Annotated in this window: 119 protein-coding genes, 1 tRNA gene and 1 pseudogene (1 of these 121 running past the window's edge); 48 read left to right on the top strand and 73 right to left on the bottom strand. The window is 62.8% G+C overall.

The genetic code is table 11. From position 1 onward, the window contains the following. Positions 1-956: 956 nt before the first annotated feature. Positions 957-1,736: a HEPN domain-containing protein gene (locus GJ698_RS02915; RefSeq protein ID WP_154356064.1), complete on the bottom strand. Its 780-nt coding sequence runs from the start codon at positions 1,734-1,736 to the stop codon at positions 957-959. Beyond that, positions 1,736-2,962: a GmrSD restriction endonuclease domain-containing protein gene (locus GJ698_RS02910; RefSeq protein ID WP_154356063.1), complete on the bottom strand. Its 1,227-nt coding sequence runs from the start codon at positions 2,960-2,962 to the stop codon at positions 1,736-1,738. Before GJ698_RS02910 ends, GJ698_RS02915 begins: the two co-directional genes overlap by 1 nt. An 835-nt stretch (positions 2,963-3,797) precedes the next feature. Between GJ698_RS02910 and GJ698_RS02905 the strand changes: the two genes are divergently transcribed. From GJ698_RS02905 to GJ698_RS02885, 5 genes are read left to right on the top strand one after another with little or no spacing between them, the layout of a single operon-like run. Then, positions 3,798-4,184, top strand: a complete 387-nt coding sequence (locus tag GJ698_RS02905) for a hypothetical protein (RefSeq protein WP_154356062.1) — start codon at positions 3,798-3,800, stop codon at positions 4,182-4,184. Continuing rightward, the gene (locus GJ698_RS02900; RefSeq protein ID WP_154356061.1) at positions 4,181-4,585 is read left to right on the top strand and encodes a hypothetical protein; all 405 of its coding nucleotides are present in this window, start codon (positions 4,181-4,183) and stop codon (positions 4,583-4,585) included. The genes GJ698_RS02905 and GJ698_RS02900 overlap by 4 nt, the downstream gene beginning before the upstream one ends. Continuing rightward, positions 4,582-5,076, top strand: a complete 495-nt coding sequence (locus GJ698_RS02895; protein ID WP_154356060.1) for a hypothetical protein — start codon at positions 4,582-4,584, stop codon at positions 5,074-5,076. Before GJ698_RS02900 ends, GJ698_RS02895 begins: the two co-directional genes overlap by 4 nt. A 41-nt stretch (positions 5,077-5,117) precedes the next feature. Continuing rightward, entirely contained in the window at positions 5,118-5,330 is a 213-nt protein-coding gene (locus GJ698_RS02890; protein WP_154356059.1) for a hypothetical protein, read from the top strand. Beyond that, on the top strand, positions 5,327-5,704 hold the full coding sequence (locus GJ698_RS02885; protein ID WP_154356058.1) for a hypothetical protein: 378 nt from the start codon (positions 5,327-5,329) through the stop codon (positions 5,702-5,704). The genes GJ698_RS02890 and GJ698_RS02885 overlap by 4 nt, the downstream gene beginning before the upstream one ends. Before the next feature lie 515 nt (positions 5,705-6,219). On the opposite strand, the gene GJ698_RS02880 is transcribed toward GJ698_RS02885, so the two are convergent. After that, positions 6,220-6,777, bottom strand: a complete 558-nt coding sequence (locus tag GJ698_RS02880; protein ID WP_154356383.1) for a Panacea domain-containing protein — start codon at positions 6,775-6,777, stop codon at positions 6,220-6,222. A 559-nt stretch (positions 6,778-7,336) separates the two neighbouring features. On the opposite strand from GJ698_RS02880, the gene GJ698_RS02875 reads away from it, so the two are divergent. Further along, on the top strand, positions 7,337-8,038 hold the full coding sequence (locus tag GJ698_RS02875; protein WP_154356057.1) for a hypothetical protein: 702 nt from the start codon (positions 7,337-7,339) through the stop codon (positions 8,036-8,038). A gap of 767 nt (positions 8,039-8,805) precedes the next feature. Next, on the top strand, positions 8,806-9,120 hold the full coding sequence (locus GJ698_RS02870) for a hypothetical protein (RefSeq protein ID WP_154356056.1): 315 nt from the start codon (positions 8,806-8,808) through the stop codon (positions 9,118-9,120). 377 nt (positions 9,121-9,497) lie between these two features. Here the strand turns inward: GJ698_RS02870 and GJ698_RS31130 are convergent, their stop codons facing one another. The 12 genes from GJ698_RS31130 to pepN form a co-directional block, all read right to left on the bottom strand. Beyond that, complete coding sequence (locus GJ698_RS31130; RefSeq protein WP_166454793.1) at positions 9,498-12,197, bottom strand: plasmid recombination protein; 2,700 nt, start codon at positions 12,195-12,197, stop codon at positions 9,498-9,500. Between the two features lie 312 nt (positions 12,198-12,509). After that, positions 12,510-12,905 carry a hypothetical protein gene (locus GJ698_RS02860; protein ID WP_154356054.1) on the bottom strand — a complete coding sequence of 132 codons (396 nt, stop codon included), beginning with the start codon at positions 12,903-12,905 and terminating at the stop codon, positions 12,510-12,512. A 16-nt stretch (positions 12,906-12,921) separates the two neighbouring features. After that, positions 12,922-13,902 (bottom strand): PriCT-2 domain-containing protein, encoded by a 981-nt coding sequence (locus tag GJ698_RS02855; RefSeq protein ID WP_154356053.1) that lies wholly within the window; start codon positions 13,900-13,902, stop codon positions 12,922-12,924. Next, a complete protein-coding gene (locus tag GJ698_RS02850) occupies positions 13,899-15,434 on the bottom strand; it encodes a DEAD/DEAH box helicase (RefSeq protein WP_154356052.1) in 1,536 nt (511 codons plus the stop codon). Before GJ698_RS02850 ends, GJ698_RS02855 begins: the two co-directional genes overlap by 4 nt. After that, a complete protein-coding gene (locus GJ698_RS02845) occupies positions 15,431-16,357 on the bottom strand; it encodes a hypothetical protein (RefSeq protein ID WP_154356051.1) in 927 nt (308 codons plus the stop codon). Before GJ698_RS02845 ends, GJ698_RS02850 begins: the two co-directional genes overlap by 4 nt. Then, on the bottom strand, positions 16,354-16,746 hold the full coding sequence (locus GJ698_RS02840) for a hypothetical protein (RefSeq protein WP_154356050.1): 393 nt from the start codon (positions 16,744-16,746) through the stop codon (positions 16,354-16,356). The genes GJ698_RS02845 and GJ698_RS02840 overlap by 4 nt, the downstream gene beginning before the upstream one ends. Then, positions 16,746-16,955 (bottom strand): helix-turn-helix transcriptional regulator, encoded by a 210-nt coding sequence (locus GJ698_RS02835; RefSeq protein WP_154356049.1) that lies wholly within the window; start codon positions 16,953-16,955, stop codon positions 16,746-16,748. The genes GJ698_RS02840 and GJ698_RS02835 overlap by 1 nt, the downstream gene beginning before the upstream one ends. A 157-nt stretch (positions 16,956-17,112) precedes the next feature. After that, complete coding sequence (locus GJ698_RS02830) at positions 17,113-17,844, bottom strand: hypothetical protein (RefSeq protein WP_154356048.1); 732 nt, start codon at positions 17,842-17,844, stop codon at positions 17,113-17,115. A gap of 2 nt (positions 17,845-17,846) precedes the next feature. Further along, positions 17,847-19,073: a tyrosine-type recombinase/integrase gene (locus GJ698_RS02825; RefSeq protein ID WP_154356047.1), complete on the bottom strand. Its 1,227-nt coding sequence runs from the start codon at positions 19,071-19,073 to the stop codon at positions 17,847-17,849. Between the two features lie 174 nt (positions 19,074-19,247). Further along, positions 19,248-19,323 (bottom strand) — tRNA-Thr (locus tag GJ698_RS02820). Positions 19,324-19,428: 105 nt separating this feature from the next. Beyond that, entirely contained in the window at positions 19,429-20,433 is a 1,005-nt protein-coding gene (locus tag GJ698_RS02815; protein ID WP_154356046.1) for a class 1 fructose-bisphosphatase, read from the bottom strand. 21 nt (positions 20,434-20,454) lie between these two features. Beyond that, positions 20,455-23,097, bottom strand: coding sequence for an aminopeptidase N (gene pepN, locus GJ698_RS02810; RefSeq protein ID WP_154356045.1), 2,643 nt, complete (start codon positions 23,095-23,097; stop codon positions 20,455-20,457). Positions 23,098-23,293: 196 nt separating this feature from the next. Between pepN and GJ698_RS02805 the strand changes: the two genes are divergently transcribed. Then, complete coding sequence (locus tag GJ698_RS02805; protein WP_166454792.1) at positions 23,294-23,968, top strand: DUF4136 domain-containing protein; 675 nt, start codon at positions 23,294-23,296, stop codon at positions 23,966-23,968. 96 nt (positions 23,969-24,064) lie between these two features. Here the strand turns inward: GJ698_RS02805 and GJ698_RS02800 are convergent, their stop codons facing one another. Beyond that, positions 24,065-29,107, bottom strand: coding sequence for a hybrid sensor histidine kinase/response regulator (locus tag GJ698_RS02800; RefSeq protein ID WP_229259799.1), 5,043 nt, complete (start codon positions 29,105-29,107; stop codon positions 24,065-24,067). Between the two features lie 126 nt (positions 29,108-29,233). Here GJ698_RS02800 and GJ698_RS02795 point away from each other — a divergent pair, with 126 nt between their 5' ends. After that, positions 29,234-30,184 (top strand): 2-hydroxyacid dehydrogenase, encoded by a 951-nt coding sequence (locus tag GJ698_RS02795; protein WP_154356044.1) that lies wholly within the window; start codon positions 29,234-29,236, stop codon positions 30,182-30,184. A gap of 86 nt (positions 30,185-30,270) precedes the next feature. Beyond that, positions 30,271-31,644: a type II toxin-antitoxin system HipA family toxin YjjJ gene (gene yjjJ, locus GJ698_RS02790; protein WP_154356043.1), complete on the top strand. Its 1,374-nt coding sequence runs from the start codon at positions 30,271-30,273 to the stop codon at positions 31,642-31,644. Here the strand turns inward: yjjJ and GJ698_RS02785 are convergent. Genes GJ698_RS02785 through GJ698_RS02770 form a run of 4 tightly spaced genes read right to left on the bottom strand, consistent with a single transcriptional unit; the run spans position 31,601 to position 34,532 of the window. Further along, positions 31,601-32,380 (bottom strand): GGDEF domain-containing protein, encoded by a 780-nt coding sequence (locus GJ698_RS02785; protein ID WP_154356042.1) that lies wholly within the window; start codon positions 32,378-32,380, stop codon positions 31,601-31,603. The genes yjjJ and GJ698_RS02785 overlap by 44 nt on opposite strands. Beyond that, positions 32,380-32,766 (bottom strand): DUF1987 domain-containing protein, encoded by a 387-nt coding sequence (locus GJ698_RS02780; protein ID WP_154356041.1) that lies wholly within the window; start codon positions 32,764-32,766, stop codon positions 32,380-32,382. The genes GJ698_RS02785 and GJ698_RS02780 overlap by 1 nt, the downstream gene beginning before the upstream one ends. Before the next feature lie 19 nt (positions 32,767-32,785). Further along, positions 32,786-33,343, bottom strand: a complete 558-nt coding sequence (locus tag GJ698_RS02775; protein ID WP_154356040.1) for a SiaB family protein kinase — start codon at positions 33,341-33,343, stop codon at positions 32,786-32,788. 25 nt (positions 33,344-33,368) lie between these two features. Next, positions 33,369-34,532 (bottom strand): SpoIIE family protein phosphatase, encoded by a 1,164-nt coding sequence (locus GJ698_RS02770; protein ID WP_229259830.1) that lies wholly within the window; start codon positions 34,530-34,532, stop codon positions 33,369-33,371. A gap of 243 nt (positions 34,533-34,775) precedes the next feature. Here GJ698_RS02770 and GJ698_RS02765 point away from each other — a divergent pair, with 243 nt between their 5' ends. The 5 genes from GJ698_RS02765 to GJ698_RS02745 are packed head-to-tail and all read left to right on the top strand — an operon-like array spanning position 34,776 to position 39,229. After that, positions 34,776-36,401: a methyl-accepting chemotaxis protein gene (locus GJ698_RS02765; protein WP_154356038.1), complete on the top strand. Its 1,626-nt coding sequence runs from the start codon at positions 34,776-34,778 to the stop codon at positions 36,399-36,401. 54 nt (positions 36,402-36,455) lie between these two features. Further along, positions 36,456-37,034 (top strand): lipopolysaccharide transport periplasmic protein LptA, encoded by a 579-nt coding sequence (gene lptA, locus GJ698_RS02760; RefSeq protein ID WP_154356037.1) that lies wholly within the window; start codon positions 36,456-36,458, stop codon positions 37,032-37,034. 19 nt (positions 37,035-37,053) lie between these two features. Continuing rightward, positions 37,054-38,220: a hypothetical protein gene (locus GJ698_RS02755; RefSeq protein ID WP_154356036.1), complete on the top strand. Its 1,167-nt coding sequence runs from the start codon at positions 37,054-37,056 to the stop codon at positions 38,218-38,220. Between the two features lie 2 nt (positions 38,221-38,222). After that, positions 38,223-38,768: a GNAT family N-acetyltransferase gene (locus tag GJ698_RS02750; protein ID WP_154356035.1), complete on the top strand. Its 546-nt coding sequence runs from the start codon at positions 38,223-38,225 to the stop codon at positions 38,766-38,768. Between the two features lie 26 nt (positions 38,769-38,794). Beyond that, positions 38,795-39,229: a GNAT family N-acetyltransferase gene (locus GJ698_RS02745; protein WP_166454791.1), complete on the top strand. Its 435-nt coding sequence runs from the start codon at positions 38,795-38,797 to the stop codon at positions 39,227-39,229. On the opposite strand, the gene GJ698_RS02740 is transcribed toward GJ698_RS02745, so the two are convergent. Next, positions 39,131-39,646, bottom strand: a complete 516-nt coding sequence (locus GJ698_RS02740; RefSeq protein WP_154356033.1) for a hypothetical protein — start codon at positions 39,644-39,646, stop codon at positions 39,131-39,133. The two genes, GJ698_RS02745 and GJ698_RS02740, sit on opposite strands and share 99 nt — an antisense overlap. A 483-nt stretch (positions 39,647-40,129) precedes the next feature. On the opposite strand from GJ698_RS02740, the gene GJ698_RS02735 reads away from it, so the two are divergent. The 3 genes from GJ698_RS02735 to GJ698_RS02730 all read left to right on the top strand — a co-directional run bounded on the left by GJ698_RS02735 (position 40,130) and on the right by GJ698_RS02730 (position 42,119). Further along, positions 40,130-40,426: an aldo-keto reductase family protein gene (locus tag GJ698_RS02735; protein WP_154356032.1), complete on the top strand. Its 297-nt coding sequence runs from the start codon at positions 40,130-40,132 to the stop codon at positions 40,424-40,426. Between the two features lie 85 nt (positions 40,427-40,511). Further along, positions 40,512-40,664 (top strand): hypothetical protein, encoded by a 153-nt coding sequence (locus tag GJ698_RS30435; protein ID WP_166454790.1) that lies wholly within the window; start codon positions 40,512-40,514, stop codon positions 40,662-40,664. 72 nt (positions 40,665-40,736) lie between these two features. Next, entirely contained in the window at positions 40,737-42,119 is a 1,383-nt protein-coding gene (locus tag GJ698_RS02730) for an MATE family efflux transporter (protein WP_154356031.1), read from the top strand. 21 nt (positions 42,120-42,140) lie between these two features. Here the strand turns inward: GJ698_RS02730 and GJ698_RS02725 are convergent, their stop codons facing one another. The 3 genes from GJ698_RS02725 to GJ698_RS02715 all read right to left on the bottom strand — a co-directional run bounded on the left by GJ698_RS02725 (position 42,141) and on the right by GJ698_RS02715 (position 46,405). Beyond that, positions 42,141-42,422 carry a TehB family protein gene (locus tag GJ698_RS02725; protein ID WP_154356030.1) on the bottom strand — a complete coding sequence of 94 codons (282 nt, stop codon included), beginning with the start codon at positions 42,420-42,422 and terminating at the stop codon, positions 42,141-42,143. Then, positions 42,419-42,790, bottom strand: coding sequence for a group III truncated hemoglobin (locus GJ698_RS02720; protein WP_154356029.1), 372 nt, complete (start codon positions 42,788-42,790; stop codon positions 42,419-42,421). Before GJ698_RS02720 ends, GJ698_RS02725 begins: the two co-directional genes overlap by 4 nt. 87 nt (positions 42,791-42,877) lie before the next feature. Then, on the bottom strand, positions 42,878-46,405 hold the full coding sequence (locus GJ698_RS02715; RefSeq protein WP_154356028.1) for a CHASE domain-containing protein: 3,528 nt from the start codon (positions 46,403-46,405) through the stop codon (positions 42,878-42,880). A 117-nt stretch (positions 46,406-46,522) separates the two neighbouring features. Here GJ698_RS02715 and GJ698_RS02710 point away from each other — a divergent pair, with 117 nt between their 5' ends. The 5 genes from GJ698_RS02710 to GJ698_RS02690 are packed head-to-tail and all read left to right on the top strand — an operon-like array spanning position 46,523 to position 52,064. Then, entirely contained in the window at positions 46,523-48,211 is a 1,689-nt protein-coding gene (locus tag GJ698_RS02710; RefSeq protein WP_154356027.1) for a PAS domain-containing hybrid sensor histidine kinase/response regulator, read from the top strand. Between the two features lie 30 nt (positions 48,212-48,241). Next, positions 48,242-48,649 carry a DUF2141 domain-containing protein gene (locus tag GJ698_RS02705; protein ID WP_154356026.1) on the top strand — a complete coding sequence of 136 codons (408 nt, stop codon included), beginning with the start codon at positions 48,242-48,244 and terminating at the stop codon, positions 48,647-48,649. A gap of 12 nt (positions 48,650-48,661) precedes the next feature. After that, on the top strand, positions 48,662-50,128 hold the full coding sequence (locus tag GJ698_RS02700) for a carotenoid oxygenase family protein (protein ID WP_154356025.1): 1,467 nt from the start codon (positions 48,662-48,664) through the stop codon (positions 50,126-50,128). Next, the gene (locus GJ698_RS02695; RefSeq protein WP_154356024.1) at positions 50,125-51,291 is read left to right on the top strand and encodes a sensor histidine kinase; all 1,167 of its coding nucleotides are present in this window, start codon (positions 50,125-50,127) and stop codon (positions 51,289-51,291) included. The genes GJ698_RS02700 and GJ698_RS02695 overlap by 4 nt, the downstream gene beginning before the upstream one ends. A gap of 44 nt (positions 51,292-51,335) precedes the next feature. Next, entirely contained in the window at positions 51,336-52,064 is a 729-nt protein-coding gene (locus GJ698_RS02690; protein WP_229259829.1) for a LytR/AlgR family response regulator transcription factor, read from the top strand. Here GJ698_RS02690 and purT read toward each other — a convergent pair whose 3' ends face one another. Together purT and GJ698_RS02680 are read right to left on the bottom strand one after the other, a co-directional pair. After that, complete coding sequence (purT, locus tag GJ698_RS02685) at positions 52,065-53,273, bottom strand: formate-dependent phosphoribosylglycinamide formyltransferase (RefSeq protein ID WP_154356023.1); 1,209 nt, start codon at positions 53,271-53,273, stop codon at positions 52,065-52,067. Positions 53,274-53,287: 14 nt separating this feature from the next. Then, on the bottom strand, positions 53,288-54,040 hold the full coding sequence (locus GJ698_RS02680; protein WP_154356022.1) for a DUF481 domain-containing protein: 753 nt from the start codon (positions 54,038-54,040) through the stop codon (positions 53,288-53,290). A gap of 174 nt (positions 54,041-54,214) precedes the next feature. Between GJ698_RS02680 and GJ698_RS02675 the strand changes: the two genes are divergently transcribed. After that, positions 54,215-54,547 (top strand): DUF4124 domain-containing protein, encoded by a 333-nt coding sequence (locus GJ698_RS02675; protein WP_229259798.1) that lies wholly within the window; start codon positions 54,215-54,217, stop codon positions 54,545-54,547. Here the strand turns inward: GJ698_RS02675 and GJ698_RS02670 are convergent. Further along, a complete protein-coding gene (locus tag GJ698_RS02670; RefSeq protein WP_154356021.1) occupies positions 54,534-55,442 on the bottom strand; it encodes a LysR family transcriptional regulator in 909 nt (302 codons plus the stop codon). The genes GJ698_RS02675 and GJ698_RS02670 overlap by 14 nt on opposite strands. A gap of 92 nt (positions 55,443-55,534) precedes the next feature. On the opposite strand from GJ698_RS02670, the gene GJ698_RS02665 reads away from it, so the two are divergent. Then, positions 55,535-56,512 (top strand): NAD(P)H-binding protein, encoded by a 978-nt coding sequence (locus GJ698_RS02665; protein WP_154356020.1) that lies wholly within the window; start codon positions 55,535-55,537, stop codon positions 56,510-56,512. On the opposite strand, the gene GJ698_RS02660 is transcribed toward GJ698_RS02665, so the two are convergent. The 8 genes from GJ698_RS02660 to GJ698_RS02625 form a co-directional block, all read right to left on the bottom strand. Further along, positions 56,509-56,859 carry a DUF3325 domain-containing protein gene (locus tag GJ698_RS02660; RefSeq protein WP_154356019.1) on the bottom strand — a complete coding sequence of 117 codons (351 nt, stop codon included), beginning with the start codon at positions 56,857-56,859 and terminating at the stop codon, positions 56,509-56,511. The genes GJ698_RS02665 and GJ698_RS02660 overlap by 4 nt on opposite strands. Beyond that, positions 56,856-58,448 carry a PepSY-associated TM helix domain-containing protein gene (locus GJ698_RS02655; RefSeq protein ID WP_154356018.1) on the bottom strand — a complete coding sequence of 531 codons (1,593 nt, stop codon included), beginning with the start codon at positions 58,446-58,448 and terminating at the stop codon, positions 56,856-56,858. The genes GJ698_RS02660 and GJ698_RS02655 overlap by 4 nt, the downstream gene beginning before the upstream one ends. Further along, the gene (locus GJ698_RS02650; protein ID WP_154356017.1) at positions 58,445-58,693 is read right to left on the bottom strand and encodes a DUF3649 domain-containing protein; all 249 of its coding nucleotides are present in this window, start codon (positions 58,691-58,693) and stop codon (positions 58,445-58,447) included. The genes GJ698_RS02655 and GJ698_RS02650 overlap by 4 nt, the downstream gene beginning before the upstream one ends. Positions 58,694-58,706: 13 nt before the next feature. After that, complete coding sequence (locus GJ698_RS02645; protein WP_154356016.1) at positions 58,707-61,160, bottom strand: TonB-dependent siderophore receptor; 2,454 nt, start codon at positions 61,158-61,160, stop codon at positions 58,707-58,709. Positions 61,161-61,250: 90 nt separating this feature from the next. Beyond that, positions 61,251-62,204, bottom strand: coding sequence for a FecR domain-containing protein (locus GJ698_RS02640; protein WP_229259797.1), 954 nt, complete (start codon positions 62,202-62,204; stop codon positions 61,251-61,253). After that, complete coding sequence (locus GJ698_RS02635; RefSeq protein ID WP_154356014.1) at positions 62,201-62,710, bottom strand: sigma-70 family RNA polymerase sigma factor; 510 nt, start codon at positions 62,708-62,710, stop codon at positions 62,201-62,203. The genes GJ698_RS02640 and GJ698_RS02635 overlap by 4 nt, the downstream gene beginning before the upstream one ends. A 78-nt stretch (positions 62,711-62,788) precedes the next feature. Next, positions 62,789-63,589, bottom strand: coding sequence for a beta/gamma crystallin-related protein (locus tag GJ698_RS02630; RefSeq protein WP_154356013.1), 801 nt, complete (start codon positions 63,587-63,589; stop codon positions 62,789-62,791). Between the two features lie 73 nt (positions 63,590-63,662). Further along, complete coding sequence (locus tag GJ698_RS02625) at positions 63,663-64,121, bottom strand: Lrp/AsnC family transcriptional regulator (RefSeq protein ID WP_154356012.1); 459 nt, start codon at positions 64,119-64,121, stop codon at positions 63,663-63,665. A 126-nt stretch (positions 64,122-64,247) separates the two neighbouring features. Here GJ698_RS02625 and GJ698_RS02620 point away from each other — a divergent pair, with 126 nt between their 5' ends. Next, positions 64,248-64,568: a hypothetical protein gene (locus GJ698_RS02620; RefSeq protein ID WP_154356011.1), complete on the top strand. Its 321-nt coding sequence runs from the start codon at positions 64,248-64,250 to the stop codon at positions 64,566-64,568. Here GJ698_RS02620 and GJ698_RS02615 read toward each other — a convergent pair. Continuing rightward, positions 64,522-66,795: a DUF4062 domain-containing protein gene (locus GJ698_RS02615; RefSeq protein ID WP_166454789.1), complete on the bottom strand. Its 2,274-nt coding sequence runs from the start codon at positions 66,793-66,795 to the stop codon at positions 64,522-64,524. The two genes, GJ698_RS02620 and GJ698_RS02615, sit on opposite strands and share 47 nt — an antisense overlap. A gap of 144 nt (positions 66,796-66,939) precedes the next feature. Here GJ698_RS02615 and GJ698_RS02610 point away from each other — a divergent pair, with 144 nt between their 5' ends. Beyond that, positions 66,940-68,307, top strand: a complete 1,368-nt coding sequence (locus GJ698_RS02610) for a TRAFs-binding domain-containing protein (RefSeq protein ID WP_154356009.1) — start codon at positions 66,940-66,942, stop codon at positions 68,305-68,307. Here the strand turns inward: GJ698_RS02610 and GJ698_RS02605 are convergent. After that, complete coding sequence (locus GJ698_RS02605) at positions 68,292-69,590, bottom strand: NCS2 family permease (protein WP_154356008.1); 1,299 nt, start codon at positions 69,588-69,590, stop codon at positions 68,292-68,294. The genes GJ698_RS02610 and GJ698_RS02605 overlap by 16 nt on opposite strands. Positions 69,591-69,721: 131 nt before the next feature. Between GJ698_RS02605 and GJ698_RS02600 the strand changes: the two genes are divergently transcribed. Then, complete coding sequence (locus GJ698_RS02600; protein ID WP_154356007.1) at positions 69,722-70,687, top strand: MBL fold metallo-hydrolase; 966 nt, start codon at positions 69,722-69,724, stop codon at positions 70,685-70,687. Positions 70,688-70,744: 57 nt separating this feature from the next. Then, positions 70,745-71,383 carry an FABP family protein gene (locus tag GJ698_RS02595; RefSeq protein ID WP_154356006.1) on the top strand — a complete coding sequence of 213 codons (639 nt, stop codon included), beginning with the start codon at positions 70,745-70,747 and terminating at the stop codon, positions 71,381-71,383. Here GJ698_RS02595 and GJ698_RS02590 read toward each other — a convergent pair. Then, positions 71,380-73,728: a sensor domain-containing diguanylate cyclase gene (locus tag GJ698_RS02590; protein ID WP_229259796.1), complete on the bottom strand. Its 2,349-nt coding sequence runs from the start codon at positions 73,726-73,728 to the stop codon at positions 71,380-71,382. The two genes, GJ698_RS02595 and GJ698_RS02590, sit on opposite strands and share 4 nt — an antisense overlap. A gap of 123 nt (positions 73,729-73,851) precedes the next feature. Between GJ698_RS02590 and GJ698_RS02585 the strand changes: the two genes are divergently transcribed. After that, the gene (locus GJ698_RS02585; RefSeq protein ID WP_154356005.1) at positions 73,852-74,505 is read left to right on the top strand and encodes an HAD family hydrolase; all 654 of its coding nucleotides are present in this window, start codon (positions 73,852-73,854) and stop codon (positions 74,503-74,505) included. Position 74,506: 1 nt separating this feature from the next. After that, positions 74,507-75,691, top strand: coding sequence for a glycosyltransferase (locus GJ698_RS02580; RefSeq protein WP_154356004.1), 1,185 nt, complete (start codon positions 74,507-74,509; stop codon positions 75,689-75,691). Here GJ698_RS02580 and GJ698_RS31235 read toward each other — a convergent pair. Then, positions 75,660-77,270: a methyl-accepting chemotaxis protein gene (locus GJ698_RS31235; protein ID WP_154356003.1), complete on the bottom strand. Its 1,611-nt coding sequence runs from the start codon at positions 77,268-77,270 to the stop codon at positions 75,660-75,662. The genes GJ698_RS02580 and GJ698_RS31235 overlap by 32 nt on opposite strands. 290 nt (positions 77,271-77,560) lie before the next feature. Here GJ698_RS31235 and GJ698_RS02570 point away from each other — a divergent pair, with 290 nt between their 5' ends. The 3 genes from GJ698_RS02570 (at position 77,561) to GJ698_RS02560 (ending at position 80,405) form a co-directional block, all read left to right on the top strand. Next, on the top strand, positions 77,561-78,346 hold the full coding sequence (locus GJ698_RS02570; RefSeq protein ID WP_154356002.1) for a DNA/RNA non-specific endonuclease: 786 nt from the start codon (positions 77,561-77,563) through the stop codon (positions 78,344-78,346). Next, the gene (locus GJ698_RS02565) at positions 78,346-78,594 is read left to right on the top strand and encodes a hypothetical protein (RefSeq protein WP_154356001.1); all 249 of its coding nucleotides are present in this window, start codon (positions 78,346-78,348) and stop codon (positions 78,592-78,594) included. Before GJ698_RS02570 ends, GJ698_RS02565 begins: the two co-directional genes overlap by 1 nt. A 98-nt stretch (positions 78,595-78,692) precedes the next feature. Next, positions 78,693-80,405, top strand: a complete 1,713-nt coding sequence (locus GJ698_RS02560; RefSeq protein ID WP_154356000.1) for a DUF4214 domain-containing protein — start codon at positions 78,693-78,695, stop codon at positions 80,403-80,405. Here GJ698_RS02560 and GJ698_RS02555 read toward each other — a convergent pair. After that, positions 80,402-81,391, bottom strand: coding sequence for a GGDEF domain-containing protein (locus GJ698_RS02555; RefSeq protein ID WP_229259795.1), 990 nt, complete (start codon positions 81,389-81,391; stop codon positions 80,402-80,404). The genes GJ698_RS02560 and GJ698_RS02555 overlap by 4 nt on opposite strands. Positions 81,392-81,406: 15 nt before the next feature. Next, positions 81,407-82,180, bottom strand: coding sequence for a sensor histidine kinase (locus tag GJ698_RS02550; RefSeq protein ID WP_154355999.1), 774 nt, complete (start codon positions 82,178-82,180; stop codon positions 81,407-81,409). Between the two features lie 142 nt (positions 82,181-82,322). Here GJ698_RS02550 and queE point away from each other — a divergent pair, with 142 nt between their 5' ends. Genes queE through ldcA form a run of 5 tightly spaced genes read left to right on the top strand, consistent with a single transcriptional unit; the run spans position 82,323 to position 85,800 of the window. Continuing rightward, on the top strand, positions 82,323-82,958 hold the full coding sequence (gene queE / locus GJ698_RS02545; RefSeq protein ID WP_371865106.1) for a 7-carboxy-7-deazaguanine synthase: 636 nt from the start codon (positions 82,323-82,325) through the stop codon (positions 82,956-82,958). A gap of 3 nt (positions 82,959-82,961) precedes the next feature. Further along, on the top strand, positions 82,962-83,411 hold the full coding sequence (gene queD, locus GJ698_RS02540) for a 6-carboxytetrahydropterin synthase QueD (RefSeq protein WP_154355998.1): 450 nt from the start codon (positions 82,962-82,964) through the stop codon (positions 83,409-83,411). Further along, a complete protein-coding gene (gene tadA, locus GJ698_RS02535; RefSeq protein ID WP_229259794.1) occupies positions 83,401-83,883 on the top strand; it encodes a tRNA adenosine(34) deaminase TadA in 483 nt (160 codons plus the stop codon). The genes queD and tadA overlap by 11 nt, the downstream gene beginning before the upstream one ends. A 41-nt stretch (positions 83,884-83,924) precedes the next feature. Continuing rightward, positions 83,925-84,866, top strand: coding sequence for an alpha/beta fold hydrolase (locus GJ698_RS02530; RefSeq protein WP_154355997.1), 942 nt, complete (start codon positions 83,925-83,927; stop codon positions 84,864-84,866). 10 nt (positions 84,867-84,876) lie between these two features. Then, positions 84,877-85,800 carry a muramoyltetrapeptide carboxypeptidase gene (gene ldcA / locus GJ698_RS02525; protein ID WP_154355996.1) on the top strand — a complete coding sequence of 308 codons (924 nt, stop codon included), beginning with the start codon at positions 84,877-84,879 and terminating at the stop codon, positions 85,798-85,800. Here ldcA and GJ698_RS02520 read toward each other — a convergent pair. Next, positions 85,775-86,134, bottom strand: coding sequence for a hypothetical protein (locus GJ698_RS02520; RefSeq protein WP_154355995.1), 360 nt, complete (start codon positions 86,132-86,134; stop codon positions 85,775-85,777). The genes ldcA and GJ698_RS02520 overlap by 26 nt on opposite strands. Before the next feature lie 169 nt (positions 86,135-86,303). On the opposite strand from GJ698_RS02520, the gene GJ698_RS02515 reads away from it, so the two are divergent. The 4 genes from GJ698_RS02515 (at position 86,304) to GJ698_RS02500 (ending at position 90,765) form a co-directional block, all read left to right on the top strand. Next, on the top strand, positions 86,304-87,905 hold the full coding sequence (locus tag GJ698_RS02515; RefSeq protein ID WP_154355994.1) for an ABC-F family ATPase: 1,602 nt from the start codon (positions 86,304-86,306) through the stop codon (positions 87,903-87,905). A gap of 5 nt (positions 87,906-87,910) precedes the next feature. After that, the gene (nadA, locus tag GJ698_RS02510) at positions 87,911-89,065 is read left to right on the top strand and encodes a quinolinate synthase NadA (protein WP_154355993.1); all 1,155 of its coding nucleotides are present in this window, start codon (positions 87,911-87,913) and stop codon (positions 89,063-89,065) included. Continuing rightward, positions 89,065-89,931: a carboxylating nicotinate-nucleotide diphosphorylase gene (gene nadC, locus GJ698_RS02505; protein WP_154356374.1), complete on the top strand. Its 867-nt coding sequence runs from the start codon at positions 89,065-89,067 to the stop codon at positions 89,929-89,931. Before nadA ends, nadC begins: the two co-directional genes overlap by 1 nt. Before the next feature lie 78 nt (positions 89,932-90,009). After that, the gene (locus GJ698_RS02500) at positions 90,010-90,765 is read left to right on the top strand and encodes a substrate-binding periplasmic protein (protein ID WP_154355992.1); all 756 of its coding nucleotides are present in this window, start codon (positions 90,010-90,012) and stop codon (positions 90,763-90,765) included. On the opposite strand, the gene GJ698_RS02495 is transcribed toward GJ698_RS02500, so the two are convergent. The 23 genes and pseudogenes from GJ698_RS02495 to GJ698_RS02405 form a co-directional block, all read right to left on the bottom strand. Then, complete coding sequence (locus GJ698_RS02495) at positions 90,752-91,291, bottom strand: GNAT family N-acetyltransferase (RefSeq protein ID WP_154355991.1); 540 nt, start codon at positions 91,289-91,291, stop codon at positions 90,752-90,754. The genes GJ698_RS02500 and GJ698_RS02495 overlap by 14 nt on opposite strands. After that, positions 91,288-92,904, bottom strand: coding sequence for an L-aspartate oxidase (gene nadB / locus GJ698_RS02490; RefSeq protein ID WP_154355990.1), 1,617 nt, complete (start codon positions 92,902-92,904; stop codon positions 91,288-91,290). Before nadB ends, GJ698_RS02495 begins: the two co-directional genes overlap by 4 nt. A 149-nt stretch (positions 92,905-93,053) precedes the next feature. Next, positions 93,054-94,241 (bottom strand): Arm DNA-binding domain-containing protein, encoded by a 1,188-nt coding sequence (locus GJ698_RS02485; RefSeq protein ID WP_166454788.1) that lies wholly within the window; start codon positions 94,239-94,241, stop codon positions 93,054-93,056. After that, positions 94,169-94,504, bottom strand: coding sequence for an excisionase family protein (gene xisR / locus GJ698_RS30600; RefSeq protein ID WP_208023760.1), 336 nt, complete (start codon positions 94,502-94,504; stop codon positions 94,169-94,171). The genes GJ698_RS02485 and xisR overlap by 73 nt, the downstream gene beginning before the upstream one ends. Continuing rightward, positions 94,501-94,737: a hypothetical protein gene (locus GJ698_RS02475; protein WP_154355988.1), complete on the bottom strand. Its 237-nt coding sequence runs from the start codon at positions 94,735-94,737 to the stop codon at positions 94,501-94,503. The genes xisR and GJ698_RS02475 overlap by 4 nt, the downstream gene beginning before the upstream one ends. After that, positions 94,734-94,967 carry a hypothetical protein gene (locus GJ698_RS02470; protein ID WP_154355987.1) on the bottom strand — a complete coding sequence of 78 codons (234 nt, stop codon included), beginning with the start codon at positions 94,965-94,967 and terminating at the stop codon, positions 94,734-94,736. Before GJ698_RS02470 ends, GJ698_RS02475 begins: the two co-directional genes overlap by 4 nt. Next, positions 94,964-95,092, bottom strand: a complete 129-nt coding sequence (locus GJ698_RS31125; RefSeq protein WP_267874769.1) for a hypothetical protein — start codon at positions 95,090-95,092, stop codon at positions 94,964-94,966. The genes GJ698_RS02470 and GJ698_RS31125 overlap by 4 nt, the downstream gene beginning before the upstream one ends. Before the next feature lie 311 nt (positions 95,093-95,403). Next, positions 95,404-95,931, bottom strand: coding sequence for a Mu-Gp12 family protein (locus tag GJ698_RS02465; RefSeq protein ID WP_154355986.1), 528 nt, complete (start codon positions 95,929-95,931; stop codon positions 95,404-95,406). Further along, entirely contained in the window at positions 95,928-96,329 is a 402-nt protein-coding gene (locus GJ698_RS02460; RefSeq protein ID WP_154355985.1) for a hypothetical protein, read from the bottom strand. The genes GJ698_RS02465 and GJ698_RS02460 overlap by 4 nt, the downstream gene beginning before the upstream one ends. Continuing rightward, positions 96,326-96,775 (bottom strand): hypothetical protein, encoded by a 450-nt coding sequence (locus GJ698_RS02455; protein WP_154355984.1) that lies wholly within the window; start codon positions 96,773-96,775, stop codon positions 96,326-96,328. Before GJ698_RS02455 ends, GJ698_RS02460 begins: the two co-directional genes overlap by 4 nt. A 289-nt stretch (positions 96,776-97,064) precedes the next feature. Further along, entirely contained in the window at positions 97,065-97,379 is a 315-nt protein-coding gene (locus GJ698_RS30745; protein ID WP_229259827.1) for a DNA translocase FtsK, read from the bottom strand. Between the two features lie 48 nt (positions 97,380-97,427). After that, a pseudogene (locus GJ698_RS02450) lies at positions 97,428-98,321 on the bottom strand (recombination-associated protein RdgC); the annotation flags it as partial. 11 nt (positions 98,322-98,332) lie between these two features. Beyond that, a complete protein-coding gene (locus GJ698_RS02445; protein WP_154355983.1) occupies positions 98,333-99,043 on the bottom strand; it encodes a hypothetical protein in 711 nt (236 codons plus the stop codon). A gap of 25 nt (positions 99,044-99,068) precedes the next feature. Continuing rightward, positions 99,069-99,530 (bottom strand): DUF1367 family protein, encoded by a 462-nt coding sequence (locus GJ698_RS02440; RefSeq protein ID WP_229259793.1) that lies wholly within the window; start codon positions 99,528-99,530, stop codon positions 99,069-99,071. 28 nt (positions 99,531-99,558) lie between these two features. After that, the gene (locus GJ698_RS02435) at positions 99,559-99,804 is read right to left on the bottom strand and encodes a hypothetical protein (RefSeq protein WP_154355982.1); all 246 of its coding nucleotides are present in this window, start codon (positions 99,802-99,804) and stop codon (positions 99,559-99,561) included. After that, positions 99,801-100,115: a KTSC domain-containing protein gene (locus GJ698_RS02430; protein ID WP_154355981.1), complete on the bottom strand. Its 315-nt coding sequence runs from the start codon at positions 100,113-100,115 to the stop codon at positions 99,801-99,803. The genes GJ698_RS02435 and GJ698_RS02430 overlap by 4 nt, the downstream gene beginning before the upstream one ends. A 23-nt stretch (positions 100,116-100,138) precedes the next feature. Then, positions 100,139-102,019: a YqaJ viral recombinase family protein gene (locus GJ698_RS02425; protein WP_154355980.1), complete on the bottom strand. Its 1,881-nt coding sequence runs from the start codon at positions 102,017-102,019 to the stop codon at positions 100,139-100,141. Positions 102,020-102,021: 2 nt separating this feature from the next. Then, the gene (locus GJ698_RS02420; RefSeq protein WP_166454786.1) at positions 102,022-102,894 is read right to left on the bottom strand and encodes an ERF family protein; all 873 of its coding nucleotides are present in this window, start codon (positions 102,892-102,894) and stop codon (positions 102,022-102,024) included. Next, complete coding sequence (locus GJ698_RS30430) at positions 102,891-103,028, bottom strand: hypothetical protein (protein ID WP_166454785.1); 138 nt, start codon at positions 103,026-103,028, stop codon at positions 102,891-102,893. Before GJ698_RS30430 ends, GJ698_RS02420 begins: the two co-directional genes overlap by 4 nt. Further along, on the bottom strand, positions 103,025-103,162 hold the full coding sequence (locus tag GJ698_RS30425) for a hypothetical protein (protein WP_166454784.1): 138 nt from the start codon (positions 103,160-103,162) through the stop codon (positions 103,025-103,027). The genes GJ698_RS30430 and GJ698_RS30425 overlap by 4 nt, the downstream gene beginning before the upstream one ends. Beyond that, a complete protein-coding gene (locus tag GJ698_RS02415; RefSeq protein WP_154355978.1) occupies positions 103,159-103,296 on the bottom strand; it encodes a hypothetical protein in 138 nt (45 codons plus the stop codon). Before GJ698_RS02415 ends, GJ698_RS30425 begins: the two co-directional genes overlap by 4 nt. A 426-nt stretch (positions 103,297-103,722) precedes the next feature. Next, positions 103,723-103,896, bottom strand: coding sequence for a hypothetical protein (locus GJ698_RS02410; RefSeq protein ID WP_154355977.1), 174 nt, complete (start codon positions 103,894-103,896; stop codon positions 103,723-103,725). Positions 103,897-104,038: 142 nt separating this feature from the next. Then, complete coding sequence (locus GJ698_RS02405) at positions 104,039-104,392, bottom strand: hypothetical protein (RefSeq protein WP_154355976.1); 354 nt, start codon at positions 104,390-104,392, stop codon at positions 104,039-104,041. A gap of 512 nt (positions 104,393-104,904) precedes the next feature. Here GJ698_RS02405 and GJ698_RS30740 point away from each other — a divergent pair. Both GJ698_RS30740 and GJ698_RS02395 read left to right on the top strand, forming a co-directional pair. Next, positions 104,905-105,618 carry an FxDxF family PEP-CTERM protein gene (locus tag GJ698_RS30740; protein WP_154355975.1) on the top strand — a complete coding sequence of 238 codons (714 nt, stop codon included), beginning with the start codon at positions 104,905-104,907 and terminating at the stop codon, positions 105,616-105,618. Between the two features lie 215 nt (positions 105,619-105,833). Next, positions 105,834-106,427, top strand: coding sequence for a Rha family transcriptional regulator (locus GJ698_RS02395; protein WP_154355974.1), 594 nt, complete (start codon positions 105,834-105,836; stop codon positions 106,425-106,427). Between the two features lie 76 nt (positions 106,428-106,503). Here GJ698_RS02395 and GJ698_RS02390 read toward each other — a convergent pair whose 3' ends face one another. From GJ698_RS02390 to GJ698_RS02360, 7 genes are all read right to left on the bottom strand, one after another. Beyond that, positions 106,504-106,932 (bottom strand): hypothetical protein, encoded by a 429-nt coding sequence (locus tag GJ698_RS02390; protein ID WP_154355973.1) that lies wholly within the window; start codon positions 106,930-106,932, stop codon positions 106,504-106,506. Next, positions 106,925-107,143, bottom strand: a complete 219-nt coding sequence (locus tag GJ698_RS02385; RefSeq protein WP_154355972.1) for a hypothetical protein — start codon at positions 107,141-107,143, stop codon at positions 106,925-106,927. Before GJ698_RS02385 ends, GJ698_RS02390 begins: the two co-directional genes overlap by 8 nt. A 102-nt stretch (positions 107,144-107,245) precedes the next feature. Further along, positions 107,246-107,566 carry a DUF4236 domain-containing protein gene (locus tag GJ698_RS02380; RefSeq protein WP_371865105.1) on the bottom strand — a complete coding sequence of 107 codons (321 nt, stop codon included), beginning with the start codon at positions 107,564-107,566 and terminating at the stop codon, positions 107,246-107,248. 131 nt (positions 107,567-107,697) lie between these two features. After that, positions 107,698-108,009, bottom strand: a complete 312-nt coding sequence (locus tag GJ698_RS02375) for a DUF3761 domain-containing protein (RefSeq protein WP_154355971.1) — start codon at positions 108,007-108,009, stop codon at positions 107,698-107,700. A gap of 58 nt (positions 108,010-108,067) precedes the next feature. After that, on the bottom strand, positions 108,068-108,229 hold the full coding sequence (locus GJ698_RS02370) for a DUF3761 domain-containing protein (protein WP_154355970.1): 162 nt from the start codon (positions 108,227-108,229) through the stop codon (positions 108,068-108,070). 83 nt (positions 108,230-108,312) lie between these two features. Further along, complete coding sequence (locus GJ698_RS02365) at positions 108,313-108,804, bottom strand: hypothetical protein (RefSeq protein WP_154355969.1); 492 nt, start codon at positions 108,802-108,804, stop codon at positions 108,313-108,315. A 14-nt stretch (positions 108,805-108,818) separates the two neighbouring features. Beyond that, the gene (locus tag GJ698_RS02360) at positions 108,819-109,556 is read right to left on the bottom strand and encodes a LexA family transcriptional regulator (protein WP_154355968.1); all 738 of its coding nucleotides are present in this window, start codon (positions 109,554-109,556) and stop codon (positions 108,819-108,821) included. 83 nt (positions 109,557-109,639) lie between these two features. On the opposite strand from GJ698_RS02360, the gene GJ698_RS02355 reads away from it, so the two are divergent. Beyond that, on the top strand, positions 109,640-109,867 hold the full coding sequence (locus GJ698_RS02355; protein ID WP_154355967.1) for a helix-turn-helix domain-containing protein: 228 nt from the start codon (positions 109,640-109,642) through the stop codon (positions 109,865-109,867). Then, positions 109,854-110,150, top strand: coding sequence for a hypothetical protein (locus GJ698_RS02350; RefSeq protein WP_154355966.1), 297 nt, complete (start codon positions 109,854-109,856; stop codon positions 110,148-110,150). The genes GJ698_RS02355 and GJ698_RS02350 overlap by 14 nt, the downstream gene beginning before the upstream one ends. Here the strand turns inward: GJ698_RS02350 and GJ698_RS02345 are convergent. Next, positions 110,147-110,416: a hypothetical protein gene (locus GJ698_RS02345; protein ID WP_154355965.1), complete on the bottom strand. Its 270-nt coding sequence runs from the start codon at positions 110,414-110,416 to the stop codon at positions 110,147-110,149. The genes GJ698_RS02350 and GJ698_RS02345 overlap by 4 nt on opposite strands. Positions 110,417-110,499: 83 nt before the next feature. On the opposite strand from GJ698_RS02345, the gene GJ698_RS02340 reads away from it, so the two are divergent. Beyond that, a protein-coding gene (locus GJ698_RS02340) for a hypothetical protein (RefSeq protein WP_154355964.1) crosses the window boundary here: on the top strand, positions 110,500-110,753 show its 5' portion. The gene runs 61 nt beyond the window's last position; 254 of the gene's 315 nt are visible here — the first part of the coding sequence; it begins with the start codon at positions 110,500-110,502; the stop codon falls past the right edge of the window.

Below are 110,753 nucleotides of genomic sequence, written 5' to 3'. Positions count from 1 at the left end.
CCCGCTGGTGCCACCACCCAAATTATCGGGCCGTCGGTGACTGTCGACGAAATTCGTCGGCAGTGCTGGTGCTGGCCACAGGCCGGCAACGTGGCGTGCTGGGCACCAGCGCATCGGCGCAATTCTGTGCCCATGCAGCGCCAGAGTAAGACAGCCGCCACGAAGGGCATAACGATTCGTTACTCCCTTGGGGGTCCGGCTTACTTTGGGTATAGCGCAGATTTGCGCGTGACTTCAAGTTACTCGCAAACCTATCCTCGCTTACTCCGATCTGAAATCGGGCCAAGGCACCAGCCGCCAGCGCTGCAGCACGTCGACGGAAAGCAAAACCGGCACATCGCCGGCATTGGCTGGCCACCTGGTCAAACCCTACGTTCTGTCGGTTTTGAGGTGTCAACTGCTGGCGCTGATGCGCACTGGTGCGCGCTGGCGCCGGTCCCCGAAACGGGGGAGCGAGAAAGGAGATGCAGGAATAGCCCCCCCCGCTTGCGATGACGGCTTGGTGGCATTTCAAACGCGGCAAGTCGCGAGCCAGGCGCTGCGCCTGGCACCAGTTGTTTGCGCTCCCCATTCAGGGGAGCTCAAACCGGATGTGGGAGGGGTGTCGGATTTTTTTGGATACCCCCTGCGCTGATGTCCGCAGCAGCCAGGCCGACGCGGTGACGCGCAAGGGGGTAGCGAAACGCGATGCCCTTTGCGACCTTCTTTGAGAGGGTCGCAAATTCGACGCCGACGTCAGTGTACATGCGGGATTTTCCCGTATGTAGATCCGGCGCGGACAGCGAGGTCAGATTCCAAATCCGACTTGTTACCGCAGTTCTAATTGTGAGCCAGAATCACAATTAGACGTTAGCCGCGTGCGCGCACCAAATGCCGTTTTGCCCAGCATTTGGCTGGCCTACTTTGACGCCGCCTACCCGGTTGCCTACTTTTCCTGTGCTTGCGGCACCCTACAATTACCATGTCTCCAAGGTCTTCGCTAAAACGCCCTTCAACGCCTCCGCTGTCAACTCGAAAAACTCGATGTACCCGATAATTAGCTCGATAGCATAGCCTGAGCTTCCACCGAGAGAGTGGACGGTATCGTTGCGCCGGTCATAAAACTCATTCCATTTCGCCAAAAGCTTTATTTCGCAGTCGGTTTTCTTCGTGACGCCAAAATGCCCCTTCAGCTTGGCGCTATCGCTGAGTTGTGCTCCAAGTTGTTTTATTTCGAGTCTTCCGAAGATTTCAGCCACAACATTCGGCCGGAAATTATTAGTATGGAAACCAAACACATTAGTCGACATTTTTGTAGAGTCGTCTTTAACTACGAAGCCATCCAACGCATCCAGCACCGTTTTAACCTGTGCAATAAGCGCTGCATCTGGCAGTTTCTTAACCAAAACAGACTTCATGAATTTCAAACGTTCTCGCGAAACTATCCAGTAGGTATCCCGGATTGAATGCTTGCTCGCCTCCGGCATGCCTGAATACTTGTCCATAAGGTAGTTGGCGCACTGCACAGCCTCCTCCCGAATAAAATCTTCGAACCCTGATGCTAAAAAAATCAAGGCCATCGAATTGGCAGTATTTGCTGTCCGAATATTGATTGCACTAAGATCGATGCCGGCGCGGGAAGTCGTTAAAATACCAGGACTTCGACTTGCGGCTTCGACGACCGCCATAATTTCGCGAACTTGCTTAGTGCGTTCGTTGAAATCGACCAAAGGGCCATCAAGGTCAGCATTTGGCATTAGACAAACTCACCGAAAAATTTACGAAATATTCCAATCCGATTCCTAATATCGGCAGCGGTATTAGCTGAGCCGGTCAATAGCCCAGTTGAACTGTTAGAACGAATCAACTCACCGTAGGCAGCCTTAATTTCCCCTTTTTGAGCAACAAAGAGATCTCGGCTATGCCAGAACTCGTCGAGTGCTGCCATAACGCCATCATAGACCCCAGCGACGGGGCGATAAACCGTGCCCCTTTTTGCGGGGGCAAGGGAAAATGGGCGTCCGTCGAAAAGTTCGTCGGCTAGATAGAGGCGAGAGAGGTAGCGCTCCATCATCTCATCCGCCTCCTCTCTTGTACATTCAACGTTGCGCTCCATGCACCTGTCCAGCATGGCTTTCATGGAGCCCTGGATATGACTTTCGTCGTCGAGCGCGAAAAATCGTAAGACAAGCTGGCAATCCCCCATTGTGCGATAGAGGGTGTTTTTTTGGCGGATTTCTTCCTCGTAATATTCGCTCGGGTCAGCGCTAGTGTACGGAGGTATGCCCCAGATTCGAGTAAAGACCGGATCGCGGGATAGCCTCACGATGAGCTCATTAAAATGCCCAGCGTAGATTGCGTTCCTTATCTCTTGCGCGCTAAGTCTTTTCCCGCCGGTATTAAGCCTTTCGAAGACAAAGCGGCGCAACTCATAGTATTTTGATGAGCCAGATTTTTTGATTCTGCTTTTAGATTCCTGCAGTAAAACTATGGCTGATATGGATGCCCGATCGAGACCGCGTTTGACTTTTGCTGGAAGTTGCGTGTATGTACGGCCATTGAGGGTTGGGATAATCTGCAAACCGCGCAGCTTAAACGAGTTATTTAGAAATTCCTTAATCGCGTTGAGTCGCTGCTGACCATCCATAACCTCATATCGAGCAAGATCGTTCTCATAGAAGAAAACTGGCGGCACTGGCACATTTAACAGGAGCGATTCAATTAAAAGCGATTTTTGGATATTCGTCCATCGCAACCGACGTTGATATTCTGGCCGAAGGTTTACGTCATCACCGTCTACGATGAGATCACGTATTTGTGGAAGAAGGAAATTGTTAGTCTGGTAAACTACACGAAAAGGCTGGCCGCCTATCTGTGACTCTACTTCTTCGTCAGACGCTTGCTCCAGGTCTAATTCCTCATCCCTGGAAAACTCCTCTGACTCATCAATTTCTTCCGCTGTATCTCGAGGATCGTTTTTCATTAATTTATTTCCATATTTGTTTGGATGCGCATGCTTACTGTTAGTGTTCCGCTCAAACAGTCGCGGACAGCCAAGCCCCACTCCGGATCTAAATCAAGAGCCGTTCCGCATCTTATCGCACTTGCAACCTACAGCAAACTGGCTTTGGATTTCGACTACGTATGCGACGCTACAGTCGTTTTGCATCAGAACCCATGATTGTCCCGCGGATTGCCTATCCGCTGTAGCAGCTAAGCAGGCGGTGAAGCAAATGCTACTCAAAAATTAACAGATTCAAGGAGGGGTGCAGACGTCGAACACCAGCCTATTTCAACAGCAAATAACGCTCAATTTCTGATCGAATCCATCCAACTTGGTTCGGGATGAGAGCCGGATCCACATGAGATTGCGACCAGAAGCTGAATACTAAACTGTCTCGCACACCACAATCGAGTATCGTCCAGCCTTGCGACACATTCGCGCGAGAGCGGTCAGAGCCACCACGGATAGCCTTAAAGCTGAAACGATCCGTAAAAATGAAGGGACAGTTTTTTTCTTCGTGCGGTAAAATCCGTCGGCGAAAACGCCTTGACGGTTTACCAGAGGTGGCCTATCCTAAAAAAGCACCGGATAAAGACGGTGTCAGGCTTGGTCGCCTGAATGCGAAGGCGGATGAAACCGCCTACTGGCGGTATTTTTTCGTCCATACCCTGTCGTGCCTTCAATGAGCGGCGGTGGTAGGGAGGCTAACGCCTGCCGGTTACCTTTGCGCCGGTCGACCAACCTTACCATTCGCTGCTCCCCTCTCGTTTGGTCGCGAGCTGGGGGCGGTCCATAAACCGCAAAGGAGGCAATCATGCCAGGCACCACCACATCCAGCGCAATCGCGCACATCGAATCCACTCCAGTAGCACACCCGCACCACCTGCGCGCCGTAGCACCGCGCACCGCCGCGCCGGCCGACGACGCGCCTATGACTGACGCTGAACTCATGCGCCACAACGTCGAGGCGCTGTGCTCGCACATGCTTTGGCTCCGCGCCTGGTGGGAGGGCCACGAGCAGGCCATCCGGGCCGCCGACCGTCGCGCTGCCGCCTGCATCCATGACCACTTCATCGACGGCGCCGGCTTTGCGCGCAGCATCGTCCGCCAGGAGGGTTTTGAAACGGACGAGCAGCGCATGCGCAATTACAGCTGGGGACGCAGCATGCAGACCGTCCGCATGATTGAGGGTGCACAATGAGCGCCCCCACCGCCAGCGCACTGGACGAACTGCGCCGCGCCGATCGCATCATCAAGGTGATGCTCAACGTGCTGACGATAGACCAGAAGGCCCAGGTCGGCCGCAAGCTAGAAGCCGCCGGCTTGGTCAGCGACGGCATGACGCGCCACCACGAACGCCGCGCAGCGATCGAGGCGGCAAGTGCCGTTTCGACCAGCACCGCCACCGGCGGCCACCTGGACCTGATCGCGCAGCAAGCTGCGTCCATCATCAGCGAAGGCAGCGCAGCTGAGGATCTGCTGCAGGGCATGACGAAGAGCGGCAGCAGCAATACCTCGACCGCGGTATGGCGCCGGGTAGCGCTGATGCGTGGCGTTGCGCAAACCATTGCTGCGCTGGCAGCGCAAGGAGGTGCAGCATGAAGCCCATCACCATTCGCCCCAAACAGATGTTCGCCAAGGGTAAGGCGGCAGCGAGCGACTGGCTTGCCGACGTCGGCAAGAGCCGAGAACGCCCATATCCCCTGAACGTGTGCCGCGCGGTCCGCCAGTTCGACATGGTGGCGCAGCACGAGATGATGCCGAACTTTCGCGAGCTGCTGACGGCATGGGAGGAAGGCTTCGATTCGACGGTGGCGGCAGGCTTGCGCACGAGCGGCCACGCTCACCAGGTTGGTGCCGTAACTGCCCACCATCAGCTGCTCGCCATCGAGGCGCACGCGGCCGAGGTACGCGCCGAGAGTCTGCACGTCGACATCCTGATGCAGGCGGTACTCGACAAGCTGGATGGGCTGGACGATGCGGACACGGCGGTGATCGAGTGCTTCGCAACCTGCGCGGCACGCAGCGTGGCGCTGATGCGCGCGGCGTCCGACAGCATCACCGCCCTGGTGGTAGAGGGAGGTGCCGCATGAGCGCGCGCATCGATACCATGCCCGCTGGCCAGCGCCCGCCAGTGAGCGTACTTCCGGCGGCAACGATCATGTGCACCGGCGGCGCCGAGTTGTCGGCGGCAGAGCGGCAGCTGCTTCAGGACTTCCGCGAAATGAACGCCGGCAGCCGCGCCACCATGGCGCACTTCGTCCACCGGCAGGCCTGCCGCGACCGCCACCACCGCGCGGCACACAACGTGGCCGGCCTGCGCCTGGTCGTGCGAGGTGATGCATGAACGCGCGCACGCAACCGGGAGATCTGGCGCCGCCGGCAGCACAGGACTGGCCGGCGCTGGAAGGAACGCACCGCCCGTTCTCCAACTTGGGCGGCGAGCTGCACGGCAACGAGGATGCCGCCTTCTTGGATCTGGTGATCGACATCGGCCACGGCATAGAAACCTGCCTTGAGCTGGTCCACTCCAGCGACGCTGAGCGCGCCTACAACATGCAGGCCGACGCCGATCCGGAAATGAAGGTAATGCCCATGCTGGGCTGGGACGACACCGAGCGGCTGCTGCGCTTGGCGGTAGTGTCGGCGCGCACGCTAGCGCGAGAGGCGGAGCGTCGGCGCGATCGCATGAGCCGCCGCGTGCTGGCGCTGCCGGACTAATCTTGACGGCGGGCGGCGCCTATACGGCGATATGTGCGCCCAAGCGAACCGCTGCAGGGGGGAGGGCATAACACTGGGCGGACTCCGAGCGGTCAAGGCAGGGTCAAGGTGCTACGTGTTTGCACCCCGGATCAGCCGCTCTTGGTGTTCGGTAATGTCGTCGCTCTCCAAAGCGCAAGCGATTAAAAGAGGCACTATCTCAACCGGCAAGTTACCCATGATGTTGCATTCGCCCGCAGCACGCTTTGCTTCAAACTGATCCGCCCTGAATTCGTAAAACTCATTTAAACAAATCCACGTGGGCTTCGACAATATGCAGCAATTTTGAACTAGGTGAAAACTTGGGTATCGGTCTTTGCATTGACAGCCAAACGTCGCGTTGTAGCGATACCCCCGAGATGTAGTCTTAGCAAACACTACCGTCCCAGCAAAGGCTCCGAGCGAGATTAAGATCTTGTCCCGTACACCGCCATCATGGAAAACGAAGTTTGGGTGCGAAATAATTGTGCCTGGCGTCATACGTTAGCGAAGTTATTTTTGATCTCGCTACGTTCGGCGCTAATTTTCCGAATTTCATCTACCTCTTGGGCTCGTGCCGCCAATTCGTAGGGTATTTGCTGCTGCCTCCGCCCTTGGACGTTGAACACCTTATCCCACGGCTCATTCTCTAGGTGAGTACGTTCAATCATATCTTTCGACAGCGTCGTGCGGAACTCTGACGCAAGGCGATCAAGTAGACGTAGCTCACGCTTTGAAAAAAACGACGAGTCAAACTCAGCCTTCGGGGTAATGGTTAGCCCATTCCCTCCGGCCCATGCATAGGACTCCATGGCCACTTTATCCGCTAAGTCACCTTTTGGAGCGTCGACCTCATTGTGAAGTTCCACGGGTACCGGCCCCTTCGGCCATGCAAAGTATTGGAGCCCGGTCACTGACCGACCAGTATCACGGAAATGCTCGAAATCAAGCAGATACAGCAACTTGTATAGCTTAATTTTTCCAAGCTGGTGAGTATTTTTGGCGAAGAAAATGATCGCATTGATCAACTTCTCGCGTTCATGGTCAATTAGCATGGTGGTCACGCGAATTGGCGCGCTATAGAGGGATAAGTAAATATAATACAAACAACAAAATTTGTATGTGACACACGTCACTTATTCAAAGACTGTTGCTTTGTAGCAGTATAGCATTGTAGGCGCGTAGACTTTGCATGCGGCGGCTATCCGTCGATGCTGGCTTCGGCTTGAACTTTGTTCAAGCGTTGCTGGGTATTTGTGCACCCGCCGCTCCAATTGCTGAATTCCCCACCCGTCATTTGCTGATTTCCCCGAATTCAAATCCCGCAGATAGCCTGTAACGGCGGGTACCGTTGCCCGGCCGGCCACTTGCTGATTTGAAAAAGGGGGATTTTTTCGCGTGAGGAACCATGCGCATTGTTTGCTGCGTGCCTCCATTAAGTGCCACCGCTCGCGGAACGCGGTCCAACTTGGGGGTCACAGATGCTACCTTCGTTGGGCTTAGGTGGCTATCGGGAAGTCGGAGCAATCCAAAGATCTCGGCGACGTTCAGTGTATCATTAATTTTATTGCATTCAATTGTTTCCATATACACAAATTAGCCGAACATTTAATTATGCTTGCCACGCTCGGATATATCTTCCTTGACGCAACAATTTTTGTTTTTTTGGTGAATTTTTCTTTTCCGCTAGCGCGATTCGCTGCTATTGATTCCGACACTCCACTCACTCCCCCTCCGCAGCGCTATGTCATCACATCCAATCTTATGCTGGCGTTTCTTGGACTCGCCGGCCTTGTCGCTTGGCAGAGTAAGAGTATCTACGCGCCAACATTTTTGATGATGCATTTAGGTGCAGTACTTTGTGCCGCGTATTCCGATCCGAAGCATGTCGAGCGGAGGCCGGGCGAGACTTTCAGTAAATTTTCGGTTCGCTACTTAGTGGAGCAAGGTCAACGGGCCCTTCTTGGAAAGGTTGTGCTTCTTATGGCGGCGGTGGTGACGCCATACGTTGCGCCGGAAACCTGGCACTTACCGGCCTTGTGTGCGGCGCTCGGTTTCGCGAACGGCAAGGTCGCACGTTGCGCCGCAAAAAGCCGGATACTAGTAGGTGCATCCGAACGAGGTCAGCTGTACTCGATTTGGCAGGATATCGGAATGACCGCACAGGCGCGAGCATGGTTTTTGTCAATTCCGTCTGCAATCGCAATATACACGCTAGGAGCCCGACCAGAGGCTTGGTCCGCCCTCGCAGGATATTCGTTGTTGAGTGGCGTTATTGCCGGAATAAAGCTGATATTGGGGAGTGAGCAGGAATAATCTCCTCACCAATCCCCTTGGGAAAATTCCTTACTCGCGACATCGCCTACTGCCAGCCAAAAAATCCCCCCCCCAAAAAGGCGGCAAGCTGTGGCTTATTCGATAAGTGAGATTTCTCTACTTCGAGATTGAACCGAACTCAAGTGCCCGCCGCCCGGCGGCGCGTAAACTTAGCGCATCTTTTCGACAGGGAGCGCCGCCGACCTTCGTGCGAAATCGTATGTAGTCACGCCAAGCGCGCCGGTGGGCGGCACAACGGTACCATTCGATCGCGGTTCGCCACCAGCATTTGCTGATTTACATTTGCTGATTTCACCCGGTCATTTGCTGATTTCGCCGTGCCTTCTTTGGGCTTACCAGCTCAAGGGCGAGCCCCGCCAAAATTGGAGCGGGCGCCACCGCTCTTACCTTTGACGCATGCCATTTGCTGAATTCCTATGTCAAAAAGGGGGGTATTTTCTGCGCGTGGGAGAGGACGCGGTCTAGAGTCCCGCCCTCTCCAGACTTTTGACCGCCCCCCCCTCCCCATTGTCTCCCCGACCACCGCCGGCGATGCCCCTGCGGCTCGACCACAGCACGCTGGCGAGGCGTTCTCGCCTCAACCCTCATCACCCACTTCCACACTGCTGCGCGCGCCGCAGGCCAGCGCCATTGCAGCGGCGACCGGGCGACACCAGAGCAGCTAGATACCGCTGGCACTCCTGGCCAGACCGTTGTAGCCTGATGCCATCCCAACAACGCGTATCAACACACCTGAGAGGCGAGCGATGGAAGTGAGTGCATGGAAGAACGGACGGGCGTCGAACCCCAGGGTGGTCTACGGCATTCGGGTGGGCGTGGAAAATCGAGCCGCATACTTTCCGGTGGAGCGAGATGTCATCGTGGTTGAGATGGATAACGAGGAGCATACGTTCCACCTCACGGACGGCTTCCGGAGAAAGTGCCCGGAGTTTCGAGACTCCAAGGGTACGGCTATCCGCGACTGGCTGGCGCGCCACCGCACTACCGACTGGCCGCGCGGTCGACCTCCGCGTTTTGAACTGCATGTCCTGGGCGACGGCCGCTTTAGGCTGGTCGCTTAGCATCGACTATTTCCTAAGTTTTCCTGCAATTGGCCATAAGGTTCGAGTCGGCAGCGTTCCGCTGTCTCAACTCGAGAGGAAACTATGACCTTCAAAACCAAACGGGCCGCCGCACACGACAGCAACATACACGGCTGGCGAGACGCCTTGGAAAGGGTACTTCAAACGGACCACGAAACCCATCGATTCTTCCTATCCTGCCATGCCAGCATAGTCGTTACCCACCTTAACTTCACCGGAGATTTTCCCCGCTCGGCCGAAGGTCAGGTGTGTTGTTCGTGCGGGAAATATTTAGGCAGCTTCGCGAGCGATACAGACGGCGCCGACATTAAATGCACGCGACTCCTTTCGTGAAGTTAGTCGCGTGCCGCGCGTTGTCATCCAGCACCGCGCAGCGCCAGGATGGACGACAGCGCCGCATCGATGGTGCCGGATCTGGCTTCACGCCTTCCGCGCGCCAGTTCCTCGTCGGGCGGCCACCTGGAGCACCTGGTCTTGGTCGGCACCGACGGCGCGCTAGCGAACTCCCCGCGCTGCTCGTCCCGCAGCTCGGCCGGGTGGTCGTCATCCAGGTGACGCTGGTAGCGGTCAGCGTCTAGATGCTCAAGGTCGCCCTCAGAAGCGAGCATGCTGATGGCCTGGTGCTGGTCCCCCAGCAGGGTAAGCAGGTGGCACGGCGGCAAGGTATGGCCGGGCTCGCGGGGCATCGCTGACCGAGTTCCCCCTGATGGGGGAGCTTGCCGGGCGGCGGGAGGCTGGTCAGGCGTACGAATTTCGTCCGGTTGGCTCACGCCAGCAGCGCCAGCGCCCACCGGCTCGCATGACATCGCGGGCACCGTTCCAGTAAAACCGGGAATCTCCCGAATTTCGGAACTCCTCGAAAAGCTGCTGGCTGGCGCGGCGCGGCCGGGCGCATTCGGTTCAGCTACCACACCCACACCAAGGCGACGAATATCGTCGGGCTGGTCGGTACGGATGTCGATACGGGATTTTCCCGCTTCGACACTATCGGCAGCGGCCGCGCGCTGGCCGGGCGTGCTGGTGCTGGCGCGCCTGATGCTGGTGGTGCTGGCGGCGAGGATGGCGTCCAGCTGCTGGACGTCATCGGTGTGACTTCGCGTTCCCAAATCCTCGGGGGCGTAGCGCTGGCTGGTCGCGTGATTGGTTGGCTGCTGACCGTCTCGGATATTTTGCCGAGACGGTGCACCAAGGGGCTGTGCAGTATGCGGCCCCTTTGCGCCCACGGCGGTGGTGCCGACCTGTTGTTGGGCGTTCGCCTTCCCGCTGGCGGTCGCCGTGCTGGTCTTGCGATTTGCCGCGGTGAGTTTGGATTTCGACCGGCTGGCCGGATTCGCCTTGCCACCGGCGGCCGCCTTGCTGCGCGTGCTCGGCGCGGTGGTGGCGCTGGCGGTCGACCTGACGGCGCGCGTGCGGGTGGTCGCTACCTGAACGAGGGGAGTGCCGGGCGCGGCCGGCACCGGCCTGCTGGTGCTCGGTGCGGAAGCGGTCCTGCTGATCGTCGCTTTGCACGGGCGCTTCGGCGTGGCGCTGACCGGCGCGGCCAAGCTGGTGGTGGCGGACTTGGCCGGGCGTTCGGCGGCGGCGGGATTCGTCGGCGCGGGCACGGTGGCCGGGCCTGCATCAAGGTTCGGTTGCTCCGCGGCCTGGTCGTCGGCGGCCGGCGCGCGGTCGTCAGCTGGCCCATGCTCGCGGTCGACCTGCTCTAGCGCTAGGACGGCGGCCAGCTCGGCAGCGGCTGCAACCGGCTGTTTCACCCTGGCGCGTCGGTGTGGTGATGGGCTGGTGCTGGCGGCCTGGTCGGCGCCGAGCTTCGCGCTAAGCACGAGCGGAGTATGCAAAATTTTTTGCACCGTGCTTGCCGCCTGGTGCTGGCCGGCGGCAGATGACATCACACCGACCTCGCACGGGGCGTTGGCTGCCGAGATGTCCTCAAAAGTGAGGGGATGGTCCATGGTGGCGCGCGCGGTCGTGACGCACAGGGTGTCCTTGAAGTTCAGGAGACGTCTTGCGGTGGGGTGCTGGTTCTGCACCTCATCGGCGGGCTGGTCGGCGGTACTGCGCGCCAGCTGATGGGTGGTGGCCGGCGCCGGGCTGGCGGTATCGGTGGCGGGCGTGCTGCTGATCGGCGGGTGCTGGGCTTGGGCCGGCGCAGCGCTGGCGGTCGGCATGCCGGCTGGATGGCTGAGGATTTGATCGTTGGCTGAGGCAATCCCGACACAAGAATAGGGTTGCGATCGCTCCGGCACCTGGTCGGCGTCCGCTGCAGCCGGGCCGCGATTCGCATTCCCTATAGGGTTTCGAGATTCCAGCGCCACCGGCTTGGTCATGATGTCGGCGAACGAACCTCGCCCGCTGGCCGGTGGCGTCGGCATGGTGATGCCCAGCGCCAGCAGCAGCGGCGCTGGGTCTTTTGCGTGCGGCACCAGCAGCGCCTCGATGACGGAATCGGTGAGCGCGCTGTTGGCCATCAAGGTGGCGCGGGCAAGATCCATCCCAGCGCCACGCACAGGCGCGCTGAGGCGCTTCTGCGGCGCTTGGCGGGCCAGACCATGGCGACCCCCTACCGCTTCGTGGAAATCCTTCTGCATGGCCCACAGTTGCGCGCGGCCGCCGTGCAGATCCGAACCGACCATGCGGCCGTTGAGCAGCGGCAGCAACAGAACATGCGCGTGTGGTGCGCCCTCGTCGCGATGGATCACGGAGCTAAGCACCGGCACGGCGAAATAGTGCGCCGCCCAGGCGGTGGCCTCTTCGAAGTATTGCACCAGGTCGACGGCGGTGCCGGCGGGAAGCGTGAATAGCAGCTCCAGCGCTTGGACACAGTTCTTACGCAGCTTGCTGATGCCGGCCGCCTGCAGCAGCACCCCGGCCAGCTCGGCCACTTCGTCGCCGGTAGCCGGGCCGCGCAAAATCACGTTGTCAGCGATGCGCTTGGTGTCGATGTGGCTGTCGGCGCCAAGTTCGGCGGCGATCTCGCGCAAATTGTGCCGCGCAGCTGCGCGAACAATTCCACCGCCGTGCAAGCGCTTGATGGCCAGGGCAAAGCTGGTACTCATGATCGACCCCATCGGAATGCGGCGGCGCGCTCCGAACGCCACCTGGCTAAATTACCGCATGCCGACATTTCCAGCGCTGGCAACACGGCGGGCTGGTCAGTGACGGCTATCGCGGTCGGGTCGTTCGACTCGTTGATCGGAGTTTTCGGCTGCACGGTAGATGGCTTCTCTAGATGGTGCCCGTGAGACGGGCTAAGGAAAGTGGTAAAAAGGGTGCTGATTGGCCCGTCTGGCGGGCGTATAGCTCATCCTATGTGCCCGTGAGACGGGCCAATAGCACCCCCTATACGCCCGCGAGACGGGCTAAGGACTTCAATTTTTTGAGCTCCATTTTTTGTAGGCTCCACGTTCAAATGCAGCTTCGACTCCGGGGTCATAGCCAGCGATCTTGTCCAGCGCGCGCCAGGTGACGGCATACCATGCCGCGCGATTCGGGCGCCGCCCTTTGACGGTCTCGAAGATGAATCCGACATCGATCAGCTCACGTTTTGCGCGCGTGATGACATCCTTGCTATTCCAGCCACGTTCCCTGAGATAGGCTGACGATCCGAGCAGCCGGCCGTTGTTGTCGCCCATGACCTGGCGCGCGAACTCCATCAGCAAGCTCTTGCCGGGGTGCGAAAGCTCCGCATAGGCCAAACTATCCAGCACCGACCAGGGCACGGCTGCAAACCCTCCGGCATCACGGCCAGTGTCGCGCTTCCTCATACCTTGGCTGCGACCATTACCCACCCGCCACACCTCCAAATGCCTGCTGGCCAGCTGGACAAGCACGAACCTTCAGCACGAGTTCGCACAGCGCCAACAGGCCGGCGCGCACATGCAGATCATTCGCATCCTCGCCCAACACCGGTGACGTGCAGTAGGCCAAGCCCGTCGACTTTGCTGCCGCCTGGCCGGTACCGCTCGCGTCATGGTCAGCGAAAACAAACTTGCGGCCCCCGATCAACGGCGCTACGTGAGTCAGGTTGTGAGCACTGAAGCACACCACCACGCAGGCGCTGAGACGCAGTCTGCGCAGCGCGAGATCGAGGGAGAGGCCAGTGGCATACCCCTCACACAAAAACGCCTCCTTGACCTGTTTGCTGCCCAGCCTGAGCACAGCACCTTTGGCGCGCATGCCCGGCGCCATCTTCTTTTCCCACTGGCGCGTGTCCGGCAGCCAGGTGATGGTCTGGATGCCCTGTAGTTGGTTCGTTTCGACGTTCCGCATCGGAACCACCAGCACACCGGCGTCATCCAGCCCCAGCACTTCCGGCAGTCCCTTGCCGCTCAAGTAGTTGCTGACCTTCGGCGTACAACGTGCGATCACGACCTCAGCGCGCGCTGCCGCGGCGGCATACCCGCGCTGCTTGCGCGCATCTTCGGCGGCGGTGGCAGCCGCGCGCGTGGCACGGGTCTCACGCTGCGCCCTGAGCTCCGCTAGCGTCAGCGGTCCGCGCGGCGCCGTATCGTCGCGCCAGCCATGCGCCTTTGCCTCGTGATACAGCGTGCCGATGCCGACCCTGCCGGCGGCGCCGATGCTGCGCCAGACCGCCTTTGCGGCGCGCTCGTCGTATGAGTCGGCACCCTGGCTCCAGGTGTCCCAAAGGTCGAAACCATCTTCCGAAAACTCGGCCTTGACCGCCATGGCCATACGTACCCATGTATCGCGATCGTGCGAAGGGATGAAGGACAGGGCCGCTGCAGCTTTATCTCTGCTCATGCTGATGCCCTCCGCTTCGAAAATGCGATGTTCTTCGAACGAATCTTGCCCATCACGTTAGGCGTCACCGGCGTGTTGGCATCGGCATCAAACTTGAAGTCGTTCGGCGGCCAGGCGCCGGTCATGTCCCTGTAGAGGCTGGCGGCGCGGCCGCGCTGCTTGTCCGGAGCGCTGTGCGCGGCGGCGTATGTGCAAAGCTGCGCCCACAGGTGCCGCGTGTCGTCGGCCAGCTTCTTCTTGCCGAGCATGACCTCGCGCATCTCGCCGGCTTCCACCGGCACCATGGCCGGCGGCTGGTGCTCGTGCCCACATGCGATGCAGCGCTTGGCGAACGGTTTAAATCCGCACGCTGGGCAGCCGCGTTGTTCGTATTCAGGTGCTTCCGCCCTGGTCGATTTATCCAGCTTGGCGCCGGCGTCGAGCGTATCCAGGCCGGCGTAATAGATCCGCGTGTAGTCCTCAAGGAAACGCAGAATATTGCCGCTATGATCCAGCAGAATGCAGTCGACCTTCCCAGTCTCGCGGGACGATCGAAGGCCACGCCCCACCATTTGCATGAAGGTCGACAGCGACCGGCGCAGCGGCCGACAGTCGACCACGCAACCAACCGTCGGGACGTCGAAACCTTTCGCGAGCGCCTCAACGCTGACCAGCACCTTGAGGGGCGATTCGGGCATACGGTACTCGGCCAGAAGCTGCTCCCGCTCTGCGGTCTCGGTTTTGGAGGTGAATACAGCGGCCATGACGCCCGCCTCATTGAACTGTCGGCACAACTCCTCGCAGTGAAGGATGGTGGATGCGAAAACGATGGTCTTGCGATTCTCTGCATACTTCGTCCACTCGGTAACGACATCGCCCACAACCTCCATGCCGCGCTGTTCTGCCGCCTTATCCGTCCACTCGCCGTTACTGTTGGTGGCAGCGCCGGCCATGTCGGGCTTGGTGCAGCTGTAGACACGCAGCGGCACCAGCACGCCGGCCCGCGTGAGCTCGTCCATCGTGGTGGCGCAAATAAGATTCGAGAACAGGCTGCCCAGGCCAGACGAAAACGGCGTGGCGGATAGACCAACCACCGAGGCGCCGCACTTCATGATGTGTTCAGTCCACACGGCCAGCTGCGTGTGCGCCTCATCGATGACGATGACGTCCGCGCGCGGCCAACCACGATTCTGTAAAGTCTGCGCGCTGGCGATCTGGAACGGCAATTCTGGCCGGTAGCGCCAGTGCTGGGCCTGAATGATGCCGTGAGCCATGAGCCCGTATTGGTCGGCGGCGGCGCTGGTCTGGTCAATCAGCGTGGTGCGATCACAGACAAAGATGACGCGCCGGCCTCGGATAAGCGCTTCGTGCGCGATCCGCAAGCCGAGATACGATTTGCCGGCACCGGTGGGCGCCATGATGAGCTGATTCTTGTGGCCTGCTTTGCGCCCCTCGCGTAGCCGCTCGTGCGCGGTCGCCTGGAATTCACGCGGCGGCGGAAAGGACGTCCCGGCGTAGCTCGGCGCCTCTGTTTCGAATAATGGCCCGATCATGCGCCGGCCTCCAGCTTGGCCAGCTTTTTGCGCAACGACTTGATGATTCCGATCTGCTGATTGATTGTGGCCTGGTGGCCGGCGTTCTGCGATTCCAGCACCGCAGTCAGGCGGCGCGCCTGCGCCAAGTCGCCCAGCGCGATGGTCAACGGGTCGCCCTCGCGCACCAGCAGATCCCTGATGTATTGCAGCTGGTCGGCCTCCGCCTTCAGCGCGGCGGCGACCTCCTCGTCAGACGGGCCAACATGCTCGGATTCTTCAGCGGGCGATACTGAAGCGCCAGCTGGCGCTGCGGCCTTCTGCTCAGCACATGTTGCCGGCAGCGCGCCGTCAGATTTGGCTTTTCCGATGTTGGCTGTGTTTTGCTGGTAGGTGACACCCTTTCGCTCAACAAGGCGCGCGCAAGGCATCTCTGCATTTGCAGAGATAGCACCTCGAACCGACGCCACAGTATGCGGAGAGACGCGGCAAGCCCGAGCCACAGCCTCATTGCTCCAAGCTGACCACTCGGCATCCTCCAGTAGGGTCTTCACCGCGCGGCGCTTGTCGTCATTGGTCCGGCGCAGGCCATGCGCCGCGTTCGCTCCCGCCGAGTACAAAATAGCATCGCGCCGCGTGCCGAAATGAATCTCGCAGCCGATATCAGCCACGCCGGCGGCATTGTGGCCGTGGTACCGGTGAAAGCCATCGGCCAACCAGATCTCGGCGCCGTCATCGAACACAACCACCGGCGGCAGTTCGCCGCCACTGCGCACCACGTCGGCATAGTCGGCAACGGTGGGTTCATGCAGCGCCACGCGCGACTGGGTGCCGCCATCAATGCGAATGCTGGAGACTGGGAGCCGCGACAAAACCATGGTGATGGCGCCATCGGTGGTGGTGATGGCCTGGGGCGCTGGCGCGGACGTTTGCAGGGTCGTCATGCGCGCACCTCCGGCATGGTGGCTGGCGACGGCATCGATGCGCGGTCGTTCAGCAGTGCGATGCGCGTCTCGGCGGCGATGGCCAGCATGCGGGCGGAGGTCGTTGCGAATCGCAGCAGCCTCTCGGTGTCGCACTCGCCAAGGATCGGGCGGACCGTGTGCTGTGGACCGGTGTCCGCGCTCAGGGTGCGATCCAGCGTGCTGGAATTGACCAGCTCCAAGCACAAGCCAATGCCCTGGGCGATGTCCATCACATCAGCGGCAAAGTGCGCGCCTTGGTCGTGTTTCAGACCGGGAACGAGAAACGAGAACGGCTCGTGGATGGCGTCGGATCGGGCTGGATGAAGCGGTGCCTCAGCCGCCACCGTTTTGTGGGCGGCGGCCGACATTACGCATTGCTCCCGGCTTGGCGAGCAATGAAGGCGTCAATCTCGTCTGCATCCCAGACGGTGACGCGTTCAGCCAATTTGAAGGGCGCTGGGAACCCAACCTTCCCCTCTCGAACCCAACGCCAGACGGTTGCCGGGCTGACCGGCAGCTTGCCTTTTTTTGCCGGAGTGCTTGCAAGATCCCCGATACGAATAAAACGCTGTGACATGATTCACCCCTGTGAGATGCGCGGTAGCGCGATAGGGTGAATCGTGACTTCTCTAAGGCTTGGCGAATAGGTGTAAAGGGTGCGGGTGAAAGGGTGTCACCCTTTGCTAAAACGGCTTGAAACCCGCACCAATCCTCACTTAAAAGGGTGCAGGGAATTATTTTCGACGACCACTCCTCAAGCCATCGGCGCGGAGGATAGTCGCCATGGCATCGGCGATTCTCTCAGTGACTCCTCTCTCTACAAGCCACATTCTGACCTGATCATTGGTCGGAGCGGTGCTCGGCTCGTCCGGGTCATAGAGACTCCAAAATTGCATCGCCGCTTCCGCCAATCTGCTCAGTAGCACAGTGTTGTGTTGCCCCCAAGGGAAGGTCTCACCAACAACTGAAGCGGGGTGCGTCTTGCCAAATAAATAGCTACTGGCAAGTCCATTTGCAGTTATCCAGCGCTGCAGTTCGCTGCGGCTAAAATATTGATCATCAAACTCGTGGGCGTCAGAACCATTCCAGGCAATTAGAGGGTCAAATGCCAACGAGAACGCGGCCTCATATTTGGCTGAGAGGTCCTTGGCCAAAAATATATCTTTCTTGGCAAATTCTGAGTTCTCAAAATCCCGTACTAGAGTAGCGATCTCTATGCTAAGCAAGTTGCCTTCGGCTTTTGTATTGCGCGAAAACATTAAACCGTCACTCTCGGCCGCACCGTCGACGTCAAAGCGAAAGTCGGAGCACGCCGAATAATAGGCTTCTTTCATTCGCCTGATGATTGGTTGTACTCGGTAACTGTCCTCGAGTAAGTTGCTGGAGGGGTCAAAACCCGCGATCAAAAACGCCGCCTCTCGACCAGTGAACCGTTCTGCATAGTCCCAATGGTTTACGTGTTGCATGATTACTGATTTCCTCCGTTGGCCGCGCGAAGCGTTATGACGTCGGCGCCAGCCCGTAACTTGTCCAAGTAATCCGCCCAACGCTGCATCATGGCTCGACGCGCCGGAAGATGGCTGGTGCGGTTATAGGCCCGCCCCAGCGCGTCGCGGACCGTGTGCGCCAGCTGGTGCTCGATTAGGTCGACGCGCTCGCCCAGCACCTCGTCCAAGATCGTACGCGCCATGGCGCGGAAGCCGTGCCCGGTCATCACCTCTTTGCTGTAGCCCATATAGCGCAAAGCGGCGTTGACCGTGTTTTCGCTCATACAGGCTTTACTGCGAAGGCTGGGAAATACATACTGGCCGTGCCCGGTGATGGGGTGCAGCTCACGGAGAATGGCAACAGCCTGAGTTGACAGCGGCACCAGATGATCTACCCCCATTTTCATCTTGGCGCCGGGGATGCGCCATTCGGCCGCGTCCAAGTCGATTTCCACCCACTCGGCGGCGCGCAGTTCGCCCGGGCGGACAAACAGCATCGGCGACAATTTAAGCGCCGCCACAGCTGCAGGATGGCCGTTGTAATCGTAAATAGCCCGGAGCAGCGGACCGACTTCCTTCGGCTCGGTGATCGCGGCAAAGTTGCCTTTCACCGCTGATGTCAGGGCGCCACGCAGGTCGGCGGTGATGTCGCGCTCCACCAGGTCAAGCGCGACCGCAAACCGGAAGATCTGGCCACATACTTGCTTTACGCGGTGGGCGGACTCCACGGCGCCGCGCGCCTCCATCTTCTGGACGGCCATCAGCACATCGCGCGGCTTTATGTCGGTGATGGGCATCTTTCCGATGTAGGGGAACACGTTGTTGTCGAGCCAGCCCTTCACTTTGTCTTGAGTGCTGGCTGAGCGGCTGGGGCCGATCTTGACGAGCCACTGGTTCGCCACCGCTTCGAAGGTCTGGTCGGCGGCGGCGGTCTTGGCATGCCTATCGACGCGCTTTGCTTGACTCGGGTCGATCCCTTGGGCCAGCTGCTCGCGCGCATCGTCGCGGCGCCGGCGCGCGGCGGCCAGAGATACCGCCGGATACACGCCCAGCGCCAGAGTTTTGCGCTTCCCAAGGAAGCGGTAGTCCATGCGCCAGTATTTGCCAGCCTCTTTGACCAGCAGGTACATACCGCCACCGTCCGAATGCTTGTCACCGGCCGGCTTACTCGGTTTTGCCTGTTTGATAAAAGTGTCTGTGAGAGCCATGATTTTCCCTTGACGGTACTTTTTTTGACGGTATCAGGACGTACCGTCAGAAGTACCGTCAAATCGTTACGCTGTCATGCTACGACGTAATACGACTCAAGACAACAAAAAACCCGCTCTCCCTATGAAGGAGGCGGGTTTTGATACTACCTAATACGTTGTGATACTTGTTCTTGGTGCCGCTTGCCGGAATCGAACTGGCGACCTTTTCATTACGAATGAACTGCTCTACCAACTGAGCTAAAGCGGCGACGACCCGCATTCTAACAAAGAACCTTCAGGACAACCAGTCCCAAAACGAGAAATTTTGGCTTGGTTGCAAATATTTCATTGCCTTATGCGGGTTTCAGGCTTTTCAGCCTTCCGTATGGTAGCTGGTGACCACCGCCACTTCGTCGCGCGAGCCCAGGAACACCGGCACGCGCTGGTGCAGCTTGTGCGGCTGGATGTCCATGATGCGCTGTTTGCCGTCGGTGGCCGCGCCGCCCGCCTGTTCGACGATGAAGGCCATCGGGTTCGCTTCGTACATCAGGCGCAGCTTGCCTGGCATCGACGTGTCGCGGGTGTCGGCAGGGTACATGAAGATGCCGCCGCGGTTCAGGATGCGGTGCACGTCAGCCACCATCGAGGCGATCCAGCGCATGTTGAAGTTGGTGCCGCGCGGGCCGGTGTCGCCGGCCAGCAGTTCGCTGATGTAGCGCTGCACCGGCGGATGCCAGTGGCGCTGGTTCGACATGTTGATGGCGAATTCCTTGGTCTTGGCCGGGATCTGGATGTCGCGCTGGGTCAGCACCCACGAGCCCATCTCACGGTCCAGCGTGAAGCAGTTGACGCCGTTGCCGGTGGTGAGCACCAGCATGGTCTGCGGGCCGTACACGGCGTAGCCGGCGGCGACCTGCCTGGTGCCGGCCTGCATGAAGTCGGCTTCGGTCGGTTGCGCCATGCCTTCCGGCGCTTTCAGCACGGAGAAGATGGTGCCGATCGAGACGTTGACGTCGATGTTCGAGGAGCCGTCCAGCGGGTCGAACAGCAGCATGTATTCACCCTTCGGATAGCGGTTTGGAATCGGGTGGATGGATTCCATTTCTTCCGATGCCATCGCCGCCAGGTGGCCGCCCCATTCGTTCGCTTCGAGCAGGATTTCGTTGGAGATGATGTCCAGCTTTTTCTGCACTTCGCCCTGGATGTTTTCGGTGTCGGCGGTGCCCAGCACTTCGCCCAGCGCACCTTTGCCGACCGAGTGGCTGATGGTTTTGCAGGCGCGCGCGACGACTTCGATCAGCAGGCGCAGTTCGGCCGGGATCGTGTTGTGCTGGCGTTGTTCTTCCACCAGATATTGTGTGAGGCTGACTCGTTTCATGGATTCCCTTGAGGTGGTAAATTAATTGGCTAACGCTTTGCTCACAACTTCCGCGACGTCGTTGGACAGTTTGCGGGCGGCGACTTTTTCCAGCGCTTTTTTCATCTTGGCCTGCAGTGCCGGCGCGTAACGGCGCCAGCGGTCCATGGCGCGCGCCAGACGCGCCGCCACTTGCGGGTTGATGGCGTCGAGCTTGATCACGTATTCGGCCCAGAATTCATAAGCGCTGCCGTCGGCGGCGTGGAACTGCGACGGGTTGGCGCTGGTGAAGTTGAAGATCAGGCTGCGCGCGCGGTTCGGCGTTTTCAGCGTGAAGGCTGGATGCTGCATCAGCTTGCGCACGGCGGCCACGTTGGTGGTCGGTGCGGCGGCCTGCATGGCAAACCATTTGTCGATGACCAGCGCTTCGCTTTCGAAGTCCTGGTAGAAGGCCTTCAGGTACGGGCCGGTTTCGGCGCCGCTGTGGATCATCGCCACCAGCGCGGCCGAGCGGTCGGTCATGTTGGTGGCGGCTTCGAACTGCTGCTGGGCGAGTTTCAGCTCGGCCCAGTCCGGCGCCACCGTCAGGTAGGACAGGCACAGGTTTTTCAGCGCGCGCTTGCCGGCCGACAGCGCGTCCGGGCTGTACTCGCCCGGCGTCTGGTTGGCGTGGTATTGCGCCAGCAGTTCGCTCTTCAGCGCGGCGCCGATGGTGCGGCGCATGAACTGGCGCGCGGTGTGGATGGCTTGCGGATCGACCACGTCCATCTGCTCGGCGATGATGGTTTCCGACGGCAGGATCAGCGCCAGTTCGCGGTAGGCCGCGTCCAGCGTGTCGTCGGTCAGCACCGCGCGCATGGCGTTGATGAAGGTGTTGTCCAGCTTGAGGTTGGCTTCGCCGTGGGCCGCCACTTGCGCTGTCAGCTTCAGCAGGCGTTCCATCGCCAGGCGCTGGCCGGCTTCCCAGCGGTTGACCGGGTCGCTGTCGTGGCTGAACAGGTGCAGCAGTTCGTCGTCGGTGTAGTCGTATTCGAGGATCACCGGCGCCGAGAAGTCGCGCAGGATCGATGGCGTCGGCCGTTCGTCCACCTGGCGGAAGCGGAAGATCTGTTCCTGTTCGGTCAGTTCCAGCACCACGGTGGTGGCGCCCTTTTCGTGCTTGCCGTGTTCCAGGTGCAGCGGCAAGTCCTTGCCGTTGGCGTCCAGCAGGCCGACCGCCACCGGAATGTGGAACGGCAACTGGTCCGCCTGGCCGCGCTGGCTCAGGACGATGTCGAAGTTGCGCTTGACGGCGTCGTAACGGGTTCGCGCGGTGACCACCGGCGTGCCGGCCTGCGAGTACCAGCGTTCGAACTGCTTGAGGTCGCGACCATTGGCGTCGGCCATGGCGGCGCGGAAGTCGTCGCAGGTCACAGCCTGGCCGTCGTGGCGGTCGAAGTACAGGTCCATGCCTTTGCGGAAGCCGTCGCGGCCCAGCAGGGTCTGGTACATGCGCACCACTTCGGCGCCTTTTTCGTAGACGGTGACGGTGTAGAAGTTGTTGATCTCGACAAACGAGTCGGGACGCACCGGGTGCGACATCGGGCCGGCGTCTTCCGGGAACTGCGCCTGGCGCAGCGTGCGCACCTGGTCGATGCGGGTGACGGCGCGGCCGGAATCGGTGCCGATCATGTCGGCGCTGAACTCCTGGTCGCGGAACACGGTCAGGCCTTCCTTCAGCGATAGCTGGAACCAGTCGCGGCAGGTCACGCGGTTGCCGGTCCAGTTGTGGAAGTATTCGTGGCCGACCACGGCTTCAATGCCGGCGTAGTCGATGTCGGTGGCGGTGCGCGGGTTGGCCAGCACGAACTTGGTGTTGAAGATGTTCAGGCCCTTGTTTTCCATCGCGCCCATGTTGAAGTCGCCCACGGCGACGATCATGAAGCGGTCCAGGTCCAGTTCCAGGTTGAAGCGTTGCTCGTCCCAGCGGATCGAGTTTTTCAGCGACTGCATGGCGTAGTCGGTCTTGTCGAGGTTGCCCTCTTCCACCCACACTTGCAGCAGCACTTCGCGGCCGTCGGCCAGCTTGAATTTTTCTTCTTGGCAGACCAGCTTGGCCGCCACCAGGGCGAACAGGTAGGACGGCTTCTTGAACGGGTCTTCCCACTTGGCGTAGTGGCGGCCGTCGCCGAGGTCGCCCTCCTCGACCAGGTTGCCGTTGGACAGCAGCACCGGATAGGCGGCCTTGTCGGCGCGCAGCATCACGGTGTACTTGGCCATCACGTCGGGACGATCCGGGAAAAAGGTGATGCGACGGAAGCCTTCGGCCTCGCACTGGGTGAAGAAGTTGCCGTTCGAAACGTAGAGGCCGGACAGCGTGGTGTTTTCCACCGGCGCGCACAGGGTTTCGATTTCCAGCACCACGTTGTCCGGCGCGTTGTGGATGGTCAGCATGGCGGCGCTCAGTTCGTAGTCGCCGGCGGCCAGCAGGCTGCCGTTCAGGCGCAGCTGCACCAGTTCGATTTCCTCGCCATGCAGCACGATGTCGCGGCTTGGGGACGCCGGGTTGTGGCGCAGCGTGATGCGGTTGGCCACCACGGTGCGCGCCGGCGCCAGGTCGAACCCGAGTTCTACGGTGTCAACCAGGAAGGCTGGAGGGGTGTAATCTTTGCGGTATATCGTCGTTGGGCTGCTGTCTGTGCGCATTGGAGGCTCTGGGGGACGGAGGCAAAAGCTTATTTTACCAATACCGAGCACGCCCCATGCGCCGAATTGCCCCTGGGACGTGCTAAAGTTGCTGGTTTCCACGATGCCGTAACATTCTGTAATAATCATGCAAGGTCCAGGCGAGCGTCATAAACTTAGCACTGGAAAATACCGTCTTACCTGAGAGGGCATCATCATGAAGAACTATCTCGCCATTGCGGCGACGGCTGCCGTCATGCTGTTGAGCGGCTGCGCCACCACCATCCACAGCGATGTCACCGCCTTCAACGACTGGCCGGCCGACATCCAGGACAAATCCTTTGCCTTCGAAGCCCCGCAGGGCGCCGACGATACGCTGGAATACCGCAACTACCAGGTGCTGGTGGCCGGCGAGCTGGGCAAGCTGGGCTTCCACCAGGTGACTGACGGCCAGCAGCCGAAGTTGCTGGTTGGCATGAAATACTTCACCATCGATCATCCGGTGCGCGTGTTGCAGGCGGAGGATCCGTTCATGGGTCCGTACTGGGGTCCGGGCTACGGCCGTTATGCGTGGGGTTATTCGCGCTGGGGTTATCGTCCGTTCTTCTATGATCCCTACCGTTTCGGCCCAAGCTATCTGGAAGAGCGCATCAAGCACCAGTATCAGCGCCAGCTGCGCGTGACCATCAACAACGTCTCCGGCCGCAAGCTGTATGACGTGACGGTGCAGAACACCAGCGGCGTGCAGGCGACGCCGCACGTGATGCCGGCCCTGGTGCAGAGCGCCTTCACCGGTTTCCCCGGCCAGAACGGCGTGCCGCGCACCATCGACATCACCATCGAGCCGAAGACCGAGACGGTCGAAGTCAAAGCCCCGCCAAAAGCAGGCTGATTTAAACCGGGGTCAGTTCTGCCAATCGCACACGAGCCCTGCCGTAGCAGCCGCTACGGCAGGGCTCGTGTGCGATTGGCAGAACTGACCCCGGTTTCAGGAGGCCGGCGCGGCTTCGTCTTCAGGCGTGACCACGGCCGTGCGGGCGCTGGCCATGACGATGTTGAAGTCGTGGACGAAGGCGCGCAGCAGGTCGGCCAGGGCTTGCGGTTCGGCCCTGAGCCGGTCTTCCAGCGCTGTTGCGGTCCTGAACAGGTCGTTGGCCGACAGGTTGCCGGCCGCGCCGCGGATGCGGTGCACCAGGTCGGCCGCCCGCGCCAGGTCGCCGGCGTGGATAGCGTCGTGAATCTGCTGCAAGGTCGGTTCGAAGTCGTGGGCAAACAGGCCCAGCAGCTGTGACAGCAGCGCGCCGTGGCCGCCCAAGCGGTCCAGCGCCGCCTGCATGTCGATGCCGGCGCGCGGCGCCACCGCCGCCGGTGTCGTCGTCACCGTGCGCGCGGCTTTCTCGGCATCGGCCGCGTCGGCCGCCGCTTCCCGCTCCATATCCGGCTTGACCCAGGTTGCCAGCACCGCATACAGCGTGTCCGGGGCGATCGGCTTGGTGACGTAATCGTTCATGTCCATGTTCAGGCAGCGCTCCCGGTAGCCGGCCACCGCGTGCGCCGTCATGGCGATGATCGGCAGCGCGGCGTGGCGCTCGTCGCGGCGGATCAGCGCCGTGGCCTGGTAGCCGTCCATGTCCGGCATCTGGATGTCCATCAGCACCGCGTCGTAGGTGGCGGCGTTGACCATGCGCGCGCCTTCCTCGCCGCTGCCGGCCAGGTCGGCCTTGACGCCGGCGCGCTGCAGGATCTCGCTGGCCACCTGCTGGTTGATGGCGTTGTCGTCCACCACCAGCACGCGGGCGCCGCGGATGCGCTGGATCGCCAGCGACGGCGGGGCGCTGGTGGCCGTCATCTGCTGGCTGGCTTCCAGCCCCAGCGCCGCCAGGATGGCGTTGCGCAGCTGCTGCGGATTGGCCGGCTTGTCGAGGAAGGGCATGTGGCGCGTCTGCTCGATGACGTCCTTGTTATGCTCGCGCGCATAGGCCGTCACCATCAGCACCGCCGGCACCGCCGACAATTCGGCGTCCTCGGCGATGCGGCGCAGCGTGTCGAGACCATCGAAGTCCGGCATGTCGGCGTCGATCAGCAGCACGTCGTAGGGATCGAGCTGCATGGCGCCCACCGCCGCCGCGCCCGAGCCGACCGCGCGCGCCTTCAATCCCAGCAGGCCAAGCTGGATCTTCAGCATGTGGCGCGCCGCTTCGCTGTCGTCCACCACCAGCACCCGCTTGCCCTGCACGGCGGCCGGCACTGGCTGCACGCGCGGCGACTGCTCCAGCGCCGACTGCAGGTGCACGGTGAAACTGAAGCTGCTGCCGACGCCCGGTTCGCTGTCGACCTTGATGTCGCCGCCCATCTTGCGCACCAGCTGCTGCGAGATCGCCAGCCCCAGGCCGGTGCCGCCGTACAGCCGCGTGGTGCTGGCGTCGGCCTGGGCGAAGGCGCGGAACAGGCGCGCCTGCTGCTCTTCGCTGATGCCGAGGCCCGTGTCCTCCACCGTGAAGCGCAGCACCAGCGGCGCGCCCGGCATGACGCTGTGCTGGCCGCCGTCCAGCTCCACCCGCAGTTCGATATGGCCGCTGGCGGTGAACTTGAGCGCATTGCCGACCAGGTTGACCAGGATCTGGCCCAGCCGCAGCGGGTCGCCCAGCAGGTTGTTCGGCACCTCGGGGGCGGCGCCGATCACCAGTTCCAGCCCGCGTTCGGCGGCGCGCCACGCGAACAGGTCGGCGATCTGGTTCAGCGTGTCGGACAGGTCGAACGGCAGCGCCTCCAGTTCCAGCTTGCCGGATTCGATCTTGGAGAAGTCCAGCACGTCGTTAATAATTTGCAGCAGGCTCTGTCCGGCGCGGCTGATCTTGCGGAAGTAGTCCAGCGGCTGCGCCGGCAGGTCCAGGTGCGTGCCCAGGCCCGCGAAGCCGAGGATGGCGTTCATCGGGGTGCGGATCTCGTGGCTGATATTGGCCAGGAAGTCGCTCTTGGCGCGCGTGGCCGCTTCGGCGTTGGCGCGCGCCTTTTCGATCATGCGCAGGGCGCGCGCCTTCAGGTAGGCCGAGGTGAACGGCTCCTTCAGCGCCTTCAGCAGATCGAGGTCGCTGGCGGCGAAGCTGGCCTGGTACTGGTAGTTCTCGAAGATCAGGTAGCCCTCGACCTGGCCGTCGATCACCACCCGCACCGACAGCAGCGCACAGACGTCTCCCGGCAGCGAATGCGGATGGTGCACTTCGAAGATGTCCGGCGCGATCATGCAGTCGGCCGGCGCGTAGCGCAGTTCGGCCTGGCGCAGGTCGATGCGGTAGGCGTCGGCGGTGGCGTCGATGCGGCCCCACGCGGCGCGCAGGCTCAGGGTGTCGCTGCCCTGTTCGCGCACCAGCGCCAGTGCCGAATCGATGCCCTTGATGATGGTCGATTCGTGCAGGATGGTGTGCAGCAGGGCGTCGAAATCCATCTGCTCGTTGATGGTCTTGACGATGGCGTTCAGCTTCTCAAGATGCTGGGTGCGCGAGTAAACCAGCGCCTGCAAGGCTTCCTGCTTGCGGTGCAGGTGGTGCACGCGCCAGCGCACCAGCGCCCACGCCAGCCCGCAGATGACCAGGAAGTAGCCCAGCCACGCCCACCAGGTGTCGTGCCAGGCCGGCAGCACCACCACCCGCAGCGTCATTTCCTCGGCGTTCCACAGGCCTTCGCGGTTGCTGCCGCGCATGCGCAGGATGTAGGAGCCGGGCGGCAGGTGGCTGTAGGTGACGATGCGGCGGCTGGCGTCCACTTCGCTCCAGTGCTGGTCGTAGCCTTCCAGCAGGTAGGAATAGCGGTTGCGCTGCGGCGCCGAGTAGTCCAGCGCCGCCAGCTCCACTTCAAAGGTCTGGTTGTCTGGCTGCAGAACCAGCGTCGGGCCATCCTTGGCCGCCAGTTCGGCCGGCGCCACCGGGCGCTGGTCCAGCCGCACGGCGCTGACCACCAGCGGCGGGCGGTAGGCCCAGTCGATCAGGCGGCCCGGATAGACCACCGCCATGCCGGCCGTGGCGCCGAAGATCAGGTCGCGGTCCGCCGTCACCGTGCTGGCGCCGATGAAGAAGGTGCGGAAGGCCAGGCCGTCGGCGCGGCTCAGCGCGCGCGCCCGCAGCGTGCTGGAATCGATGACGGCGATGCTGTCGGGCGTCGCCGCCCAGATGCGGCCGGACGGATCGGATTGCAGTCCCATGATGGTGCCGGTGGCCAGGCCGGACGAGGGGCCGATGCGCTCGAACACCGGCTCGCCCAGCGCATCGCGCCCGGTCATCACGCCGATGCCGCCGCCGAAGCTGCCGACCCACAGCCGGCCGCGCCGGTCGATCACCAGGGAGCTGATCACCGCTTCCGACAGCGCCCCCGGTTTGCTGGAATTGGCCTTGATCTGTTCCACCTTGCCGCTTTCCGGGTCGAGCCGGTTCAAGCCGTTGCGGGTGGCGATCCACAGGCTGCCGTCCGCGTCCGGCACCACGGCGTGGATGCGGTTGTCGGTCAGACCGCCGCTTTCCTGCGCACCCTGTTCGTAGCGCTGCACGGCGCCGCTGTTCGGGTTGTAGCGCAGCAGGCCGTCGAAGGTGCCGAGCCACAGCTCGCCCTTGCGCGACAGCAGCGTGCCGACGCGCGGATAGGGATTTTGCATCGGCAGCGGCACGCGCCTGACCGCGCTGCCATGGCGGCTGGTGCGGTACAGGCCAAGCTGGGTGCCGATCCAGGCTTCGCCGGGTTCCGCTTCGGCCATCGACAGCACCATGCGGGTCGGCAGCGCGGTTTCCGGCTTGTGCGGATCGGGGCGCAGCGCGGCGCGGCGCGGGCCGTCGCGCGGCACGATGTCGATGCCATGGTCGGCCAGGCCGATCCAGACGTCGCCGCGGCTGTCGGTCATCAGGGCCGAGACGCTGGCTTCCAGCGCGTCCACGGCGCCGAACACCGAGTCGATGGCTTCGCTGTGCGGATCGTAGAGGTCGACGCCGCGCTCCGTGGTCAGCCAGATCATGCCGCTGCGGTCGCGCAGCAGGGCGGCGGTGCGGTCGTGACTGAGGCTGAACGACACCGCCGGCTGGTGCAGGATACGCGTGCTCAGATTGACGTCGGTGCGGTATTCGATCAAGCCGCCGCCGTAGGTGCTGGCCCACCAGGTGCCGGGCACGGTCTCGGTCACCGCCAGCACCATGTTCGCCTCGACGTCCTTGACGCCGCGCAGCGTGACGATGCGGCCGGCGTCGGCATGCGGTTCGACGATGCCGATGCCGCTCTTCAGCGTGCCGAAGGCGATCTGGCCGCGAATGTTTTCCCCGAGCGCCAGCACGGCGTCGCTCCAGGCGCCGGCGCCTTCGCCGCCGACCGGCACGCCGACGATGGTGCCGCCGGGCTTCATGCGCGACAGGCCGCTGGCGGTGCCGATCCACAGGTTGCCGGCGCGGTCCATCAGCAGGGCGCGGATCTGGTTGTCCGGCAGGCCGGGCGTGTCGTCGTGGCTGTAGCGGCGGATGGTCTTCTGGACGATGTCGTAGTATTTCAGGCCGGCCGGCGTGCCGATCCACAGATTGCCCTTGCTGTCGCTGGCGATGGCGCTGACCGGGCCGCGGCTCAATTCATCGTTGAGCCGCACGAAATGTTCGTTGTGTTTGTCGTACATGGCCAGGCCGGAGGCGGCGCTGCCGATCCACAGGCGGCCGCCGACATCGGTGTGCAGCACCTGGATAAAGTCGCCGGGCAGGCTGGCCGGATCGGCGGGGTCGTGATGGAAGCTGCGCACGCGATAGCCGTCCCAGCGCGCCAGGCCGCTCTGCGTGCCGATCCAGATATAGCCGTCGCCGTCCTGCGCCAGCGCCATGCCCACCGCGTGCGGCAGCCCCTGGTCCAGGCCCAGATGTTCGAACAGGGGCGTGGACAGCGCGGCCCAGCGCTCCTGACTGGCGCCGGCGCCGCCGCAGACGACCAGGCAGGCCGCCAGCGCAAGCATGGCCGCACGCAGCCAGCGCCAGGCCGCCGCCGGAACGTGCGTGATGGGGGCGTGATCGTTCAAATCGGGGCGCGCTCCTCTGTATGGTAGGCCAAGCATACGGAAATGCCGACTGAAAGTCCACGACTGCCAACGCGAATTCGCCCGCGCTTGTACAATCGCCACAAGCTAACCCGACTAGGTATTGATATGAAACCTGAACTTTTGGTATTGGCGGCCAGTCCATCGGCCGACGTGATGGCGCAACTGGCGCAGTATTTTGAATGCCACCACCTGTGGCAGCAGCCGCGCGAACAGCAGGCGGCCTGGCTGGCCGGCGTGGCGCCGAACGTGCGCGGCGTGCTGACCACCGGCGCTATCGGGATTAAAGCCGAGTTGCTGGCGCAATTGCCAAAAGTGGAAATCGTCGCGGTCAACGGCATCGGCACCGACGCGGTGGACCTGGCGGCGACGCGCGCGCGCGGCGTTGTTGTCACCAATACGCCGGGCGTGCTGACCGACGATGTGGCCGACCTGGCATTGACGCTGCTGCTGGCCGCCGCGCGCCGCCTGCCGGCGCTGGACACCTTCGTGCGTAACGGTTCGTGGGAGGCCGGCAAGCCGATCGCCAGCACCCGCGCCTTGCGCGGCAAGGTGTGCGGCATCTACGGTTTTGGCCGCATCGGCCAGGCGATCGGCGATCGCGCGCAGGCGTTCGGCATGACGTTGCAATACTTCCAGCCGCGCGCCATCGAGGGCACGCCGGTGCCGCGCGCCGATTCGCTGCTGGCCCTGGCCGAAGCCAGCGACTACCTGGTGGTGGCGGCGCCGGGCAGCCCGGCGACCCATCACACGGTGAATGCGGCGGTGCTGGCGGCGCTCGGCCCGCAGGGAACGCTGGTCAATATCGCCCGCGGTTCGCTGGTGGACGAGGACGCGATGATCGCCGCGCTGCGCGAGCACACGCTGGGCATGGCGGCGCTGGACGTCTTCGCCGACGAGCCGCGCGTGCCGGCCGCGCTGCGCGAACTGGAAAACGTGGTGCTGACGCCGCACATCGGCAGCCTGACGGTGGAAACACGGCACGCCATGGGCCAACTGGTGGTCGATAACCTGCGCGCGCATTTCGACGGCAAGCCGCTGCTGACACCTGTCGTTTAATCGTTTCATGAAGGCGCTATTTATTCGCCCAAGTCATTGAATATGCTATATTCACGTCATTAGAATCGTTTCATGGAACGTTTCATATGGCTGATATATTACACATATTGCGACTGGCGCGCGTGCTCTCCGGCGCCGACCTGCTGGTACGGCTGCAAAAAGACCGGCCGACGCTCAGCCGCGCCACCATGATGCGCATGGTGCGCGAGCTGGGCGATCAGATCGTGGTGCGCGGCGCCGCCCGCCGCACTAGCTATGCGGCGCGCCGTCCGCTGCGCGGCAGCACGGCGCCGATTCCCGTCTACCGCATCGACCGTACCGGACGCGGCGAGCAGATCGCCATGCTCGATCCGATCTATCCCGCTGGCTGCGCGCTGCGCTATCAACAGCCGTTCGAATGGCCGCTGGCGCCCGAGATGCGCGACGGCTGGTTCCCCGGCCTGCCATACCCGCTGGACGACATGCGGCCGCAGGGCTTCCTGGGCCGTAACTTCGCCCGCAACTACGCCAGCCTGCTGCAGGTGGGCGCCGATCCGCAGAAATGGCCGGAGGACGACATTCTCTACGTGCTGTCCAACCTGGGCGCGGACAGCGCCGGCAACTACATCATCGGCGACGCCGCCTATCGCCGTCACCTGGAAACCATGCAGCAAGGGCACGCGCTGCTGACCGAGCAGACCTACCCGCAACTGGCGGCAAGCGCCATGCAAGCCGGCGACGCCGGTTCCTCGGCCGGCGGCGAGTTCCCGAAATTTACCGCCTTCCGCGAGCATGGCGGCGAGCGCGCCCACGTCATCGTCAAATTCTCCGGCAACGACCAGACGCCGGGTGTGCAGCGCTGGTCGGACCTGCTGGTGTGCGAGCATCTGGCATTGCAAGCGGTGGCCGGCGAACTGGGACTGGCCGCCGCGCGCAGCCGCATCCACCGCGCCGACAATCGCACCTTCCTGGAAGTGGAGCGCTTCGACCGCCATGGCGAATTCGGCCGTTCCGCCGTCTGCAGCTGGGCCGCGCTGGACGCCGCCCTGTTCGGCATGGCGGGCGAAAACTGGAGCAGGGTGGCGGCGCGCATGCTGGCCGGCCGCTATATCAGCGCCGCCACCCATGCCGGCATCAACCGCCTGTGGCACTTCGGCCGGCTGATCGCCAACAGCGATATGCACGAGGGGAACCTGGCGTTTGTGCCGGGGGATGAAGGCCAGCCGCCATTGGCCCTGGCGCCGGCCTACGACATGCTGCCGATGCTGTACGCGCCGGCGCGCGGCGTCGAACTGCCGCTGCGCGAGTTTGCGCCGTCGCTGCCGCTGCCGCCCGAACGCGAAGACTGGCTGGCGGCGGCCGATGCGGCCATCGCCTTCTGGCGCGCGGCCGGCGCGGATGAGCGCATCAGTGCCGGCTTCCGCGCCACTTGCAAGGCTAATGGCAAGGAGTTGAAGCGTCTGCGGGCGCTGGTGGCGTAGGCGGGGTGGTGACGGGCAGCGGCAGCTGGGCGTAGCTCTTGACGCAGTTGCGGCCCGCGCGCTTGGCCGCGTACAGGGCCTCGTCGGCGCGGCTGTAGGCCAGTTCGAAGCTGGTGCCCTGGGCGTTCCAGCTGACGCCGACGCTGGCCGTGACCTGGCGGTTGATCGGCGCGCCGAACACCTGGTCGGCGATGGTGTCGCAGATGCGCGTGGCCACTTCCCTGGCTTCTTCCTGCGATGACGTCGGCCACACCACCGAGAACTCTTCGCCACCGACGCGGCCAATCGCCACGGTCGGCCCGAACAGCTGCTTCAGGCAATCGACCACGGTCTTGATCACGGTGTCGCCGGCCGGGTGGCCGAAGTCGTCGTTGATCCACTTGAAGTGATCGATATCGAGCACGATCAGCGCCATGTCGCCTTCGTCCAGGCAGCCCGAGGCCTGCTCGATGACGGCCGCGCGGTTCAAGGCGCCGCTCAGCGGATCGTGAGTGGCGCGGTATTCCAGCTGCTGCGCCAGTTCGTGCAGCTGGCGGTTCATCTGGTTCATGTCGAATTCGGCGCGGTCGCTGCGGCGGATCAGGCGGCGGCTCTCGCGCATCAGGCGCTCGTAGTGGACGATCATCTCGGCCAGCGCGGCGCGGGCGTCGGCGCGCGGATCGGCGTGGGCCGCCTTGGCATTGGCCAGGGCGGCGCTTTCCAGCGCAAACAGGTCGGCGTCGGCCGGGGGCTTCATCAGTTGCTCACGGCGTGGTCGTGGAAGTCCAGCGCGCCGAAATCGTCCTGCAGCTCCTGGCCGAATTCGAGGATGGTGTCGTCGTCCTCGTCGTGATACCAGTTCAGGCGCACCTGGTTGCCCGCCATGGCGGCGTTGTTCAGCGCTTCGAAGAAGGTGAACAGCATCTTGGTGCTGGAGCTGTTGAAGTAGGCCAGCGACACGTGCACGGTGATCTCGGCATCGGCGCAGCTGTCCAGGTAAGCCTGCACGCGCGCGATCACCGGGCCGTAGAAGGCGGCGGCGTTTTCCGGATAGGATTCGCCCTTGATCGACAGCGTGTGCTGGTCGAAGCGGAAATCGACTTCCGGCGAGGTCGGCGAGGCGGCGATGAAAAGTGGGTCCATTTTATAGTTCTCAGTATGTTCAGATAATCGCTTTGATGCAGAAGACCGTGGCTTCTGGATTGTGCTCGTCCTGCACGAATTCGAATTCCAGCGGTTCGCTGGCGTCGCGCGCCATGGTCAGGAAACCGAGGCCGGCGCCCTTGCTGTCGGCCGGCGTTTCGTCGCGCAGCGCCTTCTTGTAGGCGGATTTGATCTCTTCCATGCTCATGGTGTGCAGCGGTTCCAGGCGGTTGCGGATGTTTTCCGCGTTGGCGCTGTCGACCGGATTGGCGCACAGCAGGAAGAAGCTGTCATCCTTCATGCCGATGCAGAACGAGCCGCGCCGCATCTGGTTCTCGGTGGCTTCGTGCGGCGTCAGCGTGTCGGACGAGTAGTGCATGATGTTCTGCGACATTTCGACAAACGACGAGAAGATGCGGCGGCGCGTCGGCCCGGCGGCGCCGGCCGTGTCCAGGCGCGCCTTGATGGTCTCGGAAATGGCCGCCACCACGTGCTGCGAAAAATAGCCCACGTAGAAAAAGATGATGTGGCGCTTGCGGGCCACTTCATAAAAATCGCTGAATTCTTTGTACAACAAGTGATGCTCCTCTTAGGGGCGTAAGTTATGGCCGTAGGCAGAAAAAGGTGAGGTCGTCGCGGCGCGGCTGTTCGCCTTGCCACGCCTGGTAATCGTCCAGCATGGCCTGCGACACGTGGCGCGCGCATTCGGTGCGCTGTGCCAGCAGCACGTCGCGCATGCGGCGCTTGCCGTAGGCGATGTCCTTGGCGCCGCCGATCTGGTCGATCAGGCCATCGGTGGTGAGGAACAGCAGGCTGCCTTCCGGGATGGCGATGACCTTGTTGGTCCAGGCGTAGTCCAGCGGCGAGTCGACATAGCCGACGCCCATGCGCTCGCCGTCCACGGTCTGTACCGCCTGCTGGTCCGGGTCGAGCTGGAACAGCGACAGCTTGGCGCCGGCGAAGCGCAGCTGGCGCGTGGCGTTGTCGAACCACAGGAAGGCGGCGTCCATGCCGTCGTTGGACTCGGCTTGGCCGTGGCCCTCGACCTGACCCAGCATGCCCTTGACGCCGCGATTGACTTCGGCGATCAGCGCCGCCGGATCGCGCGGGCCCAGTTGCTGCAAGGCCTGGGTCAGCGTCGACGACGAAATCAGCGTCATGAACGCGCCCGGCACGCCGTGGCCGGTGCAGTCGGCGATGGCGGCGAACCAGCCGTCTTCATAGCGGGCGAAGTGGTAGAAGTCGCCGCCGACCACGTCGCGCGGCTGCCATTCGAGGTGGGCGTCGTCCAGCGCATCGGAGAGCGCCAGGTTGGACGGGCGCAGCAGCGAGCGCTGGATCACGCTGGCGTAGTCGATGCTGTGCATGATCTGGCGGTTTTTCTCGGCCTGCATATTGGCCACCACGTTCATCAGCTGCAGGCCGAAGCCGACGCCGGCCAGCGCGCCGTCCCTGGTGACGATGAAGCCGTCGGCCAGCGCCTTTTCACCGGATTCGACGGCGCGGAAGGTCAGCGCCTCGATGCTCATGCCGGCGTCGACGATCAGCGGTTCCTTGTCCATGAAGGCGATGCAGCTCTTCTTGCCGTACAGCTCGTGGTAGAAGGGCTTGGACATTTGCGACATGAAGATGTTGCGGCTGATCAGGCCGATCGGCCTGCCGCCTTCGATGACAGGCAGGCTCATCAGGTCTCGGCGCTCGGTGAACAGCTCCAGCACGGCAAAATTGGTGGTGTCGGACAGGACCGAGATCGTTTCCACGCACAAGTCGGCGGCGACGGACAGACGAAAACGGGGCAGGTGCAAACGAGAGGCATTGAATTCCACGGCGGGAACCTTTATCAACACTGAGTTTCTACATGCTAGCGGGCAATTGTTACACCCTCATTACATGTTAATCAAAAGAAAACTATGTTGCACATATTGCCGTGCGGTAACGATGGCGTCATATTGCGTGTGTAAATTGGTGAGAATTCGCGCTGAAGGCGCATTCTCCTGTAAAGAAACGCTATGAAATTCCCCCAATTGAATACCGGCATGCGTGTGGTGGCATCGTTTGCCGTGCTGTTGTTTGTGATGGCGTGCATGTCGATGGTGTCGTTGTGGCGGCTGCAGGCGGCCAACGACACGGCGTCCAACCTGGTCCACGAAAAGCTGGCGCGCCAGCAGATGACCTCGGAATTGCTGGGTGTGACCGAACTGAACGGCCTGCGCGCCATGTCGATCGGCCGCAGCGACAGCCTGGAAGTGTCGGACATCTTCCAGGCCCAGCTGACCGCCGGCGACAAGGTGGCCGCGGACATGGAGCGTAAGCTGATGGCGGCGCCGGCGGTGGGCGACGAGGCCGCGCTGCTGCGCGCGGCGGCGGGCCGGAAGGCGGCCTTTATGGCCTTGCGCGCCGAACTGTTCAAGTTCAAGGACAGTGGCCGCGTGCAGGAAGTGGGCGAGCTGCTGGACAACAAGTGGCCGGGCGTGTTCCTGGCCTACACCGGCGCGCTGGAAAAACTGCTGGCCTATCAGACGCAGCAGGCCAAGGCGCTGGCCGAGGCGTCCGCCAGCCAGTTCGAGCAGAGTCGCGCGCTGCTGATCGGCTTGGGTGTGGCGACGCTGGCGCTGGGCGCGGTGCTGGCCTTGCTGCTGACGCGCAGCATCGTGCGGCCGCTGACGCAGGCGGTGGCGCTGGCCGAGCAGGTGGCCGGCGGCGAGTTGCGGGTGGCGATCGCGCATGGTCGCAGCGACGAGATCGGCAAGCTGTTCGACGCACTCAGTCACATGACGGGGCGGCTGGCCGATACCGTCGGCCGCGTGCGCGACGGTGCGGTGGCGATCGACTCGGCATCGCGCGAAATCGCCAACGGCAATATGGACTTGTCGCGCCGCACCGAGCATCAGGCCGGCGCACTGGAGGAAACGGCGTCGGCGATGGAAGAGTTGACCTCGGCGGTCAGGCAGAACAGCGGGAACGCGCGTCAGGCCAACCAGCTGGCGCGTTCGGCCTCCGAGGTGGCGGGCAAGGGCGGGGCAGTGGTGGCAGAGGTGGTGCAGACCATGGCCAGCATCAACGAGTATGCGCACAAGATTGTCGATATCACCGGCGTGATCGACGGCATCGCTTTTCAGACCAATATCCTGGCGCTGAATGCGGCGGTGGAAGCGGCCCGCGCCGGCGAGCAGGGGCGCGGTTTCGCCGTGGTGGCGGGCGAGGTGCGCAGCCTGGCGCATCGCGCCGCCGAGGCGGCCAAGGAAATCAAGAAGCTGATCAACGATTCCGCCGAGCGGGTGGCCAGCGGCGCCGCGCTGGCCGAAACGGCTGGCGTGACGATGACGGAAATCGTCGCCAGCGTGCACAAGGTGACGGCGATTATCGGCGACATCAGCGCGGCCAGCGCCGAACAGGAGCATGGCATCCAGCAAGTGAATACCGCCATCACCGACATGGACGATGTAACCCAGCAGAACGCCGCGCTGGTGGAGGAGGCTGCCGCTGCGGCGGCGGCAATGCAGGATCAGGCGCGCGAGCTGGCGGAGCTGGTCGGGTCCTTCAAGCTGGAGCCGCAGCAGGCCGGCATCCAGCACCTGCCGCCGCGTGCCGCGCTGCCGGCGCCGGACGACCATTCGATGCGCCAGGCGGCCTGAGCGCCGTTACAAAAAGTGAGATTGCGCTTCTGCAAATGTTGTATAGTGGATCGTATGAAAAAGACATTTCTCCTTCTTTGCGGTCTCCTGGGCTGCGTGTCCGCCGCGCAGGCGGAGCGGAATGACAGCTTTCAAAAGACGGTGGTGCGCGCGCGCGACACCGCCGGCGACCTGGTGCGCAAGGTGACCACGCTGACCGGCCAGATCGAAATCCGCCGCGGCACGCTGCTGATCCAGGCCGAGCACGGCGTGTTGACGGAAGATGCACAGGGCTACCAGCACATCGTGCTCAGCACCTTGCCGGGAGAAAAGCCGGTGTTCTTCCGCCAGAAGCGCGACGGTGGCCAGAACCTGTGGATGGAAGGCGAGGCGCTGCAAGTCGAATATGACGAGAAGGCGGAGCTGGTCGACCTCAGCAACGACGCCAAGGTCCGCCGCACCGCCGATGCCGCGGTGACCGACGAGGTGATGGGCGAGCACATCCTCTACAAGTCGCGCGAGGAAAAGTATTTCGTCACCCAGTTGCCGGGCGATCGTCCGGCCGCCGACCGGCGCGGCGTCATGGTGTTGCAGCCAGCCCGTAAAGATCCGTTGATCTCTCCGTCATCGGCCACCGCATCCACCCATCAATAGGATGCGGCTCGGCATTGTAGTGACAGTCGCCGTGCTGGCAGGCGTTTGCCACGCCGCCTGGGCGGACGAGGCCGAACTGCGCAAGGCAGAGCAGGCCGTGCAGCAGGCCCGCGCCGCCAACTCCAATGAATTGCCGCGCCATTTACAGATGCTCGCGACGCAGCGCGCCTTCATGGGCGACGCCAACGGCGCCATTGCCGCTTTCGACGAGCAACCCGGACGCACGCCAAGCGCCGATGTCGATGATGTCAAACGACTCACAGCGGCTAAAGAAGAAGACGCCATCGAGGCGATCGTGCGCGAGGCCGGCAAGCACCAGATCGTGATCCTGAACGAAGCGCACCATGTGCCGCTGCACCGCGCCTTCGCCATGCGGCTGGCGCGTGAGCTGCGCCGTATCGGCTATACCTGGCTGGCCTGCGAGACTTTCGTCACGGCGCCGTTCAGGCAGGGCTACCTCGCCGTCCCGGATGGCTATTATTCGGGCGAGCCGGTGTTCGGCAATTTCCTGCGCGAGGCAGCGGCAGACGGCTGGCAGATGGTGCAGTACGAGCCGCTGGACGATACGCAGGCGGGCACCTTCGAGGAGCAGATCGGGCGGCGCGAGAGCGGGGAGGCACGCAATCTGGTGAGGCGTATTTTTGCCGGCCATCCCGACGCCAAGGTGTTTATCTATGTCGGCTACAGTCACGCCAAGGAGGTGCCGCGTTTCGGTGACAAGGGGCACGTCTGGATGGCGGCGCAACTGCGCCATCTGACCGGCCTGGACCCGCTGACCATCGACCAGACCGACATGATGGCGCACAGCGTGCAGACGGCGGAGCATCCTGTGTATGCTGCGGCGGTCAATCGCGCGCAGCGCACCTCGCCATTCGTGCTGCGCGCGCCGGACGGCGGCTACGAAGTATTCGGCCACTACCGCAATGCCATGGACATGCAGGTTGTGCATCCCAGATATGGCGACGACGCGGCCAGCGGTCGGCCCGCGTGGCTGCGTACCTTGGCCGGCTTTAAAGCGTTCGATGTGCCGGCAGCCATGCAGTCCACGCCGCATTTCGTCTACGCTTACCCGGCGGGCCAGCCGGACGACGCCGTTCCCGCCGATGTGGTCCGGATTGCGCCGGACAAGCCAATACCGAAATTCATGCTGCCGCAGGGCGACTACCGCTTCGTCGAGAAACCGTAAAGATGACCACCATATCGCTTCCCGATGAAATCCGCACGCAACGACTGACGCTGCGCGCGCCACGCCGTTCCGATGCGCCGGCCTTGTTCGCGGCCTACACACAAGATATCGACGTGGCACGCTACATGACGTGGCGACCGCACACGCAGCTGGCGCAAACCCAGGGCTTCATCGACTACTGCATCAAGGCGTGGGACGACGGCAGTTGCCGGCCCTACCTGCTGGTCCCGCATGACAATGACGACATCCCGATCGGCATGCTGGAAGCGCGCCTGCAACCGCGCACCATCGACCTCGGCTACGTTTTGCAGCGCAAATACTGGGGCGAGGGCCTGATGCCGGAAGCGATCGTCTCCTTCAATCAGCTGGCGCTCGCGTTGCCGGAATACTTCCGCATCCAGGCCACCTGCGATGTTGACAATGTAGCCTCCGCCCGCACGCTGGAAAAATCCGGCTTCCTCCGCGAAGGCCGGCTGGAGCGGCACACCGTCATCCCCAACCTGAGCGCCGAACCGCGGCCCTCGTTCATGTACGCCCGCTGCCGATGAGAATCACCCAGGCGGCTGCGTCCGACATGTCGGCGATCACCGATCTGTACGCCAAAGCAGGCTATGGCGCAGCCATCAATCCGTCGGACATGGTGATCGTGGCACATTCCGACGAACAACTGGTCGGCGTCGTACGCCTGTGTACAGAAGAAGGCGTAGCCGTCCTGCGCGGCATGCAGGTACGGTCGGCGTTTCAACGCCAGGGAATCGGCGCGCAACTGCTGCGTGCTTGCAAGCCATTCCTGGATCAGCATATCTCGTTCTGTCTGCCATATGCCCATCTGCTCGGCTTTTATGGTCAAGCCGGCTTTGAGACGGCAAACGAGGCGGACCTCCCGGATGTCCTCGCCCAACGCCTGTCTTCATACACCGCGCAAGGAAAAGACATCCTTGCGATGCGCCGGTTTCCGCATGGCGTCGCTGAGCAATCCACGCACCATTCGCTTCGCACGCTGGCGTAGCGATTGCGACAGCGACTTGTTCGTACTCGTGTAGTCCAATTCGTTTGCTAATAGATGCTGTAACGCGACGTGTTCATCAAGCCAGTCCAGTGCTTTTGAAGGCCAGTAGTCGGACAATGCGCTGTGCAATGTATATCCCAAAAGCCTCGTGAGCGGGAAGTGCTTGATATTTTCCGAATATTCCGGGCGAAGTCGCTTAGCATCGGCCAAGTGTTGGGTGAATTCTCCGGGCGTTAGTTCCAGCAAAATCATTAGAAGTACGCACCTCTCATCTGCGTCGAAATAGAGCGGTTCTTCTTCCCGAAGCTGCGTGCACCACCCGTTCACGACATGCACGCCGATTTTCTGCTGGTTGCGTTGGAACAGCCAATAATATGCATGCTGCTCAATTGCCGGTGGAGTTAATGCAACTTTCATGGCATTCCCCAATGATGCGACAGAAGTGCACCAGACCCGTTTCTTGATAAGGTCCCGCCGACGATGATCATGGAATTTGTGACCCCTATTGCCTCAGCCAATTGTTGATGTCCGGAGCCGCTTCCACGGGTCGTAAACGAATTCTACGCCTCCGAATTTAGGATAGTAATTCTTTAGGGCCGCCACTGAACAGGTGTCAGTGATAGCAATGATTCCAGACTTAGGACCGGAGCCGCCTGTTCCTGGCCAGCCTCTGGAATGTCTATTGGTTGTCATCGGTGGGCTGTCAGCTACGGAGTCGTTACCGGATTCTGACGGCGATCTCTTGCAGCGGCATTGATGTGGGCCGAACACGGGTAACGTGACAAAGGGTGAACATTGTGCGTCTGTAAAGGTTGTATAGTCTTCGAGCGAAAATTCTTTATGACTCTCTCAAAGAGGAAAAAAATGATTGTTTGGCGCGGGTATGGAATTTTGGTGCTGGTGTTTTCCTTCATTGGCTACGCCTTGGGAAAAGTGGGGGCCGAGCAGATTTGGGGCGCACCGCTGGCGCCGCACTATCGCCAGGGCGCCGAACTGGCCGGCATGCTGCTGGCCGCAGCCATCGTCTACGGCTTGCATCGCCTGATCGAGGCACGCCAGGCGCCACGCGCCTTCGTCGACAAGGCCACCGGCGAAGAGATTATCGTCAAGCCTCGCCACGATCTGTTTTTCATCCCGCTCAAAATCTGGCCATACATCCTGGCGCTGCTGGGCATCTGGTTCTTCTTCCAGAAATAAACACAAAACAGGGCGCTGTTTGCGACATGAACGGCGCGCCCTGGAGCGCATGATGGCCTGGTCACATCCGGATTCAGAGGCCATCATGGAAACCCAAACCACCCATCCCAGCAAGGAAGCCGTGCGCCGCCTGTTGCAGCAGCGCCGGGCCGATCACACGCCGCCGCCGACACCGGAACGCATCCGCGAACAACTGGGCTGGCATCTGCTCACCGACAACAAGCCGCATTCTCGATAGATTTTTTAAATCACTGCACTGCAACCGCTTCCACATGGTATAAAGTCAAGCTAATCAGCAATACTTTACGCCATGTCCAACGCCAGAACGCCGATCCGCACGCCGCCCATGTTCAACCTTGCGTGGCCGTTGCTGGTCGAACTGGGCCTGGCGATTGCCTCCAGCGTCATCGGCACCGCGCTGGCCTCGCGCATTTCGGACGAGGCGGGCGGCGCGTTCGCCATTGCCAGCCAGGTCTCGGCGGCGCTGTTCATTTTGTTCCGCATCATCGGCGCCGGCGTCAGCGTGGTGGTCACCCAGAATTTGGGCGGCGGCCAGCGCGCCGCCGCCAACCAGGTCGCCCGCGCTGTGGTCGGCGCCAGCACCTGGCTGGGCGCGGTCACCGGCCTGATCGCCATGCTCGGCGCGCACGGCCTGCTGCACCTGCTGAATACGCCCGCCGAGGTGCTGCCGATCGCCGCGCCGTTCCTGATCGCACTGGGGCCGGCCATGCTGTTCGATGCATGGAACGCGTCGATGGCGGGCGTGATGCGCGCGCACCTGCGCACGCGCGACACGCTGGCGGTGCTGGTCGTCATGCACGTCAGCCATCTGCTGCTGGCGCTGCCGCTGATGTATGGCTGGGGGCCATTCCCGGCGCTGGGCCTGCCCGGTTATGCGCTGGCGTTGACTGTCAGCCGCATGATCGGCCTGGCGCTGCACCTGCTGATGTGGCGCGTCCACCTTGGCATTACCGTGGCGCGCGACGACTGGTGGCGCCTGCCGCGCAAGGAACTGTCGGCGGTGCTGCATATCGGCCTGCCCGGTGCGGCCGAGAATATCGCGTGGCGGCTGGCCTTCATGGTCAGCGTGGCGACGGCGGCGGAACTCGGCGCCAAGGCGCTGGCCACGCAGGCCTATGTGCTGCAACTGATGGGCGGCGTCATGATGTTCAGCATCGCCACCGGGCTGGCGGTGGAAATCGTGGTCGGCTACCTGATCGGCGCCGGACAGTTGCGTGAAGCGCACCGTGTGGTCAAGCGCGCGCTGGCGCGCGGGCTGATTGTGTGCGTGCTGATCGCGGCCTGTGCGGCGCTGCTGGGCCAATGGCTGCTCGGCTGGTTCACGCAGGACCGCGAAATCCTGGCCGCCGGCGCCACGCTGCTGTGGATTACCGTGGTGCTGGAGCCGGGCCGCACCTTCAACCTGGTGGTGATCAACGCGCTGCGCGCAGCCGGCGACGCGCGCTTCCCGGTGATGGCCGGCGCCTTCTCGATGCTGTTCGTGCTGGCCGGCGGCAGCTGGCTGCTGGGCGTGGTGCTCGGCTGGGGCCTGCCCGGCGTGTGGGTCGCCTACGCCGCCGACGAATGGATACGCGGCCTGATCATGTGGCGCCGCTGGCAAACCCACGCCTGGGTGCCGCACGCGCGCACCTCGCGCAAGCGTCTGCGTTCACCCATCGTCATTGAAGGCTAGCCTCAGCCGGCGAGCTGGCGGTCAGCGATGGAAGTCCAGCTGGAAGCGGACAGGGCCAACCACCTGGACTTCGTGCTCAATCTGCGGCTCGACCACGCCGGGCAGATCCGGCGTCAGCAGCACTTCCTCCGCCAGTACGCGCGGATCGGTGATACGGTAGAGCAGGCTGCCTTCCAGGATGCGGATGCGCGCCCAGACGTCGCCGGCGGTGGTGTGGCCGCGCTGGATGGCTGCGGGAACAGTGTCCTGAGTGAAGACGGTGGTGCTTTTGTAGTGTGTGACTGTGTCAGGGATGGTTTTCATGATGAAGCTCCAAAAAAGCCATATTGCAGGCTGGTGGCGATGCGGCGCGCGACGGTCTGAAATTCCTGGGCATCGCCGGGCGCGAACAGGCGATTGGTGCTGGCGACAAACAGCTCCAGCCAGCGTTGGAAATGTGCTGGCGTGATGCCGCTGAGGAGCATGTGCTTGCCGAAGACGTTGCCCTGAAAGCCGCGCTGCCCGAGCATGACGGTGGACCAGAAATCCACCATGCGGGCCAGGTGCGGCGCCCAGTTGTCGCCGATGGCGGCGTCGAACACCGGGCCAAGCTCCGGATCGGCGCGCACGCCGTCGTAAAAATCGTGCACCAGGGTGACGATGGATTCGCAATTCAGTGGCAGGTGCGGCATGGCTTCTCAATGCAGAATTAAAGATATATGTGAAATACTACATTAAAATAAAAAAGTCTGCTTGGGAGAGTGGCAAGTCGCGACAAATCAGCGGCTGGATGCTGCTTTGAGCGCGGTGGGGAGATTGCGCGCGATTACGCGCAGCATTTCTTCGACGTCGATGGGTTTGGCGATGAAGTCGTTCATGCCGCAGGCGATGCACTGCTCGCGCTCGGAGGCCATCACGCCGGCCGTCATTGCCAGCACCGGCAGGTGCAGCTTCAGTTCATCGCGTATCCGGGTGGTGGCTTCGAAGCCGTCCATTTCCGGCATCTGCACATCCATCAGCACCAGGTCGTAGCGATGCGCCTCGGTGCGCAGATGGTCGACGGCGGCGCGGCCATTGTCGGCGGTCTCGATCACCGCGCCGGCGTGCCCCAGCATGGTGCTGGCCACCAGCTGGTTGACCGGATTATCCTCCACCAGCAGGATGCGCACGCCGTCCAGCCGCTGCACGGCGCTGTCAACCTCCGACAGCGGTGCGGCGTCCCTGGCGCCGGTCTGCTGCAGCGTCTCCGCCAGCCGCGCGCCGGTGACGGGCTTGAGCAGCACCGCGTCGGCCATCTGCGCGCCGTCCGTGTGCAGCAGCTTGCCCTGGCCGAAGGCGCTGATCATCAGGATCACCGGGGTTTTGGGGATGGTGGCGTCGGCGCGGATCGCCTGCATGGTGGACAGGCCACACATGCCGGGCATGTCCCAGTCGACCAGGATGCCGTCGTAGCGCGCGCCGTGGCCGCGCAGCAGGGCCAGCGCCTGTTCGCCGGTGCTGGCGCTGTCTGCGCTCCAGCCGCGCGCGCGGATCGAACGGCACAGGTAATCGGCGCTGATGTGGTCGTCGTCCACCACCAGCAGATGGTGCACGGCGCCGAGGCGCTCATGCGGCGCCTCGGCGCCTGTCTGCAACGGCACGGTGAGGATGAATTCGCTGCCGACGCCGGGCGTGCTGCGCACGTCGATGGCGCCGTCCATCAGCGCCGCGATACGGCGCGAGATGGCCAGTCCGAGGCCGGTGCCGCCGAAGCGGCGCGTCATCGATGCATCGGCCTGGGAAAAGGGCGCGAACAGCTGCGCCACGCGGTCGGCGGGAATGCCGATGCCGCTGTCGCGCACCGTGAAGCGCAGCGTGGCCGGCGCCTGCGCCAGCTCCACCAGCACCGCCACCGATCCCTTTTCAGTGAACTTGATGGCGTTGCCCACCAGGTTGATCAGCACCTGCTGCAGGCGGTGGCTATCGCCCACCAGCGCCTGCGGCACGCCCGGTTCGACGCCGATCGCCAGCTCCAGGTCCTTCTCGCCGGCGTTGACCGTCATGATGGTGGCGATCGCCTCCAGCATGGCGGACAGCTGGAACGGCGCCGGCGCCAGCTCCATGCGTCCGGCCTCGATCTTCGAGAAGTCCAGCACGTCGTTCAGGATGCTGAGCAGCGAGTTGCCCGACGAGCGTATCATCTCCACGTACTTCTGCTGCTCGGCCGACAGTGAGGTATTGCCGAGCAAATGCGCCATGCCCAGCACCGCGTTGAGCGGCGTGCGGATTTCATGGCTCATGTTGGCGACAAATTCGCTCTTGGCGCGGCTGGCCGCTTCGGCCTGGTCGCGCGCGGCGATCAGCGAGCTTTCCGACTGCCGCAGCGCGCCCGTCATCTGCCGCGCCAGCGCGGTGGCGTAGGCCTGGCGCGCCGTCAGCGCGCGCACCACGGCGAAGAACAGCAGGCTGATAATCACGCCGGCCAGCAGCACGATGTGCGACTTCTGGCGGTCGATGGAATCCTCGAACGCCGGCTGGGACGAGAAGCGCAGCGTCCACTGGTGATGCAGCAGGTCGAGCGACATGCTGCGCAGGTAGGGATTCGGATACTGCTGCGGATCGGCCGGCTCGCGTTCGCTGGCGAACAGCAGCGCGGCGGGATCGGGTTTGGCGCCGTCGAAAATCTCCACCCGCACCGTGCTGTCGGCGGGCGCCAGCAGGTCGTGCATCAACTCGTCGGCGCGGATCGGGCTGTAGGCGAAGCCCTGCAAGGCGGCCATGCGCTGTTCGGGGCTGGACTGTGGACCCAGCAGCACCTCCTTGCGGTAGACCGGGAAGTACATCAGGAAGCCCGGCAGGCCGGCGTTCTGCTCCTCCTGGACCAGCACCACCTTGGCCGTCACCGACGGCGAACCGCTGCGCGCCGCCTGCAACAGGGCCGCGCGGCGCGTCGGCTCGGACATCATGTCGTAGCCGAAGGCGCGCAGGTTGCGGCCGGCGAACGGTTCGATGTACAGCACCACCGCCGACATGCCGGGATCGGCGCCATGGCCGTTGTTCCAGATGGTGAAGTCCTCGTAGCCCTGGTTGCGGATATCCGCCTGCATCGCCGCGCGCTGGTCGGCGCGCAGGTAGACGCCATAGCCCAGTCCCATCACGCCGGGGAAGTTGTGTTCCAGGTCCATGCCTTCGGCGAAGTCGCGCCACTGGTCGCGGGTTGGCTGCTGCTGCGCCTTGAACAGCGCCTGGGCGCCGCGCAGGCCCGATTCGTAGAGCGTCATGCGGCGCGAGATGCGCTTGGCGATGTCCGCGCACTCCGCCTCGAACTGTTCCTGGGCGCGGCGTTCGGTGCTGGCGGCCAGCAGATGCCACACCGCCACCGTCAGGCCGACGCCGATCAGCAGCGTGCCCCATTGCGCGCCGATGAACTGCATCGCATGGTCGCCGACGCGCTTGCGCTCACTGGCGTCGGCGCACAGCACCATGGCGATCAGGCTGCACAGCATGATGAAGCTGACCAGCGCGATCAGCGCGTCGTTCAGTGTGCCGACCGCGAACGGTCCGAGGCCGTGGATGGTGCCCAGCACCGCGCTGCCCGCCGCCACCATGCAGATGGTGCTGGCGCCGCGCAGGCCATGGCGGAACGACGACCAGGCGATGGCCGGCACGAACAGATAGGGCAGCCATCCCAGGCCGTCATCATAGGAATAGCGGCGGCCAAAGACCATGTAGGACAGCGCCGCCAGCAGCACCAGCGACACGCCGATCTCCAGCGCGCCGCGCCAGCTCCAGCGCGGCCGGCGCCGCACGCACCAGACGATGATGGCGGGACCGACCAGCAGGATGCCGGCGCTGTCGCCGACCCACCAGGTCAGGGCGATGGCGCCGTGGGCGGCGGCCGGCGCCAGTCCGCTGTACACCAGCGTGGTGCTGCCGATGCCAGCGCTGACCATGCTCATGCCCATGGCCACCAGCGCGAAGCGGTAGACGTTCTGCTGCTGACCGATGGGCTGCTTGATGTCGAAATGGCGCCGCACCAGCCAGACGCCGGACATGGCTTCCAGCGTGTTGCCACCGGCGATCAGGGCGGAGGCCAGCAGCACGCCGCCGTGCAGCGACAGGCCGTTGGAATAGAAGGTGGCGAGGTTGGCGGCCAAGGCTCCCAAGAAGATAGCCGGCCAGGCGCGGTAACCCATCAGCAGCAGCGCGGCAAAGGCGATCCCGGAAGGTGGCCAGACCGGCGTCACATTCGTATGCGCGAACGCCAGCAGCAGGCTGGCGCGGGCAATCAGGGCGTAGCACAGCGTGAGCAGCACAAGCGCGCGCATGGCGAGGTTCTGTGGTTGTCAACGATGAGCCACTATAGCGTAAATATTGTCATAATGGTTTGGCATTCGGACCCGTAGCGGGGTATATTTTGTCATCCTGTTTATAGCGAGTTAACCTTGTCTCTGCCTTCCAACGATGCCCTGATCGTGGCTGCGTCGGTGGTGTTTGCCGCGCTGGTCGGCCTGCTGTCCCTGGTGAACAACGCGCGCCAGAACGCCAGGCGCGAAGCGGCCCAGCGCCGCAGCCTGGAAAGCGAACGGCGCACGCGCGTGCTGGCCGATACGCTGCCGCTGCTGATCGCCTACCTGGACCGCGATCTGCGCTACCGTTTCGCCAACGCCCATTACCACATGCTGTGGGGGCTGGAGCCGCAATCGATGCTGGGCAAGACCGTCAGCGAGGTATTTGGCGACGCGGCCGAGCCGTGGCTGGACGATTTGCGCATGGCGCTGGCCGGGCGTCGCTTGCATTACGAACGTGAATTCCAGGGCGTCGATGGCGTGCGCCACTTCCTGGTCGACCTGGTGCCGGACATGGGGCCGGACGGCAAGGTGGCCGGCTTCTATCTGACCGCGATGAACATCACGGACCGCAAGAACAGCGAGCAGCGCGCCGAGGCGGCCAGCCGCGCCAAGAGCGAATTCGTGGCGAACATGAGCCACGAGATCCGCACGCCGATGAACGCGGTGCTCGGCGTGGCCTACCTGCTGGAGAACACACCGCTGAGTCAGGCGCAAAAGGAATACGTGGGCATGATACGGTCGTCGGGCCAGGTGTTGCTGGGCATTCTGAACGACGTGCTGGACTTCTCCAAGATCGAGGCGGGGCGCATGGAGCTGGCGCCGCAGCCCTTCCTGCTGCGCGAGGTGCTTGAATCGCTGGCCAACGTGATGACGCTGCCGGCCAATGCGCGCGGCATCCGCCTGGATATCGGCGCCGACGATGACGTGCCGGCGGTGCTGGTGGGCGACGCCATGCGCTTGCAGCAGATCCTGATTAACCTGGTCGGCAACGCGGTCAAGTTCACGGAGCGCGGAAGCGTGTCGGTGCGGGTGGCGCGGGATGCCGACCGCAAGCGCCTGCGCTTTGCGGTGCGCGACACCGGCATCGGCATGGATCTGGAACAGCAAAGCCGCCTGTTCTCGGCGTTTAACCAGGCCGACGCCTCGACCACGCGGCGTTTCGGCGGCACCGGGCTGGGATTGACCATCTGCCGCCGGCTGGCGGAACTGATGGGCGGCGACATTTCGGTCAACAGCACGCCTGGCGCCGGCAGCGAGTTTGTGGTGACGCTGCCATTCGACGTCGCCGAGGAAGCGCAACCGCAGCGGCCCGAGCCTGCGGCGTCGCCGGCCTTGCGTCCGCGCCTGCAGGGACTGCGCCTGCTGCTGGTGGAAGACCATCCGCTGAACCAGCTGGTGGCGCGCGGCATGCTGGAACATGCGGGCGCCCAGGTGGACATCGCCGAAAACGGCCAGCTCGCGGTGGACCGCCTGCGCGAGCGCGCCGCCGACTACGACATCGTGCTGATGGACGTGCAGATGCCGGTAATGGACGGCTACGAAGCCACGCGCCAGATCCGGCACCGCCTTAACCTGCAACTGCCGGTGCTGGCCATGACGGCCGGCGTGATGAAGGCCGAGCAGGACCAGTGCATCGACGCCGGCATGAACGATTTCATCGCCAAACCGGTGGATGTGGAGCAGATGCTGGACATCATTTCGCGCCATTGGGATGCAATTCGCTCCCGCCAGGCGCATTTCGTCGCACCGCCGCACGACGACCTGGGGCTGCCGATAAAGTGACTTCACACTTTATCCACCCGGGAGTCCATCATGTCCAAATTGATCCTTGCAGTGCTGTTTGCCGCCGCCTTGCCAGCCACCGCCGCCGACCTGACCATCCACATTGACGGCGTCGCCAGCGCGGAAGGCGACATCAAGGTTGCCATCTACAACTCGGCCGATACCTTCCTCGGCAAGCCGCTGCGCGGCGTGGCCGCACCTGCGCGGGCTGGCGCGGTCGAGCTGAAAGTGACGGACCTGCCGACCGGAGAATACGCCTTCGCCGTCTACCACGACGCCAACGGCAACGGCGAGATGGACCGCAACATGGTCGGACTGCCGACCGAGGACTACGCCTTCAGTAACAACGCCTTGGGCAAACGCGGCGCGCCGCGCTTCGAGGACGCCCGCATCGTGCTGCCGGAAAGCGGCGCCACCGCCACCGTCAACCTGCGCTGAACGGAGGCCGAGATGAGCAACCGCCGCCAATTCCTCAGCTTCGCCGCACTGGGCCTGGCTTCCTCGTCCGCCCTGGCGGACAGCCTGACCTACCAAGCTTTCCACCATGCGCTGGACAGCAATGCGCAACTGACCGCGTACGCCGACCACACCGGCGACGTCTCCGGCCAGGCCACGGTGCTGGGCCGCCTGCCGGCGGACCTGAACGGCGTCTTTTACCGCAACGGGCCGGGACGCTTTGAACTGGGCGGCGAACGCTATCACCACTGGTTCGACGGCGACGGCTTTGCGCAGCGCTGGCAGATCGGCGACGGCAAGGTCAGTCATATCGGCCGCTTCGTCGCCACGCAGAAGTTTGAAGAGGAGAGCAAGGCGGGGCGTTTCCTGTACCCGGCCTTCGGCACCCACATCGACCGCAAGGGAGTGAAGAACAACGACACCGTCAATGTCGCCAACACCAATCTGCTGCCGTTCAATGGCCGCGTGTATGCGCTGTGGGAGGGCGGTTCGGCCACCGAGGTCGATCCGCAAACGCTGGCTACGCGCGGCCTCAAGACCTGGCGCAGCGACTTGAAGGCCATGCCGTTTTCCGCCCATCCGAAAATGGATCCGGACGGCGGCCTGTGGAACTTCGGCACCGCGCCGGGCGCCAACCAGCTGGCGATTTACCGCCTGAACGCAGCCGGCGAGGTCACGCGCAACGCCATGATCGAGGTGCCGCATCTGAATATGGTGCACGACTTCGTGGTCAGCGGCCGCCACCTGATTTTCCTGATTGCCCCGTACGACCTGACCAGCGATGCCGACACCAGCTTCGCCGACCGCATGCACTGGAATCCTCAGCGTCCGCTGCGTGTGGTGGTGGTTGCCAAGGATACGCTGGCGCTGCGCCAGGTGTTCGAACTGCCTGCGCGTTCGGTTTTCCATCTCGGGAACGCCTACGAGGACGGCGCCTGCACCCGCCTGGACGCGGTACTGCACGAAGGCGACGCCTTGCGCAAGACCGGCCTGCCGATGCGCGGCCAGATGCGCATGGTGGCGGACAATCCCGCCAGCACGGTGCAGATCACACTGGATTACGCCAGCGGCCAGGCGCGCGAGGCGCGGCTGTTCGGCGTCAGCGAATTTCCGCGCGTGATGCCGCAGGTGGTGTCGGCGCGCCACCGCAAGCTGCTGGTACTGGGCGCCAGCGGCCGCGAACTGATACTCGATAGCGTCAACCTGCTCGACACCGACAGCGGCAAGGTGGATAGCTATGCCTTCGGCGCCGGCTGGCAGGTGGAGGAGCACGTGCTGGTGCCGCGCCGCGGCGCGCGCTCCGAAACCGATGGCTACGTGGTCGGCGTGGCGCAGGATACGCGCCGCAGCCAAAGCGTGCTGACGGTGTTTGATGCGCACAACATCAAGGCCGGTCCGATGGCGCTGGCGCGGTTGCCATATCGCGCGCCGGTTTGCTTTCATGGTAACTTTCAAGCATGACTGAACAAAAAAACGTGCCGGCGCTCGCGCATCCCCTGGAACTGATTCCGCTGTTCCGCCGCTGGCAGCCCTCCGCAGGCCGCAATATGCTGTACACCGTTGTCTGGAGCTGCGGCATGGCGCTCCTGTTCACCACGGTGGAGCTGGTGTTCTGGCCTGACAAGGCCAGCTTTTCCCAGGCCATATGGCCGATGCTGCTCATGTCGAACCTGATCGGCGCCATGATTCATTTCAGTTCGACGCTGTCCAACCGCCTGCTGCATGGCTGGCCGCGCCGCGCGCGTGGCCTGCCGCGCGTCCTGTTCAGCATGACGCTGATGGCGGTCAGCGTATTCTTCGGCGTCGCCCTCGGTAACATGATCCTGAACGGCACCGATCCCTTCCTGCTGCTGTTCAAGCGCGGGATGTGGCTGCAGATACTGATCGTGGCGGCGATTGTCGGCTTCCTGCTGTACCTGGTGCGCCTCGCCGCCGAACGGCGGGCCGCGCGCGCGGTGGCGGAAGCGCAGCAGAAGGAATTTGTCGCCGCCAGCGCGCGCATGCTGGCCGAGGCGCGGCTGCGCGCCTTGCAGGCGCAGATCGAGCCGCACTTCCTGTACAACACGCTGGCCAACGTGGTGAGCCTGATCGGCCCGCGTCCGGCCGAGGCGCAGCGCATGCTGGAGCGCTTCATCGACTACCTGCGCGCCAGCCTGGCGGCCAGCCGCAGCGAGGAGGCCACGCTGGCTTCCGAGGCGACGCTGATCGCGGCCTATCTCGATGTGCTGAAGGTGCGCATGGGCGACCGCCTGCGCTACCGCATCGACCTGCCGGACGAGCTGCGGCAGTTCAGGATCGCGCCGATGCTGCTGCAGCCGGTGGTGGAAAACTCCATCGCGCATGGCCTGGAGCCGAAGGTGGAGGGCGGCGAAATCGTCGTCAGCGCTCACGTCGAGAACGGGCAGGTCTGCGTACGCATCATCGACACCGGCGCAGGCCTGAACGAATCGGCGCCGCGCAAGCCGGGCGGCGGCGTCGGGCTGAGCAACCTGCGCGAACGCCTGGGCAGTTTGTACGGCAGCGCCGCCAAGGTAGAATTATTGGAAAATCAACCCTGCGGCATGACGGTACGCCTCATGCTGCCTTTGAATGCGAGTCCGACATCGAAACCATCCGTGCCCTGATTGCCGATGATGAAGCTCATCTGCGCGAATACCTGGAAAGCCAGCTGAAAACCGTGTGGCCGGAATTGCGCGTGGTCGCCCGCGCCGCCAACGGCATCGAGGCCTTGCGCATGATCGATGAGGAGGCGCCGGACGTGGTGTTCCTCGACATCCGCATGCCGGGCCTGACCGGGCTGGATGTCGCCGCCAAGCTGGTGGACAGCCCGAAGCCGCCGCACATCGTGTTCGTCACCGCCTACGACCAGTATGCGGTGGAGGCCTTCGAGCATTCGGCTGTGGACTACCTGCTGAAGCCCGCGAATATCGAAAGGCTGGAAAAGACGGTCGGCAAACTGAAGGCGCGTCTCAAGCCGTCATCGGGCGAGGCGGCGGTGCCGGCGGCGGCCTTGCAGGCCTTGCTGGCGCAGCTGACGGCAGGCGGTGTGCCCGCGCCGGCGCCGACAGCGGCGCCATTGCAGTGGATACGCGCCTCGCACGGCGAGGAGACGCGCTTGATCCCGATCGACGACGTGATTTACTTCCAGAGTAACGACAAATACACCAGCGTGTTCGTGGCGGATGGCGAGAGCCTGATACGCACGCCGATCAGCAAGCTGCGCGAGCAGCTCGATGAACAGCAGTTCTGGCAGATCCACCGCAGCGTGATCGTCGCCGCACGCCATGTGGCGGGCACGCGGCAGGACTTTCGCGGCCGCCTGATGGTGCAACTGAAGGGGCGCCCGGAACAGCTGGTCGTCAGCCGCAACTACGTGGATCTGTTCCGGGGCATGTGATTACTTGACGACGGGTTTGACCTTGGAGGCCGCCAGCTTGGCGTTGACGCGCGCGGTTTCCACGTCATCGGCGGTGGCCAGCGCCACGCCCATGCGGCGGCGCGCGAACGATTCCGGCTTGCCGAACAGGCGGATATCGCTGTTCGGCACGCGCAGCGCTTCCGCCACGCCTTCAAAGGCGATGCCTGCCGCTTCATGCTGGCCGTAGATCACGGCCGAAGCGCCCGGCGCCTTCAGCGCGACGTTGACCGGCAGGCCGAGGATGGCCTTGGCGTGCAGTTCGAACTCGCTCTGAACCTGGGTCGCCATGGTGACCATGCCGGTATCGTGCGGACGTGGGCTCACTTCCGAGAACCACACCATGTCTTCCTTGACGAACAGCTCGACGCCGAACAGGCCCAGGCCACCCAGGTCCGAGGTCACCTTGCCCGCGATGTCGCGCGCGCGTTCCAGCGCCACCGGGTCCATGCGGCATGGCTGCCACGATTCCACGTAGTCGCCTTGCACCTGCACGTGGCCGATCGGATCGCAGAACTGGGTGACGACCTGGCCGTCCGCGCCGAGCGAACGCACGGTCAGCAGCGTGATTTCGTAGTCGAAGTCGATGAAGCCTTCAACGATCACGCGGCCCGAATCCACGCGGCTGCCGGCGGCGGCGTAGTCCCAGGCGGCTTTCACTTCGGCGGCGCTGTCGATCTTCGACTGGCCTTTGCCCGACGACGACATCACCGGCTTGATCACGCATGGGAAACCGACGGCTTCAGCGCCGGCCTGCAGTTCTTCCAGGCTGCTGGCGAAGCGGTACGGCGACGTGGCGAGGCCCAGCGTTTCGGCGGCCAGGCGGCGGATGCCTTCGCGGTTCATGGTCAGCTGCGCGGCGCGCGCGGTCGGGATGCAGGTGATCTTGCCGGCTTTTTCCAGCTCCGCCAGTTTGTCGGTGGCGATGGCTTCGATTTCCGGCACCACCAGGTCAGGCTTTTCCTGTTCGATCAGCGCGGCCAGCGCGTCGCCGTCGGTCATGTTGATGACGTGGGCGCGGTGCGCCACCTGGTGGCCCGGCGCGTTCGGATAGCGGTCGACTGCGATCACTTCCACGCCCAGGCGCTGCAGCGCGATGATGACTTCCTTGCCAAGTTCACCGGAGCCGAGCAGCATGACTTTGGTGGCGGTAGGGGACAGGGGCGTGCCGAGAGTGCGTGGAGTGTTCATGGTTCGAATGGAAGTTAGAAGGAATAAACCAGGGTGACCGAGGTTTGCGTATCGGTGTTTTTCTTGTCGGCCGGGACGCTGGTGTCGTTGCGGATATTGAAGGCGGCCTTCATCTGCATGGTGCTGTTGATCTTGGTGCGCAGCGCCGTTTCCGCCATCGAGTGGATGTTGGAGGTGCCGCGTTCGACGATGACGTTCTGGCTGAACTGCGCGCTGTCGCTCAGTTTCCATTTCAGCAGCGCCGCGCCGCGCACGGTCGGGCCGTTTTCGGTTTCGCCTTCCGAGCGCACGCCGCGGAAGTAGCCAGGACCGATTTCCACGTCCAGCGTGTGGGTGTCCGACTGGTAGGTCTGGGTGCCGTAGCCGACGCCGATGGTCGAGTAGCGGGTATAGGCGCCGAAGCGGTCGTCGACGTGGGTGGCCAGCGCATACAGCTTGCCGTGGTCGTCGTGCAGCAGCTTGTAGCCGGCTTTGGCCGACAGCGAATAGCGCTGCGCCGAACGCTCGCGGACTTTTTCGCCGTCGTCGTTGGTGACTTCTTCATCCTTAAAGTATCCGGACAGGACGTACTCGTTGCTCCACTTGGGCAGCTCCTGCTTGGCGTCGATCTTGCCGGTCACCGAAGTACCGACCGTGTTGCCGGAGGTGGAAATGGCGCCCAGTTCAGCGGAGGTGTTCCAGCCGTGAGCGTTGACGGGGTCCATCGAGTCTGCGGCGGCATAGCCGTGGGCCAGCGCAAGCGCAGAAATAATCAGGAGAGATTTCATAGGCATAGAGAGGGATGCCGCGCGACGGCATCACAACTGTGTGATACGGAAGAAGGCGGTATTGTACCCGACATGGCGGACGCATGTCGCATTCCAGACGGGATGTGCGAGGCCGTACAGACGCACGGAGCGCGCGGGCCGATGATGAAGGCTCTTGTCAAAGGGGCATCGATCATGAAACTCATCCTGTGCGCGGCGTTGGCCGTGATGACCGGCATGGCCGGCGCTGCCGTCAACCGCTGCGTGGACGCCGAGGGGCATGTGCTGTTGACCGACACCGATTGCCCCGAAGGCAACCGCGTCGAAAATTTCATCGAGCACGTGCCGGTTGCGATGACGTCTTCCGCGCCTGCAGTGCAGGCGCCGCGCAGCCGTTGGGCCGACCTGCCGCGCCCCCTGGCGCGCAAGACGGTCAGTACGGATGTAGCCACCTTGCAGGCCGCTCGTCAAAGCCTGCAGATGCAGGACGAACTGCACAAGCAGCGCCGGCTTCTCAGCTCGCGTTGATATAGTCTTCAAGTCCCGCCGCCAACGCGGTGTAGACCGCCGCGCAGGCCGGATTGCCGCGCAGGTTTTCGTGCATGGCAAGCCAGGTATCCATGGCGATGTTCAGCAGGTCCGGCGCGATGCGCACCAGGTTTGGATCGCGCGCCGCCAGTCGCACCTGGCAGATGCCGATGCCCAGTCCCGCGCGGATGGCGGCCAGATGGACCAGGTCACTGTCGCTGCGCAGCGCATAGGCGTTGTTTGCCAGCCCACCCAGCAAGGGTTGCAGCTTGCGCGTAAACGCCGTTTCCGTGTCGATGCCGATCAGCGTGTGCCTGCTCATCTCGTCCCAGGTGTGCGGCGTGCCGTGGCGCTCCAGATAGCTGCGGTGCGCATGAAAGCCCAGTTCAATGTTGCCGACGCGTCGCGCCACCAGCACATCCTGTTCCGGGCGCTGCATGCGAACGGCGATATCGGCGTCGCGCCGCAGCAGGTTTTCTATGCGGTTCGATACCGCCAGTTCGATGGTGACGCCCGGATGGCTGTCGCGCAGCCGCGCCAGTATCGGCGGCAGCACTTCCACGCTGACTACTTCGCTGGCCGTGACGCGCACCGTGCCCGTGATGTGGGCGTCCGCGCCACGACCCATGCCGGAGGCGGCGCGCAGCAGGGCTGCGGAAGCGGAGGACAGTGTTTCGGCATAGGGTTGCAGCGCGTGGGCGGCCTCGGTGGCGATGAAGCCGGCTTGCGAGCGGGTGAACAGCGACAGGCCGAGCGCCTGTTCCAGCGCGTCGATGTGGCGGCCGACGGTCGGCTGCGTCAGTCCCAGCGCCCGCGCGGCGCCGGACAGCGAGCCTTCCCGCAGCACCGACAGGAAGGAACGGTATAAATCCCAGTTTGGTTCGGCAAGAGTCATACGAAATTGTATAGCGGCTATGCAGCTTTCGGTAATTTTCTTTTAGCTCGCACGAGGCCACACTCTGTCCATCAACTCAACCGGGGAACGACATGGACAAAGTGGCATTGGTATTGGGCGCTACAGGCGGCATCGGTGGCGAAGTGGCGCGTGTGTTGCTGGCGCGCGGCTGGACGGTGAAGGCGCTGCACCGCTCACCGGATCGCGCGGCGAAACCGGGCGATGGCCTGCAATGGATCGCCGGCGACGCCATGCGCCGCGAGGACGTGGTCGGCGCCGCGCAGGGCGTGCAGCTGATTGTGCATGCCGTGAATCCGCCGGGTTATCGCAACTGGGGTGAGCTGGTGCTGCCGATGTTGGAGAACACCATGGCCGCCGCCCGCGCTGCCGGCGCGCGCATTCTGCTGCCGGGGACTGTCTACAATTACGGACCGGATGCGTACCTGCACATCACCGAAGACTCACCCCAACGGCCGCTGACGCGCAAGGGCGCCATCCGCGCGGAGATGGAACGGCGTCTGAAGGACTCCGGCCTGCCGGTGCTGGTTGTGCGGGCGGGCGACTTCTTCGGACCGGATGCCGGCAACAACTGGTTCGCGCAAGGGCTGGTCAAGCCCGGCAAGCCGGTGACGTCGATCAGCAATCCCGGCGCGCCGGGTGTCGGCCATCAATGGGCGTATCTGCCGGATGTGGCGGAAACCATGATGCGCTTGCTGGAGCGCGGTGATGCGCTGCCGCTGTTCGCCTGCTATCACATGCAAGGCCACTGGGACGCGGACGGCACGCAAATGGCGGCGGCCATCGCCCGCGCGGTCGGCACGCCGGGGTTAAAGGCCGGCGCATTCCCCTGGTGGCTGACGACGGTGGCGGCGCCATTCGTGACGGTGTTCCGCGAATTGCGCGAGATGCGCTACCTGTGGCGGCATCCGGTGCGCATGTCCAACGCCCGCCTGCGCGCAACGCTGGGCAGCGAACCGCATACGCCGCTGGACGAGGCGGTGCGCCGCACCTTGCAGGGCCAGGGTTGCCTGCGCGCCGACGCACCCGCGCGCGTCGTCCGCAACGCCTAGGTCAGCGTGATGCCTGCCAGGCCGGCGAGGCCCAATGTGCCGGCGGCTACGGCCAGCGGTGCAATGCGGCGCGGCCAGTAAGGCAGCAGTGTGGCGGGAAGCAGCGCGCCGATGGTCAGCATGCCGATCCAGGCGACAACGCCTGCGCCGCCGCCCCACAGCAGCACGCACGGCACAATCGCCGCCACGAGCAGCAGCGTGCCCGCGACACGCAGCAGGTAGCGCTTGCGTACCGGCGTGTCGTCGCCGTAGACCTGCCGATGATGGCGGTCGATCGCCAGCGAAAACGCCGCCATGCCGGCGAAGCACAGACCGAAAGCGGTCAGGACGATAGCGGCGTAACTCATAGCGCAGGCTTTCTCATGGTGGTTGCGGTGGACGGCCGGCGTTGCCCCACTCGCAGCGCGGCGGTGGCGAGCAGGGCGCCGCAAGCGATGGCGGTCAATTCGACGGCTGCGCGCTCAATGTCGCGCTGCGCCAGATAGCTCAGCAGATGCTGGCCGGTCGTGAGCACGTTCAGCAGCGGCAGCAGGACGCAAAGCGCCGCACCGGCCCACAACTGTTCGCGCCATGCCTGCGCTGTCGGACGCAAGGCGGCATGCAGCAACGCCGCCAGCCACACGCCGAAGAATGCCATCACTTCGCGGTCATGGCGCCCGGCCAGTTCCAGCGGCAGCAGCCGATTGGACCACAGGAAGCCGACGCACGCCAGCGACAGGCCGGCGACGGTTGCCACGTTCAGCACATCGATCACCCGATACACGCGCGGCGTGGCGGCGCCAAACTCGTTTAGCGACTTCTGGCGGCGCTTGACCATGAACAGCACTGCGCCGGTGGCCATCATCGCGGTCCCTGACATGCCGGCCACGAAGTAGATCCAGCGGATCACCGAACCGGCGAAATGCAGGCGATGCAGCTCGTCCAGCGTCGCCATGGTGGCGCGGGCGCCATTGGGCGGCGCGCGGTGGGGCATTTCGGTTTCCAGCAGTGCGCCGCTGACGCCATCAAACTTCATCACGCCGCGCTTGCTCAGCAGCTTGCCTTCCTGCGTGTCCGGCGAGGTGGTGCTGTAGACCTGCACCGTCATCGCCGCGTCGCCGGGATGGTTGACCACTACCGCGTAGGCCGGGCTGTGGAAGGTGGCTTCCGCAATGTGGACCAGCGGGTCCAGCGGCGTCAGCTCGCCGTGCCGGCCGGACGGCCTGCTTTCCGGCCCGTACTCGCGCACGTTTGCGGCTTCGCCGGTGCGCAGTTGCTGGGCCCATGGAATGGCTGGCATATACGTGCTCCAGCTGATCGCCAGCCCGCTGTAGACAATCGTGAACAGGAAGGGCAAGGTCAGCACGCCGGCCAGGTTGTGCGCATCCAGCCATGAACGCTGGCCCTTGGCGGGACGGAAGGTGAAGAAGTCCTTGAAGATGCGCTTGTGCGTGATAACGCCGGAAATCAGCGCCACCAGCATCGCCGCCGATGCCGCGCCAACGATCCACAGGCCGGTGGTCCCGGCATGCAGCGCATGGTGGAACTCGACGAAGTGCATGCCGCCCAGCGTGTCGCGCACGGCGCCGACTTGTTCCGGCAGCGCCGCGCCGGTGGCGGAAGAGAGATGGGCGTCCTGATAGTAGCCATGCTCATTCAGCCAGAACACCTGGAACTCGTCTTCGCCGGCACGTGGCCACAGTTCCCACATCTTGCTGTTGGCGGCATGCTGCGCAAGATAATCCAGGCCGTGCCTGAGCTGCTGCGCATGATCCAGCGGGCCGGAAAACGGTGGTTCCACGTGCTCATGCACCTGCTCCGGCCGCATCCAGTCGGAAATCGGATCGACGAACACGCTCAGGGTGCCGGTCAGGAAAATGGCGAAAGCCAGCCAGCACACCCACAATCCGGTCCAGGTGTGCAGCCACGCCATGCGCTGGCGCAGGCCGCCGGTCATGACGACGCTCCCGCCACGACGGCCAGCACGGCAAAGCTGAAGCTCGCGCCCAGCAATCCGGCCCAGGCACGGCGCGCGCTGTGCGTGGCAAACGCCCAGATGATGGCCGGCGCATACAGCGCCAACCCAAGCAGCGCGCCGCCCAGCATGGCGTCGCTGCCCGGACCATACAGCGCCGACAGCAGTGCGCCGGCGCTGGAGGCAAACAGGTAACCGCCAATGATGGCGGCGGCGATGCGGTTCATGGCGATCCCCGGATCAGCGGAAGCGGTAGTTCAGCGACACCGTGACATTGCGCGGATCGCCGTAGTAGTTGCCCCAGCCGGACGAGTAATAGGTCTTATCCAGTACGTTGTTGATGTTGACCGTGGCCGAAAGCTGTTTGCTGATGCGATAGCGCGCCATCAGCGCCATCAGCGCATAGCTGTTTTGTGTGAAGCGTTCGCCGTTCGGGCCCGCGCCGTCCTGATAGATGTCCGCCTGCCAGTTGACGCCACCGCCGACGGTCAGGCCGTTGCCGACGTTGGCCAGGTCGTAGGTGGTCCACAGCTTGAAGTTGTTCAGCGGCTGGCTGGTTTGCAGGCGATTGCCCTGCGCATCGGCGATGCGCGAATGGGCGTAACCGGCCGTCAGCTGCCAGCCGCGCTGAAGCTGGCCCGATACTTCCAGTTCGAATCCCTTGGCCGTGGCGCCCTTGACGGTGTGGTAGGCGTTGGAGCCATCGGGCAGCACCAGCTGGTCGGCATCCATTTCGGCCAGGTTATCCTGGCGCATGTGAAATACCGAAAGACTGGCGCTCAGCAGACCGTCAATCAGGTCGCCCTTGATGCCGACTTCCGCGTTGTTGCCTTCCAGTGGATTGATGACGCGGTTGTTGCGGTCGCGGTAGGTCTGCGGCGAGAAGATGCCGGTGTAGCTGGCGTACGCCGACCACTGGGGATTCAGCGTGTAGACCACGCCGGCGTATGGCGTAATCTTGCCGTTCTTTTCAAATTCGTCGGTCACGGCCGGCGAACCCCAAGTCAGGCTCTCGGTATCGCGCTTCCAGTTGGAGACGCGCGCGCCGAGGATCACCGACAGGTCGTCCGTCGGGCGCAGGCGGATCGACGCATAGCCGGCCAGCGTCTTTTCCTTTTCGGTGTAGCTGCCGCTGATGGTGCCGACGTAGTTCGGCGTCGGCGAGTTGCCGTTCCAGGTGAAGAAGTTCGGCACGGTGGCGTCGTAGCCGGGCAGAATCCAGGCCGGATAGCTTGGGCCGGTGTTCTTCATGTCCGACGCGCTCAGGCCAACCACCACTTCATGTTTGCGGCCGAAAGCTTCGAACGGGCCGTTGACGGCCGCGTCGATGCTGTACTGTTCGGGCTTGCTGTTCCATTTGGTCTGCCACAGGGACAGGCCGGCGCCGGTCTGCCTGTCGAGCGAGCCGCGTCCCGCGTAGCCTTGCACCGCGTCGTATTTGTTGGCGGCGTAGTTCAGCGCGATCTTCGCCGTCCAGTCGTTGGCGAAGTAATGTTCCAGCGTGGCGAAGGCCAGGCCTTGCTTGCGGAGGTAGTAGCTGGAGCTGGAGGCGCTGTTGACCGAGCGCGGAAAATCGGTCTTGGCGCCGTCGCTGTAGAAGGCGGCGAAGCCACGGCTGGCACTATCAAGCTTTTCATTCTGGTAGCTGAAGCCCGCGCTGAGCAGCGTGGACGGATCGAGATCCGCTTCAACGATGCTGTAGAACAGTTCCTTGTCCTGATGGTAGCGGTCAACGAAGGAATCGGCGTTCTGCTGCGCCACTACCACGCGGCCGCGCACATGCTTGTCGTCGCTCAGCGGCGCCGAGATGTCGGCCTGGACGCGGTACTTGTCCCAGCTGCCGCCCTGGATTTCGGCTTCCGCCTGCAGTTCGCGCGTAGGGCGCTTGCGCACCAGATTGATGGCGGCGGCCGGGCTGCCGTTACCGCCCATCAGGCCTGCGGCGCCGCGCACGACTTCGATGCGTTCATAGATGGCGGCGTCGAAGCCGGCCGGTTCCACCAGCTTGGTGGTCGGGATGCCGTCGAACATATAGGTGTCGATGGCGAAGCCGCGCGAGAACAGCTGGTCGTTTTCGCGACTGGAGGAGGCGTGTTCCAGCGTGATGCCGGTGGTCTGGCCGACGACGTCCTGCAGGGTTTCCAGGTTCTGGTCGGCGATGCGCTGCGAGCTCATGACGCTGATGGCCTGCGGCGTTTCGCGGATCGACAGTTCCAGGCCCGTGGCGCCGGTGCTGCGCGCCTGGCCCGGTGCGCCATCGGTCACACCGTGCACTTCGACCTGCGCCAGCGTGGCGGCAGTCGCGCCGCTGGCGGTGGCTGCCGCGCTATCCGGTGCGGGCGCCGCCTGTTTTTGTAGCGTCAGCGTGCCGTCGGTGCGGGCGACCAGCGCCAGACCGCTGCCGGCCAGCAGGCGTTCCAGCGCGGCGCGCGGCGTGTAGCTGCCTTGCAGGGCAGGGCTGTTCAGGCCAGTGGTCAACGCCGGATCGAACGACAGCGCAATGCCGGCGCCGACCGCGACGCCGGACAGCGTGCGGGCCAGCGGGCCGGCCGGCAGCTGATAGGTCTGCTGCGCTGTAGCCGGCGCATCGGCAGCGATGGCGGCGTGGCCTGCGGCCAGCGTTATGCTGAACAGGGCGATGCGGATGGCGCGCGTGAGACGGCGTTCGGAAGGGCTAAAACGGTGGGCTGGCATTGCGGTGACTTCCTTTCGATGGCGGATAGAGGTTTCTGTCTCTATGCCAGCCGACCCGGAAAAAAGTATCAGCCCGATGCAAAATATTTTTCAGGCCCGCGCGATCAGCGTAATCCAGTAGCCTTGCAGGCGCTGGACGGCGTCGATCGGATAGGTGGACACCAGCATGTCCAGCGTGCGCTCGCTGTCGCCGATGGGGAAGGCGCCGGAGACGCGCAGCGCCGCCACCGCCGGCTCCACGCGCACCAGGCCATGGCGATAGCGCGTCAGTTCGGCTACCAGTTCGTCAAGGCGCATCTGGTCGGCCAGCAGCATGCCGCTGGTCCAGGCAGTCATGGCCGGGTCGGTGGCCTGGATCGGCGCGATATGGCGTTTGTTGAAGCGGGTCTGGCTGCCGGCGTCGATCACCAGCGCTTCGTCGGCGGCGCAGGCCGGTGTGATGCGCACCGCGCCTTCCAGCACGGCGAGGCTGGTGCTGCATTCGTGGCGGCGCACGTTGAACAGGGTGCCCAGCGGCTGCATCGTGCCTTCCGGCGTGTTGACCCGCAGCGGGCGCGCGTCCCGCTGGTGGCTGCTGCGGACCAGGATTTCGCCGTTGCGCAGGGCGATCAGGCGTTCGGCGGCAGTGTAGCGGACGTCGATGGCGCTGGCCGTGTTGAGCGTCACACTGGCGCCGTCGGCCAGCGTCACTGTGCGGCGCTCGCCGACGGCGGTGTGGATATCGGCCGTCCAGGGCTGCGACTGCGCGTAACGCCAGCCTCCCCAGGTCACCGGCGCGGCCAGCATCAGCGCGACGATGCGTGTAATCGCCGCCCGGCGCGAGGCGCCCGGCGCGCGGTTCAGCACCGGCATCGCCAGTTCCGGCGGCAGCGTACCGAATTTATTCAGCAGGCATTCAGCGCGTTCCCAGGCCAGCGCGTGCTGCGGATCGCTGGCGCGCCATTGTTCGCAGGCGTCGCGGTCTTCGCTGGTGGCGCCGTCCTGGAGGCGCACCAGCCATTCAGCTGCCTGTTCCAGCGCGGCGGCCGACACGCGCGCGTTCAAGCCGCGTCCTCCATCGCCAGCAGGCATTGCAGGAAGGCTTGCTTCATATAGCGCTTGATGGTGACGAGGGACATGCCCAGTTGCGCGGCGATGTCGGCATAGCCCATGCCGTCCAGCTGCGCCATCAGGAAGGTTTGCTTGACCTTGGGCGGCAGCGCATCCAGCATGGCGTCGATTTCGTGCAGCGTTTCGAGGATCAGCAAACGCTGTTCCGGCGAGATGGCCGTCGGTTCGGGCAGGATGGCCAGTGCTTCCAGATAGGCGCGTTCCAGCGCCTGGCGCTGATACCAGTTGACCAGGATGCCCTTGGCGACCGTGGTCAAGAAGGCGCGTGGCTCGTTCAGCGCGGCCAGGTCGGCGCGGCCCAGAATGCGGGTAAAGGTGTCTTGAGCCAGGTCGTCCGCATCATTGGCGTTGCCCAGCTTGACGCACAGCCAGCGGTGCAGCCAGGAGTGGTGGCTGCTGTACAAGGCTGTGAAGTGGGAATGAGGAACGGCGGCTGTCATTTGTGAGAATAGGAATTATTCTCATTCATTCTACATGAGGCGGACAGCCGCCGCAAGCCGGATTCGCCGCTAGCCGAACTACATGCGCGGTTCGCCGGTCTGGCTGTTGACGGCGATGGTGTTGCCCGGAGGAGCGCTCATCTGCAAGCGGTGCTGGACGCCGCGGTAGTTATAGCTCACGTCCCAATATTCCGGTTTCTGGTTGCTGACGTTTTCGCAGCGGCGCACGTCGCGCGTCGAGACGTTGTTCTGATTGGCGACGTTGTTGCCGATGGCCGCGCCGGCAATGGCGCCGCCGGCGGTGGCGACCTGGCGGCCGGTGCCGCCGCCAACCTGGTGACCCAGGATGCCGCCGATCAAAGCGCCGGCGATCACACCACCGGCGTTAGCACGCGGCGGTTCGCTGACCTGCTGGCGTTCGACCCAGCAGCGCTGCTCGGGCGAGCCGACCACCGCGTGCACTTCGCTGACCGGCACGTCGACAATGCGCTCACTCGGACGGCGGCGCCATTCGTAGCTTGGCTGGGCGATGGGCGGTGGCGCTTCGTTTTCATAGCGGTCGCGCGGTTTGACCGGGCGTACCGACGAGATGCGGTCATTCATCCCCATGCCGCGCAGCGACTCGTAGCTGCCTTTGCGCAGCACCATGCATTGACCACGGAAGTTGGCGTCCGAGCAGACTTCCCACTGGCCGCGATCGACCACCACCGACGAGGCGCGATCGTTGAAGCCATTGCGCGACAGGTCGCGCACCGTATTATTGGCGCTGTAGGCGCGGCCGCGCCAGCCTTCGCCCTCATAGAAAGTGATTTGCGCAAACGCTTGCGAGGCCAGGCCCATTGCGGCGGCAGCCACGGCGATCTTCATGGTCTTGTTCATTGTCTTCTCCTGATTGGATGAAGTTTAAGCATGAACTGTTTCCGCGCGGCGCTCTGTACGCAAGCGCACCATGTCACGGTTCGACCGAGTGGGCGCGTTTCAGGCAGCGCAGCACGAAGGTCGAGCGGCTGTGTTTCAGGCCGGGGAGTTTGTACAGCTTCTTGCGCAGGAATTCCTCGTAGCCCGCGGTGCCGGCCACGGCGACCTTGATCAGGTAGTCGTAGTCGCCGGTCAGCAGGTGGGCTTCCATCACCTCCGGCAGCTTGGCCAGGGCCTGACCGAATTTCTCGAAGATGTCGTCGTCGTGGCGGTCCAGCGTGACTTCGATGATGACGGTGTCGGGATATCCCAGCGCGGTCTGGCTGAGCAGCGCGGCGTAGCCTTCGATCATGCCGCCTTCTTCCAGCGCGCGCACGCGGTTCCAGCACGGCGTGGTGGAGAGGCCGACTTTTTCGGCCAGCTTGGTGTTACTCAGGCGGCCATCCAGGCGCAATTCGCGCAGGATGCGGCGGTCGATGTCGTCGATTTCCATGGAATGCTACCTATAAAGATGAATATTCCACGTATTTTAGCTTGCGCAGGATAGTCTGCTATAAATATGGGAATTTCACATAAATTAAGGAAGCCTATTTTTCGCGTTTCTGGCTATTCTGTGAGCATGGACACGACACAAAAAAGCTACCGCTTCTGCATCGAACCCGATGCGCCCATCGCCACGTTGGAAGCGGCGTTACAGGTGGTGCGGCGGCTGGATATTGAACTGCGCGGGCTGCGCACCACCGCCACGCCGGGCGGCATGGAGGTGCGCATGCATCTAGCGGCGCAGGAGGAGGATATTCTGACCTTATGCCGCATGCGGCTGCACAACCTCATCGGCATTCTGCCCATACGCGAAATGCCGGTGCTGGTTGTTTCCCGCACCGACGCCGGAGCTATGCCTGACGTGGCGGCAGGTAGGCGGAGGTTCGCTCCAGGATAATCTCACTGTTGCTGCGATGTGCCACGCGGTGCAGCGACAGCTTGCCCGATTGCGCATGCAGATTCGCGTCTTCCCGTACTTCCAGTGCAAGACCGAGCTCCTTCGCGTAGTTTTTGGCGGACGACAGCGCGACGATCACCCAATCGCCGGTTCGCGCCGAGCGCAGTCCCTGGAACGGCATGCTGACCGAGACCAGCGACAGCGACTGCCGCTCGAACATGGCCACCATCTCGCGCAGCAGTTCGAGCCGATCGTTTTCGATTCGCCGCAGCGCGTCCAGATTGCGCTGGGCTTCGCCGATCTGTCGTTCCTCATTGGCGATGTGCCGCACGCATTCGCTGAGCGCGCCACGCAGCGCCACATGCTGATGCCGCAATTGATTGCACAGGTAGGCCGTGTATAGCGTCGCCATGCCCAGCAACATGGCCGGCGCCGTCTGCGCGCGCAGCAGATAGGCAGAGGCGGCGCCCGCACAGATGGCCGCCAAGCCAGCCATCAACTTGCGGCCGACCGTAGTTTTTTGGATTCCCAGATGTGCATTCCGGTGCTGTGCTTGTGCCAATGCCCGTTGAGCGCTGGCCTGCAGATTACGGTATTCGGCGGCGCTGGTGTACTCGGGCAGTGGACTCCAGGTCAGCACCCGGTCGCTGGCGTGCAGGGATGTGGTGCGCGCCGTCCACACCAGCTTCATGCCGACCGGCGCATGCCATGTATGGCTGGTGCGCGAATTGGCGCTACGGTAGCGAAACACTGGCTTGCCTGCTTCCACGCTGGCGCCGGCGGATACCAGGAAGCTGATTTCCAATGCGTCCTGCATGTGCAGGCTTAGCGCCGCCGCCTCAAGCACATAGACTGGCGACGCGGCGTCGTTTGGCGCATTCAGCGCCACGCTGGATACATAGCTGGCTGCCAGGTTTTGCAGTTCGCGCATCTGGCGCCGTACCGCATCGCGACAGGCATACACGCGGCGCCACAGGCGGGCGTCGGCGGACAGGTCGCGGGTATTGCGCGGGGCGAGTCCCAGGCGCTTGGCCATGGCCGTTTCCGATGCCGTTACCCCGGTGATGACGGAACCGACACGCTGATGCATGTCGCGGATCAGGCCATCCACCGCCTCGCGATTCTTTTCGAAGGCGGGATCGTTGTAGACACCTTCGATAATAGGCGGATGGCAGTTGAATGCGCGATCCAGGCTGGCCAGCGCACCGTCTGCCTGGTTTGCCATCGACAGCTGGCGCGCCAGCTCGAAGTGGGTTTGCGCATACCATCCGGCCTGTTCGACCGCAGCCCTGGCGTAGTCGATGGCCAGGGCATGGTCGTAGTCGGCGCTGGCGCGCGCGGCCAGCACCAGCGACGCGGCGGCGCGCAGCGATTGCTCCGTCTTGGCGTAGATGCGGGCGGCGCGATCGGCCAGGGTGACCGCCTCCAGCGCGGACTTCCTGCGGCCGCCGCTGACCAGCACCCGCGCCAGCCATTCGGCGGCGGCAGGATCGAGCGGACGCAGATCGACGGCGCAACGCAGGTGGCGTTCAGCGATGCGGCGCTCGCCGATTTGCAGCGCGAAGCGGGCTTCCTTCATTTGTTCATAAGCTTCCAGTGCGCGCGGTTGGGACAGCGCGTCCACCGTCGAATCGATGGCCAGCGGCGCCAGCATGGAAGCCAGTTCGGACATCGGCTGCTGGCGCAGATTCTGCAGGCGCTGCAGTTCGGCATTAGCCTCTTCACCGCTGGCGTAGTCCAGATCGTCGTCGCCCTGGCCCGCTTCCTGAAATTTCAGTTCGAGAAGCGTGCGCAAGATGTCGTTGAAAATCGCGCTCGCCAGTTCAGCCCACGCCTGTTCCTCCTGAGGACGCACATGTTCCGCCGTACGATGGTTGCGCTGCACCTCCTGGCGAAACTGTTCCTGCGCCGCATCCTGCACCATGCCCGGAACAGCTTGGACGAAGTAGGGCAGCACGCGGGCGTCGCTGTCGGCGTCCTGCGAGGCGCGGTATTCGAGATGGGTATGACTGAGTTCATGCCCTTCGGCCAGGGGGCCATAGGAGTCGCCCAGTATCAGCACTACCAGCTCCGCATGTTTGATCAGGCCGACGCAGAATTCGGGAGGCGGGCGATCGTCGGCGCCGTTGTCGTCAAGTTCGATGACATGCAGCTCGACTTCGCGGAGTTTATGCGCCAGCAGCTTCCGCAAGCCGGAGAATTCGCTGAATCGGGAAGAAATAAACACCGATGTCTTCTGTATCGTCAAAGTCTGACTCCGCTGGAAATTTACAATAAATAAATTCTTTATGAACTTATTTATTGTATCAGGGAAATAAATTACTTGCGAATAGAGTAAAATTTCTTTTGATGAAACTCAAGGAGCCACACTATGACGCAGCACCCGCTTTGTTTTGTACTGATGCCATTTGGCGAAAAAAACACCAGGGATGGCCGCCTCATCAATTTCGACCTCGTCTATGACAAAATCATTGCCCCCGCCATTGTGGCGGCCGGCCTGGAGCCGCTGCGGGCCGATCATGAAATGGTCGATGGCGTTATCCATAAGCCGATGTTTGAACGGTTGGTGCTGTGCCCCTACGCTGTGGCCGATCTGACGACGGCTAATCCGAATGTGTTCTATGAGCTGGGTGTGCGGCACGCGGCCAAGGCGGCCAGCACGGCGCTGATTTTCGCCAAGGACCACTGCGCCGACATGCCGTTCGATGTACGGCCGCTGCGCGGTCTGCCATATAGCCTGGACCAGCGCGGCTTGCCCTGCCGCGTGGATGAGGATGTGACCAGGCTGCGCGACCGCCTGTTGGCGGCGCGCCAACAGGCGGTCGACAGTCCGCTGTACCAGATGGTGGAGGGCTATCCGGATCCGCATGAAGTCAAGACCGATACCTTCCGCAGCCGGGTTGCCTATTCGGCCAAAATGAAAGAGCGTTTGAAGCAGGCTCGCAAGCAAGGCCTGGCGGCGCTGCAAGCGGTTGAAGACGCCCTGGCTGGAAAAATTGGCGGTTTGCCGGATGTGGAAGGCGGCGTGATGATCGATCTGTTGTTGTCCTATCGCGCACTGGAGGCATGGCAGCCGATGGTGGGTTTGATCGCGGAAATGGCAAGACCGTTGGCGGAGTCGTTGCTGGTGCAGCAGCAACTGGCTTTCGCCTTGAACCGTGCCGGCGACAGTGACCGCGCCGAACAGGTGCTGCTCGGGTTGATCGCGCAGCATGGCCCGGCCAGCGAAACGCTGGGATTGCTGGGGCGCGTCTACAAGGACCGTTGGGCAGCAGCGGTGCAGGCCGGCGAGGAGTGCGAGGCGCGCGGCGCATTGGGAAAAGCCGTCGACACCTATCTGCGCGGCTTTGAGTGCGACTGGCGTGACGCTTATCCAGGCATTAACGCGTTGACGCTGATGGAGTTGCGCGATCCGGAGGATACGCGTCGCGAGCAGTTGATGCCGGTGGTGCGCTATGCGGTGGAGCGCCGCATAGCCTCGGGCCAGGCCGGGTATTGGGACTACGCCACCCGGCTGGAGCTGGCGGTGGTGATGCGTGACGCGCGGACAGCGCAGCAGGCCATGGAGAATGCGCTGGCCGAAGCGCGCGACCCATGGAATCTGAAATCAACGCTGGCCAATCTGGTCGCGCTGCAAGCCGCACGCGCGCAGCGCGGCGAACCGCATGCATGGCTGGAGGCGATTATCGGCACGCTGGCGCGCCGCGCAGGTGTCGCGGCCGCTCAGGCTGTGACGTAGGTGTATTTGATCAGGAACACGACGGCGATCACCCACACCACCGGCTTGACCTGGCGCGCCTGGCCGGTCAGCAGTTTCAGGCCGGCGTAGGTGATGAAGCCGAAGGCGATACCGTGCGCGATGGAGTAGGTGAACGGGATCACCAGCGCGGTAATCGCGGCCGGGACGCTTTCGGTGGTGTCGCTCCAGTCGACGTCGACCAGGTCGCGCAGCATCAGGCAGGCGACGAACAGCAGCGCCGGCGCCGTGGCGTAGGCCGGCACTACACCGGCGATCGGCGCGAAGAACAAAGCCGCCAGGAACAACACCGCCACCGTCACCGCAGTCAGGCCGGTACGGCCGCCGGCCTGCACGCCAGCCGCGCTTTCCAGGTAGGCGGTGGTGCTGGAAGTGCCGAGCATGGAGCCGGCGACGATGGCGCAACTGTCGGCCAGCAGCGCCTTGTTCAGGCGCTGCATGCGGCCATTCACCAGCAGGCCCGCACGCGAGGCAACGCCCATCAGCGTGCCGGTGGCGTCGAACAATTCAACCAGGAAGAACACCAGTACCACATTGAACAGGCCCAGATTCAGCGCGCCTTGCAGGTCCAGGTGCAGCAAGGTCGGCGCGATCGACGGCGGCAGCGAGACGAAGCCATGGAAGGTATTCCCGCCGAAGAAAAAGCTCAAAACCGTGACGGCGACGATGCCGATCAACAGCGCGCCCGGCACCTTCAGGCGGTCCAGCGTGACGATCAGCAGGAAGCCGAAGATGGCCATGATGGTGTGCGGATTGTGCATGTCGCCCACGCGCACCAGCGTTTCGGGATTGGCCACCACCAGGCCGGCGCTCTTCATCGCGATCAGCGCCAGGAACAGGCCCAGGCCGACGGTGATCGCCACTCTCAGCGAATGCGGTATGCCGTTGACGATATGTTCGCGCACCTTGAACAGGCTGACGATGATGAACAGGCAGCCGGAAATGAACACCGCGCCCAGCGCGGACTGCCACGGCACGCCCATGCCCAGCACCACGGCGTAGGCGAAGTAGGCGTTCAGTCCCATGCCCGGCGCCATGCCGATCGGGTAGTTGGCGTACAGCCCCATGATGATGGTGCCCAGCGCGGCGGCCAGGCAGGTGGCGACGAATACGGCGTCCTTCGGCACGCCGGCGTCGCCCAGGATCGCGGGATTGACGAAGATGATGTACGCCATCGTCAGGAAGGTGGTGACCCCGGCCACAACCTCGGTCCGGACGTTGCTGCCGTGTTCAGCGAGCTTGAAAAATTGTTGAAGTGACGGCATGCGCGCGCTCCTGCTAAGACATCGAGGGCGAAGAATAGCACGGATGGCCGCACAACCCGGAGGTGCCAAATGCGTAAAAAGATGTAATAATGCAAAATTAGTTGTCTTACATACTCTGACCTGGACGCCGCATGAAGGCACGCATCTGGGGCGCGCGCGGTTCGCTGCCGGTCGCGCTCAATCACAAACAAATCCGCGCCAAGCTGGTGACGGCGCTGGAGGGGGCGATCGGCCGCAACCTGGATACGCCGGGCAAGGTGGCCGATTATGTAGACCATGAGCTGAGCTTCGACGTGCGCGGCACCTACGGCGGCAATTCCAGCTGCGTGGAGGTGGAGGCGTGGCATGCCGGCGTCCACGAGCACATCATCCTCGACCTGGGCTCGGGCGTGCGGCCGCTGGCCGGCGCCAAGCTGGCGCACTACGGTCCGGGCCAGCCGCAGACCTACCATGTGTTCATGTCGCACCTGCACTGGGACCACATCATGGGCTTCCCGTTCTTTACGCCGGCTTATATACCGGGCAACCGCATCATCATCTACGGCTGCCACCGGGAGCTGGAGACGGCGTTCCGCCGCCAGCAGGAGCCGATCAGCTTTCCGGTGCCGTTCGATGAACTGCCGGCGACCATCGAGTTTGTGCAGATGACGCCCGGCGTGCCGTTGCAGCTGCGCGACGTGACGGTGACCGCCAAGCTGCAGCTGCATGCCGGCGACTCCTACGGCTACCGGCTGGAGCAGGGCGGCAAGGCCATGGTCTACAGCACCGACTCCGAACACAAACTGGATAACGCCAGCGAGCACGCGGCCTTCGTCGACTTCTTCCGCGATGCGGACCTGGTGATCTTCGACGCCATGTACACGCTGGAGGACTCGATCTCCGCCAAGGCCGACTGGGGCCATTCCAGCAGTGTGGTGGGGGTGGAGCTCTGCCAATTGGCAGGTGTGCGCCAGCTGTGCCTGTTCCATCATGAACCCATCTACGACGATGCGCGGATTTCGCGGGTGCTGGCCGAAACGCGGCGCTATGCCGAGGTGACCTGCGAGGCGCCGCTGGAGATCGTCTCGGCCTACGACGGCATGGAAATCACGCTGTAGCCGCCTTACGCCTTACAATAGCGGCTGCATCATCTCCATCACATCACAGGACCACGCATGACCGAGTTTTCCACCGATATCTACACCGAACCGTCGCCGGTCGACGTCAACACCTTGAACAACCTCGGGCCGCTGACGCCGATGGCCGGGATCTGGAAGGGTGAGCGCGGACTGGATACCAAGCCGAAGGCGGACGGCGCGCGCAAGCAGGCGTATGTCGAGCGCATCGAACTGTATCCGATCGACCCGGTCACCAACGGTCCGCAGCTGTTCTACGGCCTGCGCTACCTGATCATCATCAACAAGCCGGACAACGTCAAGACCTACCACGAGCAGGTGGGCTACTGGCTGTGGGAGCCGAAGACCAAGACCGTGATCCAGACGCTGGGCATCCCGCGCGGCCAGATCGCCATGGCGTCGGCCGTGGTGGAACCCGACGCAAAGCAATTCGAACTGGTGGCGCGGCTGGAGTCCGATACCTACGGCATCCGTTCCAACCCATTCCTGGAATATGGCTTCAAGACCACCGAGTACCGCATCAAGGTCACCATCAACGACGACGGCACCTGGGGCTACGAGGAAGACACCGTGATGCTGCTGCGCGGCGAGGAAGAGTTCCACCATACCGACCGCAACCTGCTGCACCGCGTGGCCGATCCGCTGCCTAATCCGCTGGCCAGCGGCGTGCCGGCTTAATCGGCCACCGTGTATCGATCGCGGCCATCGCGCTTGGCCGCGTACAGCGCGCTGTCGGCGCGCGCCAGCAGCCCCGCCGGCGTTTCGTCATCGCCTTCATGCAGTGCCAGCCCGATGCTGGTGGTGACGTGGTGCGGCGCGCCCTGCAGCGTGAACGGCGCGTGCATCGCATCGACGATCTTGCCCGCCAGCCGGGCCGCTTCCTCCCCATTCGCCACCTGCTCGAAGACGATGACGAATTCGTCGCCGGCCAGGCGCGCCACCGTGTCCGACGCGCGCACGCTGGCGATCAGGCGGTCGGCGAATTCCTTCAGCACCTGGTCGCCGGCGCCGTGGCCCAGCGTGTCGTTGATCTCCTTGAAGTAGTCGATGTCCAGGTAGGCCAGCGCCAGCGGCTTGCGGTTGCGCCGCGCACGGGCAATGGCCAGCGGCAGCAGTTCTTCGAACATCAGGCGGTTGGCGATGCAGGTCAGGCTGTCGATCCGTGCCAGCTGCGTCAGGCGCTGCTCGATTTCCTTCATGCGCGTGGTGTCGTGCGTCAGCGAATAGATGCCGAGCACCTTGCCTTTCGGTCCCAGCTCCGGCAGGAAAGTGGTTTCCAGCGTGTGCAGGTCGTCGCCGATGCGCGCCTGCAGCTCGTAGGTGGCGGCCTGGCCCTGGTAAGCCTGGTCCAGGTGCGGTTCGGCGAGATGGTATTGCTCGTTGCCGATGCCGTCGATCAGATGGCGGCCGATCAGCGTTTGCGGATCGATGCCGAACCAGTGCTGGAAGGTCGCGTTCATGAACTGGAACTTGCGCTCATGGTCCAGGTAGGCGATCAGCACCGGCAGGTTATCGGTCAGCAGCTTGAGGCGCTTTTCGCTGGCGGCCTGCTGCAGCTCGGCGGTTTTGCGCTCGGTGATGTCGAGCGCCATCAGGTAGAAGCCGGACACGCTGCCGTCGGCGGCGATGTCGGGCACCATGTCGCCCATCATCTGGCGCAGGGAGCCATTGTGGTAGCCCTCGCGCTCATAGTGCACGCGCTGGCCGCGCAGCGCCGCTTCGTTGAAGCAGGCCACGCCGGCCGCAAATTCCTTGCCCATCACTTCGGCGATGGTCTTGCCCAGCATGCTGCGCGGGTCGAGGCCCATCAGGTGGCGGAAATGCTCATTGGTGAAGCGGTAGCGCAGGTCGCTGTCGATGTAGGCGACGATGGCGGGCAGGCTGTCGGCGATGGTGCGCAGGCGCTTTTCGCTGGCGGCGATCTGCTGTTCATACAGCTGGCGTTCGGCCATCATCTCGTGGAATGCGGCGCTCAATTCGCCGATTTCATCGTCGCCCTGGCGTTGCAGTATGCCGATGCCGGCCGCGCCGCTGCGGATGTCGCTGATGTTGCGGTGCAGGCTGCCGAGCGGCTTGAACAGGGTCTGGATCGCCAGCCACGCCATCACGCCGGCAATCGCGGCGAAGACGGCGGCCGCCAGCATCGCGTGCCGGCGCATCTGGATCATCGGCGCGAACGCTTCATCGACCGGGAAGCGGACGCCGATGATCCAGTCGGTCGATTGCAGGTGCTTGTACGCGTAGATGCCTTCGCTGCCTTCCTTGTTGACAGCTTCGGTCCAGCCTTCAAAGCCGCGCAGCGCCATCTCGGTGGCGCGGTTATAGCCGGGACGCGCATTGATGTGTTCCAGCAGGCGCTTGTGGTCGGGATGGTGCAGCAGAATGCCACCGGTGGTCATGATGAACATGAAGCCCGTCTCGCCGGGCTTTTGTTCGGCGATCTGCTCCAGGAATACGGAGTTGGTCAGGTCGATGCTCCCGCCCAGCAGCATCAGGGTGCGGCCCTGCGCGTCGCGCACCGGCTGCAGGATCATGAAGGAGGGCAGGCCGGTCAGCACGCTTTTGTATGGCGGCGAGATCACTGCCTTGCCGGCGGCCAGCGCGCCTTCCAGGTAGGCGCGGGTGCGCGGATTGAGCGTCGGCGTGGCTTCAACATGCTCGCCTTCGGTACGCAGCAGCATGCCCTGGCGATTGAAGATGTGCAGGTTGAGGAACTCCTTGCGCGCCACCGGGTTGCGATCGACAAAGGCCTGCATGGCGGCGGCGTCGTTGCCGGCTTCGCGCGGAATGGTGTCGGCCAGGGTGGCCAGCAGCACCTTGCGCGCGGCGATTTGCGCATCGACCTGTGCGGCGGCGGAGGACAGCAGCGCGAACTGCTGGTTGCCGATCACGCTTTTCATGTCGCGTTCGGCCAGCAGCAGCGCCACCAGCGTGACGATCAGCGTGGCCGCCAGCACCAGCATGACCACCACCACGGTCATGCGGAATTTGAGGCTGCGCGGTAGCGTTGCAAAAACGGCCATGTTGCGGATGGTGATCTGCGGTGAATTCAGTATGTCATACCCTGATGGGCAAAACCAGCAGGTACAATGCGCGCTGCGGCCGCGCCACAGTCGGCGTGCCGTTCTTTACAAGGGATGCGGATTATGCTGCGGGCGATTTTGTGGGATAACGATGGGGTGCTGGTCGATACCGAACAGCTGTTTTACGAGGCCAACCAGGAGTTGTTCCGCCCCTTCGGCCTGGAACTCAGCGCGCAGCATTTTTTCGACTGGTATCTGGCCGATAACTGCGGCGCATGGCATCTGCTGGAGCCGCAACTGACGGCGGAGCAAATGGACGCGGAACGCAGCGGGCGCAATGTGCGTTACGCGGCGCGACTGGCGTCCGAACACATTCCCGCCATCGACGGCGTGGCCGAGGTGCTGGCCGCGCTGGTGCCGCGCCTGCGCATGGGCGTGGTAACCAGCTCAAATAGCGACCATTTCGACATCATCCACCAGCGCCTGGATCTGCGCCAGCATTTTGAATTCGTGCTGACGCACGAGTCGTACACGCACAGCAAACCGTCGCCCGAGCCGTATCTGCTGGGATTGCAGCGCCTGGGCGTGCGCGCCGACGAAGCGCTGGTGGTCGAGGATTCGCCGCGCGGCCTGCAGGCGGCGACGGCGGCCGGCATCCGCTGCATCATCCTGCGCAATGCGCTGACGCGGCACCACGATTTTCCCGGCGCCTGGCGCGTGGTCGACACCATGGCGCAGGTGCGGGCCGAGGTGGAAGCCCTGATGGCCGAGGCCTGACATGGCGCACATCCACCTGTGCTGGGAGCTGGGCGGCGGACTGGGACACGCCGGCCGCCTGAAGATGCTGGCGCAAGCCTTGCTGGCGCGCGGCCACCGCGTGACCATGAGTTTGCGCGATCTGATGCACACGCACGCGCTGCTGGCGGACCTGGAGGTGCCGAAGTTGCAGGCGCCGGTGTGGCTGCATGATGCGGTCGGGCTGCCGACGCCAGGCAATCTGGCGGAGATCCTGTTCCGGTGCGGTTACCTGGAGCCTGCCGCGCTGCATGGCGTGGTGGCAGGCTGGCGCGCGATGTTCGCGCTGCTGCAGCCGGACATGGTGGTGGCCGACTTTGCGCCGACCGCCTTGCTGGCCGCGCGCAGCATGGGCTTGCGCACCGCGTCGGTGGGCAATGGCTTCAACACGCCGCCGCGCGGACAGCCGCTGCCGGCCTTGCAGCAGGCGCCCGCCGGGCGCCTGGAAGCGTCGGCAGCGCGCATGCTGGCGACCGCCAATGCGGTGCTGGCGGCGTTTGGCGCCGCGCCTTACGTGCAGGCGGCGGATGTCTTCGTCGGCGACTTGCCGCTGCTGTGCACCTGGCCGGAGCTGGATCACTATGCGCGCGAGGCGGCCGGCGAACAGTGGCTGGGACCGAACTTCGTCGATGGCGGCGGCATCGCGCCGCACTGGCCAGAGGGCGAGGGCGCCAGGGTGTACGCCTATCTGAAGGCATCGCATCCGGCGCATGGCGCGGTGCTGAAGGCATTGGTGGAAGAGGGCTGCCGCGTGCTGGCCTATGTGCCGGAAGTGGCGGCCGGCGCGCAGCCGCCCGTGGTCAGCGAACGCTTGCTGTATGCCGATGCGCCGCTGTCGCTGGCGCCGACGCTGGCGGCTGCCGAGCTGTGCGTCTGCCACGCGGGCGAGGCCACGCTGGCGCAGGCGCTGCTGGCCGGCGTGCCGTTGCTGATGCTGCCGTCGCACACCGAACAATTCCTCACCGCGCGCCGCGTCGCCATGTCCGGCGCCGGCTATAACGCGGCCTTGTTGACGCCCGCATCGGACTGGCGCGCGGCGGTGCGCGGCATGCTGGACGATGCGCGCTTTGGCGCGGCGGCGCGGGCCTTCGCCGCGCGCCACCGGGACTTCGACCAGCGGCGGATGAATGCGCAGCTTACGGCGCTGCTAGAACGGCATCTGGCCTAGCGCTGCGGCGGTGCGCGCCTGGCGCGCCAGCGCTGGCGCCATCCAGCTTGAAGACGCTGACCGCGTCCACCAGATGCGTGGCCTGTTCCTGCATGGTCACGGCGGCGGCGGACGCCTGTTCCACCAGCGCGGCGTTCTGCTGCGTGGTCTGATCCATCTCCGTGATGGCGCCGTTGATGTGCTCAATGCCGGACAGCTGCTCCTGGCTGGCGGAGGCGATTTCGCCCATGATGTCGGTAACGCGGCGCACGCTGGCGACGATTTCTTCCATCGTGGCGCCGGCTTCGTCGACCAGGCGCGCGCCGGCATCGACCTTGTCGACCGAGTCCCCGATCAGTTCCTTGATCTCCTTGGCGGCGGCGGCCGAGCGCTGCGCGAGGTTGCGCACTTCGGTGGCCACCACCGCGAAGCCGCGTCCCTGTTCGCCGGCGCGCGCCGCTTCCACGGCGGCGTTCAGCGCCAGGATATTGGTCTGGAAGGCGATACCATCAATCACGCCGATGATGTCGACGATCTTGCGCGACGAGGCGTTGATCGACGCCATGGTGTCCACCACCTGCGCCACCACTGCGCCGCCTTTGCCGGCGACGTCGGAGGCCGATCGCGCCAGCTGGTTGGCCTGGTTGGCGTTGGAGGCGTTCAGCTTGACGGTGGACGTCAGCTCCTCCATCGACGATGCGGTTTCTTCCAGCGAGCCGGCCTGGCGTTCGGTGCGCGCCGACAGATCCAGATTGCCGGCGGCGATTTCGGCCGACGCGGTGCCGATCGAATCCGTGCCCTTGCGGACTTCGGAGACGATGCCGATCAGGCTGGCGTTCATTTCGCGCAGCGCGGCGGACAGCTGGCCGACTTCATCGCGGGTGCGTACCTGGATGTCCGAGCGGAGGTCGCCGCCGGCCACCGTGCGCGCGATGCGCACCGCGTAGCTGATCGGCCGCACAATGCTGCGCGTGACATACCAGCCGGCGAACAGGCCCAATGCTGCGCCGGCCACGCCCAGTGCGATCATCAGCATGCTGGAGACGCTGGCGGTGTGCTGTGCGTTGTCACTGGAGTCGCGCATCAGCTGCACCTGGAATTCGATCAGCTTGTCCAGCGCCGCGATATAGGCCGCTTGTGCCGGCCGCACTTTTTGCAGCAGCAGGGTGGCGGCGGCTTCCTTGTTGCCGGATTTGACGGCGTTGACCATCTGGTCGCGCAGCGGCGAATAGGCGGCGCGGGCGTCGCCGAGTTCCTTGAACAGCGCCAGTCCTTTTGGCTGGTGCAGCACGCCGCCCAGCTTGTCGAGCAGGGCGCCGATTTCCTGGCTGCGCTGGGCGATGGCGGCGTATTCGGCGCCGGCTTCGGAGGCGTCGACCAGCAGCAGGTCGCGCAGGCCGCGCGACTGTTGCGACACATGGTCTTTCACGTCATTCAACAGACCGATTTTCATGTAGCGGTCTTCGATCGTCAGATTGATTTCGTTGCTGGTGGCGCGCAAACCCAAGGCGCCAACCGTCACCACTATCGCCATCAACAGGGTGGACAGCGAGAACGCGATGGTAAGCCGGTGACCGATCTTCAGATTGGATATATTCATAATTCGTTATAGTTATCGTTGCCAGTGAGAACGCAAAGTTTAGTCGGAAAATACATGCCAGCCTAGTAATATTCCTTGAAGGAATTAATATAGTTCCATGGCGTGCAACAGCTTGTAAAGCACCCCTGTCCAGATGTATAATTGCAAGCAGTGTTGCCGCATTTGAAATAAAACATTGCCTTGGTAGGGCTGGATGTTTTGAGAGGGCTGGCGTTCGATTGAACGCCAGCCCTTTTTGTTTCTTGGGTGCTCCGCTAGAATGCCGCCGACCTCATCAACACTAGGAAACTATGCAACTGATTCAGCGTTCCGTGGCCGCCGCCACGCTGGCGTGCGGCCTGCTGGCCGTCGGCCTGGCTGCCGCCGGCGAATGCCCGGCTTTCTACGTCGACGGCCGCCTGCCGGAAATCCGCAACACCAGGATGGCTGCCGCCACCACCGAGCTGTGCTACGGCGTGTTCGGCGTCATGCATTCCGGGATCACCCGCACGCCGCTGTGGTCGGCCGAGCATCTGACGGCGCAAAACGTCGATGCCGCCAAGACCCTGTCGCGCGAGAATTCCTTCCATCCCGAAGAGCGGTTGCCGGCGAGTGCCCGCGCCGAGCTGTCCGATTACGCCCGTAGCGGCTACGACCGCGGCCATATGGCGCCGAACGGCGACATGCCGGACCGCGAGACGCAGCACGAAAGCTTCACGCTTGCCAACATGGTGCCGCAGGACGGCGATGTGAACCGTCACATCTGGGCCGGCATCGAAGGCGTGGTGCGCAAGATGGCGCAGAAGGAGGGCGACCTGTACGTGATTACCGGTCCGGCCTTCATCGGCGGCAATCTGCGCAAGGTGGGCAATGTGCTGGTGCCGAGCCATGTGTATAAACTGGTGTACAGCCCGCGCCAGCAGGCCGGCGCCGCCTTCTTCATCGAGAACCGCGACGGCGCGCAGTATGAGATGCTGAGCATCGCCCAGCTGGAAGACAAGGTGGGCATCAATCTGCTGCCGTCGCTGACGCCGGCGCAGAAAAGCGTGTTGCTGCGCGTGCCGAAAGTGCGTCAACGTAAAGACGGGAGCAAGTAATGAGCAAATTTGTGCCGTATAAAAATGAGTCGGACGTGCTGCATGTCGGCGGCCTGACGGTGGAAAACCGCCTCGACCGCATCACCCTCAGCGGCGATATCGACCTGACCGCCGACCAGGCCGGCCTGGCCAACGCCCGCACGCTGCAGCTGCTGCTTGCCGATGTGGTCGCCAAGCTGGAAGCGCAGCCCTTGCCGGCCACGCTGCCGCCGGCCGCCAATACCATTGTTGCCAATCCTTTTAACTGACTTGTTGCGTGAAAGCATCCTTTTGTGTAAACCATACGTCAATGGGGCGCAGGAGTGGTATTCTCCCAAGACTTGTTTAACAGCCTGAAGACTGCGTCATGAGCCTCACAACCGGAAATAATTCGATCGACTCGCTGGTCTACAGCAGCTGGAACAGCAAGGCGGGCCAGCCGGTCAGCCTGACCTACAGTTTTTTGACCAGCGTGCCGGCCGACGCCACCGCCGAAGACGCCAGCGGCTTCGCCGCGATGACTGCGACGCAGCAGCAGGGCGTGCGCACCGCGCTGGCCACCTGGGCGGCAGTGGCCAACATCACCTTCCGCGAGGTGGCGTCGAATGGCGATATCCAGCTGGGCACCAATGACCAGGGCAACAACAGCAGCGGCTACGCCTATCTGCCGGACGGCGTCAACTCCGTCCAGCTGTACACCAATAACAAGGATGCCTTCAACTTCAGCTTTGCCGCCGGCGATTTCGGCATCGCGGTGCTGATCCACGAGCTTGGCCATACGCTCGGGCTGAAGCATCCGGGCAACTACAATTCCGCAGGTGGCGATATCGACGGCCCGTTCCTGCCGGCCGCTACCGACAATATTGATTACTCGCAGATGTCCTACAACGTCGGTTCGGGCTTCAAGCTGAACGGCAATTACGGCATCACGCCGATGCTGTACGACATCCAGGCCATGCAGTACCTGTATGGCGCGAACATGAGCTACCACACCGGCGCCGACACCTACAGCTTCAGCAAGGATGCGGCGCTGCAATGCATCTGGGATGCGGGCGGCGCCGACACCTTCGATTTTTCCGCCTGCACCGACGCCACGGTCATCAATCTGAACGCCGGCACCTTCAGCTCCACCGCGCCGGGCTACAACAATATTTCGATCGCTTACAACGTGACGATTGAGCGCGCCATTGCCGGCAGCGGCGGCTCGACCATCTACGCCAATGCGGCGGGCAATGTCATCACCGGCGGCGCCGGCAATGACGTGATTTACGAGGGCGCCGGCAACGACCAGATCACCGGCAACGGCGGCAGCGATACCGTGGTGTTCGGCAAAGCGCTGGCGTCCTACACGCTGAGCGGCAGCATCAACACGCTGACCGTCAGCGGCGACGGCGTCGATACCTTGCAGGGCATCGCCAAGCTGCAATTCAGCGACGCCACCATTCAGCTGTCCAGCTACAACGCGTTGGTGTCCGGCACGGCCGGCAACGATGTGCTGACCGCCGGTTCCGGCAACCAGCTGGTGTTCGGCGGCGCGGGCGTGGATACGCTGAAACTGAGCGGCAGCGTGACCAATTACTCGCTGTCGGCCAGCGGCGCGACGGTGACACTGAAAGATTTGAGCGGCAGCGGCGTCACCGACCTGCTGACTGGCGTGGAACGCCTGGAATTTGCCGATGGCGGCCTGGCGCTGGATGTCAATGGCACCGCCGGCAGCATCTATCGCCTGTATAACGCGGCACTCAACCGCGCACCGGACGATGCCGGCATGGGATTCTTCCTGCCGAAGATGGACAACGGTTACGATCTGGTGTCGCTCGCGGCCGGCTTCGTGGGCAGCGATGAATTTGTGCGCATTTACGGCGCCAATAGCACCGATAACACTTTTGTTACGTTGTTGTACAACAACGTGCTGCACCGCGCACCGGATGCCGCCGGCCTTCAATTGTGGCTGAACGCGTTGTCTCATGGAATGTCGCGTGCAGCGCTGCTGGTCGGCTTCTCGGAATCGGCGGAAGGCATTGAGCTGATGAGTCACGTCATCCCGGTCGGCATTCCCTACACGCCTTACCACGCCTAATCCGCTCCCGGCAGGCTGATGCGGTTGCGGCCCATGTGCTTGGCGCGGTAGAGCGCCGAGTCGGCCGTTGCCACCAACTGACTGGGATCGTTTTCTGGCGCCGCCAGCGCGGTCGCCGCGCCTATGCTCACCGTCACCACATGCTGCTTGCTGCCCAGGTTGGGCAGCCGCAGCTGTTCGACCCGGCAGCGGATGCGCTCGGCCACGATGGCCGCTCCCTTGAGCGACTGATTCGGCAGGATGACGGCGAATTCCTCCCCGCCGTAACGCGCCACCAGGTCGTTGGCCCGCATCTCGCTGGAGACGGCGCTGGCGATGCGTTGCAGGCATTCGTCGCCGCCCAGGTGGCCGTAGGCGTCGTTGTACTGCTTGAAGTTGTCGACATCCACCATCAGCAGCGATAGCGGCTGCTGGTTGCGCAGCGCGCGCTGCCATTCGGCGTTCAAGGTGTCGTCGAAGCAGCGGCGATTGGCCAGGCCGGTCAGGCCGTCGCGCGTGGCCAGCTGTTCCAGCGCCACCTGCGCGCGCTTTTCGTCGGTGACGTCGCGCAGCGTTTCCACCACCGCCACCAGCTTGCCTTCGCTGTCGAAGATCGGGCTGGCGTCGGCCGCCAGGTAGCGGCGCCGGCCTACGCGCGGCATGTCGCACCAGTTTTCCGCGCACAGGTTGTTGTCGGCCTCGTGGCGGCGCGCGTGCTGGCGGTACAGCCGGTGCAGTTCGGCGCTGCGGCCCTGGATCACCAGGTCGGCCAGCGTGGGGCGTTGTTCTTCGTAAAAACTCTTCCAGTGATCGGCGGTGCCCAGCACTTCCCACGCCGGCACGCCGGTCAGGCGCTCGCAGGCGCGGTTCCAGATGATGACCCGGCATTGCGTGTCGATGACAAAGGTGGGGATCACCAGCAGTTCCATCAGCTTGAGGGCAAAGCCGTGCTGCTGGTCTGCCTGCGAAAATTCCATCACGTGCTGGATTTTTTGTGTTCCGGTCATGGCGCGCCTTGGTTTTCAGGGAAGAGGGAAGGACATGGTCAGCGCCGTGCCGACGCCCGGCGTGCTGGCGATGTCGAAGCGGCCGCCGGCCTCCGCCACGCGCTGGGCGATGCCGCGCAGGCCGTGGCCCCGGCGGCCGGCGCCGGCTAGCTGCTGCGCCAGGCCGATGCCGTTGTCGCGCACGGTCAGGCTCAGGCTGTGCTCCTGGCGGCACAGGCCGACGCAGACTTCGGACGCCTGCGCGTGCCGCACGATGTTGCTCAGCGATTCCTGCAGCACGCGGTAGACTACGTGGCCGACGCCGACCTCCGGCGCGGCGGCAAAGACTTCGGGTGCGGCGTCCAGCCGGCAGCGAATGCCGCTCAGCCGGGAGAACTGGTCGATCTGCTGCTGCACCGCGCCTTCCAGTCCGGATTCCAGCGCCTCGTCCGGCAAGTCGCGGATGATGGCGCGCATGGCCCGGGTGGCGTGCTGGATGCGTTGTTCCAGCGCGGCCAGCGGCGTTTTCAATGCGGGATACTGGCGCGCCAGGGCGGCTGCGTCTATGCTGAGAGCCATCAGGCGCTGGCCCAGGTCATCGTGCAGGTCGCGCGCGATGCGGCGGCGGTCGGCGTCACGCAGCGATTGCTGGGTGGCGCTGAGACGCGCCACCTGGCGGCGGGCGTCGGCCAGGGCGCGGCGCATGTCGCCGCGCTGTCGCCACCATAGCCACAGGCAGGCGGCGAGGGCCGCCGCGCAGAAGCTGGCGCAGACGACGTCGATTTCGAGGAGAGAAGGCGCATAGCTCATGGTGTATCGTCCCAGGGTGGACCCACCGATGACCTTAGCGTGCTTGTCTTGCGGAAGCATTGTGAAATGTCAACTTCAGGTGCTGCTATCCGGAAATCCGCAGCGTGAGATATAATCGAGGGTTGTCCTATCAGGAACTATCGTGACTTACAGCATCAAAGAGATTTTCTACACGTTGCAGGGTGAGGGCGCCCACGCCGGCCGCCCGGCGGTGTTCTGCCGCTTTTCCGGCTGCAACCTGTGGACCGGCCGCGAGAGCGACCGCGCCAGCGCCATTTGCCAGTTCTGCGATACCGACTTTGTCGGCACCGACGGCGAAGGCGGCGGCAAGTTCAAGACGCCTGAACAACTGGCCGCGACCATCAACGCGCTGTGGCCGGAAACTTATACCGCCAGCAAGTACGTGGTGTTCACCGGCGGCGAGCCGCTGCTGCAACTGGACAAGCCGCTGATCGACGCCATGCACGCGGTCGGCTTCACCATTGCGATTGAAACCAACGGTACCCTGCCGGTGCCGGAAGGCGTGGACTGGATCTGCGTCAGCCCGAAAATGGGGTCGGAACTGGTGGTCAGGAAGGGCAGTGAAATCAAGGTCGTGATCCCGCAGACCAACCAGGATCTGTCGGTCTACGAGCAGCTGGACTTCGAGAATTTCTTCGTGCAGGCCATGGACGGCCCGCTGGCCGAATTCAACACCAGGCTGGCGATCGAGACCTGCAAGCGCAACCCGAAGTGGAAGCTGAGCTTGCAAACCCATAAACTTTTACAGATACCATAATTAATGCTGACCATTACCCGCAAGCTGGAATTCGACGCCGGCCACCGTATTCCCGACCACAAGAGCCAGTGCCGCAACCTGCACGGCCACCGCTACACGCTGGAAATCACCCTGACCGGCAACATCATCGACGTCGAGGGCAATTCCGACAACGGCATGATCATGGACTTTTCGGACATCAAGGCGCTGGCCAAGGAACACCTGGTCGACGTCTGGGACCACGCCTTCATCGTCTATGAGAAGGATGCGTCGGTGCGTGATTTCCTGGCATCGCTGCCGGACCACAAGACCGTGGTGATCGACCGCATCCCGACCGTGGAAAACCTGGCGCAGGTGGCGTTCGGCATCCTGAAGGCGGCCTACAAGGACCGCTACGGCACCGGCCTGCACCTGCACAAGCTGGTGCTGCACGAAACCCCGAACTGCTGGGCCGAGATCACCGATGGTGCCTGACACCTACATGCAGCTGGCGCTGGAACAGGCGCAGCAAGCGTGGGACCTGGGCGAGGTGCCGGTTGGCGCCGTCGTCGTCAAGGATGGCGAGGTGATCGCCGTCGGCTGCAACCAGCCGATCGGCAAGCACGATCCGACCGCGCACGCGGAAATTGTCGCCTTGCGCGCGGCCGCCGAAAAGCTGGGCAATTACCGTTTGCCGGGCTGCGAGCTGTATGTGACGTTGGAACCGTGCGTGATGTGCTCGGGCGCGATGATGCACGCGCGCCTGGCCAAGGTGGTGTACGGCGCCACCGATCCGAAGACCGGCGCCTGCGGCTCGGTCGTCAACCTGTTCGAGCAGGAGCAGCTGAATCACCACACCGAAATCGTCGGCGGCGTGATGGCGGAGGAGTGCGGCGCCATGCTGAAGAACTTCTTCGCCGCCCGTCGCGCCGCCGCGACAGCAGCCAGACGCGCCACGCAGGAATAAAAATGGTATGCTAAATCCCAAGTGTGATTTGGGAGACAGCCTTGGCCAGCGTGCAAGCAAACGGCATCACGATTGCCTACGAAACCAGTGGGAATCCGGTTGATCCGCCGGTGCTGCTGATCATGGGGTTGGGCATGCAGCTGATCGCCTGGCCGAAGGATATGGTCGATGGGCTGGTGGAGCAGGGTTATTACGTGATCCGCTTCGACAACCGCGATATCGGCCTGTCCACCAAGATGCGCCAGCACAAGAAGCCCAACCTGGTCTGGGCTTATCTGAAGTCCCTGGTCGGCCTGAAACAGGCGACCGCCTACACTCTTTACGATATGGCCGACGACGCCGTCGCCTTGCTCGACGCGCTGGGCCTGGCACGCGCGCACCTGGTCGGCGTTTCCATGGGCGGCATGATTGCCCAGATTATGGCGGCGCGTTTCCCGGACCGTACACTCAGCCTCACCTCCATCATGTCCACCAGCGGCCGGCGCGGCTTGCCGGGGCCGACCGCGTCCGCGCGCAACGCGATGATGCGGTCCGGCGATCCGAGCGACCGCAAGGCGACGGTGGACCGCATCGTTAATGTGTACAAGGTGATCGGCAGTCCGTCGTTCCCGACGCCGGAGCGCGTGATGCGCGCCAATATCGAGCGGGCGATCGACCGTGGCGCCAATCCGGACGGCGTGGCGCGGCAGATGGTGGCCGTCGTGGCGGCCGGCGACCGCACGGCGCTGTTGCGCAAGATACGCTGTCCGGCCATGGTGATCCACGGCGCCGCCGATCCGCTGCTGCCGGTGGCCTGCGGCGTCGACACGGCGCAGGCGATACCGGGCGCGCGCCTGCACATCATCGAAGGCATGGGACACGACTTGCCGCAGCAGCTGATCGAACGCCTGCTTGCCTTGCTCGACCAACACCTGCGCGGTAATATGACGGCGGAACTTCCTCCGCTGGCTCCGCATCGGGCGGGCAGCGGCACCCATCACTGACAGAGATATTTTGAGCACTCCACAAATCGGCATCGCGATTGCCGCACCCAGCGGCCGCGCGCCGGACAACGACGCGCTTCAGCGCGGCGTGCAGCGCCTTGAACAGCAAGGCTTCCTGGTCCACAACTACTATGACGACGACAAGCGCTTCCAGCGCTTCGGCGGCACGGATGAATGGCGTCTGGCGCAGCTGAACGCGGCGGCGGCGGACCCGCAGGTGCAGGTGGTGATCGCGCTGCGCGGCTCCTACGGCATGTCGCGTCTGCTGCCGATGATCGATTTTCACCAGATGGCGGACAGCGGCAAGCTGTTTGTCGGCTACAGCGATTTCACGGCGTTCCAGATGCCGCTGCTGAAGCAGACCGGCCGCATCAGCTTTGGCGGTCCGATGATCTGCGACGATTTTATCCGCGACGAGCCGGTAGCGTACACGCTGAACCAGTTCTGGGATTGCCTGCGCGGACCGGTGCACACGGTGCGCGGCGCGGTTGCCGAGGGCGTGGCGGACAATCCGGTGGTGGACGTCAGCGGCAAGCTGTGGGGCGGCAATCTGGCGATGATGGTGAGCCTGCTCGGCACACCGTATTTCCAGGCGCTGGAGGGCGGGATTTGCTTCATCGAGGACATCAGCGAACATCCGTACCGCGTCGAGCGCATGGTGCTGCAACTGTTTTATGCCGGCGCGCTGGACGGCCAGCGCGCGCTGGTGCTGGGCGATTTCTCCGGCTACAAGCTGGCGCCGCTGGACAACGGCTATGACTTCGACGCCATGCTGGCCTACCTGCGCGAGCGGCTGCCGATCCCGGTGCTGACCGGCCTGCCGTTCGGCCACATCAAGGAACGCGCCACCCTGCCATACGGCGGCGGCGCGCACCTGGTGTCCACCGAACGCGCATTCGACCTGACGATCAGCGATTATCCGACCCTGGGTTGATGGCCGGCCGCAAGGCGCGAACTTCGCGCCCCAGTGCATCGACATTCTGGGCGAGGGACTGAATCTGGCCTTGGGTGGAGGTGTAAAGATAGACGGATATCGAGGTGGTGACGGTCATGATGATCGCCAGGCCGGTGAGCATGATGCCGATGCACCATTTGAGTACCTCGGCTTGGCCGCGCAATAGCCGAGTTTCCATCTCGGCAAGACGAGCGATGATGTGCGCCTCCATTTCGGCCAGCCGGAAGTGAGTCATGCCGTAATACGCGCGCGTTTGAGCGGCGATCTGGTCGCGGCTGGCGTCCACATAATCTTTGATTGACGGCGTATCCATCGGCCTAGTCTGCGTCGGGTCCAGTACACTGTCAATCCGCGTCCGGCGGTGATTTGAGGTGTATTAAGCTGGTGTAAGTGCTTGTTTTATATGGGCTTACACGCGATCTGGCCTGCTTGCTGTATAATTTCTCCTTTCGCTCTATCTATTCTGCAAAGTCCAACTCCAAATGCTCAGTACCGCAAACATCACGATGCAATTCGGCGCCAAGCCGCTGTTTGAAAACATCTCCGTCAAATTCGGCGATGGCAACCGTTATGGCCTGATCGGCGCCAACGGCTGCGGCAAGTCCACCTTCATGAAAATCCTCGGCGGCGACCTCGATCCGTCGGCAGGCAACGTGATGCTGGACGTGAACGAACGCCTGGGCAAGCTGCGTCAGGATCAGTTTGCGTACGAAGACATGCGCGTGCTGGACGTGGTCATGATGGGCCACACCGAGATGTGGGCCGCCATCGCCGAACGCGACGCGATCTACGCCAACCCGGACGCCACCGACGACGACTACATGAAGGCCGCCGATCTGGAAGGCAAAGTCTCGGAATACGATGGCTACACCGCCGAATCGCGCGCCGGCGAACTGCTGCTGGGCGTTGGCATCAGCATCGACCTGCACCAGGGCCCGATGAGCGCCGTGTCGCCAGGCTGGAAGCTGCGTGTGCTGCTGGCGCAGGCCCTGTTCTCGAACCCGGACATCCTGCTGCTCGACGAACCGACCAATAACCTGGACATCAACACCATCCGCTGGCTGGAAGATGTGCTCAACGAGCGCAACTCCACCATGATCATCATTTCCCACGATCGCCACTTCCTGAACCAGGTGTGCACCCACGTGGCCGACATGGATTACGGTACGCTGAAGATCTACCCAGGCAATTACGACGACTACATGCTGGCCTCGACGCAAGCGCGCAACCAGCAGCTGGCCAACAACGCCAAGGCGAAAGAGAAAGTCGCCGAGCTGCAGGACTTCGTGCGCCGCTTCTCGGCCAACAAGTCCAAGGCCCGCCAGGCCACCTCGCGCGCCAAGATGATCGACAAGATCAAGGTCGAAGACATCAAACCGTCGTCGCGCGCCTATCCGTTCGTGCGTTTCGAAGGCGAGAAGAAGCTGCACCGCCTGGCCGTGGAAACCGACAGCATCAGCAAAAAATACGACCGCACGCTGTTCAACAACTTCAGCATCATGGTTGAAGCGGGCGAACGCATCGCCATCATCGGCGCCAACGGCGCCGGTAAGACCACGCTGTTGCGCTGCATCGGCGGCGACGACATCGCCGGCCTGCACGCCGATCACGGCACCGTCAAGTGGGCGGAAAACGCCAACGTCGGCTACATGCCGCAGGATCCGACCGAAGATTTCGCCACCGATATCTCGCTGACCGACTGGATGGGCAAATGGACCAAGGAAGGCGATGACGACCAGGCCGTGCGCTCGATCCTGGGTCGCCTGCTGTTCGGCGGCGACGAGGTGAAGAAGTCGGTGCGCGTGCTGTCCGGTGGTGAAAAGGGCCGCATGATGTACGGTAAGCTGATGCTGGGCCGTCACAACGTGCTGCTGCTCGATGAACCCACCAACCACATGGACATGGAATCGATCGAGTCGCTGAACATCGCGCTTGATAAATACGCCGGCACCCTGATCTTCGTCTCGCACGACCGCGAATTCGTGTCGTCGCTGGCCAATCGCATCATCGAGATCAAGGACAATGAAGTCGTCGACTTCCGCGGCAACTACGAAGAGTATCTGACCAGCCAGGGTATCGCCTAAAGACTATGCAAGCCATTGAGATCAAACCCGTCGAGTACGAACATCCACAAGACGGAGCCAGCTGCACCGCCCATGCCTGGGCGCGCACGCCAGCGACTCCTAGCGCTGAACAGCGCATCGAACTCAAAGAACGCATCAAGCGCCTGCTGAAGGAGAAGCAGGCAGTCCTGGTGTCCCATTATTATGTGGACGCCGACCTGCAGGATCTGGCCGAGGAAACCGGCGGCTGCGTCTCCGATTCGCTGGAGATGGCGCGCTTCGGCCGCGATCATCCGGCCAAGACGCTGGTGGTGGCGGGCGTGCGCTTCATGGGCGAAACCGCCAAGATCCTCAGCCCGGAAAAACGCATCCTGATGCCGGACCTGGACGCGACCTGCTCGCTGGACCTGGGCTGCCCGGCCGACGAATTCGCCGCCTATTGCGATGCGCATCCGGACCGCACGGTGGTGGTGTATGCCAACACCAGCGCCGCCGTCAAGGCGCGCGCCGACTGGATGGTGACCTCGTCGATTGGCCTGGATATCGTCAAGCACCTGCACGAGCAGGGCAAGAAGATCCTGTGGGCGCCGGACAAGCACCTGGGTTCCTACATCCAGAAGCAGACCGGCGCCGACATGCTGCTGTGGCAGGGCTCCTGCCTGGTGCATGACGAATTCAAAGGCGTGGAGCTGGAGCTGCTGAAGGCACAGTACCCGGAGGCGAAGATCCTGGTGCATCCGGAATCGCCGGCCAACGTGGTGGCGCTGGCCGATGTCGTCGGCTCGACCACGCAGATCATCAACGCCGCCGTGGAGTCGGACTGCGACACCTTCATCGTCGCCACCGACAACGGCATCCTGCACAAGATGCGCGCCGCGGCGCCGGGCAAACGCTTCATCGAAGCGCCGACCGCCGGCAACAGCGCCACCTGCAAGAGCTGCGCGCACTGCCCGTGGATGGCGATGAACGGCCTGCAGAATCTGGCCGACGTGCTGGAGAACATGGACAATCCGGCGGTCAGCGCCAACAACGAAATCTTCGTCGATGCGGAAATCGGCAAGCAGGCCGTGGTCTCGATCACCCGCATGCTGGACTTCGCGGCAGCCAAGAAGGCCAAGGTGCAGCCGGGCCCTGACCTGGCAAAGGAAGCGCAACTGTTTTCGGGAATCGGTCCTGCATGATGAGTACTCTGGTGAACAAGTTCGCGCCGTTCGACGACGCGTTGAAATCGGCATTTGAAGCAAACCTGCTGTCGGCGTTGCTGGAAGACGTGGGCAGCGGCGACCTGACCGGCCTGCTGGTGCCGGAAGGCGGCCGCGCCAAGGCGCGCGTGATCGTGCGCGAAGACGCGGTGCTGTGCGGCGCGCCCTGGTTCGAAGGCATCATGAACTGCATGCAGGCCGGGATTGAAATCGACTGGAAGTACGCGGAAGGCGATGTGATGAAGGCCGACAGCGTAGTCTGCACCATCGAAGGTCCAGCGCGTGCGCTGCTGACCGCCGAACGCGGCGCGCTGAACTTCATGCAACTGCTGTCCGGCGTGGCGACCGCCACCCGCAAATACGTCGACGTGATCGCCGGCACCCGCGCCGCCATCCTCGACACGCGCAAGACCTTGCCGGGCCTGCGCCTGGCGCAGAAGTACGCGGTGCGTGTCGGCGGCGGCCAGAATCAGCGCCTGGCGCTGTACGACGGCATCCTGATCAAGGAAAACCACATTGCGGCGGCAGGCGGCATCACCAACGCGGTGCTAGCGGCCAAGCGCCTGGACAAGGGCGTCAGCATCCAGGTGGAAGTGGAGTCGCTGGATGAGTTGAAGGAAGCGCTGGAAGCGGGCGCCTTGTCGATCCTGCTGGATAACTTCAGCACCGACATGATGCGCGAAGCGGTAGGCATCAACGCCGGCCGCGCGCTGCTGGAAGCGTCCGGCGGCATCAACTTCGACACCGTGCGCGCCATCGCCGAAACAGGCGTGGACCGCATCTCGATCGGCAGCCTGACCAAGGATATCCGGGCCACCGACTATTCTTTGCGCATCGTCGGCTAATCCGCGTAGAATAAACCGCAAGATGCCGGATTTCCGGCGGGGGAGACCCACTTGCGGCTGTCATCACGGCGACGTTGCTTGACTGTCTTCTGCGGCATGGCGCTGGGCGCTTTGCCGCTGTCTTCTTTTGCCCGCGCGCCGGCTTCACGTGAGCTGGTGGCTGCGGGCACCCACAATGTCGGTATCTTCGAACGGCGTCCCAACGGCGAGTTTTCCGGCCTGGGCGTGGAACTGATGCGGCTGCTGGCGCACCGCCATGGCTACCAGGCGCGCTTCGAAATCTACCCGTGGCGGCGCGCGATGGAAGTGGTCAGCGGCGGCAAGGCCGACATCCTGGTCGGCGCCTACAAATCCGCCGAACGACAACGCATTCTCCGCTTCGGCGAACAGGCTTTTTTGCAGGACGAGCTGGCATTTTACGTGCGCGCCGACAGCATGCCGGTGTGGGAGGGCGATTATTCCTTGCTCAAGGGCCGGCGCGTGGCGCTCATCAACGGCTGGCTGTATGGACAGGCGTTCGACAAGGCGCTGCCGCAGCTGCGCGCCAGCGTCACCAATACAGTGGAAAATGGTCTGCAGATGCTGGCCCATGGTCACGTCGAGCTGTTTGCGACCAATCGGCGCGATACCGATCCGGTGCTGGCGGCACTCGGCTTGCAGGACAAGCTGATGGCGCTGGCGCCGCTGATCGATGTGCAGGATGCTTATTTCGCCTATCCCTTGTCGCCGCGCCTGCGCGACTTGCCGGCGCATTTCGACCAACTGCTGGTGGAGATGAAGAAAAACGGCGCGCTGCAAAAGCTGGCGCGCCGTTACGGCGTTACGATTCCCTGATCGCCTTGCGCATCTTCGCCAGCGGCACCAGCACGTCGCCCGGCAAGGTGATTTCGATCGGTTCGACGATGCTGAAGCCGCAGGCGGTGTACAGCGGTACGCCCGGCATGGTGGCCGCCAGTTCCAGCGTGTGGAAGCCGCCGGCCGCCGCCGCATCGCTGCAGTGCTGGAGCAGCATGCGTCCCAGGCCCTGGCGCGCCGCCGACGGATCGACAAAGAAGGCGCGGATGCGGGCCGGCTCGGTGGCCGGGTCCAGCAGGGGATCGGCGCCTGTCTTGGTGCGGTCGGCGCCGAACAGCGTGCTGCGCTTGCTCCATCCGCCGCAGGCCGCCAGTTGGCCATCCTTCTCGATGATGAAGTAGGTCTGGTCCGCCACCAGCTGCGTGTCCACGCCGAACACGTAGCGCGTGACAGCCTGCGCCTGCTCGGGCGTGTAGAAACCTGCGCTGAGCGCAATGCCGGAACGCGCGATCAGCGCTTCCATGGCCGGGATGTCGGCCTGCGTGGCGTGGCGGACCGCGATCATTGCTTGCGCCGCGGCGGCGTCAGGATGGTCGGCAGCGCCTTCGCCAGCGTCTCCGGATAGTCGCGGCTGAAGTGCAGGCCACGGCTTTCACGGCGCAGCAGGGCGCTGTTGACGATCAGGGTCGCCACCTCCACCAGGTTACGCAGCTCCAGCAGGTCGTGCGAGACGCGGAAGTTCTGGTAATACTCGTCGATTTCTTCCGTCATCAGCGCCAGGCGGTGCTGGGCGCGTTCCAGGCGCTTGGTGGTGCGGACGATGCCGACATAGTTCCACATGAAGCGGCGCAGCTCGTCCCAGTTGTGCGAGATGACCACTTCTTCGTCGGCGTCGGTGACGCGGCTTTCGTCCCAATCCGGCAGGTAGGGCACTTCGCCTTTTTCCTTGGACGTGATGTCGAGCGCGCAGGCGCGGCCGATCACCACGCATTCCAGCAGCGAGTTGCTGGCCAGGCGGTTGGCGCCGTGCAGGCCGGTGCAGGCGGTTTCGCCGACGGCGTACAGGCCCGGCAAATCGGTGCGGCCATGCAGGTCGGTGACAATGCCGCCGCAGGTGTAGTGCGCGGCCGGCACGATCGGAATCGGTTCCTTGGTGATGTCGATGCCCAGTTCCATGCAGCGCGCATAGATGGTCGGGAAGTGCTCGATCAGGAATTCGGCCGGCTTGTGGCTGATGTCGAGGTGAACGTAGTCCAGGCCGCGCTTCTTGATCTCGAAGTCGATGGCGCGGGCGACCACGTCGCGCGGCGCCAGTTCGGCGCGTTCGTCGTGGGCCAGCATGAAGCGCGTGCCGGCGGCGGCGCCGGCTTCCGGCGGCAGCTTGAGCAGGCCGCCTTCGCCGCGGATCGCTTCGGTGATCAGGAAGGATTTGGCGTACGGGTGGTACAGGCAGGTCGGGTGGAACTGGATGAATTCCATGTTCGACACGCGGCAGCCGGCGCGCCAGGCCATGGCGATGCCGTCGCCGCTGGCGGTGTCCGGATTGGTGGTGTACAGGTACACCTTGCCGGCGCCACCGGTACACATCACCGTGTGTTCCGCCGCAAAAGTGTACACCTGACCGGTATGCTCGTCCTGCACGTACAGGCCGTAGCACTTCGGCTGTGCGTTGCCCTTTTTGCCTGGGTGAACCTTGTCCGAGGTGATCAGGTCGATCGCGCAGTGGTGCTCGAACAGCGTGATGTTCGGATGGGCGCGTACTTTTTCTTCCAGCGTCATCTGCACCGCATTGCCGGTGGCGTCGGCGGCGTGGATGATGCGGCGCTGGCTGTGGCCGCCTTCGCGGGTCAGGTGGAAGCCCAGTTCGGCCGAATCATCCTTGGTGAAGGGCACGCCTTGTTCGATCAGCCACTCGATCGCTTCGCGGCCGTGTTCAACGATGTAGCGCGTGGCGCCTTCGTCGCACAGACCGCCGCCGGCGATCAGGGTGTCGTCGATGTGCTGGGTGTGGCTGTCGCCCGAGTCCAGCACGGCGGCAATGCCGCCCTGGGCCCAGTTGCTGGCGCCATCCCTCAGGGCACGTTTGGAAACAATCGCTACGGTACGGGTCTCGGCCAGATGCAGGGCGACCGACAGGCCGGCCAGTCCGCTGCCGACAATTGCAACATCAAATTTCATGATTAAGTGGGTTTGAATGCACTAGAGAACCATGACTATAGACTAATCATCACATTTGTTACAGGAGTATTTCAATTCAAGGGGTTACGCGCGGGGCTGGCCCACGTGGGCGAAACGTGGGCGAATTCCGCAGCGAGTTGCACAAAGATCTAGCCCTTAATTGCGACGTTCCCGCCCGGTATCGCGCGCACGAAATAGTCCGAGAGCGCACCGTTTTCCAGTTCGATCCACTTACCATAAGTTTTTGAAACCATGACTGTATCCTTGTGCCCCATCTGCTTAGCCACGTAAAGCGCGTTGAGCCCGCTTGATAACAGCGTAGACGCAAAGGTGTGCCGCGTTTGATAAAGAACCCGGCGGCGCACGCCGGCCTTTTTTAGAATCGTGTACCACCGCCGCCCCAACTCCCGGGCGTCCTGCCACCCAGCGCCGAACTTCGGATTTTGGAAAACCAAATTGTCTTCGAGCGCCGTAAAATTCCTCTGCGCGCGCAGCGCTTGTAGCGCGCCATTGCGCAGATCGATAGAACGCCTCCCCGATTGGGTTTTGGTTTCTTCGCGGGTAATGCCTAAGACGCTCGTCCTCTCAACCAGCACTGTGAGATTTGTCCAATCGACCGAACCCCACCGCAATGCGAGGTATTCGCTTGGTCGCATGCCAGTCGAAAACGCGAAGAGAATCACGTTGCGCTCCTGTCCGTCGCAGGCGGCAAGTATCGCTTTGATTTCTTCCGTGCTGAACGGATCAACGACGTATTCGACCCTCTTCGCCTCCTTGGGGATGATTCGACTGATCTTGACGCGATCCAGGGGATTACCTTCGATAAGATCATCGTTCACTGCGTAGTCCAGGGCGGAGCGAAGCGGGATGAGAATCGATCGTATCGTTCTGGCCTTGCGGTTGATTGAGGCAATCCAGGCCCGTAGAACTGGCGGCGTCAACTCCGTCAAAAGCATGTTGTCAAATCTGCTAATATGGGTCTTGTAGGTGGCCGTGTAGCGAAGGTGAGTGCTGGGAGCAAGAACAGGTTTCGCCTGGTCCAAATACTCGCGCACCAACTCGCCCACGGTCGACGCGCTCGTAACCGTCGTCAGACCAAGCTTCGTGAGCTGGCCCGAGTCAGGAAAGTATTTGGCATAGTCGAATTTTCCGAGTTCGATGGCATTCAGGATCTCGCCGCGGAGTCGCTCGGCGTACCTGATATTTTGCTTCGTGTGATCGAGCTTGAGCGTCTCGCGACACTCCATGCCTTTGTACATAAATTTTATGCGGATCGATTCGCTTTTGATGCCCGTGCGGAGCTCAACGCCGCGCGTAGTGGACTTGTCTGTTCCCATCGTTCTATCCATTCCTGTACGGCCGGGAGGCTGATCCACAGCCTGCCATCGACCATTTTGCATTGATCGCCATCGAGCCACTTTCCGGTCTTGCGGCGCGCCTGCACCGCATCCATCGTGTCGCCCGATAGCTCTATGTATCGATCGAGTTTTACCCATTCCATCGAGTAGGCTGCTGCCGCCGTCTTGGTGGCGACGTCCTGCGCTGCCGCCTCCAGGCGCTGCACCAGAGCTTCGATCATCTTGTATTCACCCATGTTCATGGTGGCGTCTCCTTTGATATTGGCCGCGCTCTCTTAAGCTGTGCCATGGTCCGTGCGATTTCGGCCGGGTCGAGCGTCAGCGGCGATTGCTGCGGCACGAGAGTGGTCAGCAATTGATCGACCTTGACGTCCAGCGCCTCGACCGCGCGCAGTACTTCAGCGTTCGTCGGCTCGGCCGGCGCCACTAGGCTGAGTAGCGCATGCCGCATCTGGAATGCATTTTGAGCGCTCATGTTGCTTCCTCAATAATCGTTATGTCACACGGCCGGACCGGTCCGGCGATGCCCTCCAGGTAGACGACCATCTCGTCGTCGCCCTTGTGCCAGCAGAAGCCGGCGATGAACTGCTTGATGCCCAGGTGCAGGACCGGGCGGCAGCGCTGCTTTGCGCGGTGGATGCGCATGTCATGCTGCTCGGCCAGATCGCGCGCCGTGGGCGGCGGCAGTGCGTCCCGCGCGCTCATGACAGTGCCCACCAAAGGTTGGCCAGCGCCGCCGCGCCGTAGATCAGGCCGATCAGCTGCCACGCGCGGCGCCGGCAGTGCGGGTCGCTGGGGATTGGGGCTTGCAGGTCTTCGTTGCCAATCATGATAAGATTTCCTCTCTTACGAACTTGTGAGACTGCGATGAACAAGTGCAACGACTGCAAAACGATGGAGCGGCACATGCACGGCGCCGATCCACATCCGGCACTGCGACCAGTTGGGGAGATGGAGCCGGCGATTGTGGGAACCGGCGAAGACGCGAAGTGTGTCGAGCACCACGAGTGCGCCGTTTGCGGCACGAAGTGGACGCACAGCCATGACCGGTCCTACGCGGTCGAAGGCTGGGCGGTGGGCTGGTAGCAGCTTCAAACCATCACCCGCTTGAATTGGATCACCCGGACCCACTGGTTCTCGCTCAAGCTGCCTCCTTGATCGATTCATAGGCCGCCTTCGCCGCGTTGTACTCGCTGGACAGGATCTCGACCATGCACGGTGCCAGCTTGGCGCTGGTGCAGACATAGATAGCGCCGTCGTGCTTGAAGAAGCCGATCCCGCAGAAGAAGAGGGCGCCCCAATCGGTGCCCATGGCGGCCAGCACCGGGGCGAGGTCGGCTTTCAGCTTCGGGAAGCGCTCAGACCACTCCGTCAGCAGCGCGGCCAGAGCCTGGCGCTGCTCTTTCGTTCCCTTGCGCAGCGAGCTGCGCGGGCGCTGCTTGTCGGCGAGCTGGGCGTCCGGTTTCGTCCACAGCGGGTCATCCTTGGCCGGCTGGAAGCACAGGCCAGCCACTCTGTTGCCGTGGAAGTCGGAGCGCATCAGCAGCTTGCCACCGAAGTGCGCAGCGAACTCTTTACCAGCGGCGCGCACGGCCCCAACGTCGGTTTCATAGATCGCCCATGCCGCCATCAGGGCGCCGTCGCTCGATTTGTAGAATGCGGCGCTCATGCTGCACCGCCTTGCTGCCGCTGAGCGAGCAGGCCGGCCGCCTCCACCTCGGTGCGCGCAACCTGGCGGCAGTTCACCACATTCCAGAAAGTCGGGCGCTCGTGTTTGTCGATAAAGTCGGCGACCAGCTTTTCCAGTTCAGCCTTGGCCTCTGCGTTCTTCGACAGAGCGCGCAACCAGTCCTCGGCGACTTCGCCGCATTCGTCCATGGCGCGGGTACTGATATCGTCAATGATCCAATCGGCGCTGACGTAGTCGGTGGTCGGCACATGCACCGATTCGCCGACGTGTACCGTCTCCCGATTGGGCTCGCCTACGAAAACTTCGGCTGCCGCCGCCAGCGGGCTATCGAAATCGCCCTGATAAAGTTCGCCGTCATAGCTGTAGCAGTAGCTCATACAGCACCGCCTTCGATCTGCACCAGGCCGACAGCTGCTGCGTGGTCCAGCACCGACTTGCCGTTCGCCAGCATCAGCTGGCCCAGGAACGCGCCTTCAAAACTCAGCACGCCGATTTCGATCATGGTGACCTGCGATTTCACCCAGTCGCGCAGGATCGAGCAGACACTGACCTTGGCCTGTTCCAGCGCATTTTTCTCGTGCTGCGTGCGGTTCGCCTTCATGCGGTTCGAGTGCGGGTGTTCTTTCAACCAGGCCGCCGCATAGCCGCGATAGCTGGCCTTCACCGACACGTCGTTGCCGCGATGGGTGAACTGCACCAGCAGGTGGCCGTTCTCGTTGTCGGTCATGTGGCCGAAACGCGCGCAACCGAAGCGCGTCAGGATCTTGCCGATTTCCTCCAGGGCGTTGGCGCCGCTGGTGGAGTTTTCATAGGGGAGGCTCATGATATTATTCCTGTTATTAAAGGAGGGGAATCTATGTTTTACCCAAGGGAGGGAGCTCAAGAAAATCCCTTCGAGCACAACGGGCACACCGTGCAAATCTCGACTTTTGAAGACCAGCCCGGCAACTGGGTAGGCGCGTACCGTGTGCTCTATGGAGACGTCATCGTTTTGCAGATGAAGGTGCCTACCGTGTTCGGCAGCCCGAAAGATGCACTCGCGTATGCAGCTGGCATTGCCAAAGCGGCAGTCGATTTTCGGGTCGAGGAGCTTGTCGGTGGTCCCCACGAATTTAAGCTCCCACCGCCTCGCGCGAGCCGTTCGACGCTGCCACAGTGACGATTCCTGAACGTTCCATCGCCTCGAGTAGCCGCGCTGCCCGGTTGTAGCCGATCCGTAGGTGACGCTGGACCAGTGATATCGACGCGCGCTGGTTGGTGCGCACGACGGCCACCGCCTGCTCGTACAGCGGATCGCTGGCGCTGCCGTCGCCGGCGGGAACTTCGCCCTGGCCGTGGCCGTTCACCGGGCGCTGTTCACGGCCAGGCTCGTCGCCCTTGGCTGGCGCCGTGGTCACCTTGGTGATGGTGGCGCCATGCTCGCGCATTAGACCGCGTAAGCTGGCCGTGTCGGCGTCGTCCCGCGCGCCGACGTCCTTCGCCTCGCCGCCCAGCGCCTCAACAAGGTCGGCCATCAGCTTGGCCAGTTCGCCGGTCATCAACATGAAGTCGCCGTCGAAGCGCTCGTCATCGTTGCGGATCGAGCCCTTGTCAGCCTCGGTCAGCACGTCCAGTGGCTTCACCGACTTGACGGCCAGGCTCTCGTCCAGCACAAAGCTGATCTTGCTTTCCCAGGTCATGGCCAGGCGCGTGCACTGCTTGCCGGCCTGGATGTGGCGGCGGATTTCTTCCGGATCGAGGGAGTGGTGCTTGTAGCCCACTTGCGCTTTGCTCTCGCCGGTGGCGCGCAGTGTGGCGTCCTGGTCGACCGTGAAGCCGGCCGGCGCCTCGTCGGTGGCCAGCCAGTCGGTCATCACACCCACCGGCGAGCGTTGCACGCGCAGGCTTTCCAGCGGCATGCGGTCGGCCGCTTTCAGTAGCAGCTTGATGACTTCGTCGGCCTTGGCCGGCGAGGCGGCGTCGACCACCAGCCAGCCGTTGACCGGATCGATCCACGTCCAGGTGTTCGACTCGATGCTGAACGCGCGCGGCAGCAGCTCGTCGGTGACGCGTTCCTTCAATTCCTTCATCGCTTTCTTGCCCGGCGCGAAGCCCTGTGCCTCTTCCATCTCGGCGGCGCGCGCCTTCGTCACCTGGTTGATGACAGTGGCCGGCAGCAGCTTTTTCTCGCCGCGCAGGCGGATCAGCATCTGCTTGTTGACGGTGTGCACCAGACCGCCATTCGGGCGCGGCGCGGACCAGCCCTGGCGGATCAGCTCGTTGCTGCTGGCCGGCGTGAAGGCCTGCGGCGCGAGAGCTTCGGCCAGCGCATCGGCGGTCATCGCCCACGGCGCGGGCAAACGGTAGGCCTGCAAATTCTTGAAAAACATGGTGTGCTCGCTTAATCGTTGTGTGGGAATGTGGTGGTGTAGTCGTCCGCCGTGGCGTCGGCCGGGATGATCAGACGCGTCTTGGCCGTGTACATCTGGAAGAGGCGCTTCTCGAACGCGAACAGCGGACCAACAAAAATCTTGTCTTTCAGATCGCGGCCGCTGAGCGACAAGCCCCACACCTCGCCTGCACCCTTGATCCGCAAGTGGACGTCGTGCCCTGCGTACTTGCCGGGCTCGGCGTCGATGTAGACGTCTACATATTCCGCGCCGGTCGCCGACGACGGGTGCCGCTCGATCTTGAAAGTGAAGTCGCAACCGCGCAATTCGTCGCGTCTGTAATAGTCGAGGTTATGCTTGATGAATTCTTCCAGCAGTGCGTGCAGTGTGATTTCAGCAGGAGCCGGCTCCAGTAACTCAGCGATATCTTTATCCAGCTGCTCGGTGAACTGCGACGTCATCACGGCGCCGACGCGCTTCTTAATGATGTCAGCGACCAACTGGCGGTAGCAGGGCAGATCAATTTCGTCCAGATTGACGTCAATCAGCGCTTTGACCCGCTCGTTAATCTTCTTGGTGAAATCGCTGTTGTAGCCGCCGATCTGGTCTTTTATCGCGCTGGTGATGGCTTTGCCGACCTGCTCCTGGAGAGCGGCTTCGATGGCGCCGGAGGCGACGATGTTGTCGAATGCTGCGGCTACCGCGTCCTTCAATTGGTCCATGATGGTCCTTGTCTATGCTGCCGGCTCAGGTAAATGCCAGCAGCTGGTTGATCACGTTGTCCAGGTCCTGCCTGGTGTATCTGGTCAAAATGCGCCGCAGGATCACGTCCACGGTCGCGTTGTACAGCCGTTCAAATTCGATTTCGTCCATCACGGCGAAGGAAATGCTCTTCGCCTCCAGCCGGACTTCGCTCCGGATATTCACCGTCGACTCGTAGAAGCCGGCCAGGATGATCAGATCCTTGCGGAAGCGCTCTTTGTTCTTCGCCACCGGCATGCCCTGATAGGTGAGCTGGCCGCTGGGCTCCCACTGCTCGAACGCGAAGTCGAGCAGGGCGAAGTACTTCTTGTGAAACTTGTAGTTCCTGACCCGCTTGAAATCGGCGTGGGTCAGTTCGCCGGCTTTCATTTTCTGGATGAAGGCCGCCGCAGCCTCGTCGTGCGGCACCAGGATGTTGGAGACCTTCATCAGCACGATTTCTGTCAAGGCGGTGCTCCCGCGAAGCGTGCGGTGGTCATGGTGCCTCCGATACCAGCGCCCAGCCGGTGGCACCTTTGTGCATGCGGCGGACGGACAGGCGCGAGGTGTACGGCTTCCCGTTGGCTTTGGTGACACCATTCGTGGTAACGAAGGCACCGCCATCAACTACACGGTCGACCGTGACGGTGCGCTTCCCGCCGTTCGTACGCTTATCGAAGTCCAGCCACACTTGACCGGGTTTCACCCGAATGCCTTCCTTGGTGATGTCGTGATCGTTCACGCTGCTTGCTCCTGCTTCTGCTGCTCCACCGCGACCTCGGCGGCCGGCGTCGCCGACGGCACGCCCATGTTCTGGTACGGGTGCTTCTGGGCGTGCGGCTTGATGTGCTGCTTGAAATGGCGGCCGATCGACTCCGCGCCGGCGAAGGCGGTGTATTCCGCAGCGCTGAAGTTGTGATAGTGGTACACGTTGCCCGGCGCGCCCTTGTGGAAGAACTGGATGGCCAAGGTCTCGGTGGCAGGATTGTGGCCGATGGCGGCGATCTGCGACGAGGTGACCTTCATCAGCGGGATGGAATTTGCGGTGTGCATGCTGTTCTCCTGGTGGTTGGTGGTTATGCTGCGGATTTCGCCTGTGCCGCGCTGATGTGGCGCACCATGGCGGCGCACATGCGAGGGAAGTCGGCTTCGTGGTACAGCTTCGATGCGCGGTCGGTGGCGGCCGGCTCGAAGCCCAAGGCGCGCAAGCCGTCGACGGTGATGGTCAGTGGCGCGATGCGCTCGTTGATCTGGCCGAGGCGTAGCGTTGGCGGCGTGATCGGCACGGTGGCTGGCTGGTCGAACAGGTCGCCGGCCGGCGCTGGCTGGATGGCCGCGACCTGTGCGTCTGCCAAGTCGGTCAGGCGCGCCTGTTCGGCGAGCGCGGTGGCTTGGGCGATTGCAGCGGCAGCGGTGGTCGGACGCCCGGTCTGGGCGGGCTGCTGCGCGCGCTGCTCTTCGGCCTGGCGCTGGGCGGCGGTCTGCGCGGCCTGCGCTTCGAGTTGGCGTTTCGTTTCGGCGGCGACACGCGCCTGTTCGGTGGCTTGGCGATCGGCGTCAGCTTTACGCTCGGCTGCCAGTTTCTCGGCGGCGGCTGCCTCGGCCTTTGCCTGCTCCTGGGCCGCGATCTGCGCGCGCAGCGCATCCTCCTTGGCTTTTTCGTCGGCCTTGTGCTTATCGATGCGGGTGGTCACCACCAGTTGGAAGTCGTCCATCGCCTTGCCGATGATCTGCGCCATGTCCATGAACAGGTGGCCGTAGCCGGCGGCATGCTCTTTGCACCAGGCCTGCTTGGTGCGGTAGTCGGCGGCCTGCTGGTTGGCGGCGACCTTGGCGTTGGCCAGCGTCGTGTTGACGGCGTTGTGTAGGCTGGCCAGAGTGCGGAGACTCTTCATGGCGCCGGCGAAATCCGGCTGCGGCAGCGACAGGCGCAGCGGGACGATTTCCTTCTCCAGCGTCGCGACGTGGTCCGCATAGTCGCGTTTGCCTTCGTTCAGGATGGTTTCCTTGATCTGTTCTTTGCGCGTCTTGACCAGCTTTTCCAGTTCGAGGCGCTTGGCGCGGAACTGCGCTTTGATGTGATCGACCGTGCGCAGCACTTCGTCGATGGTCGAGGTCTGTGCCAGCGCGGCGGCCTTGGCAAGTTCCAGTTTCTGCTCGGCCTCGCCGCAGAATTTGACGTTGTACTCGGCGTCGGCGAAGTCCTGGTCATCCTGCAGGTCGGTCTTGATCGTCGACAGGAACTTGTCCGCCGCCTTCTGATAGACCATCAGGTTGCTGCTGACGACCTTGCCTTCGGTCTGGACGAGCAGCGCGGGCAGGGCGGCGGCCGGCGCGGCCTCTGGCTTCAGCGCGTGGTCGACCTGAGTGTAGTTGGTGACATCGACGTCGATCTGCTCCCAGCTTGCCACTACGCGTGAAAACCAGTTCGCATCTGGGTGGACCCACAGATACACCATGTTCTGTTCGGTGCCGTCGGACGTCATGAACAACCACTTCTCGGCGCCCGAAACCAACAACTGCTGGTAGACCTGTGGTGCATGCTCTTCTGGCAGAACGCCGGCGCGGAGGGATCCGGCCAGCTCGGCGTTCCACTGCTTGTGCTCCCAGCCGATACTTTCATCCATGGTCAGGCCATCGCAGGAGGCGCCCATCGTACCCAGCGACAGAGTCACGGGATAGAGGTCTTCACCAATGATCCGTTCAGCGAGTGGGCGCGCCATCGCCTCCACCTCATGGCCTTTATCCAGAATGTTCTCCTGCACCCAGTCGCTGAACTCTTTGGCCAGGCCGGTAGCCTTCATGCGTACGAGTTCGGAACGTGTGGTGTGCTTCGAAAGACCCATGGCGGCTGCAGCTTCGCTGGCGCCGTGGTGGTTGAAGCGGAATGCGTGCCATTCGTCGCTGCCTTGCAGCAGATGGCGGATTTCGCGGGTCAGTGTGCTTTCGCGCTGCATGATTATTCCTCGTTGGCGGCCGAAGCCGGTTTTTGTTTCCAGGACAGGATTGCTTTTTTCTGTGCTTCAGTGAACGTGGCGCGCGTGCTCACCATCGCAAGCAGCTGTTCCGGCGTTTTCTTGCCGCCCTCGACAGTCTTGCGCCATTTCGGAGCTTCGACTTCGAATTGCTGGTCACTGCATGGCGGCGGGCCTTCTGGTTGCGGCTTGCGTTCGCCATCCGCGCCGGTGTGCGGCACATCAGCTTGCGGGTTGTCAGCGCCGCCGCGTCCGTCGTCGTCCAGTTGCTCGTTGGTGGCGAGGCCACATGCGGCCAGCAGGGTGTAGCGCTGCAGGTAGGTGATAGTCGACGCGACCTGCTGGATGGCATTTTTCTTGCCCGAGTTGTCCGGCGGCGCTACCATGCGCGTCGTTTCGCAGTGCCCCATTGCGTGGGTGATCGCGCAGGTGACTGCGATCATGCCGCTGTCCGGTTGTTCGGTGTCCCAGCGGTGGGAGAAGCCGTGCGTGCCCAAGGCCTCGACTACCGCGCCGCACACTGCGCCCAGTGTCGAGTGGCGGTAGCCGGTGAAGCTGCCGTCCTTGTTGTAGTAGCCGACGGCTTTGTCTTTCATTATCTGCGGCGGAGTGCGCTTGAACTCCGCCATCGCGGCAACGTAGGCTTTGCGGGCCTGATTCGCCTCCAGGCGTTCTTGCAGTTCGATGAAGGTGCGCAGTTCATCCATCGACGCGCCGCGCGCGGCGGCATGTGCCACCAATTCGAATGCATTCGTGGCGACTGGGCGCGATGCTTGGGCGGCCACCTGGTGCGCAGCCGATGCCGCGATGGCCGTCGACTGGCTCGGCGCCGTATCCATCTCCAGTACTTCGTTCATGCTTCCCATTTCGTTCTCCGGTCTAACTTCGTCAAAGCTGCATTGAGCACGGCAAGGCGTACAGCGTGTTGCGGGCGGTGGCCGGCGCGCAGGTTGCGCAGCGCCTGGCTGGCGAAGTCGGCGAGGGCGGTCATTTATCCGCCTTGCCGGCCCACACCGCCTGGTCGCGCAGCGCCGCCTCTTCGTCGGACTGCCGCATGTAGGCATAGGCGGAGCCGATCAGCGTGCCCAGCAGAGCGACGATCAGGGCGTCACGCAATTTCTTCACGGCGCAACCGCTGGCAGCACGAGATCAACCAGCCACTGCGACAGCGCGGTCAGCAAAGACACGGCACTGAGCATTACTCGCGGGTGGCGGCTACACCAGTCGCCGGGCGTGCCGAAGAGGATGCGCGCCATCATGCAAACACCTGCGTTTGCGAGAGGCTTGCAGCGCGTGGAGGGCGCACCTTGAAGCCGCAGGCAATTAGGTTTTGTACGAGGACCGCCGGCACGTTGGTCCAGAAAAGGCCGCCCGGGTATTTCGCTTGCCAGTGATTCGTGCTGTTCATCCTGCGCTCCCTATTGACTTCGTTGTTTGGGGAGCGCGTACGCCGCTCGCTGCGTGTGGTGCTTCGGTATTGGCGCCGTCGACGCGGAGCGTACTGACGCATTCCCTACTGGTTCACCACATAGCCAGCCCCTGTCGTCCCTCGCCGTGTCTCGGCCTGCGCTTTCGCCTTCGCGCAAGCCGTTGTTAGGCTTACGAGGGCAAGGGCTGGGTATATGGTTCCTGCGCGTGCCTGGCGCAGGTCAGGTGCGCGGCCATGCTGCTGGCCGCGCCGGCGATCAGGTCGCAGTCACCTGCGATGGGCGATACTTCTTGGTCACGCCGTCGCCGTGGTCGACTTCCAGAAACACGCCCTTGGCTGCCGGATGCTCGGCGACGAACTTGCCTTCGGTGACCTTGCCGCTCTTCGAGCTACGCGCCTTGACTGCCGCGCCTTTTTTGAATTCCGCCATGCTTACCTCCTTTCGTTGGTTGGTGCCGCGCTTGCCCGGGATGGGTCGACCGCGCGGCGCAGTCGGGGCATGCTGATCCCACAGGGCGTTTATGCTGGCCCGCCGGCCCGTCCGCACTTTCAGCGTGCGGCGACTGTCAAAATCAAGGCGGCTCGCTGGCGTGGCGTTCCCACTGCAGGCGCTCGGCGCGCGATTCCTGCTGCGACACCAGCTGCAGCGCGTGGGCGCTCGGGAGGTGCTCGTCGCACCAATCGGACATCTGGCGCAACTGGTCGCGGGAGAAAAGCGCGGTGAGCGCCACCGTGCTGCCAGCCAGCGAAACGTCTTCAACGTCGTAGCCGGCGCTGTCCAGCACGCCGCGCAAGTCCAGGTAGATGCCGTCATGCTCGTAGGCGCTGGCCAGAAGGCGCGCGTTATGCGGCACGGTCGGTTGCACGCGCGCCGCCGGCGCGTTGGCGCGCAGCTGGAGCAGGGCGGCGGAAATCGGAGCGTTCATGGATTAACCCAGCGTCGCCGGCGCGGCCGCGGTGCTGAAATCGAAGGAAGGAACAACGTCGCCAGCAGCGGCTGCTGCGTCGGAAAGGGCTTTCAGTTCGGCTTGGGACATTTCGTTCTCCATCGGGGTTGGTGCGTCGATGAAGTAATATTAGTCGGACTACTTATTTAAGTCAACAGTCGGACTAATAATATTGAATAAATTTTTGTGCTTCGCTAGAACGGCATCTCTTTGGCTTCTACGGGCAGCACAGCCGGCCGCCAGTCGATCTCATCCGTATTGATATGCTTGATAATGTTGGCGGTGTTGAAGTGCCCGAAGAAAAGAAGGTTACCGGGCAAGGGGCGGCCGAAAGGCAGCGATGAAGTGCGCCGATGTAGCACGTTTACGCTACATCCCGAGCGATGATTTTATGCTAATGTCATCGATGTTATTTAAAAGCCTAGTTTTAGTGGCAATCCACGCTTGGCGTACTCTTTTTCGATACGAAATCAATTAAATAGGGATGCTCAATGGTTCCGTCCAAAGTCTTTCGCGCGCGCCCGCTGGCGTGCCTCCTCGCTAGCGCCGCGGCGCTTTTATTCGCTCAAAGCGCCAATGCAGGAGTGAAGTCCGGTGACACCTTTACTTTCTCCATTGCTGGATTCAATAGCTCGGGAACCGAAGGTTACATTCTCGGCACCGCTCTTAGCACTGTATTTGGCGAGACCACTACTTTTGCAGCAGCCGGCGAAAACGGCCAGGCATATACTGTTTCCTCTTGGGAGGTAGTCGGCGCCACCAGCACGACCGACTATTTTAAAATTTCGACGCCAGTCAGTTTTCTTACCACCGCGCGGGTGAACGGTGCGCTGATCACCTGGCTGCAACTCGACATTGGCGGCGCTAACTCGGGAGAGGGTATCCCAACTGGCGCCAACCCGGTGAATTTTTCCTCGCCGATAGGTAGCTACACCGCCTCCGCTAGTATTACTTACGGCAACTCAAATGCTGTAATTTCTTACACCCCTACAACCAACCTTTCTGCCGATAGGCTTTCGTTCACGATGTCGGAAGGGATCGCCGGCAGCAATCCAATTTTCAATGCTCGCGTTCACGAGTTTGCTTACTCGATCACCTACGCAAACCCAGTGGTAGCCGTCCCGGAACCAGAGACCTACGCCATGCTGCTTCTCGGCCTGGGTCTTGTCGGTGCCGTTGCGCGTCGGCGCCAGACGCGCGCCTAAAGCACAGCGCTTCGCGAGGCCGCCTGGGGGCGGCTTTTTTTGTTCAGTCACTTCACGCGGCCTGACAAGACCTTATGCCAGACAGCTTCTCGTGATAGCCTTGGGCCTGCTCTGGTTTGCCGCGATGGATGCGGGAATGCGCCTACGGCAACTTCAACGATGTATGTATTGACGTAAGCAAGCGCATCCTCAATCCAACCACATAGGAGTAGGGCATGAACGATCGAGTATCAGAAGAGTTGTTGGCGGCTGCCGCTAGGGGAAATGCAGACGAGGTAATGGCCAGGGTAAGCGTGCCAGAGCTGAATTTTCTGTACTTCATCAGGGCAGACGGTGAGCGTTTGACGACGACCTCTCAGCAGGTCGCGATGGCCTTCGGCAAGCACCACAAAAACGTGATGCGAGATATCCGTGCGCTGATTGACCAGATTCCCGAGGAGGACCGTCTGCTCAATTTTGAGCCGACGGTTGAGATGCGGCCAAATCCATCCGGGGGTGAGTCGATCGCTTCGCCCGGGTTTGCGATGAGCCGAGATGGATTTACGCTACTCGCAATGGGCTTCACAGGCAAGCGGGCGCTCGGCTTCAAGATCGCATATATCAAGGCGTTCAACGCTATGGCCGCCTACATAAAAAATCAGCGCGATGGCCTACGCTACCGCTGCATGGAGTTGGAACTGGAGGACAAGGACAGCAAACGGCGTGGTAGCTATCACGCAAAGGGGCTGAACCTGCGCAAGCGCGAAAAGAAGGTGATCGATCCGGAGCTTGCGGATCTCAAGGATAAGGTGCAGCCCAAGCTGGTGTAGCACCATCCGGCCTGCGCATCAGTTGGTGCACGGGTTTGCTCAGGTCGTTAAAAAGCCCCGACTAGCGGGGCTTTTCTCATTTGTGATCCGACGCAGCAGCGGATGCTGGTGCGATAGGCGCAGGTGCCGGAGGTGCCTGTGTATATACGGTCACAGGCGACTGCGGCACTGCCGCAGACTTCGACGCGTTGCTCATGGTGAAGAACAGGCCTGCAAACCCCAAGAACAGCGAGATCACCGTGGCCAACATCCAGCGCGTAATATCGGTGCTGGACTTGTGCAGGTCAGCCTTGAGGTCGGAAATATCAGACTTTGTAGCCGTCTGCTCCAGGCGTGACTCGATCTTCACCAAGCGCTCCTTGGCGTCGGTGGCGAATTCTTCGAGCTTTGCTATGCGGGCTTCCATGCGGCCATCATAGCCACCTCCGTCCCCACCGTCAAACGATTCCCCTGAAACCGCGTTCCTAATCGCGTTGAAGTCTCTTAGTTGCTTGACATTACTCATTGGTTAGCGCTCCACTCAGCGCTGCAAACATTTTCTGAGCTGTTTGCTGGTCATTTGCATTCGCGGTTTCAATATTAACTTGAAGCAATTTTTGGATTTCTTCTTTTTTGATAACGTTTGATTTTATTAATAAATTCGTCAAATCGATCCAAGCGATTCCTATCGCCGTGATTCCTTCGATTGTTGCAGCTACGCTAGATTTTTCGCTCATGGGAATTTAAATTATGATTGGTGTGAGTTTGCCTTGCATCGGATGGCGAATGGGGTCCTTTCTTGCCACTCCCTAATACGTCAATACGAGGGCATCTTGTCATCATGAGCAGGCCTTGGCAATCACGCCGATGAGCACGAGGAAGCCAATGCCGACAATGACATCGCGCCAGTTTGTTTGTGGCTGGTCGCAATCTCGCACATTCTCAGTTTTCGATTGCCGAGCGCGAGAGGCGCCCTCGCCAGAGTAGCTCGTATGTGAAATTCCGGTGCCAGGTACTCCGAGAGTGGTCTTGGTTTTTCGGCCGCGCTTTATGTTGACCGTGGCGCCCGGGCCGCCGATTGATGTGCTGAAGCCTGACTTGCTGATGTTGACCTTGACCCCAGGGAGAATCTTGATAGTTCTTCGAAAGCGAAAGCCCACTTTAGCCTCTCAATGCTTTTCGGCACCGCCGCATATCACGATTATATGATTTATTGATAATTGGAAATCTAACGAATTGTCACGATGACGTCGCGTGCTCGTGGCGAATAGCCTTCCAGTGATCTTCTAAACTACAACCAAGCCGCGACACCACCATGCCGCGAACACGTCCCGCGCCGACTCTTACTGAAGCTGTAGCTGCCATCTCGGCACTTCGCGCTGGCGCCGGCCGGCACCTTGCCGTCGACGCTCTTCGCCGGCGAGTGCACATCCTGGCCAGCCTTGTTCACGTAGTGGTTGTGCGTCTGCAGGTCGGCTTCGTTTGGTTCGGCTTTCTTCGGCGCAGCGGGTACAGTAGGAGCGCTGGCCGGCGGCGCCAGCTGGGCGAAGGCTGGGGCGACCAAGGAGGCCGCCAGAAGCAGGGTGGTGAGCAAAGTTCTCATCGCGGTCCTTCGCGGAGGTGGGATATGGTTGCGTATCGGATGGTGCGCGGACTATTTTTTATGCAACACCGCCATGGGAAGAGCACGCGCCCTGCTTATCCTTCGAGTGCGAAATCCAACCATCCTTGCACTGAACGGTATCATCGCCACCATTCCCACCGCCACAGCCGGTGAGCGAAATCAATACGATAAGTGACAGGTAGATAACGATAGTTTTCATATAATTCCTGCTGCGGCAAGGACGTGCCGTTTCGTAGTTGAATTATATGGTTTGTTGACCATTAGAAAACTATCTAATTATCACTATGATATGCTCTTGGCCTCGCAAATAGCCTTCCAGTGATCTTCGAACACTTCGCCGCGCGCACGATCATAGCGATCAGCATCTGACTCATTCGGGTATTTGAAGTCGGGGTCTCTCGCCTTCATTTCGTTCTGGGCCTTCATGCGTGCTATTACTTTGTCGGCCAGCAGTAGCACCTCAGCGGTCGTTTCTTCGCCAACCATGCCAGTGCGCTCCAGGTAGACTTCTTTGTTGATCCTCCCAGAGATGAAACGCCTAAACCCGACGTAGCCGCCCATCGCATTTTTTCCATTTACTTCTCCGCAGTGCCAGTTTTCGGCAATCAGGCGGTCATTGCGAAACTGCGCACTGAGCGGGTCGTTTAGTTTGTCAGCGACAAGTTTTCGAGCCTTCGGCAGGATGAACCATTCATCGTAATTGGCGTACGCCGCAATTCCAGCAGCCAAAGTAGCAAGCATGGCCACTGCCGCGATATAGGCAACTCGTTTCATCAACTCTCCAGAAATTAGAGGCGATCTCGGAAGTTCTTTGGTGTGAAGTGAACTACACGGCCAATTACGATGCAGTCAGAGCCTCGACAAGGCACCGGTTTGAATTCGGGATTGTCGGACGCCAGGAACCAATCGCGCCGCTCGTAGAGGAGGCGCTTTATGACGGCTTGGCCCTCATAATTCATCGCGAACACTCCACCGTTCTTGCGCACCTTATCAGCCGTGTTCACCACCGCGATGTCACCTTCGTACATCAGCGGCTGCATGCTATCGCCTTTGACCTTAACCGCAACCAGCGCGTTAGGATAGAGGTCGTTCTCTTCAAGCCATTGGCGCGGCACATGGTGCTTGCTGCCGCCATCATCGATTGGCTCGGCCACAAAACGGTCAATGCCGGCCTGCACCTCAATCGTCACCATTTGAATTGCCACCGAAGGCGGAGCGTGGTCGTCATCGTCTGTGATCGCTACTGCACCTGCAACCCGTAGCGCCTGGTCCGACAACGAGGGACTGAAGTCGCTGAGACCAACCCCCAGTAGGACTGCGAACTTCGCGCCGGCATCCACGTTGAGTGGAATTCGACCATTCAAATACTGTGCAAGGGCACTCTGCCCGAATCCCAGTAGATCTGCCGCTGCCTCTTGGGAGGAGGGTAGGCCGGACTCTTTGCGCGAGCGCTGCCATTCCTTGAAAAGGTCTTTGAGATTGGCGGCTTCGGCTAACTGTTCGGGGGATAGTGGTTGTGCTGGCATATTGCGAGAATATAAGTAAGCCTAATAACTTTCAATTAGTCCGACTGTTGACATTGGCTAGCAGTCCGACTAATATTGTTCGTATGAATGCGATATCTCGAATCCGGGCTCGGCTCGGCGTTACCCAACAGGTCCTCGCGACGGCGCTGAACGTCAGCCAAGGAAACATTTCGCACTACGAGCGAGGACAGTCAGTGCCACCTGACGCGGCAAAGCGGCTAATTGCGTTTGCCTCGACTCGCGGGCACGTCCTGAACTTCGAAGATATTTACGGCCCCGCCGCTACCGGAGAACCCCATGAACATCCGTAAGCACCTGGACACCTTCATGGCGAAGCTCGGGTATGTGCCGGCCGCCGCACTGGACGCGCTGGCAAAGCCCGGCAGCATCCCGCTGAAGATCGAAGTTGATGACAGCCAGGTGCGCAAGACCTTGGTGCTGCTGGAGCAGGTGACGCCGGCGGCGCTTGCAGCCGAAGCCGCATTGGCGAAGCTCTGGAACATCCAGGCGGCGATGCGGAATCAGTCGCCGAGCACCGGTTCCGGCGGAGCGACGGCAAAGCGGGAGACCAGCGGCGCCGGCCTTCGCATCTAGCCGGCTAGGTCGGAGCGAGAAGATATGTAGCTCTCGATGTCCGAAAAGAACATCTGCATCTGAGCTATCACTGCCGCCCGAACCTGATCTGTCGGAAGGGATGTGAGGGCCTCGGTTTGCACCGTCGCTGACTCTGCGTCCTGAAGAAATGCCGCTGCAGCTTGGCGCTCCGCATCCGGGTCGTGCTCGTAGAAACGGGTGAATAGGTGTTGAAGAATTAGGCGCTGTGCTGTTAAGGCCACATGAATTTTTTGCAAATCGTCCATGGGAGATCCCTTTGCAAGTTGTTGTGTGAGAACTGCAACTGTAACGCATTGGAATCTGCCGCCTGAATTTTTGAAAGGTAGTCATGAGCAATCATCAAACCATCACCGCCGCGCTGCTTGCCGCATTCAACCTGGACGCCGACAACGCTGATCCGGCTGCTGTCGCCAGCGCCGCCGCGACCGTGCTGCTGGCGTTCGCCGACGCGGTGCGCGGCCCGGCGCCGGTGGTTGGCGAGATGGCTAGCGTCGAGTTGGTAGCTGACGAAACGCCGACCCTGATCCTCGCCGAGCTGCGCAAGCAAAACACGCTGCTGGAAGTGCTGGCGAAGCAGGGCGA

This window comes from Duganella aquatilis (genome assembly GCF_009674565.1).
In the GTDB taxonomy this organism is placed as follows: Bacteria; Pseudomonadota; Gammaproteobacteria; order Burkholderiales; family Burkholderiaceae_D; genus Rugamonas; species Rugamonas aquatilis.
The sequence above is the reverse complement of the archived record's forward strand: the minus strand, read 5'-3'. Positions and strand labels throughout refer to the sequence as shown.

Bases quoted from the DNA above. Each gene is read 5' to 3' on its own strand.
- GJ698_RS02915 (WP_154356064.1), bottom strand. From the start codon at position 1,736: ATGCCAAATGCTGACCTTGATGGCCCTTTGGTCGATTTCAACGAACGC.
- GJ698_RS02910 (WP_154356063.1), bottom strand. From the start codon at position 2,962: ATGAAAAACGATCCTCGAGATACAGCGGAAGAAATTGATGAGTCAGAG.
- GJ698_RS02905 (WP_154356062.1), top strand. From the start codon at position 3,798: ATGCCAGGCACCACCACATCCAGCGCAATCGCGCACATCGAATCCACT.
- GJ698_RS02900 (WP_154356061.1), top strand. From the start codon at position 4,181: ATGAGCGCCCCCACCGCCAGCGCACTGGACGAACTGCGCCGCGCCGAT.
- GJ698_RS02895 (WP_154356060.1), top strand. From the start codon at position 4,582: ATGAAGCCCATCACCATTCGCCCCAAACAGATGTTCGCCAAGGGTAAG.
- GJ698_RS02885 (WP_154356058.1), top strand. From the start codon at position 5,327: ATGAACGCGCGCACGCAACCGGGAGATCTGGCGCCGCCGGCAGCACAG.
- GJ698_RS02880 (WP_154356383.1), bottom strand. From the start codon at position 6,777: ATGCTAATTGACCATGAACGCGAGAAGTTGATCAATGCGATCATTTTC.
- GJ698_RS02875 (WP_154356057.1), top strand. From the start codon at position 7,337: ATGCTTGCCACGCTCGGATATATCTTCCTTGACGCAACAATTTTTGTT.
- GJ698_RS02870 (WP_154356056.1), top strand. From the start codon at position 8,806: ATGGAAGTGAGTGCATGGAAGAACGGACGGGCGTCGAACCCCAGGGTG.
- GJ698_RS31130 (WP_166454793.1), bottom strand. From the start codon at position 12,197: ATGAGTACCAGCTTTGCCCTGGCCATCAAGCGCTTGCACGGCGGTGGA.
- GJ698_RS02860 (WP_154356054.1), bottom strand. From the start codon at position 12,905: ATGAGGAAGCGCGACACTGGCCGTGATGCCGGAGGGTTTGCAGCCGTG.
- GJ698_RS02855 (WP_154356053.1), bottom strand. From the start codon at position 13,902: ATGAGCAGAGATAAAGCTGCAGCGGCCCTGTCCTTCATCCCTTCGCAC.
- GJ698_RS02850 (WP_154356052.1), bottom strand. From the start codon at position 15,434: ATGATCGGGCCATTATTCGAAACAGAGGCGCCGAGCTACGCCGGGACG.
- GJ698_RS02845 (WP_154356051.1), bottom strand. From the start codon at position 16,357: ATGACGACCCTGCAAACGTCCGCGCCAGCGCCCCAGGCCATCACCACC.
- GJ698_RS02840 (WP_154356050.1), bottom strand. From the start codon at position 16,746: ATGTCGGCCGCCGCCCACAAAACGGTGGCGGCTGAGGCACCGCTTCAT.
- GJ698_RS02835 (WP_154356049.1), bottom strand. From the start codon at position 16,955: ATGTCACAGCGTTTTATTCGTATCGGGGATCTTGCAAGCACTCCGGCA.
- GJ698_RS02830 (WP_154356048.1), bottom strand. From the start codon at position 17,844: ATGCAACACGTAAACCATTGGGACTATGCAGAACGGTTCACTGGTCGA.
- GJ698_RS02825 (WP_154356047.1), bottom strand. From the start codon at position 19,073: ATGGCTCTCACAGACACTTTTATCAAACAGGCAAAACCGAGTAAGCCG.
- GJ698_RS02815 (WP_154356046.1), bottom strand. From the start codon at position 20,433: ATGAAACGAGTCAGCCTCACACAATATCTGGTGGAAGAACAACGCCAG.
- pepN (WP_154356045.1), bottom strand. From the start codon at position 23,097: ATGCGCACAGACAGCAGCCCAACGACGATATACCGCAAAGATTACACC.
- GJ698_RS02805 (WP_166454792.1), top strand. From the start codon at position 23,294: ATGAAGAACTATCTCGCCATTGCGGCGACGGCTGCCGTCATGCTGTTG.
- GJ698_RS02795 (WP_154356044.1), top strand. From the start codon at position 29,234: ATGAAACCTGAACTTTTGGTATTGGCGGCCAGTCCATCGGCCGACGTG.
- yjjJ (WP_154356043.1), top strand. From the start codon at position 30,271: ATGGCTGATATATTACACATATTGCGACTGGCGCGCGTGCTCTCCGGC.
- GJ698_RS02785 (WP_154356042.1), bottom strand. From the start codon at position 32,380: ATGAAGCCCCCGGCCGACGCCGACCTGTTTGCGCTGGAAAGCGCCGCC.
- GJ698_RS02780 (WP_154356041.1), bottom strand. From the start codon at position 32,766: ATGGACCCACTTTTCATCGCCGCCTCGCCGACCTCGCCGGAAGTCGAT.
- GJ698_RS02765 (WP_154356038.1), top strand. From the start codon at position 34,776: ATGAAATTCCCCCAATTGAATACCGGCATGCGTGTGGTGGCATCGTTT.
- lptA (WP_154356037.1), top strand. From the start codon at position 36,456: ATGAAAAAGACATTTCTCCTTCTTTGCGGTCTCCTGGGCTGCGTGTCC.
- GJ698_RS02750 (WP_154356035.1), top strand. From the start codon at position 38,223: ATGACCACCATATCGCTTCCCGATGAAATCCGCACGCAACGACTGACG.
- GJ698_RS02745 (WP_166454791.1), top strand. From the start codon at position 38,795: ATGTCGGCGATCACCGATCTGTACGCCAAAGCAGGCTATGGCGCAGCC.
- GJ698_RS02740 (WP_154356033.1), bottom strand. From the start codon at position 39,646: ATGAAAGTTGCATTAACTCCACCGGCAATTGAGCAGCATGCATATTAT.
- GJ698_RS30435 (WP_166454790.1), top strand. From the start codon at position 40,512: ATGGAAACCCAAACCACCCATCCCAGCAAGGAAGCCGTGCGCCGCCTG.
- GJ698_RS02730 (WP_154356031.1), top strand. From the start codon at position 40,737: ATGTCCAACGCCAGAACGCCGATCCGCACGCCGCCCATGTTCAACCTT.
- GJ698_RS02725 (WP_154356030.1), bottom strand. From the start codon at position 42,422: ATGAAAACCATCCCTGACACAGTCACACACTACAAAAGCACCACCGTC.
- GJ698_RS02720 (WP_154356029.1), bottom strand. From the start codon at position 42,790: ATGCCGCACCTGCCACTGAATTGCGAATCCATCGTCACCCTGGTGCAC.
- GJ698_RS02715 (WP_154356028.1), bottom strand. From the start codon at position 46,405: ATGCGCGCGCTTGTGCTGCTCACGCTGTGCTACGCCCTGATTGCCCGC.
- GJ698_RS02705 (WP_154356026.1), top strand. From the start codon at position 48,242: ATGTCCAAATTGATCCTTGCAGTGCTGTTTGCCGCCGCCTTGCCAGCC.
- GJ698_RS02700 (WP_154356025.1), top strand. From the start codon at position 48,662: ATGAGCAACCGCCGCCAATTCCTCAGCTTCGCCGCACTGGGCCTGGCT.
- GJ698_RS02695 (WP_154356024.1), top strand. From the start codon at position 50,125: ATGACTGAACAAAAAAACGTGCCGGCGCTCGCGCATCCCCTGGAACTG.
- purT (WP_154356023.1), bottom strand. From the start codon at position 53,273: ATGAACACTCCACGCACTCTCGGCACGCCCCTGTCCCCTACCGCCACC.
- GJ698_RS02680 (WP_154356022.1), bottom strand. From the start codon at position 54,040: ATGAAATCTCTCCTGATTATTTCTGCGCTTGCGCTGGCCCACGGCTAT.
- GJ698_RS02675 (WP_229259798.1), top strand. From the start codon at position 54,215: ATGAAACTCATCCTGTGCGCGGCGTTGGCCGTGATGACCGGCATGGCC.
- GJ698_RS02670 (WP_154356021.1), bottom strand. From the start codon at position 55,442: ATGACTCTTGCCGAACCAAACTGGGATTTATACCGTTCCTTCCTGTCG.
- GJ698_RS02665 (WP_154356020.1), top strand. From the start codon at position 55,535: ATGGACAAAGTGGCATTGGTATTGGGCGCTACAGGCGGCATCGGTGGC.
- GJ698_RS02660 (WP_154356019.1), bottom strand. From the start codon at position 56,859: ATGAGTTACGCCGCTATCGTCCTGACCGCTTTCGGTCTGTGCTTCGCC.
- GJ698_RS02655 (WP_154356018.1), bottom strand. From the start codon at position 58,448: ATGACCGGCGGCCTGCGCCAGCGCATGGCGTGGCTGCACACCTGGACC.
- GJ698_RS02650 (WP_154356017.1), bottom strand. From the start codon at position 58,693: ATGAACCGCATCGCCGCCGCCATCATTGGCGGTTACCTGTTTGCCTCC.
- GJ698_RS02645 (WP_154356016.1), bottom strand. From the start codon at position 61,160: ATGCCAGCCCACCGTTTTAGCCCTTCCGAACGCCGTCTCACGCGCGCC.
- GJ698_RS02635 (WP_154356014.1), bottom strand. From the start codon at position 62,710: ATGACAGCCGCCGTTCCTCATTCCCACTTCACAGCCTTGTACAGCAGC.
- GJ698_RS02630 (WP_154356013.1), bottom strand. From the start codon at position 63,589: ATGAACAAGACCATGAAGATCGCCGTGGCTGCCGCCGCAATGGGCCTG.
- GJ698_RS02625 (WP_154356012.1), bottom strand. From the start codon at position 64,121: ATGGAAATCGACGACATCGACCGCCGCATCCTGCGCGAATTGCGCCTG.
- GJ698_RS02620 (WP_154356011.1), top strand. From the start codon at position 64,248: ATGGACACGACACAAAAAAGCTACCGCTTCTGCATCGAACCCGATGCG.
- GJ698_RS02610 (WP_154356009.1), top strand. From the start codon at position 66,940: ATGACGCAGCACCCGCTTTGTTTTGTACTGATGCCATTTGGCGAAAAA.
- GJ698_RS02605 (WP_154356008.1), bottom strand. From the start codon at position 69,590: ATGCCGTCACTTCAACAATTTTTCAAGCTCGCTGAACACGGCAGCAAC.
- GJ698_RS02600 (WP_154356007.1), top strand. From the start codon at position 69,722: ATGAAGGCACGCATCTGGGGCGCGCGCGGTTCGCTGCCGGTCGCGCTC.
- GJ698_RS02595 (WP_154356006.1), top strand. From the start codon at position 70,745: ATGACCGAGTTTTCCACCGATATCTACACCGAACCGTCGCCGGTCGAC.
- GJ698_RS02590 (WP_229259796.1), bottom strand. From the start codon at position 73,728: ATGGCCGTTTTTGCAACGCTACCGCGCAGCCTCAAATTCCGCATGACC.
- GJ698_RS02585 (WP_154356005.1), top strand. From the start codon at position 73,852: ATGCTGCGGGCGATTTTGTGGGATAACGATGGGGTGCTGGTCGATACC.
- GJ698_RS02580 (WP_154356004.1), top strand. From the start codon at position 74,507: ATGGCGCACATCCACCTGTGCTGGGAGCTGGGCGGCGGACTGGGACAC.
- GJ698_RS31235 (WP_154356003.1), bottom strand. From the start codon at position 77,270: ATGAATATATCCAATCTGAAGATCGGTCACCGGCTTACCATCGCGTTC.
- GJ698_RS02570 (WP_154356002.1), top strand. From the start codon at position 77,561: ATGCAACTGATTCAGCGTTCCGTGGCCGCCGCCACGCTGGCGTGCGGC.
- GJ698_RS02565 (WP_154356001.1), top strand. From the start codon at position 78,346: ATGAGCAAATTTGTGCCGTATAAAAATGAGTCGGACGTGCTGCATGTC.
- GJ698_RS02560 (WP_154356000.1), top strand. From the start codon at position 78,693: ATGAGCCTCACAACCGGAAATAATTCGATCGACTCGCTGGTCTACAGC.
- GJ698_RS02555 (WP_229259795.1), bottom strand. From the start codon at position 81,391: ATGACCGGAACACAAAAAATCCAGCACGTGATGGAATTTTCGCAGGCA.
- GJ698_RS02550 (WP_154355999.1), bottom strand. From the start codon at position 82,180: ATGAGCTATGCGCCTTCTCTCCTCGAAATCGACGTCGTCTGCGCCAGC.
- queD (WP_154355998.1), top strand. From the start codon at position 82,962: ATGCTGACCATTACCCGCAAGCTGGAATTCGACGCCGGCCACCGTATT.
- tadA (WP_229259794.1), top strand. From the start codon at position 83,401: ATGGTGCCTGACACCTACATGCAGCTGGCGCTGGAACAGGCGCAGCAA.
- GJ698_RS02520 (WP_154355995.1), bottom strand. From the start codon at position 86,134: ATGGATACGCCGTCAATCAAAGATTATGTGGACGCCAGCCGCGACCAG.
- GJ698_RS02515 (WP_154355994.1), top strand. From the start codon at position 86,304: ATGCTCAGTACCGCAAACATCACGATGCAATTCGGCGCCAAGCCGCTG.
- nadA (WP_154355993.1), top strand. From the start codon at position 87,911: ATGCAAGCCATTGAGATCAAACCCGTCGAGTACGAACATCCACAAGAC.
- nadC (WP_154356374.1), top strand. From the start codon at position 89,065: ATGAGTACTCTGGTGAACAAGTTCGCGCCGTTCGACGACGCGTTGAAA.
- GJ698_RS02495 (WP_154355991.1), bottom strand. From the start codon at position 91,291: ATGATCGCGGTCCGCCACGCCACGCAGGCCGACATCCCGGCCATGGAA.
- nadB (WP_154355990.1), bottom strand. From the start codon at position 92,904: ATGAAATTTGATGTTGCAATTGTCGGCAGCGGACTGGCCGGCCTGTCG.
- GJ698_RS02485 (WP_166454788.1), bottom strand. From the start codon at position 94,241: ATGGGAACAGACAAGTCCACTACGCGCGGCGTTGAGCTCCGCACGGGC.
- xisR (WP_208023760.1), bottom strand. From the start codon at position 94,504: ATGAACATGGGTGAATACAAGATGATCGAAGCTCTGGTGCAGCGCCTG.
- GJ698_RS02475 (WP_154355988.1), bottom strand. From the start codon at position 94,737: ATGAGCGCTCAAAATGCATTCCAGATGCGGCATGCGCTACTCAGCCTA.
- GJ698_RS02470 (WP_154355987.1), bottom strand. From the start codon at position 94,967: ATGAGCGCGCGGGACGCACTGCCGCCGCCCACGGCGCGCGATCTGGCC.
- GJ698_RS31125 (WP_267874769.1), bottom strand. From the start codon at position 95,092: ATGATTGGCAACGAAGACCTGCAAGCCCCAATCCCCAGCGACCCGCAC.
- GJ698_RS02465 (WP_154355986.1), bottom strand. From the start codon at position 95,931: ATGAGCGCCGCATTCTACAAATCGAGCGACGGCGCCCTGATGGCGGCA.
- GJ698_RS02460 (WP_154355985.1), bottom strand. From the start codon at position 96,329: ATGAGCTACTGCTACAGCTATGACGGCGAACTTTATCAGGGCGATTTC.
- GJ698_RS02455 (WP_154355984.1), bottom strand. From the start codon at position 96,775: ATGAGCCTCCCCTATGAAAACTCCACCAGCGGCGCCAACGCCCTGGAG.
- GJ698_RS30745 (WP_229259827.1), bottom strand. From the start codon at position 97,379: ATGCGCGAGCATGGCGCCACCATCACCAAGGTGACCACGGCGCCAGCC.
- GJ698_RS02445 (WP_154355983.1), bottom strand. From the start codon at position 99,043: ATGGACCAATTGAAGGACGCGGTAGCCGCAGCATTCGACAACATCGTC.
- GJ698_RS02430 (WP_154355981.1), bottom strand. From the start codon at position 100,115: ATGCACACCGCAAATTCCATCCCGCTGATGAAGGTCACCTCGTCGCAG.
- GJ698_RS02425 (WP_154355980.1), bottom strand. From the start codon at position 102,019: ATGCAGCGCGAAAGCACACTGACCCGCGAAATCCGCCATCTGCTGCAA.
- GJ698_RS02420 (WP_166454786.1), bottom strand. From the start codon at position 102,894: ATGAACGAAGTACTGGAGATGGATACGGCGCCGAGCCAGTCGACGGCC.
- GJ698_RS30430 (WP_166454785.1), bottom strand. From the start codon at position 103,028: ATGACCGCCCTCGCCGACTTCGCCAGCCAGGCGCTGCGCAACCTGCGC.
- GJ698_RS02415 (WP_154355978.1), bottom strand. From the start codon at position 103,296: ATGATGGCGCGCATCCTCTTCGGCACGCCCGGCGACTGGTGTAGCCGC.
- GJ698_RS02410 (WP_154355977.1), bottom strand. From the start codon at position 103,896: ATGGCGGAATTCAAAAAAGGCGCGGCAGTCAAGGCGCGTAGCTCGAAG.
- GJ698_RS02405 (WP_154355976.1), bottom strand. From the start codon at position 104,392: ATGAACGCTCCGATTTCCGCCGCCCTGCTCCAGCTGCGCGCCAACGCG.
- GJ698_RS30740 (WP_154355975.1), top strand. From the start codon at position 104,905: ATGGTTCCGTCCAAAGTCTTTCGCGCGCGCCCGCTGGCGTGCCTCCTC.
- GJ698_RS02395 (WP_154355974.1), top strand. From the start codon at position 105,834: ATGAACGATCGAGTATCAGAAGAGTTGTTGGCGGCTGCCGCTAGGGGA.
- GJ698_RS02390 (WP_154355973.1), bottom strand. From the start codon at position 106,932: ATGAGTAATGTCAAGCAACTAAGAGACTTCAACGCGATTAGGAACGCG.
- GJ698_RS02385 (WP_154355972.1), bottom strand. From the start codon at position 107,143: ATGAGCGAAAAATCTAGCGTAGCTGCAACAATCGAAGGAATCACGGCG.
- GJ698_RS02375 (WP_154355971.1), bottom strand. From the start codon at position 108,009: ATGAGAACTTTGCTCACCACCCTGCTTCTGGCGGCCTCCTTGGTCGCC.
- GJ698_RS02370 (WP_154355970.1), bottom strand. From the start codon at position 108,229: ATGAAAACTATCGTTATCTACCTGTCACTTATCGTATTGATTTCGCTC.
- GJ698_RS02365 (WP_154355969.1), bottom strand. From the start codon at position 108,804: ATGAAACGAGTTGCCTATATCGCGGCAGTGGCCATGCTTGCTACTTTG.
- GJ698_RS02360 (WP_154355968.1), bottom strand. From the start codon at position 109,556: ATGCCAGCACAACCACTATCCCCCGAACAGTTAGCCGAAGCCGCCAAT.
- GJ698_RS02355 (WP_154355967.1), top strand. From the start codon at position 109,640: ATGAATGCGATATCTCGAATCCGGGCTCGGCTCGGCGTTACCCAACAG.
- GJ698_RS02350 (WP_154355966.1), top strand. From the start codon at position 109,854: ATGAACATCCGTAAGCACCTGGACACCTTCATGGCGAAGCTCGGGTAT.
- GJ698_RS02345 (WP_154355965.1), bottom strand. From the start codon at position 110,416: ATGGACGATTTGCAAAAAATTCATGTGGCCTTAACAGCACAGCGCCTA.